We start from the raw sequence: 110,281 nt of genomic DNA on the forward strand, positions 1-110,281 counted from the left end.
GATTCTTCGAGAATGCCGCGGGCGCGATATTTAAATGAGGCCGCCCGGTACTGCATGACTTCTTCCAGCGCCGCAGCATTATCATCCTGATACTCAATGTCTTTTTTCAGATATTTATCTGATGAGGTGGTGAACGCCACCTGACCAATCCGCGACCCGTCCACCCACAGTTCGAAGGGGTTTGCGCCAACTGCCGTCGGCCCCCCCCAGTCGAAGTTGAAGGAGCTCCCGCCAAACACTCCGTTTATGCCACGGCGGGTGTTGTAGCCGCCGATTATGCGCAGCTTTACCCAGTTTGAGTTTCGGGGCTGTAAATCAAGGTATGCCGATCCACCGACCTCGACCAAATCTGAAGTAAACAGAATATTAGAGGCCAGCCGAAAACTGGTGAGCGAGAGAGAAGTGATGTCGGTATTGTCTCCGGATGCCGCTGCACCAATTCCTGCCCGCGCATTCACAGCATTATTACCGCCGGTGCCACCCTGAATCACGGGAACAACGCCATTAATCAAATCGGCTTTGTTGCCCATATCCGTGGTGAGCTTTTTAAAACTGCTCAGCGTGACCAGGGTACCATCCGGAGCCTCAATGGTAATGTTGCCCGTGCCGGTCATGATTTGCTGCCAGCCGTCCATCTGGGACTGATAATACGTGAGCTGGGCACTGAGACGCCGGGCAAAGTCCGGCACGCTGTCAGTGTAAAAAGACAGGATTGCGTAAGCGCTACCCGCTGCAACGGCACCTGCGCTGCTGGTAAGCGTAAGCTTTGTCGCGCTGTCCACACTCAGGATTTCATACATTTTTACGGTACCGGCGGCAGGCACAAGCAGGGCCTGGCCGGGACCAATGCCGGATTTATTATCCGTCCAGTTTGTTCCTGTGCCGGTCACCGTCACCCCGGAAATGGCGACTGTGCCGTTTTTATACCATGCCATATTGACTCCAGAATTAAGAAGAGATCAGAAATAATCGCTGCCCCAGATAACGGGCACCGTCTTGCCTTTGTAAGAGATCTGCTCCTGCTCAGTAAGGATGTTATCCCCCACCTGAAGCAGCAGTGCCCCGGGGCCATACCCGACATGCTGGTTGTTCATCGCCAGGTTAACCTTCCAGATAAAGCTACGGTCGATGGTTTTTGCGCCCATGCTGGCGAGCGGGATCATCGGGGTGTTTGCCGGAGAGGTGAAGTTTGTCCAGTTACCGACGGCGCTGGGGAGTGCCGCCCACTGGCGTATGATCATCGGCACTTCCTGCGAGGTAAAACTTACCCCGCCGTCCGCGCCATAAATCATCAGCCCCCAGTCAGGGATCGTGGGCGTTTTCACATCAAACACGCAGACTTGCAGCGGAACGCTGAAACCTCCGACCGTTCCCCACTGTTTTCCGGCGGGTTTGTAGCCGATGATTTGCCGGGTCGTGCGATCAAAATACAATCCGATCCCGTCATCAGCACAGTTGCAGAACACCATGGCATTTTCCGAGCAGTTCAGCGTCAGCGTGCCGGTGAACGTGACGCTGTACTGCGCCGTCATAAAAAGCCCGGCGGCAGAGTTCACCACGGCAGGGAATGCACCGCCGGAATCAATAAAAAGTCCAAATCCGTCGCTGGTCACTGGCTGCGGATAGATCGCAAACACCCAGAAACCGGTGGGTGTCTCACGGGGCCCCCAGTTCCCGGTACCGAAATCGGGCACTGAGATTGTCACTCTGCGATCGGCCACGGCAATACTGAGGGGCATCACGCTATAACCCAGGTAAATCGGTGACTGAATGATCACAGCGGCAAAGTCTGTCCACACCACGATTTGAACACCTGCCGGAACCTGAGCCGAAAAGTCAAAGGTCGTTGAAGCGCCCGTGGTAAAACTGACCTCACTGCGGGAGATCCTGCGGATAAACTGCAACGGTGACGCATCCGACACATTCAGGGCCTTGCCGGACGGGGTGAAAACCTGAAGACCAAAATCACTCATTTCAGATACCCCAGCTTAATTTTGATGTTTCCGGCACCGTCGTATACCGCGATCAGGTTATTGGTAATCATCAGTCGGCCACTGCCTGCAATCGAGCCGTTAACCTCAAATGAGCCGTCGGCTCCCATCATCGTCCCTGTCTGTCTGGGGACATAATTGGCCGAGTACCAGCTGCCAATTTTCGCCAGCGTAATCGAGGCGTAATCGATCAGGGCCTCGTTCAGGAACACCTGCCCGTTCTTGATCGCCATCGCCAGCTTCATCGTGCCGTTGCCGGGGTTATAGAAGCCCATGGTGTTGGCGCTGACAAGAAAATAGCTCTGTACCGTCCCGCCCTGCCCTTCAACACCCAGTTGCATGCCCGCCACGTAAGCCTGGCCGTCGCTGCTTATTTGCACCTTTGCGCCCCACTGGGCAGAGAGTTTACCGTTAAGGTCAGCATAAGCGCTGGACACCTGCTGCACCGCCGCGAATGCATCCGCGACACCATCGGCATTTTCATCCACCGTGGCCTGAAGCTGCTCAAACTTCTGGGCGTAGGCAGAGTCATTTTTGACGATGAGCGTGTCGATACGCAGTATCTCAGCTGAGACTTTGCCGTCCTGCTTACGCCTGCGCTGAATATCGGCATCATTTGCCAGCGCAGTTTCGATAAGCGCATCGGTACTGACATCAATCTCACGCGCCAGGTTGTCGAACGCCTCCGAACCCCGGATGCGCTCATCAATCTGATCGAGCAGATCGCCGGTATCAGTTGTGCATGTGGCCGCCACTTCAACGAACGCCGACGCGCCGAAAGCGTTAATGGTGCGCACATACCAGTAGTAGGTGTGATCGATTTGCAGTTCGTTGCTTGTCCAGACCGTTCCCATGCCCGCGCGGGTGGCTCCGGCCTCCACAGTGGCGGTACCGGCATTCGCCAGCCGGGTTTCGCCGGACGTCCAGAAATCAAACTGTGTTGAAACGTTTGTGACGACGTCAAGCCTGGGTTTGAGCGTGACGGCAAAGTAACCCTGCTCCACATCCACCGCCGACGGCGGCGGCGGCGCTTCGATGCTGAACTCAAGATAGGCCTCAGGCGACTCCGCGCCCATCCGGTTAACGGCGATAACATGCGCGGTATAGGTGTCTTTCAGAAGCCCCGTCAGACGGGTAAAAGAGCCCGGCACCTGGATCGCCAGCACAGCCTCGCCGTTCCTGCGGATGATCACCTTGTTGTAAACGTACTGTCCCACGTTCTGCCAGGACAGCACGCCCTGCACAACCTGCCCGATTTCTTCCACCGTGTATTTCAGGTTCTGCGGCTGTGCCACGCCGCCCGGTGAAAGCTGGGTAAAAGGCGGTCGCGTGATGGGTTTGCCAATCGCGCCGCCCCACACACCCGCCGTTTCCTGCTTCAGCGTGATCTGCACGCCGTTCTGAATGCCGAACTTCCAGTCCGTGACGCGCATTTCAACATTGACGATACCCAGCGTCGGAAAATTCACCTTCACGTACATGCCGGGCCGGTAACGGTAGCCGCTGAGATTAAGTGTTACGTTCAGCGTGCGGGAAATGCGGGTGCGCTTGAGTTTAATGTCGGCCAGGCGCTGGCCCTGGTATTCACTGGTCACAAAACGCAGCTTCAGGTCCTGGGTGATTTCAACGCCGTCCTCTGCAACCCACTCGGCTACAGACACCGCGGGGAAATCGACTTCGGAATCGTTCTGCTGCGGATCGATAAAGGTACCTTTGATGGTATTGACGCGCTCTGACTGCGATACCTCAGGCATAATTTCGATATCGCCGGCAAGCTGGCTTTCAGTGATCACTTCGGTAGCCGGGCCGTAATAGGCCCCGGCCAGCATGCCGTGTTTTCCCCCCACATAGGTTGGCTCACCGGCGCAGGCAGCCAGCATCGCATCGAGAATACTGGCCTTGTTCTCAGAGAGATCAAATTCACCATTGATGGTGTAACGCCGCTCCATGGTACCGTCACCGCGTGCCACCATCTCGTCTGAAATGTTGGCCGCTTCCTGAAACTGATCCCAGTTAATTTCGCTGTCGGGTACCTTCAGGTAACTGCGGTAATAATCCAGAATGCACAGCGCGGCGTTGTTGCTGTAAAGGGTCTGCCCGGTGCGCGGGTCATATACCTTCCGCCCGTACTTTTCCACACGCACATTCGGGATACCTGCCGGGAATTTCGCCGCGTCAAATTTCAGGCTCAGGCGAAGCCAGGTGATCCCGCGCCCAGTCATGTCCGGCTTCCACGACGCACAGTTCGCCAGCATATACGGATCAGGCGTCTGGCGATCGGTGTGCACTTCCCAGGTGGCACTGGTACCAAAAGTGCCGATCTCGTCATCACCCAGCAGAATTTTCCCGGTGCTGCTCAGCGGATGCCCGGCCAGCGTGATCGCCAGATGCAGCATTTCGCCATCGGTCTGGGTGCCCGCCTGTTCTTCGGCAAAAAACAGCGTTCCGGCGGAAAGCGTGCGGCCATACACAACCGTCTTCGGACCGGCGGCCGCGCGCAGCACCTGCTTGCGCTCCGCATTATCGCGGTAGGCATCCAGCGACGGCTTTTTTGTCAGCGCCATGGTCGCCACCTGCGCAGCGATTGTGATCGCCATCGCGATGGCATAAGCCTCGTTTGCTGCCGCGATGCCCGCCGCAACAGAAGCAATAACAGGAATGGCAGCAGGCATCAGCGAACCCTCCAGACACTGAGCGGCGTCACCCGTAAACTCACCAGCCCTGATTCACCAGGCACCCACACCGCGCCGCCATAAATGACCCCGGCACAGCGGGAACCGGTATTTTCCACCACCGCGATATCACCGCGCTGTGCCAGCTTCACCGGCACCTCATCGAGATAGCGGGCCAGCACTTTTTCAAGCGTACCTCCCGCGCGAAGAATGGCCTTTTTCGCGCCCGTCTCGTTTTCATAGGTCCCGCGCCAGTCAGCGGCAAAGTCCTCGCCACACATGGCCTGCGCACAGTCCGCAGCAAACAGGCAGCAGTCGTGTTCGCCCCATAAAAAAGGCCGCTCTTCAGCGGCCCTTATCACTGTGATTAATCTGTTATGCCAGTCGGGGTGTTTCATGCATCCTCACGAATAGGTAAAGCCCGGCGCGTCTTTTTTGCTGCCCCAGTAAATGGGCCGCTCAGCCATCTGCGCCACATAGCGGAAAATACGGTCGCCGGGTTGCGCGGCCTGATGCGACTCATCGGTAAAACGATCGGGAAACGGCCGCTGCCAGTCTTCAAAAATATTGCTGACGGTATATTGCAGGGCATTCGTGTCCCCCGCCGTTGCGCCGGTCGAGGATACTTTGCCTTTAAAAATCAGATCGGCCACCCGCGCCACGCCCGCCTCGTCGAGTGCCACCAGATACAGTTCAGCCGGGCGGCCCACGCAACGCTCGTTCAGCGTTTTCGCAAACAGGGACATATCGAGGCCTGACAGCGTCAGCTTCAGCTGGGTCGGGCTGGTTGTTCCGGTTTCCTGCATGTCATCAACCGCGCCCAGGGTGCCGACGCCATAATACACGTAGCCGCCCAGCACCAGCGTCCCGGTGCCGGAATGCACGTAGACGGTCCCGGATTCAAACTGGACCTGCGCGGCGATCACGGCTGTCACCCTGTCGCGGGACAGGTAATCGACCATCTGATCGGAAAAAGGGGTGTACAGCATCAGAACGCTTCCTCAAATTCCAGGGTGTAACTGGTGAAAACACCGGGAACACGGTTACCGGTGCCCTGCTGGTTATCTTTCAGTTTAAAGATGCCGTAGGGAGCCAGTACCTCGATCCGTGCATTAGCCGCAGGAGAACTGCGCAGCATCGGTGCGATCGGGATGACTGCGGTACCACCCGCGGCGCTGGTTACGTCTGCCGTGACCATCTTCAGCTCATCGTTAACCGTGATGTAATCCCCGGCGCGCAGCACCACCACACCCGCCGTCCAGCCTTTTGTCATTAGCATCGTCCCGGTCTGATTTGCATCGGATACCAGTGGTGTTCCGGCGGGCTTATGCCCCTCCCGCCCCCAGTCGCGGATCTTCACCCGCCCGTACTCGCCATCGAGGGAGGCGATCAGCGCATCGATGCGCCGGGATTTATCATCTGACAGGTTATTAAACGTCAGGGCGCACACCCATCGGGTACCAGGAAAGCGAACCGTCTGGGAGGCACCATTGAAGGGACTGCGAAAGGTTTTTGCGTTGCTTTCCGGTCGCCACGTCAGCGATGACGGGCAAATGTCTGCGGGCCATTCGAGCACAGCCATAAATGCTCCTGCATAATTTTGCGCGTACAGGCGCTACTGTCTGAATATCAGGATGTTGCTGATTCAAATCCCTGGGTATGTTGAGTATTCAGCCCGTCAGTGGTGGGACGCTGACGCCCATGATAAAGAGGGATGGCTGATTACCTCTGGAAAAGGAACGAAATGACTAAATATAAGTTTGAAGATGTTGATACCAGTAACCCGCCTAATGCTGAAGAACTTGCCTATGCCCTCATGAGTGCATTTGGGGCGCTTTCTTCAACAGTTGTCGGGAACGATGAGGAAAAGCAGGCAGAGCTATTTAGTAAACTTGACCAAGCCCTGGCCTATAACGAAGGTGCAACAAGCTATGTGGAGCTTGCCAGGTTAGCGCAATTTACTAAATTTTCCCTAACCGGACAGCAGTAGTGCCATCAGCTTTTGTAATTTCAATAGCGGCCTGTATCTGGGCCGCTGTAGTATCCCCCTCTCGGATAAATGCCTTATTGATGAATACCCGACCACCCTCGACAGTAAAATCCTCCCCTGCTAATACCTTTACCTTTTTTTCCAGCGCTTCAACTCGTTGCTCTAAAGTCATAACAAACTCCTGCCTTTCGGCTTATCGAAAATAAAGTTTTGTAGAATTAAACGCCCAGCAGTCGACGGCCCTGCCCCCGGCTCTGGAAATCCTGAAGCATGTCCTGACGGGCCTGCTTTCTGCCTTCGGCTGCGCCCTCTCGTGCGGCCTGCTTCATTGCCTGGATTAATGCAGCATCACCATTACCTGACACATGGATCTCCTGGTGAATCGGCGGGAGCGAACCGCCAGCCCGCCCGGAAACAGCATTCAGTGATTCGTTCACCATCCTGACACCGAGTGAGCCATCAGAGGCACGGGTCAGCGGCATGATCGCTTCCGGTCCGGCCTCACCCATGAGTCCAGCCCCTTTTGCAAAAGCAAAAAGTGTTGGGCTGTTGACGATGCCGTTACTGAAACGACTCAGATCGGCTGATTCGTATACACCGCCTTTGGCATTGAGCCTCACACCGGACGCAGCAGAACTGTAAGCGCCCGATGGCGTGGATCCACCTGCGGTGCCAGCGCCGAAGCTGAACATACTCATGAAATCTGTGCCGGACAGCGATTTGATGGAGTTCACCAGCATCGCGTTAAGCAGGATTTTCTGTAACGACTGAAGCACACTCATCGACCAGTCCTCCCAGTCCACTTTGTTACCTGCCAGTGCTTCCGAGAGGTTATCGACAAAACCACCCAGCGTGGACCCGACCAGATTAGACGCCTGGCTGTAATAGTCGGACGCGCTGTCTATCCAGTTCGCCAGACCATTCGTGGCACCATCAAGCCAGTCGCCCTGAAGCGTATCCAGCTTCTGGTAATAATCCTGCTGCATTGCCAGCCGCTGCTGTAACGCATCGTTGAGCGCGGCGGTTTTTCTGTCATAGAGGTCTTTACTTTCAATATCGCCGCTCTGATATTGCCTTTCGAGCTCACGCCGCTGATCGAGGTAATCAGCCTGAATACCGAGCATTTCCCTCATTCGATCCCGCGCTTTATCGCTCAGGCCTGCGCCTGCAATATCCGCATTGAGTGAAGCAGCACTGTTGGCGTTCTCACGCTGGAGGTTAGCGACAAACTCCGCGACTTTGAGGTTATCTTCGTTAGCCTTTTTGGTAGCATTAAGCTGATCAACCTCTGAAGCAAGTTGCTCCAGGCGAGTTTTCTGAGCCTGATTAAGACCCTCAAGCCTTCCATGAAGAATATCGATTTGTAGCTTTTGAAGCTCAGTGACCTCAACTCCTTTTTTGCCAGTGGTATCAATCAACTCTTTCTGGCGAAGGTAGCTTTGCTCTGTGGCCTTGAATGCGTTTTCGAGTTTTTTAGCACCAGCATCAGGGGTGGTTTTGCCGTTTGTTTCATTAGCCCCAAGTGCAAATGATTTGCTATCAGCAACAGTCGCTTTACCAGTTGGCGGAGCAATGACTTTATTATTCTGTTGAATAAGTTTTTCGCGCTGCGCTACTAGGTTTTTGATCTCATCATTTAGGGTTGCAACGCTATCATCACCACCGGTCAACCAAGAAACAAATGATTCACCCTGTGAGTAAATACCTTTCCTGTTAGACAAATTATTTTGGAGGTAGCTTATGCGCTCGTTTATCTGATCAATATTCGACAGGTCAACATTCCCTCCAAGTGCCGCAATACGGTTAGAAGAATAAGCGGCTAACCTTCCTGTCTCGGCAGCAGCTTTCGCCATGAGTCCTGACAGCTCTGCTATTTCACTAACAAGCGACACTAATCCCTGTAATACTTTAGGATCGGTAAAAGTAGATTTAATTTTATCAAGAGAATTACTTAGACCAGAGAGATCAACCTTAGCCAAGCCACTGGCAATTTCTATTTTCAATCCTTTAACTTGCGATTCTATGTCTTGAAAAACCTCATTTACTTTAATCAAGTCATTGATAGATTCAGGTGTGGGAGCTACTCCATAATCTTTAGCTTGCTGAATAAACGCTTTAAGTTTTGCATTATTATTATCAAATAAAGGCAGCAACTTTGACAAGTCATTCCCTAAACTCTCCAGAATAGTTGTCTTTTCAGCATTTGTTCCTATCTTACTTAGGGCTTCACCTATAGCTAAGAGTTGTTCGTCTGGAGCCGATTTTGAAAGCTTGTCCGCTGATAGCCCTAACGCATTAAGCGCGTCTACAGCTTCTCCTGACTTATTAAGAACAGCATCACCAATTTTATCGCCAATGTCCTTGAAGATATCGGCCATGTTATCGCCCGATACTCCAGCTTTTTCGGCTGCAAATTGCCAAGCCAATAACTCTTGTGTTGAAATGCGAAGGGATTTAGCCCAGCGATCAGTTTCAGTAATTTGCTCAGATGTTGATTTTAATAACGCAATACCTGCCGTTCCGACACCAATAGCAGCCGTTGCAGTTGCTGCTCCTAATGTAGCAATGGCAGAGCCCGCAGCCTTAACATCCTGCTCAACCTGTTTTCTCCACTTTGTTGAAGAGCGCTCCGCCTTGTCCATGCCAGCAACAAAACCACCAACCTTTGCTACGAGATCGATCGTCAAAGTTCCAAGTGATTTACCAGCCATGTTTGCTCCATAAAAAAACCCGCCTAAGCGGGTTGTATTTAACTATTTTCTTTAAGTCTTTCTGTTAGTTTACGCCGAAAATCTTTGCGTAAATCTTCTGGTATCGTGCCCTCCATCCTATCTAGCATGGGCCCGTTCATGAGCAGTATTTCATTAACACTGCTTCTTCCATGTTTTTTCAATAGCATTAACGATAATTTATCTATTGAATTTAAATCAAGATATTGGCCGTTCTCCGTTTTATTCAGAACAAATTCCCCAGTCATATTATTGATTGGTGAATAATCTATATCAGGAACAGATTTTCTCTTTCTCAAAGCAGAAATTAAAACACCCGCTATAAATAATACACCGGCTATCACAATTAGGTTTTGCTGTTGCGCCAGTAAGCCAATATTATTTACACGTGTACCATCTCCTACTGGTACACTAACGTCCATAAAGAATAAAGCGTACAGTGCCAATATCACTCCGCTTACTGATAATAGCCATCCAGCGTTTTTCATTTCGTGCCCTCTCAGATACTTTTTTAAAAGGGTAGCAGGATTAGCGGAATGACAAAACCATGATAATGCTAAATCCAAGTCTTCATAGCATCTTCCAGAGAAACAGCGGACTCGCCAATGTGGGGGGCGAAATCACTGATACTGAATGCCGGGCTGTCCGTTCCTTTATTGACGTTAGCCAGCACAGAAGAGATCAGCGCTGCCCCCCACTCGGTGCGCATCATCGGATTCAGGCTGCCGTATCTTTCTCTGTATCTAGCCCAGAGCTGAGACTCTCTGAAGCTGATCGCTTCCCGGGCTTCGGCGATGGTTCTGCCGCCGATGCCGTTGAGGACGAGCTCACACCAGAACTCGTCTTCGGCGCTGAGCTGGTACTCTTTCCCAGATCGTTAACCTCCTGGATAGCCACCAGCAGGGCGATAGTCAGCGCACCATCGAGCGCGCCGCGATCCGGGTCTGCCTCGCCGGTAATATCTGCCGGAGTAAAGACCGGCTTACCTTCTTCATCGCAGATCGAGGCAGCGATGCGCCCGGCCACGCCATCTACCCGTCCGTTTGCCGCCATCACGTCAGTCATTGCGCTGTGATAACCCAGCGGGCGGATATACACCGTTGCGGTGAAATCCTGATCGCCCTGCTTCCAGGTGATTTCTTTCTCAACCGGGCGGCCGGTAAAGGCCCCCGCCTGCTTCAGTGAATCAAGTGTCAGTTTCATTATGCGCTCGCTTTAGGGATCCAGACCGCGCCGCCGGAGCGCTGAATTGAAGCCGACGTGGACACGACCGTGTTTGCCGAGAAATCAAACGGGAAATCGCCCACATAACCTTTGAAAACAAACCAGGTGCGGTCCTCCGGCAGTACCAGCCCGTCTACCGCTCCGCTGGCTCCGTTCGCGGCGGCAGTCGGGGAAGACTCACCGTCAGACCAGCCAATAGCGAAAGTCACATCCTGATCTGCTTCATCGTCCGACAGGGACAGATTATGCAGCATGATATGGCTGGCATTTTTCGGATCGGCGTTAAGGGTAAGTGAAGCCTGTCCGGGCGTGCGCAGGCCGCGCTTATAAGTGCGATCGTTTCTTTCAGAAAGACAGGTATCTTCAATCTGATCGGCAGGGTTGCTGCCCGGCGAAAAAGCGGTGATGCATTCAATTTCGCTTACCGCCCCTTTCACGAGCACGAAAAGTTGTGTGCCTTGCGTTAATACAGACATGCTGATCTCCGGGTATAAAAAAACCGGCTCATGGCCGGTATTGAGGGGTTAGCGTTTCACTATCCAGTCAACGTCGAATGAATAGCGATAGCGTTTTGTTTCGGGGTCCTGCTCCTGCCCGCCCCAGCGCGTGATGTGCGCGTGCGGCTCTATGGCATCGCGCAATGCTGCGGCGACGGCGATCACCTCATCCACCGTGTCGGCATACGCATCGACCTGCAATGTGAATGAGTCCACATCGGGCCGCTGCGTCAGGTAATTTTCTGGTGCCCCGGTTACGTTCTGCCAGACTGCATAGGGGTAAACGACCACAGTGTCCTGCATGCCGAACGGATACAGGCGAAGCATGCTGCCGCCCAGCAGCGCCTGGACCGCAGGACTGGCAGCGCAGACCGGGAATATCGGCGCGATCATGGTGGCACTCCCTTTTTACGGGCGCGTTTAATAGCGCGATCGAGGCCTTTTTCGTACTCATCCGCGAAGGTGTTGACAACCTCGTTGATGCTGGTTTCAGCCGCCGGCCGCATAAAAGGCTGTGCCCGCATTTTCTCGGTACCGAACTCAATCAGACGCCAGTGCGGAGTCGGGGCGTTTTCACTCAGATCCGGGTGATTTTTCAGTACAGCGCCATGCTGCACGCCGATCCGAAAGCCGAGATTACCGGTACGCCTGAACAGGCGGCCATTCCAGCGCTGCGTCACGTTTGCGGCAATGCTGCGGCCGGTCCCGGGATCGTCGAGGCGGCTGGCGTTCTCTTTCGCTTTTTCGACAATCACATTACCGGCGCGCCGCAGCGCTGCCCGTCCGCCACGGCGACGGAGATCGTCACTGACTGCATCGAGTTTCCCCAGCAGGGACTCAAGGCCCGTAATGCTGAAATCAACGCCATCAGCCATCGTTTACCCCCCGCGAACACGGCAGCGTCAGATATTCCCGGCCGCTTTTGTCATCCTCAAGCACGCCGTGAATGTTGTAGATGCGGCCACGGTGAACGATGCGGTGTTTATCCGTGACGTCATCACGCCAGCGAATGGTGATGCGTGTTGTCACCTCACTCTGCCCGGCCTGCGCTGCGACAAAATCACGCGCGGATAAATCAACGACACTCGCCCACAACTCCTTCACATCGGCCCAGCCACTGGTGACAGCGCCCGTCACAGGGCTTTGTGTTTCCACTGGCTTCTGAAGCATGATGCGTCTGTTAAGTTTTCCGGCCTGCATGCTTACCCCCTGGGTTTACCACTGAGGTAGGTGTGCACCGGGGAATCGATGGTGGTCGTTTCAATCTCTTCCACCATTGACTGGTAAATCACCGCCACCAGTGCCTCGTTTGACTCCGCCAGCCGGGTCATCGCGGCGGTCTGCGCTGCCATCGCTGCCAGCAGGCCGTTTACCTGTTGCTCGTTCATAGGCAATGTCTCTCCATTTTTTCAGCCACGCACGGCGGCGCTCACACCCGGCGCAGGCCATCAGTGCCACCGCCGGTGGCGTAACAGCAGCGCTTCAACGCCGAGCGGTGTTTCCGCCAGGTTCTGGGCCGCCGCTTCGCGGTTTGCGTACCAGTGACCAATCAGCAAAAGCATTGCCGCCCAGATCCCAGGAGTGAAAAGAACCTCACGAGGAGGTTCTTCTCCTTCCACGGGAGTGGTCAGCGCTTCAACCAGCGAACCGTCGCAAAACTTCTCAACGTAATCGATGGCTGCCGCAGAATAGGCGGCGATCAGCGTGCTGTCGTCGTCACTGTCAACCCTGAGATGATTCCTTATCTGTTCCATCTGCGCGGCGCTTAGCTCCACTTTTACCTCCGGTTTTGGCTTTAGGTGGCGGCTCAGTATCGGTGGCTTTTACCGGTTCGGCGTCAACCTCTTCAGCAAGCAGCAGTTTTACCAGCGCTTCGCCGATCTCTTTTTTCACGATGCGGGTTTCACCCTGGGAAACCGTACCGAGGTGATAATGCGAGAACATACGGAGAGCTTTAATTTTCATAACGTTTACGCGGCCATTGCTGACCGCGCCCTTCTGTTATTCACCGGAACCGACGGCAATATCACCGGTAACGATGGCGGCAGGACGATAGTGCGCCAGCGCCAGACGCTCTTCGCACAGGATGGTCAGCATGTTTTTCACGAAGTTATCGCGATCCTGGTTGCTGATTTCGATGGTGGCATCCATGCGGTCCCAGACCTGAGAGGCCAGGCCAAAAGCACCCACGGTGAATTTACCTGCGGCCTGCGCCGTGGTGGACACTACCGGCAGCCCCCAGAGCAGTTTCGAGGCAAACGCCTGCGGGCCGCCGAGGATGTAGTTGCCGTTCGCATCCTTCAGCAGCGCAATGCGGTGCCAGTCTGCCGGGTTGAGGACAATGCCATCCGCTTCGAACTCGCTGAGCGACACCTGATAAATAGCGTGTGCCAGCACGTCAGCGCCCGTGTCACCGGAGGCATTCAGTTCCGTTTCGTAGTCGTTGGCGACCACGTTAAGGCCCTGAAGGTTGTCACCGGAGCCGTCCCCGTTCAGCATCTGGTTCTCTTCCACCAGCGCCAGGCCATACATCATGCGGGCATTGATGTAAGACTCCAGTGCCGGAGCGTCGTCCATAATCTGACGGGATGCCTGGATCCAGTGGGCGATGGTCTTCACGTTCGCCGTTTCTTTGGTGAAGGTGATGTTACTTTCCGGCTTGAGGTTGCCCTCCGCCACTGGTGCAGCAGCGTTGGTAAACACGTTCTCACGGACATACTCCAGCGCGTTACTGGTAATACGCCCCTGGGCCAGCAGATCACGCACGGTCAGGCGGCGAAGACCCGGCATAAGGATCCCCGGCTGCTGCTGCGGCAGAACCAGCGCACCGGCGGAGTTAGCACCGGAACCGATCGCCTTATCAAAGCTGGTCACTTTCGCTTTGGTACGCGAGCCGTCCCAGCCTTTCATCAGGTCTTCGGACACGCGCTGTGCAAAAGACTTTTTCGCCGTCTGATCGGGCGAGTTACCCGCCAGTTTCTGTTCGAGATCGAACAGGCGTGTGCCGGTGGCTTTCAGTTCTTCCTGCGCTTTGGTCAGATCAACCTGAAGTTGCTGATTGACCTTACCGTTTTCGTTAATGGATTTGCGCTGCTCTTCGATGAGGTCCTTCACTTCTTTCTGTGAATTCTCAATCGCTTTTTCGAGGGTGGCTAATTCAGACATGTGGTGCTCCGTTATGCGTTCCGCAGATTAGCGGCAAATGAGGTTATGCGCTGTGCAAGCGCGTCAATGTCGCCGCTACCGGACTCGCTCCGGCCTGCGGACTTAACACTGGCGAGAAACGCCTGTGCTTCTGCACGCGACAGCCCTGCTGACTCCCTCAGGAAGGCTTCCGCGTCACGAATGGTTTTGATTGTGCCGATGCTTTTCATGGCGGAGACGCCCGCCAGCTCGTTGGCGGGGAACGTGCAGACGCTGATCTCCCGCAGGTAAGAGATGTTTTTAAAAATCAGGCCCGTGGTACCGACGCTGTAATCATCTTTCGATACAGAGAAACCGACCGACATACCTTCAACCGTGCCGTGCTGCATGGCGGCTTTCAGATCGGATGAAACACTTAGCCCTGGCGTGAGCTGACCTTTCACATACAGGCCTTTCTCATCCTCCTGGAGTGTTTCCCATTTGCCGACCGGGATCTCGAAGGTGCGGTGGTTAAAGAACATCGCGACCTTGCGGCTCTGCGTGGCAAGCGTGTTCCTGAATGCACCCGGTAAAATGATGTCGCCATCAGAGTCTGTGTTGTTAAACACGGAGGCGTAGCCTTCAAAAATGCCCTGGCTGCCATCGCCTGCGAATTTGATCTCTGCCTGGTTAAAGGACAGGGTTTTCTGGATTTCCGGCATTGAAGCCCCCATAAAAATTAAGCCCCTTCAGTGAGGGGCTTAGTGTTGGTTCCGAGATCGGTAATCGGGATGTTCTGCGACTGGCGTGTTGCCACATCGCCACCGGGCAGGGGCGGCAGGTTGTCGAGCCGTCGCACTTCATTAACAGTACGGATCCCGGTGTTAACCATGATCTGCATAAACGATGCCCGGCTCGTGGAATCGCCGCGCAACAGCCCATCGAGATTATGTTCAGCGTGAATACTGCCCTGCTCTGATTCTTTAACCAGCCAGCGTTCAATGCTGTATTCCCACCGGTCAAGGTAAGGTTTGAGGGTGTACTGGAGGAAGCCGAGGTTTTGCTGCTCGATGCCAGTACCCCAGGATGTCGTTTTATCCACATCACCGACAAGGTGCGGCGGCACGCCGTAGAAACGGGCAAGCTCAGCAACCTGAAATTTACGCGCAGCCAGAATCTCGGAATCCTGAGGTGAAACGCCGATTGACTGCGTCGTAAAGCCACTCTCCAGGATCCACAGGCGCTTTTTAACCGGGCCGCCAGCAATCTCTTTGAAGTTTTCTTCCAGCTGGCCGCGCTGCTCTTTGGTCAGCACCTTGCCGTCAGTCATCAGGATCTGCGGAGACTTCGCACCGTTCGCGAAGAACTCGCGCTGGTTGTCCTCCATGGCGATAGCTACCCCAGCAGACTTCGCACTGAACGCCAGCGGTGAGAGGCCGGTCAGTCCGTTGAAGCCAAAACCCTTGAGATGGAAGATTTCTTTCTGCGTAAAGTCGGCGTATTCCGTATCACGACGGTAGCGGTAGATAACGGCCTTACCGTTCTCACTGAGCCTCACCTCCATATTGGCGCTCATCAGCGGAACCATGCTGATAACGTCGCCGACGCTGTTTCGCTCCACGTGTGCGTAGGCATTGCCGTAAGCGCAAAGCTGCATGGTCATGGCCTCGCGGAACTCCAGTGCGGTCATGAAATTGTTAGGCCGGAATCGCAGCAACTTTGCGAGAGGATGCGTGCCCGGCGCTTTGCTGCGCTTATCATCTTTGGTCTCGTAGACATCAAGGGGTAACGATGCAGTGACGGTGGAGATCAGACGGATACAGGCCCACACCGTGCTGATTTGCATGTTGCGCTCATCAGTAACGACGGATTCACCGACAACGCCGTGCGCAGAGGTGCCTGCCATCTGAGAGCCTTTATCTGGCGTGACCAGCCGGCCACCGGTCAGAATGGAGGCCATGCGCGCCCAGAATGGCGATCGCGTTCGCAGGTCAATGCTGTAATCGGTATCTGCCATTTTTACACGCTCAAAAAGTTGTAAATAAAATCGTTAACGTCGCCCTGATCTTCAACCTCGTCGCTGGTCTGCGCGCCGATGGACATTGCCAGTGCGACCATGCCATCGATACGCCCGCTCGATTTGCCCTTCACAAACTTGCGGTTTCCTGCGGGGTCGGTGATGACCGTGGCATTCTTGGCGCACATTTCGAGGATGGGATGGTTGCCGTGCTTCAGCTGCGCGCCGAGCAGCTTTGCTTCAAGCTCACGCAGCGCAGGTGACATGGACACAAACCCCTGGCCGAACTCCACAAACCGCTCAAGCTCGGCTTCAGTAAAACCGGCATCAATCAGGTGCGGACGAAGAAAGCGCATGTTGTAACGGTCAAACGCCAGCGCCCTGACATTGCAGATGTCAAAAACGTGACGCAGCTCGCGGGCGATGAAGGCGTATTCAATGGCCTTGCCTGGCGTCGTGTTAAGAAATCCCTGCTTCGCCCAGATGTCATAGGGCACGCGATCGTTACGCGCTTTATCTGCCAGCCCCTCTTCGGGCAGCCAGAACTTGCAGTGCACATCACCCTGCATGGTATTGAGCACCAGCGCGGTCAGGTCCGACACGCTGGAAAGGTCGAGACCACCCCAGACGGTTTTACCGGTTAAATCGTCCGGTTCCTCCTTGTTCATATGCCATACGGTCTGGCTGACAAAGGGGCTTTTCGCCTCCACCCTCCGGTTGAGGACAAGGTTTTCAAACTCAGCCTGCCGGGAAGGAAGGCGTTTAGCGCTGGCGGCCATATCCAGCACTTCTTTCTGGTTCATGAAAACATCAAAGGCCGGATTCGCGGCTCTGATAGCCTCCACGGAAAACGGGTCGATATCTTCCGGCGCGGTCTGGAGCCTGACCACTGTGCGCGGGTCAGCGCCGGTCAGCCCGTCATCAATCAGCAGGCTGAGCAGGTCGCTGGCGTCGGGTGCCTGGGTGCTGATGATCACGGAAATCGGGTTATCCTGTGCAGCGGTCGCCGTTTCGAGCGCTTCATAAAGCGGATCGCGCGGCCCGCGCACCTGCCCTAACTCATCGTGCGCCACAAAACGCGGCGAGAAACCGTAAGCTGTTGTGGCCTCGGCGCTCAGCGCGCGGTAATACGAACCCAGCTCAGGGCAGTGGATCTCTTTGGCCGAATCCTTGATCGCGACGTACTGCATCAGTCCCGGGTTCATCCGGCACATTTTTGACGCGAGATTAAAGAGGATTGCAGCCTGATCGCGTGAGCGCGCGGCAGAGTAAAGCTGGGAGTTCGGTGCCGCTTCCGGCCCGACCAGGTAAAGCAGCATCAGCATGGCGGTTTCCACCGTCTTGGCGTTCTTGCGCCCCCTGCTGATGATCGCGCGGCGGGTGCCGTGCACGTTATCAAAAATCGCCCTGAAGTCATCCTTCATGAAGTCGGCCATTTTCAGCCGCTGCCCGACAAATTTGCCTTCAGGGATCAGGATGTTCTGTTCACACCACCGGATATTTCTCTCAGCCCGTGTGAGGGTCTTCTTAGCCATCGGCACCAGCCTTAATCAATTTCCCAGGGCTTCTTCTCTCGCGGCAGATTGTTATGCGCCCGCCCCACGGTTTTGGGATCGGAAGTTGCCTGGCGCGTGATCCGCAGACGGGTTGCCAGTGAAGATGCGGAACGGACTTCCCGCTCCCGCATGGTCAGCAGCCGGTCGTACCGCTTCAGGCCATCCTCGCGGGACAGCCATTCCAGCTCGAACGCTTCAAGCTGCGTGGTAATGAGCCGGGCCTGCACGACGTGGCGGCAGTACATCTCCATCATGTCGCGGTGTGTTTCGGTGAACGAGCTGGCCGGGTTGTCATTAACCAGACGGATCCAGACAGTGATCTCCGGATCGCTCAGGTGCAGCGACGGCTGTAATCTGCTTTCAGCCAGTGCCGGCAGCGAGACGGCAGACGTCGCAGCCAGAGACTTTCTGCCTCGCTGTGCCATCACTTTTTCCTTTTTTTCTGGACGTTTTTAAAAAAAAGACTGAGGGCGCGGTCTTTAAGATTTTGCCGTCAGAGTTTTACCCCTCCCCCCACCCTTCCAGGCTGACAAGTGAGAACTGCTCTCACTTCTCGATGATGCGCAGGTTTTGCTGGTCAGGACTGGCTGGCACCAGTCGCTCTCCGATGCTGAGAGGGACAGTAAGAGTGATCACTGGTAGCGTCTCACCCAGTTCATGGTGAAGGCTGACCGCTGTGACTGAGCTGTAGCTGACGCCATCGATGCTCAGTTCAACCAGCTTGCCTTCACGGTATTCAATCTTGAGATCCTGCATTGCATGCTCCTTTTACCAGATAACCCGGCCTTCACTGTCGAACTCTGTCACCGTTCCGCCCTTCTCCATGCGCTGCTTCACTGAGTCGTGACAGCGTTTGCAAAGTGACTGAAGGTTTTCCGGGTCGTGAAAGAGTGTTTCATCACCCTTATGCGGTGTGACGTGGTCAACGATGGAGGCTGACACCACCTGATTACGCTTGAGATGAAACTCGCACAGTGGCTGCTTCTGAAGCTGATGATAGCGCAGGCGGTACCAGCACTTGGTGTTGTAGAGGTTATGCCAGGGTGAACTGGAAGCCATATTCACTCCAATAAAAAAGCCACCAGCGGATGTTGGTGGCTTTATGTAATTATTCGGTTTTGAAAGAACTAATCTTAATTGTACTGACTTAAACTTTTATTTTGATTCAAATACGAATCTGGTTGCGGTTAGTTTATTAAGGGATTGTAGTAAGGGCGACTTGCTCCCCTCGCCATTAATATACTTTTCGAAATCATCCTCAATAATCAACCAAACTCTAGCCATATCGGTTCCATCAAACAGGTGCTCAGTTGCTAACCATGCTGAAATACAGTTTTCAAATGCAGCTAGTAGATCATCAAACCGCTGGACGTTTTGCTCTCCTGACTCAATCTGCTGGGTTATGAAGTCCACATCTTTGAATAGCCATTTTGCTATGATCTGCTCACGCTCTACTTCTAATTCAACAGGATCGAGGCTGGAGGGCATAGAGAGTAAAGCTGATTTAAAGTGCTTAAGAGAAGCTCTGAAATCTAACTTAACTTTTGTTTTTTCTTGTTCTCTCCATGTTGAAAGCGCCCGACAAGCGAAAAAAAGAGTGAAAATCGTTGCCCCTGCACTTACCCAAGCTGCAATCATGGCCCAGAAAGCCCACTCAGCAGATTCGCGAGTTGCTGTGAGTGTTTCGTAAGAAATATATTCAGGATTCATGCTCACCTCACTATGTTTGAGGTGATTGTATATAAAAGTATTATCTCAGGCACTCAGTGAATACCTGCTGTAATGCCTTAGCAGTCGTCATCACTTCGGCCAGTAGATAAAGAACATAAAGCCGATGAATGCGAACAGCAGCCCAGCAGCTCCCGCAATAGCGATAAGAGACCAAACAAGAATGGTCCCGATTGTAGCAATCATCTAATGATCATTAGAGTTGAAGGACCAGCTTCGCGACGCTTAATAGCGTGGCTAACCGCGTTGTGCGCCATACCGGGGGCCATTCTTCTACTGGCTTAAGCTCACTAGTGCTTTTGAGGATGTCCATCATATCCATCTGCTCAATCTCAACGAGCCGGTTTAGGACGTATGTCCCATTTATGCCTACCAGATCATTGCGATAAGATTTCAGTTCAGCAATTCTGTACTGGATGTCAAGTTTTAAGAGGTTTTCTGACGCGGTACGGTTAGCTGTCTTTTTGCTTTACCCCGCCCGAATAGCCGCTAGCGTGGCGTTTAAATCGATGAGGTACTCGCGACAGAACATTTCTTGTTTGTCGGTGAGTGCCATATTTAATACTCATAAGGTAACGATATGTCAGAAAAATTTAAGTCTGGAGAGAAGGTTGTACTTAAATCAGGCGGACCTGTTATGACCGTGCACGCTTTTGTGACTAACGAAGCCCCTATTGGGTTTAAGAATAGTTATCGGTGCCAGTGGTTTGCTGGTAAAAAGCTTGAGAGTGGTCTTTTTGCGGAAGAGTCTTTGGAGATTTACACCCCAAAGTCTTAAACCCAAACTCAGCTAAGTTGTCTGTTGAAGATGTTTCAATATGGATGTTGAATAACCTAAAAAAAGATAGCTGCCTTTATCAGCAAGATGTTGTCGATTACCTCGTTAGGGAAGATAACGAGCATCACCTAAAAGAAAATGCTGATGGAAACCAAGCCCTATCTACGAAGCTCATAAACAAGTTTAGAGTCGATAGTGGGCCAAGCGTCGTTTGGGTTAAGCCTGACAAGTATTGGCGTTATCGCGTCCCTGAAGATGAAGTAGGTCGAGAGGCTCGCGGTTGATATATAGGGCGATCAATCGCCCTTTACTTCATCACTACTTGTCGCAGGAGTAAACTCCACGCGCTTCACATCGGCAGGAGCAAAGTACAGCCACTGACCAGTCTCGGTCGCCAGCGGCACAAAGCCGTTAACCAACTCAGGCTGGCTACGAGTCATCTTGCCTCTGAAGGTTTCGCCGGTTTGAGTGGTTAGTGTGATTTGGTAAGTGTCGGACATTAAGAACCTCTTTATCCGCATGTCATTGATAAAATAATAAACCCTCACTAAAGGGTGGTCTGATGTCCAGCGAAATTTAATACGCTGGCTGTATAATTAGAGACCACTATAGAAGCAGGAATTCGCCTGCCTCGTTTCTATAGGAGGTAACATGTTTACAGAATTATATTTTTCTTTTGCAATTGCCATCGCACCATCAATTAACCAGATCGTTTCAACTGTTTGTCTGGCAATCACGCTGGCGCTTTTACAGCACTACGGCATTATCAAGCGCCCCGGTTGAGAAGCTTTGTAATGGCAATAAAAAACCGCCCGTAGGCGGTTATTCTGTTAACGGTAGTGCTTCAATCGAAGATAAATTTTACAGAATGCATTTCTGCTAATTTCTCCAAAATTTTCAACTTAGTAGCCTTACCTTCAAGGAATTCTAAATAACTTTCCGATAATTCATTCCACAACTTTGTTAGATTTGTATTTTTTAGCTGTCCTTCACACATAACCCACGCTGAAAGTGCTTCATGCCAGCATTTTTTGAGTTCAATCATGGCAACTATCGCATCTTCATCACCATCGAAACGGAAGGCTTTTTGCGTGAGTGCGATATTTACTCTCTGTGCGGTTAATGAATTCCACGTGTCAGGCATCATATGAACGGCGTAATCCAAAGCAAGTAAAGACCTCTTGAGTTCACTTCTAATCTTAGTCTTTTCTTGTTGTTTCCACGTATTGAGAGCTGCCCCTGCAACGATGAGTGTCATAACTGATCCGAAAGCGGCTACACCGGTAGCTATTGCCCCCCACATGACCCAGTATGCAGAGTCTCGTGTGGCGAGCAATGTCTCGAATGATATTAGATCAGTATCCATTTTACCCCCTTTGTTTTGGGAGTGACTTTACATGAGTCCAAGCGCTGGGTCACTATAGCCATTATCAAGCCCACCCTGAGATGAGCTTTGGAATGGAAAGCCGTTGTGAAAGTAGCTCTCTTGGCGACGAGCTCAATTATGAGCCGGTCACCCGGCCTTCGCTTCCATCAGTGTGACCATGTCAGGATCCATCTGGCTGACGATCCGCTCACGAGCGCAGTTGAGCAGTTTCTTGCGGCCGCCTACACCCCATTTATTCATTGCCCGGGCACAGGCGCTGACCTCTTTGGTCTCATTGGCGATCAGCAGGTCAAGCCGATTGAGGCGAGACATATTGGTGATGCCGCTGAGTACCGCTTCCCGGAAGGTGTTGTATACCCGGATTTCAAATTTCGGACTCAGCCAGGCCGCATATCTAATCGCGAGCAACTCCAGCCCCCAAACGCCTGATTCCGTACCACCCTTAACCACCCGGGTCGAAGCTATTTTTGTAGCTTCGGTCAATTCATCGGCAAAGCGTCTTATCTGTGCGCTTTTTATGAAGTTACTTGGGCGCTGTGATTCGGTGGCCTCTCCATTGGAGACTGCTGCTGCATGCAGGTCGTTGAGATTATATCGCCCTTCGTCATCGACTCGAACAGATACGCCGTTCACTGCAACTGTTGGGTATGTCATAGCGTTTGCCTCGCTTGTGAAATGAACCTTTGCCGAAATGAAACGCCAGCCCACCGAAGGCTCGCCAGCACTAAACTGACGTCTCCAAAGGCTCATTTCACAGGTTAGGGTTCGGTGTGTTTGTGGTCATGCTCTACCGATTCGGTCGGCAGTTCTTCGTGCGGGTTGTCACCACAAAATAAAAAAGCCCCGCAGATGCGAGGCCTGATTAAATCATTTAAATTCATATAGATATACTCATGCAATGAATAGCTATAGGTTGAAATAAATAGCTATAAATAGGCATGAACAACGAAAATATTTTTCACTTTTGCTTATCTTAGGCACTGCATGTTGATGTACTCCTGAAGTGCTCTCAGGGCTGACTGGTCTTGCTTGATTGCGGATCGGATACCGAGAACGTTTCGTCCAGCAACGTCAGAGAGTTCGACGGTGGCATCATGGCCCACGCCGGAGGTGCTGGCGGCTTCGGTTGAGCCTGGCACTGGACATCGGCCTTTGACGAGCACCCGACCACCATTATCAAGCTTGCGCTGCAGAGCATCATTTTCAGCTTTTGCATCGGATAATTCCTTCGTATATTTGGCATCCAGCGCAGCGACATCACGCTGGCGCGTCTGCATGTCGTTGATAGTGTCGTTCGCAAGATTGAGGTTGTGCTCTGCGGTATCGGCGCGATGCTGTTCATCAGCAGCTTTCCCGTGGTACCAGAATGCCATTGCGCCTAGGGCGGCCATCACGACCAGCAGCAGAACCGGCTTCCAGTCAAATTTCATTCTTACTCTCCGCCAGGCACAAACTGCGCTCCATTTCGCGCCGGTTCTGAAGGCCCTTCCACTTCATCCCGCCAGCGTAAACCCAGCGGCGCATTTCTTCGCATGCTCCGTCGTGATCGCCTTTGTTCAGCTTGCGCAGCAGCGTGGATTTAGAGAACGCATCAGAGCCGACATTAAACACGAAGCTGTAGAGCGCGGCGCGCTGGTATTCGTTCAGCGGGACTTTGACCAGGCTATCAACCGTGCGCTTGGCTGGCTGGAGGTCTTTCCAAAGCAACTGATCGCACTCGCGATCGGTATAGGTCTTACCTTTCACGATATCGCGGCCTGTATGACCATCGCAGACTGTCCACACTCCGGCCACGTCTTTGTAGGCTTCGTACTTTCGCCCCTCGACGCCATCCTGACCGCCGAGAAACAGGGAGGCGATCAGCATTGCACCACCACCAGCGGCGGCAATGAGTTTTTTACGAAGGCTTATGGTCATCGGCATATCATTCATCTCCCACTTTTACCGCCGGGCCGTATTTCTCCAGCGCCTTTACCTGCGCGTTGGCGACCTTGCGTTTGAAGTACCAGTTAATGAGCCCGGTAATAATGATGCCCGCGATACCAGCCAGCACGCCGACGGCACTCCACTCATCGGGACTTAGTTTTGTCAGAACACCGTTCAGGATTGTGCCGCCGGAAGTGCCGAGCGCGACACCGGTTACGAGTTTGCTCATATGGGACATATCTCTCACCTCCGATTAGTCGGGGTGCTGTGTGTTGTGAGCCTGAGGAATAACAAAATAAAAAAGCCGCCATTAAATAGCGGCTTTGCTCCTGACAGGACGGGCTTTACTGGCGGGTAAAGGTAAGATTCTCAAACGAGAATAATTGCTGCCCGCCAGCCTTAGTCGTATACGAACGGCTGCCGCTCAGCGTGATTTGCGATGGGGTGTCACCAGATGTACCTACCCAGTAATCACGCAGAACATAGGTATAGCCCTGCTGGTCATTACGATAGGAACACGCGATACCGTAGTTGATGGTGGCCCGTTCAGCGGTATACAGCCAGGACCCGGTGAATGCACTCTCCGGGTAGGTAAATGCTCCCAGCGGGGTTTCAGTGGCAGTAAAGGTTCCGGTAAAGGTACCTTCCTGGAAGTTTACAGAAGTGATGACTAGGGTGTGCTTGCCATCTTCACTTACAAAGGTTCCAGCTTCTAACATATTAAGCTCCTGATTAAGGCAATAATGCGCCCTCATATCCGAGGGCAATAAAAAAGGCCGCCATTTGGCGACCCCGTTGAACTAATGGCGGTTAAAAAAAAGACCTGCTTGGATAAACAGGTCTCAAATCAGGTAGAGTGTTTCTGGTGCCGGGTGCCTCCCGGTGAGACGCTGGCTGGCTTCAGCGCCCCGCATGCATATATAACCAACGTCAGTAGCCAGTATTGCCCCTCCGCACAGGGGGATTCACCATGCCATTATTGGAATATGGACTGTCAAAGAATGCACTTTGAGCATAGCCCTGCCAGTCCGGTATGCAATACCACTTAAAAGCGACTTTTCAGATCTGGGAAGGCCATCAAAAAAAGCGTCATTTTGTTGCCTTAAGCAATGGTTGCTCCGGTTCCCCGGTTCGTAGTGTAGGCTGACTGATGCGCTAATGGGATGCCACCACAAACTCAGTGATGTCTATTACTTCCTTTCCCTCACTACGTCGCCGTGGGAACCCGACCGGATTAACGCCGTCGTCACGATGCATGAACTCAATCAGGCATCAATGGGTAGTCTTGCTGCTTTACTACTTCATAGTTGCGCACCTAAAAAGAAAAACCCCGCCGAGGCGAGGTTTAAAGTAGTAAGCGTTGTGTCTAAGTGACCACTCTTATCACGTTACATCACTTTTTACGGACCGCACTAATGAAATATTTTGAAATGACGCGTATTTTATATTGATAAGGGCTCCAAATTCTTCAGGCATACAGGAAAAGAAACTTACTCATGCAAGAACAATCAAGAACCACCTTGAAAGACATCACAAAACGTATAGGTTGGACAAAGGTAAAAAAATTGTTGGGCAGTGAGTTGGGTGTCACTGCCATCGGGCTTAACCCATTCATTGAAAGACTAACTGAGCTAAGTGAGCATGACGAAAGCAGGGACATTGGAGGGATGATTAATGCCGTATGGCATAATTTAATGCTTAGTGGCACTAGACTCGTCAAGTTATACAAATTAGAAGAACAATCATTACTTCAGATTCAGTCATCTTTAGCAACGCAAGTGCAGGACCAGAGCATTTTTTTTCATACCTATCCTTTGCCGTTATCAAAAGAGCAATTGCTTTCGGCCGATACTGACCTTCACTATGCTGAAACTGTTTCATCAATTGTAAACGAACGTCAAATCGAAACGACTATCGTAACAGCTAAAGCATATTACACTGAAGTTATTGAACTTGATTCCGCTCATCTTAGCGATGCGGGACTTGAGCTGAGAGCGAATGGCGGTGAAATAAAGTGCAAAACTCGTGAAGTAACTCAGTGTTTTAATACGATTATGGTTATGCCTTCACAGGGAGTGCTAGCTTTAACTATAGACCTATCCGTATTACCACGCGCTGAATCAGAGCGCCAGCAATTCATTGTTGAACAATTTGTAAGATCTGTTACTGGGGTCAACCTTCCTGTCCCCTTAGATCTTTTTTCATTGGTTCAGGAAATGTATGAGCAGTTGGATGGTCGGGTGTCTCAGGTAGCATTCCTTACGTCTGACGGGAATGTCAGCGCCCTGAAGCTTAAACCTGGTCAAAACTGCTTAAGGAATGATAGCTACCATCATGGTGGAGAAACAGCAAGCCCCATTCTAACCAAATATAAGCTCGGCAAAATTTGGGATTTAGCCAACACCCCGTCAAACCCGCTGTCTGTAGAATTAATCTTGCCCGGAAAAAGGGCTATGATTGATAAACCTAACAGTCATCTTTATGATGCTATCGTTGATAGGTGTACTACGATTGAGCAGCTTTCTTTTGTTATCGATAAGATGCTCTTTTCACTAGAAAAAATTCGAGAAAGAAGAGCTGCTAACCAAGCGCATGAGTAGAAAATCATATGCTAACTAAACACGACATATACTCCAAAATTGAACAAGACCTTTCAGGTCCTGTTGTGGAGTTATGTCGTGAAGTAGTCGATTTTTTGACCAGCGAAAATGCAAGGCCGCTGAAACACATCACTTATGTCACTCTGGTAAATGGTGCTAAGCACTCATTCGCTGACTACGATGAAAAAATACTTCTGGTCAAGGTTACTGATTATCTTTCAAGTAACCGTCTGCATTTGCTAAATATGCACTTTCAATTCATCGAGTCTGATGATAGCGAGCCCGTGCCTATTGATGACGATGAGCTATCTCATGCTCTTCACACTGGGGAGTTCTATCACCCTGAAAGTGGCGAATTAGTAGAGAATTACGATCATTTTCTTTTCCCATACTTTACTCCTTCTGAACAATTGGAGCAAATTCATGGATGATTCGTCGTTTTCTCTGGCTGACTTGCAAGTCTTAAGTAAATATGACCCTGATCTTAAAGGGCTCCTCAAAAGAAAATTTGCTGCTAATAACGAACAATTCGTTGAACAGCTTTATATTGATATTGACGATGCGATTCATTTGCTCGAAACACAAAAACATATGTACCAACAGGGTCATTGGGGAGAAGACGAACTAACAGGAGTCATAACTGCTTTTTTGAAGGGCAGAAATTATGATGCTGAGCATGACACCCAACATGGGGGTCACATTGATCTTCTAGTCAAACATCAGCTTGGCAGATTCGAATGGATAGGTGAAGCTAAGCTTTGGGACGGACCCGCATACATTTACGGTGGATGGACGCAATTGAATGAGCGGTACGGCACAGGCACATATAGAGATAATTTTGGTGGTATTATCATTTACGTAAAGCAAAAAAAATCTCAAGAGAAATTTTCTGCCTGGCAATCACATTTACTTGAGCAAGTAAATGATGCAGTAATTACACCTGACAATCAAAATCCTTTAAGATTTTCAAGTACAACAAACCACCCTGCATCAAACCAGCCATATTTCGTTAGGCATATGGCTGTATCTTTATTTCACTTTACCGGAAACGCAGACTAGCTATCCATATCGAGCGTTATTTCCAGCATGGCTAAACAACCGTCGATAAATCCTTCCGCCATTTGAATCTCTATGCGTATCAGTTTCTCATCCTTTTTCCTAACTCGTGCAATAGCACGTTTTGATATGCCATACAGGTAATGTGCAACCAGTAAAGAATGCTCATTTGGCTTCCTCTTTTTAAGATGTCCAAGGCAGCTTTCAATAATTAGCGCATCATCGTCAGTGCAGGCTTGTCGCGATTTTTTTGTTTGAGGTAAAAGCCCTTTGAACCCGGCGGCAATGGGTGAGTAATCCACACCTGAGTGATCCGCTGCCGCCCAACCACCCCACAGCTCAAGAACTCGTTGAATATCACGCATCAATTCTCTCCACTAAATTATGCAAGTACGCCGATCGCCAGCGCGCGGTCTAATGTCTTCAGCAGCAGCTCTGGCTGCGTGCCATATTTTTTCTCAAACGCCTTCATGTCAGCGTGCAACTCGTCGTGATGCGCTCTGCACAGCGGTATCACAAACAGGTCATGCGCTTTGGTACCCGTTCCGCCCTGGCCGTACCCGATCAGATGGTGTGGGTCGTCCGCAGGATTGGCGCAACACGCGCACGTCTGCTGTTTCACCCAGCGGGTGTACTTCTCGTTCTCCCAGCGCTTACGCTTCGGGCGCAGCATGAAGGACTCCGGCGACTCCGGGTCGATGCGCAGCGCCAGAACCTGCTTTGCTTTTTCCTCCATAATGCTGGAAGCCGACCGCGTGGGTACCAGCTCGCTTTCGCGATAGACGCTTTTTATCTTTTCCACTGGCAGGCGCAGCACGCTATGCGCGACATCTTCCGGGATCACGTCAATCAGGTCATTACGCGCCAGCCACCAGCACAGTTCGGGAAGCGTCAGCTGGTGCGTGCTGTCAAAGCCCAGCGCCATACGGACAAACTCGATGATCCACTCAGTGACATTTGCCCGCGCCATTCCCGCCAGGCGCTCGGTATATTGTTCGCGCAGCTGGTTGTCGCAGTGCCAGCAGACGCGGATCACACCGGGCTCGTGGTAAAGCGCGGTAGTGTTTTCATCGTGCCAGGTACCGACCGAATACTGGCAGCCGGTACCGCGCATTAACCAGTTCTCAAGCGAAGACAGGCCACCGGCACGGGCAATCACCCTCTTGTTTTCGAAAACCGGGACCAACCGGGGATCTTCCGCCAGCGGCTGGGTAGCGGGCGGGATTTCACCCGTCGGAAGTGCGGCAAGGCGCGGCGGCTCGTTCTCAAGTAACATGCGCCCGCAGCTGAAGTGCGCCAGCAGATCCGGGCCGGGCCTGAACATGACCACGCCAAGTTCCCTGACAACTACAGGGGTAAGTAGCGCTCTCATGCCGCATTCCCTTTCGCCAGATGCTCCGCCCACAGGCCGCCAATCCACTTAACGCCTTTCGCCGTGAAGCGCGACTGACTGAATGCATGGTTGGAGGTCGCTGATGTGCCGGTCTTTACTTCAAAACGTCCAAGGGCAATATGCCGGTGGCGCGGCGTCAGCGATCCGCCCAGGCGGTACATGATGTCGTTGTCGATCAGGAACAGACGGAACTCAGGCTCTTTGGCTTGGAGCAGTTTTGCCACCTGCCGGAACGACATCGAGCCGCTTGCGGTACAGTAGCGATCAACAAACTCAACTTTTGGCGCGGCGGCGGCCAGTTCCGCCGTCAGTTTCTGTTTATCCTCCGCCAGATCAGCGGCAAGACGAAGCGCCTCCGGCAGCGACTGCGGCACGGCCAGTTGTTGCCCCTGCTCCAGCGCCTGCCAGCGGTCCACCAGCCGGGCGGTAAATTCGGGGCAGAGCTGCGCAACGATGATGTAGCTGTCGCGCTTGCTCACCTCGTAATAACTGTACGTCTGGCCGTTCTGAGGATGGGTGTACTGCAATGCGGCATACCCCCCGATCACCCCGCCACTCATCAGTCGTTCAATCGTGACGCACACATTACTGTGTCGTGAATCCACCAGATCGGCAATTTCACGGCTGGACATCGTCAGCGCACCGGTTACTTTCGTTAACTGTTGCATGCTCTTCTCCACTTATCTGGCGACTGCACTCGCCATGGCTTCAAATTTTCTGATCGTTATTTCTGCCCTTCCACCTGGGGTGATCGGCCCCCATTCAACCTGCATCCGTTTCACCTGGCTGTCGTCTTCCCACACCCCGGCGTGCGTCAGCGAGTCAAAGAGCGCTTTGATGTAGTTGTCGAGGTCACGGCGGCGGGCATCCGGCGGGAACAGGATAATTTCCACGGCTGCCGGGGCACTGCTGGGCTTCGGCAGACAGCGCAACTGCTCAATGATCGCCGCGCACGCGTCGCTCTGGTATGTGCGACCCTTAGCGCTGATGAGATGGCGACCGGCCAGCGGCCCCCGGTTGGGGGCGCGCCAGTAGGTATTGACGGTGGGCGGGAACGGCATTACCAGTTTCATAGCGTCACCTTGCGGGAGTCGAGAAAGTCAATTGCGCGGGCTCTGGCGTGATCCTCACCGTTCACCAGCGCGCGCAGTAATGAAATCGCTTCATCCTCTGCTGTCGGCGTAGTGATCGTGATACCGCGGCTTACGCCTGGCGCGAGGGTGATCATTCCCTTGCGCTGAAGCGCCCGCAGCATGTCAGTGGCCGCGTTCGGCGAACTGGCCCCCATCAGAACGGCAACTTCTTTTTGTGATGGCGGGTAGCCGCGTGTTTTCTGGAAATCCACCAGCAGATCGAACACTTCGCGCTGGCGAACTGTTAAATTCTTCACGCTGCATCCTCCTGTGATGAGGCTTTGCTCATGTAATCCTTCAGGGTGGCGCGAATGCTTCGAATGTTGCCGCGCGCGGTGGGTTCCATGCTTTGAATGACACTCAGGAATACCGGGATCGCCATGGCATACTCGTTCATCGCCTCCATGCCAGCAGTATTCAGGCGTTCCTGCATATGGTACCTGGCAGGATCAGTCGCCTCGAACTCCTTATCCAGCCATTCGCTTACCGCCATGTGCAGTTCTTTCTCCATTATCAGAACTTCAGCCACAGCAATATCGCCAGCGCTTACCGTCACAACCGTCGGAGCTGATACATTGTCCGAAGCCCAGACATGGGCAAACTTCGATTCTTTGAAGGTGTATTCCACCTTGTCGCCGAACGCAGCGCGAACACAGGCCCATGCCCTGATCCCGCTCTGCGAAAGAATATGTTCCTGTAGCAGCGGCAAATCATCTTCACAGTTGCTTCCCGGTTCCGGCAGCGGTACTTCTCTGGCCTGTTGCTGCTCAACTGCACTTCCAACAGCCTCATCAGCGGCATCAGGAATAACTTCCGGAATATTTTGTTGCGGCATCTGGGGTAACAGGCGCAGCGCTTCACGACGGATCTGCGCGATAAAAGCATTACCACGCGCCTCCAGATCGGCGCGGTTGATATAGCTCATCGCCGGGCCGCGCCATGTTTTATCGAACACAGCCACTGCACCCGCAAAGAACGCGCCGGTCGGCACCTGTTTTTCATCTTTTGGAATAAACCAGGAGGGCAGATCAAAACCAAGGCGACCACGGATAAACGAGATGTGATCCGCATCTTCCGGCCACCACACTTCGCTGGTGGCAGCCTTAATCAGAAACACGTAACGACCGCCCTTATCACGCATGGCGCTGGCGTGCTGCATGATGTAACGCATACCAGTGATGTATTCGCCGTCGTGCTGTGATGCGCGGCTGTATGGAGGGTTGCCGAACGCCGCGCCGTTAAGTCCGGCCAGCTTCAGGGACCAGTCCTGCGTAAGCGCATTGACTTCAGCTGTGTAATACGCTTCGCATTTGCTGTTCTCGCCATCGCTAAACAGATCCAGAACGAGCGGGCCGAACATCGCATTAATGCCCCAAAAAATGTTTTCCGGCGTGCGCCACTGATCACCCACTTCTTTAAGCTCGTGGGCCGGGCGGCTGCGCAGTTCTGCCAGTGCCAGGCAATATTGGTTTTGCATTATTTGTTCCCCACATAGTGACCGGCAATCTGTCCGCTATCCGGCATACCCCGTGTCATTCCCGATAAACAGCGTGACCAGCGTTTACGGTACCGCTCGCGGTCTGCATTTACGCTCGCTGTGTCATATGCCTGGAGCCAGACTGTTGCAGCCCGACGCCACTGGCCCTTTTTCTCCAGCTCAACGGCGCGCTTTTCGAGTGCTGCCAGCACGCTGTTACTGCTCACATCCTGCTGATCGGCAAGATAGCGGAAACCGTCAGCGCTCCCGATCCGCTGAATTTTCCCGGCCTGCCACAGGTTATCGACTGCGCCGAATACGGTGCTTTTGTTGATGCCGGGCAGTGCCGCAGCGACCTCTGAGGGCAGCACGCCAGGGTTATTGGTAATGTACTCCAGTACCTGTGAAATGTTGTTCATCCCCGGAACCCCTCTGGAATCTGGCTGTAATCAACATCGCTGTAGCTGGCGCGCGCCACCGCACAGGTCACCCACCTCCCGTTTTCCCGTACCGGACGCCCGGCGATATCCCACTTCGTCGCCGACTGGAGGTACGCAGGGAACTTTGACGGCTGGAACAGGGTTGACGGGCGGAGGTACTCGGCCATCTTCAGGTCTTCCGCCCACTTCGCCGTGCTGTAGTCCACGACCAGTATCAGCTCTTCACGGGTAAAGCCCTCACCCAGTCGGGCGCGGATATTCTCCATGGAGGATTTGCAGACCTGGTACCGTGAGCTGGTTTTCTGGTTCAGGTGGGTTAAAACCTGTTTAGCCTGATCAGTGATTAAAACTTCACGGTCGGGTTGCCCCGCAACCGGACAAAGGGGTTTTGATTTTACTTGTGGATCTGTAGTTGAATTTACTGACGGATCCCCGCCAGATTCTGACGGGTCAAAACCGCCGCCGGTGCTGTTTTCTGATGCCTCAGATTTTGAGGGGTCAGATTTTGATGCGTCAGATTTTGACGGGTCAGAATCTGACAGGTGAGAGAATGCCACAGCCTGAAGTTTTGCCACATTAAGCTGATAAACGTTCGACGCGTTGCGGTTACCCTGACGGCGCTGCTTACGCGCGAGCCAGCCGCCCTTTTCAAGCTGGGCCAGCGCTGTACGCACGGTGCTTTCGCCCGCGCCAATCTGCCGCGCAATGGTACCGATAGACGGCCAGCTGATGCCTTCGTCATTGCTGAAGTCGGCCAGGCGAGCCATGATCGCCACGCTTGAGAGCTTCATGCCAGATGCGGCGCAGGCGTCCCAGACGTAGCCGGTTAATTTAGTGCTCATGGTCGTCCTTTAACTCTGTAAACTTGCGCTGGAACTGATCGAGTGGGCTGAAGCATTCGCCGAACTCATACCCTTTACGCAGATAGATAACGCGGCGGGTTTCAGGCTCCCAGCGGATAACCTGCACCCGGATGCCGTGGTGGTCTTTGAACCAGCGGTTAAGTTCGCGCATAAGGCTTTTGCCCTCCGGTAGTAGACACCCACGACGCCAGCCGCGCGGCTGTGGTTACACGGCACCCAGCGGTTTGATACTCTGCGTTCATACCGAAACAGCGGTAAGCCCGGCACCGGGATCATCCGCAGTTGCGGTAAGCGGTTATTTACCGTTAAACTGTTCATGCGTTAGTTTCTCCACTGTTACGACACGCCACGACGCCCGGAGCTGCACACTCGCGGGCGTTACTCTTTTCTGGCGCACAAAAAACGCGATAAAGCAGCGTTAAATGCTCCTGCCACTTAGCCATCACCTGATAGCTGTTCTCCTCGATTTGAGCCCGTTCTGCCTGGTCAATAACACCGTCGGCTGTAGCCTGCCGGACGAAGCGCGAGTGCTCGCTGATCCATTCAAAGGTTTCCATCAGGCGCTGATTGATGTCGGCGTTATCCACGTCTTCGATATCCACCAGCGGAACGTTAACGCTGTTAGACTGGCGCGACACCGCGTCGGCAATATGCTTTGTGCCGCTGGCTTGCTGGAGAACCATTGCCCATCCCATCGGGAAAATCTGATCGCCCCCAGTGCGCAGGCGGTTAAATAGCGCGTCTTCAGTAACGCCCAGCCATTCAGCTGCCTCGGTGTAGCCACCCGGCAAACTGGAAATAGTCTTTTTGATAGCTGCCACCAGCCACGCGGGCTGCTTTTCTACCTGCCAGTGTTTATGGTCCACGGTTAACCTCTTGTTTCTGTGGTTACGTTCAAGCTGCCGTTTCGTTAGGCTTTGCGTAGAGAGAGGGATCAACCTTCAATGCGCTTTTCGTGATGGTCTGAATTTCAAATGCCCTGCCTTTGGGAATAACACTTCCCCATCCGGAAACTGATGCGTGTGATATACCAAGCACCTTGGCTAAATTACTCACGCCGCCAAAGTAGGAAAGCACTTCATCTTTGTTCATTTGACTGCCTCATGTAGTTAATAGGAACACTGCGATAGTAGGATATCTTACATGTGGAGGTCAAGGACTCCTACCTCAATAAATGGTAGGATTGCCTACATGAATATGAATGATCGCATCCGCGCACGGCGCAAAGAGCTGAAGCTCACACAGGCCGTATTAGGGAAGCTCGTTGGTGTAAACCGTGTAACTGTCACGGGGTGGGAATCTGGTGATTATGCTCCTGGAGGTTCGAATCTTCAGGCGCTTTCTGCTGCCTTAAAATGCAACCCTCAGTGGCTGATTGATGGCACTGGTGATCCTGACAGCGATATCCCGACCATGCGCCCTACTGATAAGTTTGGCGTTAAGCAAATACCTGTACTGTCATGGGTTCAGGCCGGGGAATGGACCGAGTCTGGAGCGCCTTTAACTCGGGATGACGTCAAAGAGTGGATTTACACCACAGCGAGCCTATCTGATGAGGGCTTTGCTCTCCGGGTTCGCGGCGACTCAATGACAAATCCTAATGGAGCGCCCAGCATACCTGAAGGCTCACTGGTTATTGTTGACCCTGATTATGGCGGACCCTATGAAGTCAATGGGCGCATCGTTGTAGCTCAAATCGATGGTTCAACAGAAGCCACTTTGAAAAAATTCGTTATTGATGGGCCTGTTAGATATCTTGTCCCACTTAACCCTCACTATAGGGTGCTAGAAGTTAACGGTAACTGCCGCCTTGTTGGGGTTGTTAAGCAAGTAGTTACAGACCTCTGATCCCGCCCTCCACATAATTGAAGCCGCGACATGCGGCTTTTTTTACACCCTGCATGTAAGTTTTCCTACTTTTGATATTGACAGTTAAAGGTAAGTTATCCTACATTAATCCTACCAACAGCGAACAGGCAGGACGCCCACGAAGTAGCCGCCGGTGGCGTATGAATGACCGGATGATTCGCAGGCAATAAAAAGCGCCCTACAGGACGCTTTGCTCTTTAAAAATCTGGATGTCCCTAACAGGAATAAACCATGTCTATCGGTTTGTAACCAGACCTGTTCATTGAGTAAAGGGAGCTACAGCAATGGCATCGCGATTGAAAATACCATTTCTCAGTATGGGAGTTATAAGAAGCTTCACCTGTTGGTTGCAATATAGATATTTGACGTTTGGAAAAACATTGTGGGCAAAGATGCACTTCAACTTCTGTCTCTCCCACGATTTCCTTTTTTGTATACACAAACGAACCAAAATCAAGTTGGTTAAGAACATAACCTTCAGTCTGGGCTTTAAAGTCTTCAAACTCTGCAATTTTTGCTTTGAGAAGCATTACCTCTTCGTCGCGCGAACGAACAGCATCGCCAAGAGTAAAGCAGTCGGACTGAAGGGTGATTAATTTGCTTTGAAGTTCAAAGGTTGCTGCTTTTATCTCTGCATCAGTCTTTGCAGAGCTAATTACTTTCACAAGCCCAGCGGTTTCTTTAAGTGCGGCCATTGCCGCTGATAATTCAGCGATCACTTTGAATACTCTTTTTGTTGTTGGGGAAATCCAGATTAACCGAATCCTTGTTGTTGGGGAATAGCAGGGTCCACCGAGCCTGAAGTGGTGAAAAGACAGGCCCACAACTGAATAAAGCAAGCTGTGTAGTTTTTGGCGGCGTCGGAACTGAACCCGTGAGGACGCCGCACTTTTTTACGCAACACACAAGAGCATCACCGGGTGACGGGCTCATAACCCAATCCATCCGGGCGGTATCCCCCAGCCGCAGGTGCTCTTCTGTGTTGTGTGGAGAAACTAACCAGGCGGTTGCAGCCGCCCGCTTCATTAAGTGCCCTGCCCGGGTACTTATTAAAGCGAAGCCATTTTTTATTATCGCCATCTGGCGAGGGATTCGTGCAACCAAAATTCATGCGCGGTGCAGCGCGTAATAACGGAGAACTATCAACCATGAGTTTTATTCAGACAGCATCCGGTCAGCATTTCGATTACCTCAACGCCTCCACTGAGGACGTGGTGATCGAAGATATCGCAACCGCCCTTTCCAATCAGTGCCGCTTTGCCGGTCACCTGCCGGAGTTCTACAGCGTGGCGCAGCACTCTGTTCTGTGCAGCCAGATTGTTCCGGCGGAGTTCGCCTTTGAAGCACTGATGCATGACGCCGCAGAAGCGTATTGCCTGGACATTCCCGCGCCGCTGAAAGCGCTGCTGCCGGATTATCGCCGCATCGAAACACAGGTCGATGACCTGATCCGCTGTAAGTTCGGCCTGCCACTTCACCAGTCTCCCGCCGTGAAATATGCCGATCTGGTCATGTTGGCAACCGAGCGTCGTGATCTGGAAATCGATGACGGCACACGCTGGCCGATTCTCGAAGGCATACCGGCATCCGATCTCATCCAGATCATTCCACTCCGCCCCGGCCAGGCCTACGGCCTGTTTATGAAACGCTTCAACGAACTGCTGGAGATACGCCAATGAAAGAGCAACTGGCTAACATGACCATCATTGAGTTGGTCAGAACGGCACACAGCTATGCCGCCAGCATTCAAACGATTGAAACCTACTCAGCGATCGTCACTGAATTGGGCTCTCGTCTTGAAGCGCTTAACCTTGCGCACATCGCAGCAATGAACAATCTGCGCAGCGTCGCCATGCTCTCCGCAGCACCTGTAAACCCGGAGCTTACAACTCATCTGGTGGGTGAAGTGGTGGCCTGGCACCACCCAAACCACGAACGGAACGTCGATTTCCGCTGGCTGGACTTTAATGTTGAGCCGGGAACAAAACTGTATGCGATAAAGCAAGAGCGCAACTGATGTCCACCACCAGCAGTATTGATTAACGCCCGGGTGCAGCCGGGCTAAGTGGAGAGTGACCTATGAGCGTGCATAACCAACGTTTTCTAACTCCGGATGATCTGTATCAGCTGACCGGATATCGCCGCCCCTCCTTGCAGTGTAAAGCACTTAAAGATAGCGGCGTGTTCTTCGTTCCTCGGAAAGACGGAAGGCCTGGCACAACCTGGGCGCATGTCGATAATCCACTTGGAATGAAGCCAGTATTGGCAAATCCAGAGGAAGAAGAGCCAAACTTTAAGGATATGTAATGTCCAGAGCACGCAAGAACCCAGAGGATAATTGGATGCCGCCCCGCGTTCGTCGGGGCAAATCAGCGTATGAGTTTCGCGCGATAGATGGGCGAACTATACGTTTGTGCAACGCAGATCTGAGTAAGGCTCAGGTTTGGGCAGCATATGAGCAGTTCATTAACGACAGTAAGGCTACCAATACTTTCAACGCGCTTTGCCAGGAGTTTATCAACTCCGGCGACTTTCACGAACTGGCCACTGAAACGCGTAAGGACTATCTCAAATACTCAGTAAAAATTACTGCTGTCTTCGGAAAAATGAAGCCTGAGAGCATCAAGCCTGAACATGTCAGAAAATACATGGATAAGCGGGGGGTAAAAAGCAGAGTCCAGGCTAACCGGGAAAAGGCTTTTATGTCGCGAGTGTTTAGATGGGCTTACGAACGGGGCAAGGTGAAAATGAACCCATGCCAGGGTGTGAAGCAGTTTAAAGAGAAAGCGAGAACACGCTATATAACTGACTATGAATACGCATCGTTATATGAAGTTTCCCCGGACGTGGTCAAAGTGGGTATGGAGCTGGCTTATCTTTGCTGCGCCAGGCAGGGTGATATTCTCGAACTGAAGAAAAGCCAACTCACCGAGCAAGGTATTCTTATTCAGCAAAGCAAAACGGCTGTCACTCAGATTAAAGCATGGACAGACCGTCTTCGTGCCGCTGTTGAGATGGCAAATAAAATGCCGGTTAACGACGGGATGGTCAGCATCTATCTAATCCATCAGAAATCTGGTGCGCGATATACCCGCGATGCTTTTAATGCGCAGTGGATGAAAGCAAAAAAAACAGCGGCCGAAAAATATCCAGACCTTGATTTTCAGTTTACCTTTCACGATCTGAAAGCGAAGGGGATATCCGATCTGGAAGGCTCGCTAACTGATAAGCAGGCCATTTCTGGACACAAAAACGTGTCGCAGACTGCAAAATATGATCGAAAAATTGTTGTTGTGCCGGTCGTTGGGGGGCAGTAATGCCCCTCTTTTTCAGGGCATGAATGGCGAAAGCCAATGGCGAAACAATGGCGAAACCTGAATTTCAGGCATAAAAAAACCACCCGAAGGTGGCTTACACGACACTGCTTATCATTGATTTTATTCGAAGTTTCCCATGGTACCCGGAGCGGGACTTGAACCCGCACAGCCTTACAGCCGAGGGATTTTAAATCCCTTGTGTCTACCGATTTCACCATCCGGGCTCGGGAAGAAATTGGAGGCGCGTTCCGGAGTCGAACCGGACTAGACGGATTTGCAATCCGCTACATAACCGCTTTGCTAACGCGCCAAAATCTTCAGGTCTTGCGACCAGCACCTGCATTTGCCTGTGCTTAAATTTGGAGCGGGAAACGAGACTCGAACTCGCGACCCCGACCTTGGCAAGGTCGTGCTCTACCAACTGAGCTATTCCCGCATTATCGTGTGATTGAGCTAATCACTTGATTTTATTATCTTCTGGCAAGTCATGCCGCCGTCTGATGCGATGCATTCTACTTACCTGACGCACTGAGTCAACGATATTTTTTAAAACACTGGATCGTTTGCTGAAAATTAAGCCGAAACGATCAGGGTTCAAGCAAATCGCCGCGTGCAGCGTTCAAATATTGCAGCATTGACCAGAGCGTCAGGGCTGCCGCCACAAATAACAGCGCGGTTCCGGCATATTCCACCATCTGATTTGGACGCCACAGCAAACCGATTAACGCGACCATTTGCGCTGTGGTTTTGACTTTGCCAATCCAGGAGACCGCCACGCGGCTGCGCTTGCCCATTTCCGCCATCCACTCGCGCAGAGCGGAAATGATGATTTCGCGGGCGATCATTGTCGCTGCCGGCAGCGTTACCCACCAGGTGTGATAATGCTCGACAACCAGCACCATCGCGATCGCCACCAGCACTTTGTCCGCTACCGGATCCAGGAAAGCGCCAAAACGTGTGCTTTGGTTCCAGCGACGCGCCAGAAAGCCGTCAAACCAGTCGGTGATCGCCGCTACACAGAATATCAAAGCACATGCGAAAGGAGCCCAGACGAACGGCAGATAGAACGCCAGTACGAAAAAGGGGATCAGGATGACACGAAAGAGTGTAAGCAATGTCGGGATATTAAATCGCATAGTGACGGGTAACTGTCTGTTGTCAGTGAAAATTAGCCCTATGTTGCTACATAGCCCTTAATGTTTCAACGAGTAGAAGATTTTTTCTGCAAGCCCCTGAGAAATACCCGGTACTTTTGCGATTTCTTCAACGCTGGCATTGAGCAAACCCTGCAATCCGCCCATATATTTCAACAACATCTGTCGACGCTTCGGTCCCACGCCTTCGATGGTTTCCAGGGTGCTGGTATTTTTCACCTTAGCGCGTTTTTTCCGGTGCCCGCTAATGGCGTGATCGTGCGACTCATCGCGGATGTGCTGGATGACATGCAGCGCCGGAGAATCAGGCGGTAAATTAAAGCCCTCACCCTCCGGTTCAAAAAACAGCGTTTCCAGCCCGGCTTTACGATCCGTACCTTTTGCCACACCGAGTAACAGCGGGTGGTGCTTATCCCACGGCACATCGAGTTCAGCAAACACCGCTTTCGCCTGACCTAACTGCCCTTTCCCGCCGTCAATCAGCACCACATCCGGGACTTTGCTCTCTTCGATGGCTTTACCATAACGACGACGCAGCACCTGGTTCATGGCGGCGTAATCATCGCCGGGGGTGATGCCGGTAATATTGTAGCGACGATACTCCGCGCGCAGCGGGCCGTTTGCATCAAAGACCACACAGGACGCCACGGTTTGCTCGCCCATGGTATGGCTGATGTCAAAACACTCCATCCGTTTGACTTCCGGGAGTTTTAACAGCGTTGCGAGAGCAACCATACGCTGGCTCACCGTTGACTGCTGTGACAGCTTGCTGCTGAGCGCAGTCGCCGCATTGGTTCGTGCAAGTTTCAGGTAACGCGCCCGGTCGCCGCGCGGTTTGGTTTCCACATTTACACGACGCCCTGCCAGTTCAGAAAGCGAATCTGCCAGCAGTGTTTTATCGGCAAGCGTAAAGTCCAGCAGGATCTCAGAAGGCAATGTGCGCATCTGGCTGCCCTGGAGATAGAACTGGCCGACGAAGGTTTCGACCACCTCACCGAGCTCGGTGCCACCCGGCACTTTCGGGAAATAGCTACGGCTACCCAGCACTTTACCCTGACGGATAAACAGCACATGCACGCAGGCCATACCGGAGTCAAAGGAGACGCCAATAACATCGAGATCATCGCCGTTATTCGATACGAACTGCTTCTCGGTCACGCGCCGGACAGCCTGAATTTGATCGCGGATACGCCCCGCTTCTTCAAACGCCAGCGACTGGCTGGCCTTTTCCATACGCGCAATTAACTGCGTCAGTACCTGATCGTCTTTACCCGCCAGGAACAACCTGACGTAGTCTACCTGTTGCGCATACTCTTCTTCACTGACCAGCCCCGCCACGCACGGTCCCAGACAGCGGCCAATTTGATATTGCAGGCACGGACGGGAACGGTTGCGATAGACGCTGTTTTCACACTGGCGGATCGGGAATATTTTTTGCAGCAGCGCCAGCGTTTCGCGCACCGCATACCCGTTCGGGAAGGGTCCAAAATATTCGCCTTTGGCGTGTTTCGCGCCGCGATGGATCGCCAGCCGGGGATGCGTGTCACCACTCAGGAAGATAAAAGGATAGGATTTATCATCGCGCAGCAGCACGTTATAACGGGGCTGGTACAGCTTGATATAGTTGTGCTCAAGCAACAGCGCTTCAGTTTCGGTATGGGTTACCGTCACGTCAATTTGCTGAATTTGTGCCACCAGCGCTTCGGTTTTCCGCGAGCCAACGTTGCTGCGGAAATAGCTTGAAAGACGTTTTTTGAGATCTTTGGCTTTGCCAACATAAATGACGGTACCACCGGCATCATACATACGATAAACGCCGGGTTTACTGGTAACCGTGCTCAGAAACGCTTTTGAATCGAAGACTTCACTCACTGACTTGATAACGACTCCGCATTACACAGACCATGACGAATAGCCAGGTGAGTCAGTTCCACATCGCCATTAATGTTCAGTTTACTGAACATACGGTAGCGATAACTGTTCACCGTTTTCGGGCTGAGGTTCAGTTGCTCTGAAATCTCATTCACCTTCTGGCCTTTAGTAATCATCAGCATAATCTGCAATTCGCGTTCAGACAAACTGGCAAAGGGAGAGGCGGTTTTATCCGGTTCGATCTGGCTTAACGCCATTTGCTGGGCAATATCAGAGGCAATGTAGCGCTGACCGGCATAAACGGAGCGAATGGCGTTAATCATTTCTTTCGGTGCGGCCCCTTTACTCAGGTAGCCTGACGCGCCAGCCTGCATCACTTTAGCGGGAAGCGGATTTTCGGTGTGCACCGTAAGCATAATGATTTTGGTATCAGCCGTGGATCGCGCGATTTTACGCGTGGCTTCAAGCCCGCCAATGCCGGGCATATTCATGTCCATTAACACGACATCGGCGGAATTCGCACGACACCATTTCACGGCATCTTCGCCGCAGCAAACTTCGCCGGCAACTTTAATACCTTTAGTATCTTCCAGAATGCGTCGTATCCCTGCGCGCACCAGTTCGTGGTCATCAACAAGAAGGACGTTGATCAAAGGACATCTCCAGAAATAGGGATAACGCTACTGCCAGTTAATTCGGCTTATATTACCGTTTTTTATCGCAAATTTAAAAGGCAAAAATGCGACGAGAACGATTTCCTTCTCGTTTCTGGAAATTAAGCTGTACAAAATGTGGAAAGTGAGTGGAGGAAAAGGAATGTTAAAGATTCATTTTATTTACCCATTTTCAGAAACTTAGCGGCTTTTTTAATCGCTGCCCTATTCTTTATCGCATTTTTATTTTTGTAACAATAATTAACTTTCGCGATACCTAATTTAAACAACTAAGTATGACAAGAAATTAATTATTTATTTAACACCGGTTTAATTTTGTTACGCCATACATTTTGACCAAAAAACAACCACTGCTATTTTCCATCGGGCTTGTGGTATACTCCGCGCCTTTCACAAATCCTTGCGCCTGGGCGCTGTTTTAGATCGAGGAAAATAAATGAGTACACCTGATTTTTCCACTGCGGAGAATAACCAAGAACTGGCCCAGGAAGTCTCCTGCCTGAAAGCAATGGTCACGTTGATGTTGCAGGCTATGGGCCAGGCTGACGCAGGCCGGGTGATCCTGAAGATGGAAAGACAAATCGCCCAGATGGAAGATGAAGCGCAGGCGAACGTGTTTTCCGGCACGGTTAAGCAGATTAAACAGGCTTACCGCCAGTAATGCGTCACCGGCTGGCAGTATCCCTGTCAGCTGGTTTCTTTTCCGCCCTGCCCCTCAGATAAAGCCCGTCGCTGCCGCATAACAGGCAATCTGCGTTTTATTCGGCGCATTAAATTTCTTCTGCATATTCTTCTGATGGAAATTCACCGTATTCTCCGAAATAGACAAGATAATAGCGATTTCAGCCGAGGTCTTGCCTTCCGCCGTCCACTTCAGGATCTCATGCTCACGTTTACTGAATTTCATTTCAGGCGCGGTGACGGAATTATCCTCAAGTTTTGATAACGTCAGTAAACTCATTTGCACCAGAAATTGCAGGCGAACTTCAATTTCTTCATCAGACAGCGTCTTACTGCCCAGCGTGGTTCTGGACACGGACAAAAAGCCGAGCGCCCGGTTAGGCAGCATCATGCACTGGGTGAATCCTTTACGCAGACCGTGATCGCGGGCGGCGTCCCATAACACCTGAGCCTCATGAAAAAGCCGGTCGCTCCAGGGCAAATGCCCCTGGATAAAGTTCTCCGCTTTTAGCACCGGATCGATTGAGAAATAATTCTCCGACTCATAGTGCAAGCGCCAGGCTTGCGGATAACTGGTTTGCAGTGACAGCTTCGGCCGCGTAAAAGGCACCGGGTGCCGTACACACAGTGAGTAGTAGTCAAAATCCAGTTGCTGCGTTTGTTGCTGAAGCGTTTTATATACTTCTTCAGCGGCGACCATCCCTTCGAAACGATGCAACAGCTCCCGTCGCCAGGTAAAAAAATCTATTTCCCGCATACGAACCTGTAAAACCCCTGCTAATTATCATCATTATTATCAATACATAAACCTAACACATAAATCTTATTTATATGTATAAAATATCGGCCATCCGGGAATAAACCTGAAGTTAAATGCCGACTTACAACATTAACCCGACAGAAACGGCGGAAATAAAAAAACCGCTTCAGCACGAAAAGAAATATAAAAGATCGAAATCGTCTATCAGCACAGGATACGCCCGGCACGCACCGCGCCACCGGGCATCCCTTCTTTTACTGCATAAGGAATTTTTCGAGGAACTGGCGGGTACGCGGTTGCTGTGGATTTGCGAACAGCTCTTTAGCCGGGCCCTGCTCCACGATGCGCCCCTGATCCATAAAGATAGCGCGGTCCGCGACATCGCGGGCGAAGCTCATCTCATGGGTCACGATCACCAGGGTGCGTTTCTCCTGCGCCAGTTGGCGGATGGTGCTCAGCACCTCGCCCACCAGCTCAGGATCGAGCGCCGAGGTCGGTTCATCGAATAAAATCACATCCGGGCGCATCGCCAGGGCGCGGGCGATCGCCACACGCTGCTGTTGCCCGCCGGACAACCGCTTCGGGTAGCTGGTTTCTTTCCCGCTCAGCCCGACTTTCGCCAGCAGTTCACGCGCCCGTTCAGTCGCTTCCGCTTTGCCTTCGCCTTTCACAATCACCGGGCCTTCAATAATATTTTCCAGCACGGTGCGGTGCGGGAAGAGATTAAAGCTCTGGAAAACAAAGCCGACGTGCTGGCGTAACTGGCGGATCAGCGATTTTTGCTGGCTGAGCGAGCGCGCCGTATCGATGGTAATCGTCCCCACGCGAATGCTGCCGCTCTCCGGCTGCTCAAGCAGATTGATGCTGCGCAGCAGAGTTGTTTTGCCGGAACCACTGGGGCCGATGATCGCCACCACCTCCCCTTCTTTCACGTCGAGGTTAATGCCGTGCAGCACCGTCTGGCCGTGGAATTTTTTCACCAGGTCTTTGACTTCAATCGCACTCATTTTGGATCACGCTCCTGGCGGTTAAGCTGATTTTCAAAATAGTTTTGCAGCGCGGAGAGCACCGTCGCCATCACCCAGTAAATCAGCGAGGCGGCCAGATACATGGTGAACACTTCCAGCGTGCGGGAGGTGATCAACTGCGCCTGACGGAACAGTTCCGGCACCTGAATGGTGGCGGCCAGCGACGTATCTTTCACCAGGCTGATAAAACTGTTGGAGAGCGGCGGTAACGCCACCCGTGCGGCCTGCGGCAGAATGGCGCGACGCAGCGTCTGCCACGGTGTCATGCCGATACTCGCTGCCGCTTCCCACTGGCCTTTGTCAATCGACGAAATGGCCGCTCGCAGGGTTTCAGAGGTATAAGCCGCCGTATTCAGCGACAGGCCAATCATCGCCGCCGGGATCGGGTCCAGCTCAATGCCAAACTGCGGCAGGCCGTAATAAATCATAAAAAGCTGGGCGATAAGCGGCGTACCGCGAAAAACTGAAATATAAAAACGCGCCAGCCAGCGCACCGGCAGCAGCGCCGACATGCGCATCAGCGCCAGCACAAACCCCAGCAGCAGGCCAAAAAACATGCCGCCGATACTGAGCTGTAACGTAAAGACCGCGCCCCGCAACAGAAAAGGAGCCGAATCAATCACCAGTTGGATACTTTCTTGCATTATGGTTGTTCTACCTGGTTTCAGACGTGTGGATGATAGGCAAAGAGCGCAGGCGCGCCCCCGGTGTGCACAAAGAGGATCGGGCCGTGATCCTTAAAGCGGTTCTGGCTGATGCCGTCGATTAATCCCGCCATCGCTTTACCGGTATAAACCGGGTCGAGCAAAATGCCTTCAAGACGCGCCAGCAGTTTAACCGCCTCGGTGCCTTCTGCATTCGGCGTCCCGTAAGACGGTGCAAAATAGTCATCCCAGAGCAGAATATCGGCGCTGGTCTGCACCTCCAGTTTTTGCGCCACATCCTGTTGCAGCGTGACAACTTTCGGCTTTTGATCGGCCACGCTGCGCGAGACGGTCACGCCGATGAGTTCAACATCCGGCATCAGTTGCTCCAGTCCGACCGCCAGTCCGGCGTGCGTGCCTGCGCTACCGGAAGCGACCACTACCGAGGAGAGGCTCACCGCGCCTTCGCACTGCTGGGCGATTTCCAGCGCGCTCTCCACATAGCCGAGCGCCCCCAGTGCATTCGAACCACCCACCGGGATCACATACGGGCGAAAACCTTGCGCTTCGATGCGCGTGGCCAGTTCATCAAGCTGACGGACGGGATCGGTCAGCGCATCGCACATTTCAATCTGCGCGTTAAAGAGATCGAGCAGCAGGCGGTTGCCATTAGAAAGATAGTTTTCAGCGGTGGTGCCGATCGGGTTTTCCAGCAGCGCCACGCAGTTCAGCCCCAGTTTTGCCGCTACCGCTGCCGTCTGGCGCACATGGTTAGACTGGATGGCCCCGGCGGTCACTAACGTATCCGCGCCTTCGCGCAGCGCATCGGCAGCCAGAAATTCCAGTTTTCGCAGTTTATTACCGCCCATAGCGATGGGGGTCACATCATCGCGTTTGATAAAGATTTCCCGGCCAAGGTAGTCGGAAAAACGTGGTAAGTATTCCAGCGGCGTCGGTGCGCCGATAAATTCAAGGCGGGGAAAACGGGTTAGATTATGCAGGGACATAAAATCTCCGGTGCTGTGTCGCGAGTGATTCACTGATTATGCACGGTACGGCGAAATAAATAAAAAAGGCGCTCTTATCAGCGCCTTTTTCCTTCACTTTCGGTGATTATTTCGTCACGTCAGCGCCAAACCATTTCTCAGACAGCGCCTTCAGGCTGCCATCTTTTTGCATCTGTGCAATGGCGTCATCGACCGCTTTCAGCAGATCTTCGTTGCCTTTACGCACCGCTACACCGGCTTCCTGGCGAGAGAACGCATCGCCCGCAACGGCCAGCGTATCATTGGTTTTCTTCACCAGATCCAGCGCGGCCAGTCGGTCAACCAGAATGGCGTCGATACGGCCTACACGCAGATCCTGGTATTTGGTCGGATCGTCATCATAGGTACGGATGTCCACGCCCTGCACGTTCTGGCGCAGCCACTCTTCATAGTTGGTGCCCAGACCGACGCCGACTTTTTTGCCTTTCAAATCACCTGCGGATTTGATCCCGGCTTCATTACCTTTTTTCACCAGCGCCTGAATACCGGACACGGTATACGGGGTGGAGAAATCATATTTTTTCTTACGCTCGTCGGAAATGGTGACCTGGTTAATCACCACGTCAATGCGTTTTGAATCTAAAGACGCCAGCATCCCGTCCCACTTGGTCGGTTTCAGCGACGCTTCAACGCCCATGTGTTTAGCCAGTTGCTGTGCAAATTCCACTTCAAAGCCGGTCAGTTTGCCGTCATCGCCCTGGAAGCTGAACGGCGGATAGGTGCCTTCCAGCCCGACCAGCAGCGTGCCGCGCTCTTTCACTTTACCGAGTAAATTTTCTGCCGCGAAGGTTTGCGCGCTAAGACCTGCAACCAGCGCGACAGCCATCACGCCCATTAATGCCTGACGACCCAACTTTACAAGTTTCATAGTCACCCCGAATAATAAAATTTTCACCGTAGTGTAGGGTGAATGGCCTGAAGGTCAAACACCGCAACGCTACATGTTATTCATTTTTAATATATATCAGAAGTTGCTTCGCAGGCGATTTTCTGCGGAGAGATAAAATGTGACTGGGACTTGAAATGCGCGTATTTGCGCAGTGCAATCCGGTAGTTGTTGGTGCTGGTCGCGGGCAGCCAGGGTTCCAGCACTTCATCAAGGAAGCCGTCTTCCAGCTGGTCGTGCGTAACATGGTTAGCGCTGAGGTGATTACCAAGACGACGCAGGCGCACCACGTATTCACGCACCGTGCCATGGCTCATCTCAGTTTGCTCAAAGAGATATTGTTTAAAACCGATAATATCGAAGAAATCGCTCTGCTCTTTGCAGTGCAGATCCCCGCAGAAACGGCATAAAGCGACCCACTCCTGTTGCTCCTGTTGCCAGGCGGCTTCATCAAGCAAGGTATCGAGGCGAGAGATCGCGATCTTATTCACGATCTCACCGCGACGTACCAGCGTAATGCGATCAAGCAATTTGTGGCAATGCGCGCAATGCGTCTGGCTGTGTTTAAAATCTTTCAGGTAGCGGCTTAGTGGCCGTCTTTTAGCTTGCTGCACCGTCATGATAACTCCTGGTTGTCAATACGTTGTGCGGCACTCTTCGGGCGATAACATGATCAGCCTATAACTTACCCAGTTTGGTGCGTAAGCGTTTAATCGCCTGGCTATGGAGCTGACTGACCCGCGACTCCCCTACTTCCAGTACCGCGCCAATCTCTTTGAGATTGAGCTCTTCCTGGTAGTAGAGCGTCAGAACCAGTTGCTCACGTTCTGGTAAGGCTTCAATCGCCTCCATCACGCGATGGCGCAAATTGCTTTCCAGCAACTGGTGTAACGGGTTTTCCTGCTGGTGATCGTCGGTGACCAGTTCGATGCTATCGCCATGCTCTTCCCGCCACTCATCGTAAGAAAAGAGCTGGCTGTTATTGGTATCGAGCAACATCTGACGATAATCTTCGACAGGAATATTGAGTCGTTGCGCGACTTCGGTTTCCGTCGCATTACGCCCTAATTCCTGTTCCAGCTGTCCCATCGCCTGCGCGACTTCGCGTGCGTTACGCCGGACGCTGCGCGGCACCCAATCACGGCTGCGCAATTCATCCAGCATCGCCCCACGAATACGCTGCACTGCGTAAGTGGTAAATGCCGTTCCTTGCAGAGCGTCGTATCGGTCCACTGCATTCAATAACCCGATACCGCCCGCCTGTAGCAGGTCGTCCAGTTCGACACTCGCGGGCAGGCGTACCTGCAAGCGCAATGCTTCATGACGCACTAGCGGTACATAACGCTGCCATAGCGAGTGTTTATCCATTACACCTTCAGCGGTATACATTGAATTCACGATAAACAGCCCTGCGTTAATGAGTTATCGGCATGATTATCCAATTCTGGAGGGATTTTAATTGGATGAATAGTGGGTGAAATAGGGGGTTATTTGCATTGATGGACAGAACAGAGAAGCGTATTTGTAACAATATGGGAAGAACTATAAGCGAATCAATAAGTCAGCAACATTTACCTCACAAAATGATGCGCTCAGGGCGTTAAGTTTTTTCTCATGGCAACGAGATTTTCCGTTGCCATGATTCGCGTCACTGACTAGCGTTTGGGAATAAAGTAATAAACCGTCTCAAGTACGCCTTCGGTATAGTGGCGCATATAAAGCGAGTAATCTTCACGCATTGAAAAAACCAGCTCAGGTATTTTCCAGTAATCATCCACCCGGTGATAAGCACAAATGGCAAGCGTCGGATGATGTGTTGAAATGGTATTGCGCGCCCCTTCCAGTGCTGCACCTTCATGGCCTTCCACATCCATTTTGATAAAGGTTACCGGCTCGCTGATTAATGAATCAATGGTATCCACATTGATGACAATATCACCATTTTCATCAAGATGTGACCAACTTCCTGACGAGGTAAAGGTGAGGGTTTCTTTTTTATCTGATGCACCATACGGATGAAAATGGATATCCCGTACTGCGTTTAATTTTTCAGTAATGGCCGCCATTTGTTTAGGCTCAGGCTCAAACAGATGAACGCTACGGTAATCGGGGCAACGACGGATAAATTCCCGTGCCGTTTCGCCATCAAAACTGCCAACATCAACAAATACCGCTTTCCCCGGCGCTAAATCAACAAACGGCTCAAAATAACTTTCTTGAGGGCGGAAGGAAAAATATTCCATCACACGTAAATCTTCTTCCAGGCGAAACTGCACAAGGCGGGAGAACGTTTCACGCGATGGCTCATCCGCCAGCAGGTTCAGAATGCGATCATATTTATCTTTATTGCACTCGTAATCTTTTTTAAAGGCTGAAGACGGAACAAATGCGCAATCTTTAAGCGGATAGTGAACATGATTTTTAAAGGTAAAATAGTCGATAAAACGTTTACCGCTTTTTTCCAGCAGACGATTTACGCTGACCGGACGACCATCAACAATTGACGACACCACAATAGCATTGTCCGGCACATCGGCCATTCTCACGACCGGAATTCCGGCAAAAGAAGATGCCGGGGTAAAATCATCAATCACACCATCGGGCGTGATATGTTCCACGATGCTGGCAGCATAAGGCGTTGTGCCGAAAATATAACGCGGAGCATCGCCGCGCATAAACACATCGCAGAGCTGTTGCATGGACTCGCTGCAGGTAGTCATCATAAAAACCTCAATACAATCATTTGATATAAAAATCGACCGCGTCAACATCCAGCACCAGAACATCATCCCGTTGTGCTACATCCAGTCGCTCCGGAAAATAGTTATCAATAAAAATCGCCGGGCCGGTGATATACGATGATTTTTTTTCATTCTCTTGCAGATGAATAATCTCATCGAACAGTAATGGCGAAATAGCCGCCTGATTTAATGTGTCAGCCGGCAGGCTTTCATGCCGGGTAATTAAATGGAGCGTTTTTCCGCTGGCACGGCTTTGATATAAAAAAGCGACCGCTACAGGATTAGGCTGTCCGTTAATTATCAGCGTATCGTCGAGATCGATATAAACACGCTGATAATTCAACGGGGTAAACGCCCGCGTTTTGATAGAACGTTCGATATACGCCACATGCGGCGTCACCAGCGGCGACACATCGCGGCCCATATAATCATGCAACGCCATCAGCGGTAAATTTACCCCCAGCGCCCGCGCTGCGATCATGGTTCCGGCGACGCGGCAGGATATTTCCAGCAGTTTCCAGCGCTGATTATGATCCTGTTTCAACTGGAAAAACCACGGGCCACGCAGCGTCAGCCGGGCGTTGATCTCCGCTGCTATAGTCATGATCTCGTCATCTGCAACAACGGGTTGCGAGCGCATGGCGATTCCCGCCCGGATCCGCTCCCGCGTACGCGGACCGGCCCAGACCAGCTTCCCGTCGCGGTTCGTGAAACAGTCCACCGTCAGCTCTTTGCCCGGCAAATATTCAACCACCACCGGCATGTCCATCGTCGCACGGGCCTCTGCAAGCTCGCGGGCATCGTGCGCCAGCGTCACCCCATTACCGCCCTGCCCGCAATCCGGTTTAACAATGACCGGCCAGCATTCAGGCTGTGCGCCTTGGGCAACAACGGCGGGAACCCACGGCGCACCGGCAAACAGGCCATAAGTCAGGCTCTTGCGGCGGGCAATCTGCGTGGTATGCGGATCGCCATTCACCAGATAACAGCCCGCCAGATCGGTCATACCCGCCAGTTTTTCGCAGACGGTGTCATGCGTGGCAAAAATAACGTCAATCTGCTGAGTAATAAGCAAATCGCGGAAATAAGCGTCGAAATCAGGTGCATGGATAAATGGCACGTCACCAATATAATCAGCAAAGTGAAACCGGCCATGATCGTCACAACTCGACGCGCCAATAAGCCGGTTAACATGCAGGGAATAACGCAGCGACTGAGCAATTTCACCCGCATTTTCAGAACCACAGGGAAAAACCAGTACGTTTAATTTTTTCATTAATTTTCATCCCTTCTGCTGTTAGCCATGACCACGGCCCGAACAATATCACTGACCCTGTTCATATCGTCTTCGCTGTAGCGCTGATCGCAGGGAAGCGGGATCATGTGATGGATAAAACCGATCTCTGCGCTGCCCGGTGCAACGCGGGGTAACGCATCCTGCCAGTAGGTCGCGACAAAAACGCCCTGCTCAATTAATGGCGCATGTAAATTTTGCGCCGGGAAATAGAACGGATAACAGAATGGCCCGCTCACGCTGTGCGGCGGAAAACAAAAGGCATTCAGATCGCCGAGTCGCTGATGCAGCAAGTGGTAATTGCGCTCGCGAATACGCTTAACCGACGCGTAATCCACCGAAAGCAGAATTCTTTCCGTTAATGCCGACATGCGACTGGCGCTAATTTCCTCAAGGGAAGACTCCGCCTGCGAAAATGCGGCATAGCCGCTACGGGTATCAAATTCATGCTGGAGCAGCAGATGTGCCGAACGGTGCAGCGTCTCGCGATCCTGTGCATCCGGTTGCGGCATTGCAACGGCCGTTTCCAGTAATCCGCCATCCGCCACGCCAAAAAACTTGCGCGGGGAATAGATCGTCGCCAGCACGGGCAAGGGGCGGGCAAAAAAAGCCTGCGAGTGATCGAAAATAATTCTGTCAGCGGGCAGCGTCGCCATTAATTTTTCTTTTACGTCCGCGCCCTGGCCTAAATAATCGACATATAACAGGTAGTCATCTGCCGCAAGCCGTGACGGTAATTGCGGATAATAGCGCTCATCAATCGTATACCAGGCAATGGATATGCCGGCGGACTGCACAGCATCAACGACGCTCTGGCAGATCAACTGCGGCATCCATAATCGTTGCGGACGGACGGTCGTTAACAGGTGAAATAAGGCGCTGCGTGCTGAACGGTATTGTTTTGCCTGCGGATACCAGGCTTTTCCCGGTGGAGGTAATTCTAAAGGAAAATAACCGCCGTAGGTTCTGGAGTCAGTCATCGCGTCAGTCTGCGTAGTGATACTGTTGCATGGCCTCAACGATCGTCGCGGGCGTGCAATGCATCAACACATCAATAATCGAAAGATAAGGCACAAATTCATGCTCCCCTTGCGGATAAACATAATTTTGCGCGGCCAGAAAACGCAGCGAAATACCCTGTGCGGCGAAAGCATCCACGTTATAAAGATGGCGGCCACCGGTGCTGTTCACGTAGGTGGTGGCATTCAGCGCCTTGCACATCCCGATGACTTTATTCTCAGCATTTTCAGCGCGATCGTAATGAAGCTCGCTGGCGCGGATAATTTTCCGTTGCACCCCGGTGTACGCCAGAATACGTTCAATAGCCATGTGACAGCAGGCGGTAATATCGCGCGTGTCCTGCCGTAATACCGATTCAATCAGCGGCATGACCTCCTGAAAATATGGCGCTTTACGGTAGTTCTGCGCGAGCGTTTTCAGAAGTTTATCGGCCTTGTCGAAAGAGAGTTCACCGATACGTTTAAACGAAGAGGCTCCCGGCACAGGCAGCGTAAATCGCAGCGCCTCACCCGACGAAAGAATGCTGTTACGGTTGATATACCCCTGCTTAATAAAGCAGGCGTCGTCATACAGTACAAAAATGTCTGACTGATAAATAAGCTGAAAATAGCCAATCCACGGAAAAAGATACGGCTGCATGATTGATACATTCATCGTCTTTTCCCGCGTACTTTAAACAGCCTCATCAAGGTTTTGCCCGGCACCCGCGAGCGTTGCGGATTTAATAATATCGGCAATTTTTACCTGCACCTCACGCTCAAGATCCGGGTAAATAGGCAGACAAAGGATCTCGTTCGCCACGGTATTCGCGACAGGAAGCAGCGCCTGCGTTGCACTACTTAATCCGCGGTACATCGGGAAGCTGCTGATTAACGGGTAGAAATAACGCCGCGTCATAATGTTATTTTGTTTAAGCAGCGCATAAAGCTCATCGCGGCTTAACGGATAATCTGCGGTAATTCTTATCGGATAATAGGCGTGGTTCCAGTGCGTTTCCTCAGCAACCGAAATCAGATTCACGCCAGGAATATCAGCCAACAGCTCTGAATAATGTTCGCCAAGCTGCGCGCGTTGTTCCAGCGCACGATCGATATGTTGCAGTTGCAGCAGACCAAATGCCGCCTGGACTTCGTTCATTTTTCCGTTGATACCCGCCGCCACGACGGTGGTTTCATCGGCAAATCCGAAGTTCTTTAAATAGTCGATGCGTTTTTTCATTTTCGCATCGCGGCAGATAATCGCCCCGCCCTCAATGGTGTTAAACACCTTGGTGGCGTGGAAGCTCAAAATCGACAGATCGCCGTGCTCAAGAATGGTTTGCCCGTTTTGCTTCACGCCAAACGCATGCGCCGCGTCATAAATCACTTTAAGCCCGTAGATGTCAGCGATTTCCTGAATGCGATTCACATTGCACGGCACGCCGTAACAGTGAACGGGTAAAATTGCGGTGGTTTCCGGGGTGATGGCCTGCTCGATCTTTTCCGGATCGAGATTGCAGGTAACCGGATCGATATCGACAAATACTGGGGTCAGTCCGTTCCACAGCAGAGTGTGCGACGTCGCCACGAAAGAGTACGGCGTGGTAATCACCTCGCCTGTCACACGCAGCGCCTGAAGCGCGGTCAGTAGTGCGAGCGTACCGTTAGAGAATAAGCACAGGTGTTCAACCCCGAGATAGTCCGCTAAGGCCTGCTCTAACTGCTGATGGAAAGGGCCCGCATTGGTTAAATGCTTATTTTGCCAAATCTGCTCCAGATAAGGGATAAACTCTTCCAACGGTGGAAGCAGCGGGCTTGTCACATAAACAGCCTTTTCCATACTCACTCCTCTGAGGCACGCTCTGCGATAGGTTTGTGACTATCATAGGGCGTGCCCGCAGCATCAATTCAAGAAATAACCCATGATTTAGGTGCCTTTTACCCGCCCAGCGTTTGTTTCACGCTAAAGCTGGTCACCTCATCACCCCGGCAGTAACGTGCCCACGCTTCACGCAGTGCCACTTCAAAGTAGTGAGCAGGACTGACATCCGGCTGAGCGTACGCCAGAGCACGATCGCGCAGTGACAGTCGCGTGTTGTTTAAGCCGTCAATATCTGCGGCGATCTCAACGGCGCGGGCCACATACGCCTCTTCGGATGTCACCACATATTCATCCAGACCAAACTGACGCATCCCCGCCGCGCCCTGGCGCATAATTGGCGTTTGCCCGGCGTAAGTCAGCGTCGGCACGCCCATCATGGTGGCGTAGTTCGCCGTGGTTCCCCCCGGATACGGGAAGGTATCCAGCAGCAGATCCACTTCACCGTGCATCTGCAAATATTCGGTCAGCGTGGTGCGTTTACGCATGATCAGACGTGAAGCATCAATACCCCGTTCGGCGAAGCGGGCAATAAAGCGCTGGCTCATCTCATCGTCAGCCATGCTGCCGATCAGCATTCGCGCGTTTTCACAGCGTTTAAGCACCTCAGCCCAGACGTCCAGCACCGCGTCGTTAATTTTTCCGGTACGGTTGAAGCTACCGAAGGTGAAATACCCGTTGCTGAGCGCAGGCGCTGGCACGACGTCCGGCGCATCGCCAAACAGCGTGAACTGATTATTGAACGGCAGGTAGATCAGCGCCTCGCTAAACTGGCTTTCCAGCTCGCCCGGCCGGGCCAGCGAGTCGGCAATCATGTAGTAATCCATCTCGTCGAGACCGGTCGTACCAAGGTAGCCAATGGTCGAGATCGACACTGGTGCAGGCTTAAGACTAAACGCCAGCAGGCGGTTGTAGTCCGTATGCCCGGAGAGATCGATAACGATATCAATCTGATCCTGATGAATACGTTTTGCCAGTTCCAGCGGGCTCATATGCTGTGCTTCACACCAGCCTGCCGCTTTATCGCGTAGCGCCTCGCTAACATGATCGTAACGGTTTGAGGTCTGGTAGGCGTACAGCGAAAATTGCTCAGGATTAAGCGCATCCCAGACGGGACGAATAAAGTTTGTCACCGGATGCAGACCCAGATCGCCGGAAACAAAGCCCACGCGCAGCGGCCGGTGTGGATCTTTCTCGTTAGCGAGCGGCAGCACCGTGCCCTGCTGTTTAGCCCAGCGCGTCGCCGTGCGACCGAAACGCTGATGTTCAGCAAAGAGATATTCCGGGCTAATCGTCGTTGAATGCAGAAGACCAAATAAATAGTTAGTGACGTACACCATCTCATTCGGCGCACTTTCACAGGTTTTACGCAGCCAGACGATCGCCTCTTCCCAGCGCGACTGCGCGCCGAGGATCGCACCCAGATAGGCCAGCGAAACGGTGTGCGCCGGATTCAGCGCCAGCGCTTTACGCGCGCATTTTTCAGCCACGTCAAACTGATTGCCCTCTTTGGTCAGCGCGCAGAGCAGCGACCAGAGTTTGGCACTGGAGGCATTAAAGCGCAGGCAGTAACGGGTGATTTTTTCCGCCATCCAGTAGTGCTGCATACGCCAGAGCTGCGTGGCGTAGTCGTAATAGAATCCCCATTGCGTGGATTCAATCGATATCGCTTTGGTGATGGACGCCAGCGCGTCGCTGTAGCGATCCTGACGGGCGAACACCTGCGCCTGCCGATGCCAGACGTGCGGGTTGCCTGGCAGGGACTGGATCAGACTGGTGGCGAGTTCAGCGGCACCAACGTTGTCACCCTGGTTAAGAAGCTGATTAAGCTTTTTCTCCGTTTTATCGTCCACGTCATCAAACTGGCTGTTACCGGCGTGTTTTTTCCGCGCACGGGCGTCAGTTTTAATGGTCTGCGTTACGCGGAAGGCATCTTCCATCCCGTAATGGGTAAACATCATCAGGCTGTTGATCGACAGCACGCTGGTATTGGACGGTTGCAGGCCGATGACCTGCTGCAGATACTTCTGCCAGGCGCGTGAAGAACCGGTCAGCACGCCTTTATCGCGCAACATTTTCAGCATACCGAACGTCGCGGGCTCCGGCGTTAACGCACCCCGCGCCAGAAAATCCTGCTGCTCTGCGGTGAGTTCAATCGCCTGATGCCAGAAGTTAAAGCTCACAGTGACCGGTTGCTGCGGATCGCTAAGTGCAGCCAGTCCCGGCAGCACTTTCAGCGCATTATTACTGCTCTGGCTGTACGGGCATGGGCCATAGCTAAAGAACAGGGATTTCGATCCCTGCATGAACAGCGACCACAGCACGCCGGCGACCTGGTCGGCGTGCTTGTCGTTTTTCTCTTCCGGCAAGGCGGTGTGCAACACAATCTGCGAAAACGACAGGCTCATCGGCCAGACTTCGCCGAGGGCATCGAGCACGCGCAAGGTTAACGCGTGATCGGTGGTCATCAGCGAACCGGTGGCCGTGATCAGCGCGTTTTGCGGTTTGTTGTCTTTGAATAAACGCTGGAAACTACCGGCCCAGTTCAGCTCTTTGATCTGCTTTTTGTTCGGCAGCGGCAGCACGCAATCCCGGTGCTGCTCGCCCACCAGCAAACTAAAGCGCTGCTGGCGGTTGATCGCCACATCAAGATACTGCTGGCTCACCACTTTACTGGCCTGCGGGCTGATGGTGCGATGAAGTTGTTCCACGGTAGAGCCGTGGTGCGCGGGGATCTCGGTTAACGGTTCCGCATCACCCAGATAGACCAGCCCGTTGCGCTCGACCATCTGGTTAAAGTCCACCAGATAGGCGGCTTCATTGAGGCCGGAAAGGTATTTCAGCGACAGTTCGGTGTCGGTGAGGGTATCAATTTCTGCCAGCAACGGCAGAAGCCCTGCACGCAGCGGGTTGTCGTCACTCATCCCCAGCGACAGCCAGGTGGCGGCGGCGCGGGCGCTGTTGACCTTCTCTTCTTCGGTGGTGGCAAGGCTGCTGTGCAGGAGCATCGCATCACGAAGCGTTTCTTCACTGCGCGCGCCCGGATAGCAGGGCCACGTGAGGGCAATCAGTCCGTTCGGACTTAAATGCTGTTTGCACCACGCCAGTACCGCTTCACGCGTGGCGCTGTCGAGGAGAGTAAACATCCCCTGCAAAATGATGTAGTCCTGCTCGCCCGGCGACACGCCGAGCAACTCGTCAAGTTGCAGGCAGTAAAGCTGGAGGTTAGTCAGTCCGCTGCGGGCAATCAGTTCCTGCCCCTGAGCGATGGATTCTGCCTCAATGTCGATGCCAATGACCGAGGAATTGGGCCAGGCAGCACAGAATGGCAGCAAATTTGCGCCCGTATCACATCCCAGCGTCAACACCCTGGCCGTCTCCAGAACCGGCGTGTCCATACCATACATTTTTGCTACCGCGCGTAAATATTGCGCAGATGCACGGCCATTAAGCGGCAGCGCCAGTGCCTGGGCAGCGGCTTGCTGGACGGCGGCGGGTTCAGTTACGTCAGTTGTCGTCACGGAAAGGTCCTGTTTTCATGAAAGAGGTAAATCAGCATTACGATATCAAGGTGCACGCGCAGCAATGGTGGAATAACCATGCGCCAAAGGCCTTAATTCCCGGCATTCCCCCCCTCACCCTGGCCCTCTCCCTCAGGGAGAGGGGACGAAAACCCCCTCACCCTGGCCCTCTCCCCCAGGGTGAGGGGACGAAAACCCCCTCACCCTAACCCTCTCCCCAGGGAGAGGGGACGAACCCCCCCCCTCTCCCATGGGGAGAGGGCCGGGGTGAGGGGAAATGGTTTCCCCATACTTCAGATAAAAAAAAACCAACCCCGAAGGGTTGGTTTTGCGAAACATCTAACCGGGAAATTAACGCAGCAGAGACAGAACGTTCTGCGTAACCTGGTTAGCCTGTGCCAGAACAGAAGTACCAGCCTGCTGCAGGATCTGCGCGCGGGACATGTTGGACACTTCGGTCGCGTAGTCAGCATCTTCGATACGGCTACGAGCAGAGGACAGGTTGTTTACGGTGTTGCCCAGGTTGGTGATGGTAGAATCGAAACGGTTCTGTACAGCACCCAGGTCTGAACGCAGGTTGTCAACTTTAGCCAGCGCTTCATCGATAGCGCTCAGCGGGTCAACAACTTGCTCTTCACCTACAGTCACTTTACCAGCAGTAGTAGACGCAGCATCCAGGTCAGCAGTTGCTTTGAAGTAAGTTTCTTTACCTTCAGCATTAGTGTTCTTGATGAAGTACTCAGTGGTAGCCTTGCCATCTTTGTCTTTCGCTTCACGGGAGTACAGTTCGTTAGTACCCGCCATGGTCACGCCAGACATGTTCACGGAGATAGCTGGTTTAGCCGGAGTAGTAGAACCCGGGATAGTCAGCACGTCGCCAGAAGAAACAGCGGTGAAGCCAGTCGCAGTAGAGGCAGTAGTAGAGTTACCTACAGTTACAACGCCAGAGTTCAGATCAACGTTAGCAGTGAAGTTGGTAGTACCGTCACTCACAACGAAGGAACCGTTGGAGTTGTTAGCATAAACGGTGTAAGCCGGTTCTGGCGCGGTGTTATCCAGTTTAGCACCGGTAACATCAGCCATATCAACCAGCGTCGCAGCAGTGCCGGTACCGTTAACAAAGCTTGCCTGGCTCGCTGCTTCAGCAGTAGTAGAAGCGGCAACAGAAGAGCTGTAGGAAACTTTGTTGGTGTCTGCGTCGTAAGTGGCTGCGTAGTATGCACCGCCAGATTTTACGGCCAGAGAACCGTTGTCCATTACTTTCAGTTCTGGAGTAGAACCGCTTGCAGCAGAGAAGGTGATCTCTTTAACAACAGCCGCGTTAGTAACAGCAGGTACCGCTGCTTTGATGGTGCCATCAACTTTGGTCAGGTCTTTGGAGTTAACCTGGTTGGTCAGATCCAGTTTGTCCAGGCCCAGAGTCTTGGAGGTGATTTCTTTCAGGTCGATGTCGATGGTTTCGCCATCGTTCGCGCCAACCTGGATTTTCAGAGTCTGGTCAGAAGCCAGTACTTTCACGCCGTTGAACTGAGTCTGACCAGATACGCGGTCAATCTCGCCCAGACGCTGGGTGATTTCAGCCTGGATGGATTTCAGGTCGGAATCAGAGTTAGTACCGTTAGTTGCCTGTACAGACAGTTCACGAACACGCTGCAGGTTGTTGTTGATCTCAGACAGAGAACCTTCAGTGGTCTGCGCGATGGAGATACCGTCGTTCGCGTTACGAGAAGCCTGAGTCAGACCTTTGATGTTTGCGGTGAAGCGGTTAGCGATCGCTTGACCCGCGGCGTCATCTTTGGCGCTGTTAATGCGCAGGCCAGAAGACAAACGCTCAATAGCGGAGCCCAAAGAGGACTGGGATTTGTTCAGATTGTTTTGGGTCAACAGCGACAGGCTGTTTGTGTTGATGACTTGTGCCATAATCTTTTCCTTAACAAGTTACGTCTTGAAGTTATTGGGCCGTTGCCCACGGTTTCTCACCGTAACCAGGGTATCGGCACCTCAAAAACGAACTTTAGAAAATTTTCATTTTTTTCCTGCTATTTTTTTAAGCGCAGAAAAGCCGCTCCATTCCTTCATTATTCTCCGCATTATATTTACGCAAATATTATTAAACTCTGCCGCAAGATTGCCGATACCGTGCTTAACCACTGTTTGCAATATTAAGGGAACTCGCATGGCTTCATTTACATCCTTGGGTGTCGGTTCGAACCTGCCGTTGAGTACGTTGCTGACGAATCTGGAGACAGCAGAAAAATCGCGTTTAACGCCTATTACGAAGCAACAGAGCAGCTTCTCAGCAAAACTGACGGCGTTCGGCACGCTTAAAAGCTCGCTGGAAAAATTCCAGACGGCCAATACGACGCTAAACGATGCCGCGCTTTTTAAAAGCACAGTGGCGACCAGCTCAAGCACAGATTTGTCCGTCACCACAGCGGCGGGTGCAGCACCAGGTATTTATAAAGTTAACGTGACCCAACTGGCTCAGGCGCAGTCTCTGCGCACGACCGCGACGGTGGCGAACACCAGCGATGCACAGGGCGACACCAGTGCAGAAAGCCGTACGCTGATCATTAAGCAGGACGGTAAAGAAAAACCGCTTGAGATTAAGCTGACTAAAGATCAGACCTCTCTCGCCAGCATGCGTGATGCCATTAACAATGCCAACGGCGGTGTGTCAGCCAGTATTGTTAAAGTGAAAGATGACGATTACCAGCTGGTACTGACGTCAACCGAAACCGGCCTCACCAATAAAATGAGTGTTTCCGTGACCGGGGATCAAAAGCTGAATGAATTGCTCAGCTTTAACAACCCGGATGTTATCGGTAGCGGCATGTCGCAGATCGTGGAAGCGAAAGATGCGGAGCTCACGGTTAACGGCATCAATATTACCCGTAGCAACAACACCGTGACCGATGCGCCAGAAGGCCTGACGCTGAATCTGAACAAAGTGGCCAATGACATTACCGTCACCGTCACACAAAGCGATGATAAAGCCAAAGCCGCCGTTAAATCCTGGGTGGATGCGTATAACTCGCTGGTTGATACCATCGGTACGCTGACCAAGTACACCTCGGTGGACGCCGGGACGGATGCGCAGGACAACAGTAATGGTGCCCTGCTCGGCGACGGCTCTGTGCGTACTATTCAGACCGGGATCCGCGCGCAGTTTTCTGCCAGCGCCAATGAAGGTAGCTACCAGACGCTGTCGCAAATGGGCATCACCCAGGATCCGGCCAGCGGCAAGCTGAAGATCGACAACGATAAACTCAGTGCCTCGCTGAAAACCAACTCGCTTGACGTACAGGCGCTGCTGGTTGGCGACGGTAAAACCACCGGCATGACCAGCAAGATCGGCAAGCTGGTTGACGGTTATCTGGCCGATGACGGCGTGATTGACAGTGCGCAGGACAGTATTAACACCACGCTGAAAAAACTGACGAAGCAGTATCTGTCCGTCAGTTCCAGCATCGACGACACGATTGCGCGCTATAAAACGCAGTTCACTCAATTAGACACCTTGATGAGCAAACTGAATAACACAAGTACTTATTTGAATCAGCAGTTCTCATCAAAAAGCTCTTCATAAACGAGGTTGATATGTATACGGCGGGTACCAAAGCATACGCGCAAATCGGTGTAGAAAGCGCCGTAATGAGCGCCAGTCCGCACCAGCTCATCGTCATGCTTTTCGACGGTGCGCATAGCGCGCTTGTGCGTGCGCGTTTATTTTTGCAGTCCGGGGAAATGGTGGCGAAAGGCGAAGCGTTGAGCAAAGCCATCAATATCATTGATAACGGTCTTAAGGCCGGGCTGGATCATGAAAAAGGCGGCGAGATCGCCACTAACCTGTCATCACTGTATGACTACATGATCCGCCGCCTGTTGCAGGCGAATCTGCACAATGACGGCCAGGCAATTGAAGAGGTCGAAGGGTTGCTGGCCAATATTGCCGATGCCTGGAAGCAAATTTCCCCTCAGCAAGCGGTCCAGGAGTCTATTTGATGTCCCTTCATGTGGAGTTAGTCAGCCGTTGGCAGCGTGTTGCGCTGCTTAGCCAGTCGCTGCTGGAACTTGCTCAGCGTGGCGAATGGGATCTTCTGCTTGAACAGGAAGTTACCTATCTGCAAACTATTGAGGCGGTTATGAAAACTCAAACTCCACAGGGATTGCAGCAAAGCGTTCAGGATTTGGTAGCGGGCTATTTAAAACAGACGCTGGATAACGAGGTGCTTTTAAAGCAACTTCTGCAACAGCGTCTGAATGAATTAAGCGGGCTTATCAGCCAGTCCACCCGTCAGCAAAGCCTGAACAGCACCTACGGGCGTCTGTCCGGCATGCTCCTGGTACCGGAACCCGGTACGCCCGCGCGATAAACTGCCGGTGCGTTATACTCCAGAAGTCATATAAATGACTTCTGGAGCATGGAAGATGAAAAATCCCACCTTATTGCAATGCTTTCACTGGTATTACCCTGATGGCGGCAAACTCTGGCCGGAGCTGGCGGAGCGCGCATCGGGCTTCAATGATCTGGGTATTAACATGGTCTGGCTGCCGCCCGCCTACAAAGGCGCGGATGGCCCCCATTCACCAGGCTATGACTCCTACGACCTGTTCGACCTGGGTGAATTCGATCAAAAAGGCAGCGTTGCCACCAAATATGGCGACAAAGCCCAGTTACTGACCGCAATCAACGCACTGCAGGAAAATAAGATCGCCGTTCTGCTCGATGTCGTGGTCAATCACAAAATGGGCGCTGACGAGAAAGAAACCGTTCTGGTAAATCGCGTCAACAGTGACGATCGCACGCAAATCGATGAAGAGGTCATTGAGTGCGAAGCCTGGACCCGCTACACCTTCCCTGTCCGTAACGGGCAATATTCACAGTTCATCTGGGATTACAAATGCTTCAGCGGCGTCGATCATATCGATAATCCGTCGGAAGATGGCGTCTTCAAAATCGTTAACGACTATACCGGCGAAGGCTGGAACGATCAGGTAGATAACGAAATGGGTAATTTCGATTACCTGATGGGATCGAATATCGACTTTCGTAATCGCGCGGTGACCGAGGAGATCAAATACTGGGCCAGATGGGTAATGGATCAAACCCACTGCCAGGGATTCCGCCTCGATGCGGTGAAACACATTCCGGCCTGGTTCTATAAAGAGTGGATCGAGCATGTGCAGGAGGTGGCGGACACCCCGCTATTTATCGTGGCGGAATACTGGGCCAACGACGTGGGAAAACTGCAGAACTATATCAATCAGGTGGAAGGCAAAACCATGCTGTTTGATGCCCCGCTGCACATGAAATTTCACGAAGCCTCGCTCCAGGGGCGCGACTATGATATGAGCCAGATCTTTACCGACACGCTGGTGGAAGCCGATCCGTTTCACGCGGTGACGCTGGTTGCCAACCACGATACCCAGCCGCTGCAATCGCTGGAAGCGCCGGTAGAAGCCTGGTTTAAACCGCTGGCTTACGCGCTGATCCTGCTACGGGAAAACGGCGTGCCCTGCGTCTTCTACCCGGATCTCTACGGCGCAAGCTATGACGATACCGGCGGCGACGGCGAGACCTACCACGTTGATATGCCGGTGATCCACCAGCTCGATCAGTTGATCCTCGCCCGCCAGCGCTTTGCCCACGGCATTCAGACCCTGTGGTTTGATCACCCCAACTGCATCGCGTTCAGCCGCAGCGGCACCGAAGAGGATCCGGGCTGCGTGGTGGTGCTCTCGAACGGGGATGACGGTGAAAAAACGCTGACGCTTGGGGAAAATTATGCCAACAAAAACTGGCGTGATTTCCTCGGCAACCGGGAAGAGACGGTCACCACCGACGAGAACGGCGCAGGGGTATTTACCTGTAACGGCGGCAGCGTGAGCGTGTGGATATTAGAAGAGGCGTAAAGATAACGCTGAGTGGCGCGTGCTCACTCAGCGTATTTTTCAGGGCAGCATGGAGGGCAGCGGTTTTTTCGTAAGCGCATCGGCGCATTCGGCGGTAGGACGATCCACACGCTTTAAGGTCATCCCGGCGTACTCAAGCTCATTGCCTTCACGCTCAATCCCGTAGATATCCAGCTCTCGCGTGACGTTATCCAGCGAATCTCCACGCAGCATTAATTTGCCCGGCACGGCGATCACCCGCTGCCACTGACGGCAATCCAGCGTATCCCCTTCGGCGGTGACAATCAGACTGGCAATCGCTTCCGGGCTGACCAGTTTGCTCTGCGGCCCCGCCGACTGCCAGTACCCCACCAGCCCCGCCGGTGCCGGGTGTTTCACCACATCCTGATAGTTTTCAACTTGCGCACAACCTGCAAGGAGCAGCAAAGCGCCAGATATTGCGACTTTTTTCATCATTTATTCGGCTCTAAGTGAAAAAAAAGAGTGTGGCATTAAAGCGTTGCCCCTGCCAGCGTTTCACCCTCCGGCCTTAAAATTGATCTCTGCCAGCAAATGAACGTTTTGTGCTATGCAAACCGCGCCGCGCGTGTACTATCGCGGTTCATTTTCACTGATAGATCCTTCTGAGTTCAGAGGCTAACAATATGTCATGGCAACACTTCAAGCAGACCTGGTTAATTAAATTCTGGGCACCTGCCCCTGCCGTCATCGCGGCGGGCATCCTCTCCACCTACTATTTTGGCATCACTGGCACTTTCTGGGCGGTAACCGGCGAATTCACCCGCTGGGGCGGTCAGTTGCTGCAACTGTTTGGCGTCCCTGCCCAGGAGTGGGGGTACTACAAACTGATCCACCTCGACGGCACGCCGTTAACCCGTATCGACGGCATGATGATCATCGGCATGTTCGGCGGCTGTCTGGCGGCGGCGCTGTGGGCGAATAACGTGAAGCTGCGGATACCCCGTAGCCGGATCCGCATCGCACAGGCGATTATCGGCGGGATCATCGCCGGATTTGGCGCACGCCTGGCGATGGGCTGCAACCTGGCGGCTTTTTTTACCGGTATTCCACAGTTCTCCCTGCACGCCTGGTTTTTTGCGCTGGCAACCGCTGTCGGCACCTGGTTTGGTGCGCGGGTAACGCTACTGCCGCTGTTTCGCATTCCGGTGAAAATGCAAAAAGTCTCCAGCGCCTCGCCGCTGACCCAGGACCCACACCAGGCGCGTCGCCGTTTCCGCCTGGGAATGCTGGTGTTCATCGGAATGCTGGGCTGGGCCCTACTGACCGCAATGGACAAGCCAAAGCTGGGCCTCGCAATGCTGTTTGGCGTCGGGTTTGGTTTACTGATTGAACGCGCGCAGATCTGCTTTACCTCGGCTTTCCGCGATATGTGGATCACCGGCCGCACCCATCTGGCGAAAGCCATTCTTTTAGGGATGGCAGCCAGCGCCATCGGGATTTTCAGCTACGTGCAGCTTGGCGTTGAAGCCAAAATCATGTGGGCAGGCCCGAATGCCGTGATCGGCGGGCTGCTGTTTGGTTTCGGTATTGTGCTGGCGGGCGGCTGTGAAACCGGCTGGATGTACCGCGCGGTGGAAGGCCAGGTGCACTACTGGTGGGTAGGACTTGGCAACGTTATCGGCTCTACCCTGCTGGCGTACTGGTGGGACGATCTCGCGCCCGCGCTGGCAACGCAGTGGGACAAAGTAAATCTGCTAAACACCTTCGGTCCACTGGGTGGCTTGCTGGTGACCTATGCCCTGCTGCTCGTGGCTTTCCTGCTGATGGTGGCCTGGGAAAAACATTTCTTTAAACGCGCGGCGCAGGTCGCTATTAAGGAGCCAGCATGAAAGAGATCGTGCCTGATTACCGCCTCGACATGGTCGGCGAACCCTGCCCCTACCCGGCCGTCGCCACGCTCGAAGCGATGCCGCAACTTAACAAAGGCGAGATCCTGGAAGTGGTCAGCGACTGCCCGCAGTCGATCAACAACATTCCGCTGGATGCGCAAAATCATGGCTACACCGTGCTGGCTATTCAGCAGGACGGGCCAACGATTCGCTATTTGATTCAGAAGTAAAGAAATGAGGTCACTCTGACGCTGCGTCAGAGTGAGGGGGCACACGGCGAAGGTGAAACTTTCCGGTAGTGCCCCAACCTGCTACACCTGCATCGACATCACGTCCTGGTAGGCGGCGACCAGTTTGTTACGTACCTGGATGCCCATTTGCAGTGACACCGAGGATTTTTGCAGATCGGTCATCACGTCATTTAAGCCCACGCCCGGTTCGCCCAGGGTGAATTTTTCGGCCTGAACGCGCGCGGCGTTTTGCGTGTCACTGATGCGATCCAGCGCCGCGTGAAGCTGCCCGGCAAAGCTCACCGAAGGCTGACTCTCCACGCTCTGATTCTTTGCAATCCCCGCCGTAGCCTGAAGCTGGCTGAGGACCCCTTCAATACCTTGTACCGACATGATTTTTTCCTGGATGATTTGATACCGGGTAAGCCTAACAGCTTGTCAATAAGATAAAGGCGGTAATTAGCGATAAAAAACCAGGTTATTTGACGCATAGAAAATCCGGAATCATCAAATAATGGCAGGGCCATCAACATGGAACTTTTGTCGTGTTTGCCGACCCCGGGAGTCTGTTTTGTTTCACTACACGTATAACGCCGTCCACCCAGAGTTAAGAGGTGCGCAATGAGTGCGACTGCCACGACTGCATCACAAAATAAATCTCTCGAGTGGATGAACCGCCTGCGTGCGAACCCCAAAATCCCTTTAATGGTGGCGGGCGCTGCGGCGGTTGCCATCATTGTTGCTATGGTGCTGTGGGCAAAACAGCCCGACTATCGCACGCTCTACAGCAACGTCTCCGATCAGGATGGGGGCGCTATCGTCGCTCAACTGACGCAGATGAACATCCCCTATCGCTTCTCCGAAACCGGCGGTGCGATTGAAGTCCCGGCCGATAAAGTTCATGAACTGCGTCTGCGCCTCGCCCAGCAGGGTCTGCCAAAAGGCGGCGCGGTGGGCTTTGAGCTTTTGGATCAGGAAAAATTCGGCATCAGCCAGTTCAGCGAGCAGGTTAACTACCAGCGCGCGCTGGAAGGCGAACTGGCCCGTACTATCGAAACCCTCGGCCCGGTGAAAAACGCCCGTGTCCACCTGGCGATGCCTAAGCCGTCGCTGTTCGTGCGCGAACAAAAATCCCCGTCTGCTTCCGTGACCGTGAACCTGGAACCGGGCCGCGCAATGGATGAAGGCCAGATTAGCGCCGTGGTGCACCTGGTTTCCAGCGCCGTTGCCGGTCTGCCGCCGGGTAACGTCACCGTGGTTGACCAGAGCGGTCGCCTGCTCACCCAGTCCAACACCAGCGGTCGCGATCTGAACGACGCGCAGTTGAAATATGCTGGCGACGTTGAAGGCCGCGTACAGCGCCGCATCGAAGCGATTCTTTCGCCGATCGTCGGCAACGGTAACGTACACGCGCAGGTCACCGCGCAGATCGATTTCGCTAATAAAGAACAAACCGAAGAAAACTACCGTCCGAACGGCGATGCGTCGCAGGCGGTTTTACGTTCGCGTCAGTTAAATGAAAGCGAGCAGAGCAACGGAGCCGCCGGTGGCGTGCCGGGCGCACTCTCTAATCAGCCTGCGCCTTCGAATACCGCACCGATTTCGACGCCTCCGGCGAACAACCCGCAGAATGCTAACGGGCAGAATGCGCAAAACGGTCAGCAAAATCAGAACGCACAGCAGACCACAACGGCGGCGGCGAGCGGCCCGCGCAATACCACGCGCAACGAAACGACTAACTATGAAGTCGATCGCACCATTCGCCACACCAAAATGAACGTCGGCGATGTGCAGCGTCTCTCCGTGGCCGTGGTGGTCAACTACCGCCAGCTCGCTGACGGCAAACCGCTGCCGCTGACTGCCGAGCAGTTAAAACAGATTGAAGATTTAACCCGTGAAGCGATGGGCTACTCCGAACAGCGCGGCGACACCTTAAACGTGGTCAACTCGCAGTTCAACGCCACCGACGATGGCGAGCCGGAAATCCCGCTGTGGAAACAGCCATGGGTGATTGAGCAGATGATCGCCGCCGGACGCTGGTTGCTGGTGCTGATCGTGGCCTTCATCTTGTGGCGTAAAGCGATACGTCCGCACCTGGTGCGCCGTACTGAGCTGCTCAAAGCGCAGGAAGAAGCCCGCGTCGCCAGCCAAACGCAGCAGGAAGTGGAAGAGTCGGTGGAAGTGCGTCTCTCCAAAGATGAACAGATCCAGCAGCGTCGCGCTAATCAGCGGATGGGTGTCGAAGTCCTCAGTCAGCGCATTCGCGAAATGTCAGATAACGATCCGCGCGTCGTGGCGCTGGTCATTCGCCAGTGGATGAGTAACGAAGAACATGAGTAACCTTACCGGAACCGAGAAAAGCGTCATCCTGTTGATGACGATTGGCGAAGACCGCGCTGCCGAAGTGTTTAAGCACCTTTCCCAGCGGGAGGTGCAACACCTGAGTACCGCCATGGCGAGCGTGCGGCAGATTTCCAATAAACAGTTAACTGATGTATTGCAGGAATTTGAGACGGAAGCGGAACAGTTCGCGGCGCTGAACATCAACGCCAACGACTACCTGCGTTCGGTGCTGGTGAAAGCGCTGGGCGAAGAGCGTGCCGCCAGCCTGCTGGAAGACATTCTCGAAACCCGCGATACCACCAGCGGCATCGAAACGCTCAACTTTATGGAGCCGCAGACCGCCGCCGACCTTATCCGCGACGAGCACCCGCAGATCATCGCGACCATTCTGGTGCACCTCAAGCGCGGTCAGGCTGCCGACATTCTGGCGCTGTTCGACGAGCGTTTGCGTCACGACGTGATGCTGCGTATTGCCACCTTCGGCGGCGTACAGCCGGCGGCGCTGGCGGAGCTGACCGAAGTGCTCAACAGCCTGCTGGATGGCCAGAACCTCAAGCGCAGCAAAATGGGCGGCGTGAGAACGGCGGCAGAAATTATCAACCTGATGAAAACGCAGCAGGAAGAAGCGGTTATTACCGCGGTGCGCGAATTCGACGGCGAACTGGCGCAGAAAATCATCGACGAAATGTTCCTGTTCGAAAACCTGGCGGAAGTGGACGATCGCAGTATCCAGCGCCTGTTGCAGGAAGTGGATTCCGAGTCCCTGCTGGTTGCACTGAAAGGGGCCGAAGCGCCGCTGCGCGAGAAGTTCCTGCGCAACATGTCGCAGCGTGCGGCCGATATCCTGCGCGACGACCTCGCCAACCGTGGCCCGGTCCGTCTGTCTCAGGTGGAAAACGAACAGAAAGCCATTCTGCTTGTGGTGCGTCGTCTTGCGGAAACCGGCGAGATGGTAATTGGCAGCGGCGAGGATACCTATGTCTAACGAACTGCCATGGAAAATCTGGAAGCCGGAAGATCTGGCGATGCCGATGTCCGAGTTTGTGCCCGCCGATCTTCACGATCAGAACGGCGATGACGCGCCGGTGGTCGATGAGATCTCCGAGGAACAAAAGCGCCAGCAACAACTGGCGCAGATCCAGATGCAGGCCCATGAGCAGGGATACAACGCAGGCCTGATTGAAGGCCGCAAAATCGGCCAGGAAAAAGGGCTGAAAGAAGGTTTAGCCCAGGGGCTGGAACAAGGTCTGGCCCAGGCGCAACAGCAACAGGCTCCGCTGCATGACCGTATGCAGCAACTGGTCAGCGAATTCCAGCACACGCTGGACGCGCTCGACAGCGTGATCGCCTCGCGCCTGATGCAGATGGCGCTGGAAGCCGCCCGTCAGGTGATTGGCCAGGCGGCCTGTATTGATAACACGGCGCTGATTAAACAGATCCAGCAGCTTTTACAGCAGGAGCCGTTGTTCAGCGGTAAGCCGCAGTTGCGCGTTCACCCGGACGATTTGCAACGCGTGGAAGAGATGCTGGGCGCGACGCTGAGTCTGCACGGCTGGCGTCTGCGCGGCGATCCGACGCTGCACCCCGGCGGCTGCAAAGTCTCCGCCGATGAAGGCGATCTTGACGCAAGCGTTGCCACGCGCTGGCAGGAACTGTGCCGCCTGGCGGCACCGGGAGTCGTCTGATGACCGCACGCCTCACACGCTGGCTTAACACGCTGGATAATTTCGAAGCCAAAATGACGCAGCTTCCCGCCGTGCGCCGCTACGGGCGTTTGACTCGTGCGACCGGGCTGGTGCTGGAAGCGACCGGGCTGCAACTGCCGCTCGGCGCGACCTGCGTGATTGAGCGTCAGGATGGCAACGAAACCCGCGAAGTCGAAAGCGAAGTGGTCGGCTTTAACGGACAGCGGCTGTTTTTGATGCCGCTGGAAGAAGTGGAAGGGATTTTGCCCGGCGCACGCGTGTACGCGCGTAACGCCAGCGGCGATGGCCTGCACAGCGGTAAGCAACTGCCGCTCGGCCCGGCGCTGCTCGGTCGTGTGCTGGACGGCAGCGGCAAACCGCTGGACGGCCTGCCTGCGCCGGATACCACCGAAACCGGTGCGCTGATCACTCAGCCTTTTAACCCGCTGCAACGTACCCCGATTGAACACGTGCTGGATACCGGCGTGCGTCCGATCAACGCCCTGCTCACCGTCGGGCGCGGGCAGCGTATGGGCCTGTTCGCCGGCTCCGGCGTCGGTAAATCGGTATTGCTGGGCATGATGGCCCGCTACACCCAGGCCGATGTGATTGTGGTCGGGCTTATCGGTGAGCGTGGCCGCGAAGTTAAAGATTTTATTGAGAACATCTTAGGCGCGGAAGGCCGTGCGCGCTCGGTGGTGATTGCCGCGCCTGCGGACGTCTCTCCCCTGCTGCGTATGCAGGGTGCCGCTTACGCCACGCGCATTGCGGAAGACTTCCGCGATCGCGGTCAGCACGTTTTGCTGATCATGGACTCCCTGACACGTTACGCCATGGCCCAGCGTGAAATCGCGCTGGCCATCGGTGAACCGCCTGCCACCAAAGGCTATCCGCCTTCGGTCTTCGCCAAACTTCCGGCGCTGGTGGAACGTGCGGGCAACGGCATTCACGGCGGCGGTTCGGTGACGGCGTTCTACACCGTTCTGACCGAAGGGGATGACCAGCAGGACCCTATTGCCGACTCGGCGCGCGCCATCCTTGATGGTCACATTGTGCTTTCACGCCGTCTGGCGGAAGCGGGTCATTACCCGGCGATTGACATTGAAGCGTCCATCAGCCGTGCCATGACCGCGCTGATAAGCGAAAACCACTATGCCAAAGTACGAAATTTCAAACAGTTGCTGTCGAGCTTCCAGCGCAACCGCGATCTGGTGAGCGTAGGTGCGTATGCACGAGGCAGCGACCCGATGCTGGATAAAGCCATCGCATTGTGGCCGCAACTCGAAGCCTATCTGCAGCAGGGCATTTTCGAACGTGCCGGGTGGGAAGAGTCGATTCAGGCACTGGATATGATCTTCCCGAACGTGTAACGAGAAAGGGGCGAGATGATGGCACAGAACAGTGCGTTAGCGACGCTAAAAGATTTGGCAGAGAAAGAAGTAGACAGCGCGGCGATAGCCCTGGGCGAGATGCGCCGGGGATGCCAGCAGGCCGAAGAGCAGCTCAAAATGCTGATGGATTATCAGAATGAGTATCGCAATAACCTGAATCTCGATATGACCCAGGGGATCGGCAGTCAGCGCTGGCAGAACTATCAGCAATTTATTACGACGCTTGAAAAAGCCATCGAACAGCACCGCCAGCAGCTTATGCAGTGGACCAATAAAGTTGAGATGGCACTGAAAAGCTGGCGGGAAAAGAAACAACGTTTGCAGGCCTGGCAAACCTTACAGGACCGGCAATCCGCCGCCACGCTGCTTGCGGAAAACCGTCTTGAACAGAAAAAAATGGATGAATTTGCTCAGCGCGCTTCAATGAGGAAAACCGAATGATCTCTTTACCAAAACTGATAACGACAGATGCAGAGGCCCCCGCTTCCGGCCTGATGGCAGGTAAAGCGGACACCAGCGCGCAGGATTTTCTGTCGCTGCTTTCCGGCGCGATGGCAGGCACCACGGCTCAGGGTGAAGGCGATACGCTGACCCTGGCCGATTTGCAGGCGGCGGGTGGAAAGTTAACCAAAGGGTTGCTCGCCAAAGACGCTGATGTGGCGCAACCGCGCAGCGTTGCCGCCCAGCTTGCCGATATTCTTGGTCGTCAAAGCGCTAAAGCCGATCTGAAAACCGATGCCCAGGCCGAAGAGACCGCTCAGGATCAGGCGCTCAACCCGCTGCTCACCACCGGGCTGAAAAATGACACACTGGCGATACTCAGCAAAGCGGCGAAAGCCGATGATGACGAGTCAACCACGCTTAATGAAGAAGAATTAGCCGGGCTGAATGCGTTGATGGCCATGTTGCCGCATCAGCAAAACGCCATCGTTGCGCCGACCACCAGCACCGCTTTGACGGCCAGCGCGACGCAGGGGATTAACCTGACGCCGACGGTCAAAGGCGCGGATGCCGCGTTAACCTCCTCCGATGTGAAAGGGGATAAAGGCCAGAGCGCCACCGCCGCTAAAGGTGAGCAGACCGCCCTGAACAGCCAGTTGCAGAGTGCTGACAACGGGCAACAGACTGCGGTGCAGCCCTCTGCCAGCGCAGTGAAAGCCGATGAACACGCGGCGATTCAGGCAATTAATACCACCGTCAGCGCCGCGCCTGCGGTGAGCACGGCCGCCCCCGCGCAGGCCAGCGCTCCCGTTGCCGCACCGGTGATCAGCGCCCCGCTGGGTAGCCACGAGTGGCAGCAGACCATCAGCCAGAACATCACTATGTTTACCCGTCAGGGCAAGCAAAGCGCTGAACTGCGTCTGCATCCGGAAGATCTGGGCCAGGTGCAAATCAGTCTTAAGATTGATGATAACCAGGCGCAGTTGCAGATGGTTTCTCCGCACAGCCATGTTCGCGCTGCACTTGAAGCTGCCCTGCCGGTTCTGCGTACCAACCTCGCGGAAAGCGGGATTGAACTGAGCCAGAGCAGCATCAGCAGCGAAAGTTTCGCCGGTCAGCAACAGTCCTCATCCCAGCAGCAGCAGGCTTCCCGCAGCGGTGGACGTGAGATTTTTGGTGCCGATGATGACGAATCCATCGCGGTACCCGCCAGCCTGCAATCGGCTTCCCGCGGTAATAACGCCGTGGATATCTTTGCCTGATAGCCTCATCGACGTGCAGGCAACGTGAAGGATGACGGGGATAAACGGAAAAGGTAGCGTGATTATCCCCGTCTATTCCGCCCTTTGACGGACGCAGGACACGGGATAATCATTGCATCAGCAGTACCGAAACAGGAAGCTTGTAACAGATGACTGACTCCGCCATTCCCAAAAAAAGTAAGCGTGCAATCTGGATCCCGCTGTTGGTGTTGATCACCCTTGCAGCCTGCGCGACCGCTGGCTACAGCTACTGGCGTATGCAGCAGCATCCGGCAGATGCCAGCGCCAAAGAAGAGGCTCCACCGCCGCCTGCACCGGTTTTCTTTGCGCTTGATACGTTTACCGTAAATCTGGGCGATGCCGATCGTGTGCTGTATGTGGGCATTACGCTGCGCCTGAAAGATGATGCCACCCGCGCGCGTCTGAGTGAATATTTGCCGGAAGTGCGCAGTCGTTTACTGCTGCTTCTCTCGCGCCAGGATGCCACTCAACTGGCAACCGACGATGGTAAACAGAAGTTAGTTGCCTCGATTAAAGAGACGCTTTCTCCGCCGTTAGTCGCCGGGCAACCGAAGCAGGAAGTGACTGACGTTCTTTATACAGCTTTCATTCTGCGGTAAAGACATGGGCGACAGTATTCTTTCTCAGGCCGAAATCGATGCGCTGCTTAATGGCGACAGCGACAGTAGCGACGCTCCGAAACCCGGTGAGGGTTTCGAGAGTGAAATTCGCCCCTATGATCCCAATACGCAGCGCCGCGTGGTGCGCGAACGCCTGCAGGCGCTGGAGATCATCAACGAGCGTTTTGCGCGTCAGTTCCGTATGGGGTTGTTTAACCTGTTACGTCGCAGCCCGGATATTACCGTTGGCGCGATCCGTATTCAGCCCTATCACGAGTTTGCGCGTAACCTGCCGGTACCGACAAACCTGAACCTGATCCACTTAAAACCGCTGCGCGGCACCGGGCTGTTTGTGTTTTCACCGAGCCTTGTGTTTATCGCCGTGGACAACCTGTTCGGTGGCGATGGCCGCTTCCCGACGAAAGTGGAAGGCCGTGAGTTTACGCACACTGAGCAGCGGGTCATCAACCGCATGCTGAAGCTGGCCCTTGAAGGCTACAGCGATGCGTGGAAAGCGATTCACCCGCTGGATGTGGAATATGTGCGTTCGGAGATGCAGGTGAAGTTCACCAACATCACCACGTCGCCGAACGATATCGTCGTCAATACCCCTTTCCATGTGGAAATCGGTAACCTGACCGGCGAATTTAATATCTGTCTGCCCTTCAGCATGATTGAGCCGCTGCGTGAAACGCTGGTCAATCCGCCGCTGGAGAACTCCCGCCATGAAGATCAGAACTGGCGCGATAATCTGGTGCGTCAGGTGCAACATTCTGAGCTGGAGCTGATTGCCAATTTTGGTGACGTCCCCCTGCGCCTGTCGCAGATACTCAAACTTCAACCCGGCGATGTGCTGCCGATCGAGAAACCCGATCGCATTATCGCCCATGTGGACGGGGTGCCTGTGCTCACCAGCCAGTACGGTACGGTTAACGGCCAGTATGCCCTGCGTGTAGAGCACTTGATCAACCCGATTTTGAATTCGCTGAACGAGGAACAGCCCAAATGAGTGATATGAACAATCCGTCCGATGAGAACAGCAGTGTGGACGATCTCTGGGCTGACGCGTTAAATGAACAGAAAACCACGACCACGAGCAAAAGCGCCGCCGACGCGGTGTTCCAGCAACTGGGCGGCGGCGATGTCAGCGGCACGTTGCAGGATATCGATCTGATTATGGATATCCCGGTCAAACTGACCGTGGAACTGGGTCGTACCCGCATGACCATTAAAGAGTTGCTGCGTCTGACGCAGGGTTCGGTGGTGGCGCTGGACGGTCTGGCCGGTGAGCCGCTGGATATTCTGATCAACGGCTATCTGATTGCCCAGGGTGAAGTTGTGGTCGTCGCCGATAAATACGGCGTGCGCATTACCGATATCATCACCCCGTCTGAGCGCATGCGCCGTCTGAGCCGCTAAGTATGAAAACCCAGGCCACTGTTGCCCAGCCTTCTGCCGTTCACGGCTCGCCACTGCTACAGGTTAGCGGCGCGCTGTTTGGCATCATCGCGATGATCCTGGCGGTGGCGTGGCTGGCAAAACGTTTTGGTTTTGGTGGCCGTGTCGCCAGTGCCAAAGGCCTGAAAATCAGCGCCAGCACCACGGTTGGCCCGCGCGAGCGCGTGATCGTGGTGGACGTTGACGACGCCCGGCTGGTGCTCGGCGTCACTGCTTCACAAATTAATCTGCTGCATACCCTTCCGCCTGCGCCCGCAGTGCCAGAAGAGGCGAAAGCCAACACCCCGGATTTCCAGTCCGTGTTAAAGAATTTGCTCAAGCGTTCCGGGAGATCCTGATGCGCCGTTTGTTACTCCTTGCGCTGTCAGGCTTAATGCTGGTCGCGCCGTCTGCCTTTGCTCAGCTTCCGGGTTTGATTAGCCAGCCGATGGCGGGTGGTGGTCAGAGCTGGTCGTTGCCGGTGCAAACGCTGGTCTTTATCACCTCGCTGACCTTCCTGCCGGCCATCCTGCTGATGATGACCAGCTTTACGCGCATCATCATTGTCTTTGGCCTGCTGCGAAATGCGCTGGGTACGCCGTCTGCGCCGCCGAACCAGGTGCTGCTCGGACTGGCGCTGTTTTTGACCTTTTTTATTATGTCGCCGGTTATCGATAAGATTTATACCGAGGCCTACCAGCCGTTTTCCGAGAGCAAAATTTCCGTAGACGTGGCGCTGGAGAAAGGCGCACAGCCGTTAAAAGAATTTATGATGCGCCAGACCCGCGAAGCCGATCTAGCCCTGTTCGCCCGTCTTGCCAATACGCCGCCGCTGGCGGGGCCGGAAGCGGTGCCGATGCGCATTCTGCTGCCTGCTTACGTGACCAGCGAACTGAAGACCGCGTTTCAGATTGGTTTCACCATTTTTATTCCGTTCCTGATTATCGACCTGGTGATCGCCAGCGTGCTGATGGCGCTGGGGATGATGATGGTACCGCCAGCCACTATCGCGTTACCGTTTAAACTGATGCTTTTTGTTCTGGTCGATGGCTGGCAATTGCTGGTCGGCTCACTGGCGCAGAGCTTTTATAGCTAGGGGGCACGCCAATGACACCTGAATCGGTCATGATGATGGGCACGGAGGCGATGAAAGTCGCCCTCGCCCTTGCCGCACCGCTGCTGCTGGTGGCGCTGGTTACCGGTCTTATCATCAGTATTTTGCAGGCGGCAACGCAGATTAACGAAATGACGTTGTCGTTCATTCCGAAAATCATCTCTGTGTTTGTCGCTATCGTTGTTGCCGGGCCGTGGATGCTTAATCTGCTGCTCGACTACATGCGCACGCTGTTCAGCAACATTCCTTACATCATCGGATAACGCCCGTCATGCTGCATGTCACCAGCGACCAATGGCTACAATGGCTCGGCATGTATTTCTGGCCGCTGCTGCGCGTGCTGGCGTTGATTTCCACCGCCCCTATCTTAAGTGAACGCACCGTTCCAAAACGGGTGAAGATCGGCCTTGGGGTGGTGATCACTTTTATTATTGCCCCTAACCTGCCCGCCAATGACGTGACGGTGTTTTCGATGGATGCGCTGTGGCTGGCGCTGCAACAGATCCTGATCGGCGTGGCACTGGGCTTTACCATGCAGTTTGCATTTGCCGCCATTCGTACCGCCGGGGAACTGATCGGCCTGCAAATGGGGCTGTCGTTTGCCACCTTTTTCGATCCCTCAAGCAACCTGAATATGCCAGTGCTGGCACGCTTTATGGATTTGCTGGCGCTGCTGCTGTTCTTGTCTTTTAATGGCCATCTGTGGCTGATTTCCATGCTGGTGGACACCTTTCACACCCTGCCGATTGGCGGTGAGCCGGTGAACAGCAATGCGTTTCTGGCGCTGGCACGCGCGGGCGGGCTGATCTTCCTGAATGGCCTGATGCTGGCGCTGCCGGTGATCACCATGCTGCTGACGCTGAACCTGTCGCTGGGGCTGCTTAACCGTATGGCTCCGCAGTTATCCGTTTTTTCCATTGGTTTCCCGGTTACCCTGACCGTCGGCATTTTGTTAATGGTGACCCTGATGCCATTGATTGCCCCCTTCTGCGAACATTTATTCAGCGAGATTTTCAACCTGCTCGCCGATATTCTCAGTGAACTTCCCGGTAAATAATAACCCGTATTTTAGTAACGTCTTTCTGAGGTTATTCCTAAAATAAAATTGTTGCTGCATCCACCAGGATATATCTGGCGTGGCTTAATTGTTTTTAGCCCTTTCACAGATTTGATTGTTCACTTTACTTTGAGAAGATTCCTGGCAAATTATACGTAACTTTACGGGATAGTGTGTTCGCCTGAAGTCATTCCTGCTCAAAGGTTTTTAGATTATTTTCATTCGTTTGGCTGATCTTGAAACTTTCAGCAGGTGGTGAATTATCGTTACGCATTGAGTGAGGGTATGCCATGTCAACGATTATTATGGATTTATGCAGCTATACCCGGTTAGGGCTAACCGGATATCTGGCAAGTCGGGGAGTAAAAAAACGAGAAATCAACAACGTAGAAACCGTATGTGAATTGAGTACAGCGTGCGCTGCTTTCAGGCCAGCGGTGGTGTTTATTAATGAGGACTGCTTTATCCATGACCCGGAGTTGAGTCTGCAAATTAAGCAAATCATTAATCAGCATCCTAAGACGCTGTTTATCGTGTTTATGGCAATTGCCAATATCCATTTTGATGAATATCTGTTAGTGCGAAAAAACTTATTAATTAGTTCAAAATCGATTAAACCTGAATCCCTGGATGACATTTTAGGAGATTGCTTAACCAAAGAAAAAACCGGGAATGGTTCTTTTAATCTCCCTACACTTTCTTTAAGCCGCACTGAATCCAGCATGCTGAAAATGTGGATGTCCGGGCAGGGAACGATTCAGATATCCGATCAAATGAATATTAAAGCGAAAACGGTATCATCACATAAGGGTAATATTAAAAGGAAAATAAAAACGCATAATAAACAGGTTATCTATCACGTTGTACGTCTGACCGATAATGTGACCAGTGGGATCTTCGTTAATATGCGCTAATTACCCTTTTGCCGGGAGGGTAAGCAGGCCTCTCTCCCGACAACAGGGTAAATTTTATTCCTGCAATTCAACAAAAATACCGTCCGGGTGGTCCTTCTCATTAAAGAACCAGATCCCAAGCGGGTAGTCCTCAAGCGACACCAGATACATGGTGCCCTCACTAAATTCTTCGATTGCCAGTACCACGCCCGGACGACGTACACCACCGTCCGTTTTGACCGTCACCCGATCGTTTACCTTCATTTTCAACCTCCTGAACTCATTTTTGCCAGTGTAGATCAAATCTGCGGATCTGGCAGCGTTACCGAACCCGATTGCTGCTTTTCTCTACCGTCTATACTTACACCCACGGTGTGTGAAAAAGGTGACGGCCATGAAACGCGACCACGACAATAACGGGCAATTTGCGAGTGAAGGTGAAGTGAATGTTGATGCTTTGCTGGCGGCAATTAATGAAATTAGCGAAAGCGAAATTCACCGTGTGGAGAGTGATGACGGGCAGCGCGTCAGCGTGGATGGCCGCGATTATCATACGTGGCGCGAGCTGGCTGAAGCCTTTGAACTGGACGTTCGCGATTTCAGTTTTACCGAAGCGAATCGCTAGATGAAAAAAACCCGGTCTGGGGAGACCGGGTCAAAACTTGCGTTTGCAAGAAGCACTTGAAAATTCGTTACACCAGGAAATCTGATGTGGGAGTGACTCTATCTGCAAAATATTTGCAAGACAAGGATATATTGCTTATGTGAATTATTACTTACCTTAGAATTTTCATGAGTGATGGTCGCCAATGCAGGCTGGCTGCTGGTCGGCCAATATTATGCGGTGAAAAGCGGTGATTCACCGGTCTTCTAATTGAGAATAATCTTACCCATGCCGTTATGTTAATTGCTTCCAGGGAGATGATTTATGCCAGGTATTGACGATGCGTTGCTGATTTTTACTGACCTCGATGGCACCTTACTCGACAGCCATACTTATGAATGGCAACCTGCCGCCGAATGGCTTGAGCGCCTCCAACAGAAGCAGATCCCGGTCATTCTGTGCAGCAGTAAAACCGCCGCTGAAATGCTCGCCCTTCAAAAAACACTGGGGTTGCAAGGGCTGCCGCTGATTGCGGAAAACGGCGCGGTGATCCAGCTGGATGAGCACTGGCAGGATCATGAGAATTATCCCCGCCTGATTAACGGCGCGTCCCATGATGAGATTGTGACGGTGCTGACGCAGCTACGTGAAAAAAGCGGCGATAAATTCACCCTGTTCAGCGAACTGGATGAGCGCGCTCTTTCGGAAGTCACTGGCCTCACCCCGGCGCAGGCTAACCTCGCCCATCTGCATGAGGCTTCGGAAACGTTGATCTGGCGCGACAGCGATGAACGTATGGCGGCGTTTGAGAAGACGCTTGCCGGACTGGGCTTACGCTTTGTGCAGGGCGCGCGATACTGGCACGTGCTGGATGAACGGGGCGGCAAGGATCAGGCTGTCAACTGGCTGACCCGCCAGTATCGCCAGCAGGAAGGTAAAACCTTTACCACCGTGGGGCTGGGCGACGGACCAAACGATGCGCCGCTGCTGGATAACGTCGATTTTGCGGTGGTGGTGAAAGGGCTTAACCGGGATGGCGTGACGCTGCGCCGGGATGAACCCGAGCGCGTCTACCGGACGGAACTGAAAGGCCCGGCGGGCTGGCGCGAAGGGCTGGATCATTTGCTTGGCGAGGGTTCCTCGTCGTCAACGGACCAGACCTGATTCCGCCCTGCCCGTTTAGCCAGATAAAGCCGCCGGTCGGCAATGGATTGCAGCGCGTCAAAGCTGTAATCCGTCTCCTCCGGCGCGCTGCTGACGCCCAAAGAGGCGCTGATGCGGATGGTCTGGCTGTGATTCACCAGAATTTCTTTCCCGGCGATGCGCATACGAATGCCTTGCGCCACTTCCACTGCTTCCGCCAGCGTTTTGCCGGGGAGCAGCACACAAAACTCTTCGCCCCCTACCCGGCCCGCCACATCATCTTCCCCTAAAGAGCGCGCGATCAGCCGGGCGGCCTGGGTCAGTACTAAATCCCCCGCCTGATGTCCGTAGCGATCGTTAACGCGCTTGAAATGGTCGAGGTCAATCTGGATCACCGACAGGGGCAACTGTTGCTGCGAGCAGAGATCGCACAGCCGCTTCGCCTTTTCAAAGAGCGCGCCGCGATTGTTAAGCCGGGTCAGGGCATCATGCCAGGCCTGCCATTGCAGTGAATGCTGAAGCTGATACATGTTGCTCACCATCCGCCGGATCACGAACCAGGAGATAAGCAGCATGGAGGTAAACAGCAACCATAACAGCCCAAAGACAATGCTGATGGTGCCAAAATCGTCCTGCAAGCCTTCGCGCAGGGTATGGATGCGCAGCAATGCGCCGTCGTAATGCTTCAGGTTCATCCAGCTTATTAATCGGGTGCCGATGCGCAGACTGCCTTCGGTATTTTTTGCCATCGCCTGCGTCAGGCGCTCGCGTTCGCTGTCGTCAAAGGTGCTGACCGGCACCTTATCCCACGTTGAGGAAATCAGCAGAGTAAACTGGTCGTCATAAAGCTGATAGTTTCCGGTGTCTTCTTCTTTTAGCGCCTCTTCCAGTTGCTGCCTGATGGAATCACGCGTGAATTCCACGGCGAGGACGCCATGCCAGTAATGCGCATAATCCATCGGCAGGCTGGCAATCACCGTGCCGCTGTTTTTATCTGCCGCATTCAGCGGCGCGCTGTACCAGCGTATACCGCGGGCCTGGTTCTCCCGCTGTGACTGACCGATAAACCAGGGCGCGTTGATCAGCGCACTATATTGCCTGGCGATACCGGGCACGCTGATGAACCTGCCGCTTGTGAGGTAAAAACCCGCGCGGGAAGCGTACCAGGTTTGCGCCGGGGCAAGCGGAAAGCCCGCCGACAGGCGCATCACGTAGCCCAGTTCCAGCGCGGCAGTCATTTCATTTTGCAGGCCGGGGACGTCGCGGTTTAAGAGTGGATTTTGCGCAATCGCCTCATCAGACACACCACGCAGCGCCAGGGTGCGGCGCTTCTCAACGTTGATTTGCCACTGGGGAGAGCGACGAACGCGGTCAAATTCATTTTGCACATTCACCAGCAGATCGGAGGAAAGCGGCGTGTGCATCGCCGCCTGCATACCGTTGCGGTAAAACAGCAGCAGGTTAACGCCGGTTTGCATTTGTTTGTCCACGGCAACAGCCGCCTTTTCCAGCACACTGCGGTGGCTGGCGACATAAGCGTCCTGCAATACCACCACTTCACGCCAGGTCAGCAGCGTGGAGCTTATCAGCACGATTAAAAAGCAGAGATTGACCACCCGGCCAGGGACAACGTGTTTACGCCATAACATTTTCCAGCGGGTGCGGGCGTTCAAGGGAGAGGACAGCACAAAAACTCCATAAATGATGGGCAGTCAGATCCTGCCTGTACAATCCAGAACGCGCCATAACGGTGGCTTACGTGTTTGCCAACAAAAACGCCCGGCGAGGCCGGGCGTTTCGGATTTACGCCTGTTCGCGAACCTGCTGTACGTTGCCGGGGACCAGCTCTTCTTCGTGAAAAGCCTCCCGTTTAACGCCATAGCCGTCATACCACCGGCACTCCACCATACCGCTGGCAAAGCCGGTGACGATCATTTCAGGGCCACCATTTTTTAGCGTAACTTCATCACTGACAACATAGACCATTGACCGCCTCCAGTATCAGGGTGAAACGATTTCACCTTAGACGAAATTTGGCTATTTTGCGTACTGGTACGCAGAAATTTAATGGGTGGCACCCCGTAAGCGCGTCACGCCTTTGACCAGCATGACGACGATAAACCCAATGATAAAACCCAACACCAGGTTAGCCAACATCGGCAGCAGCGCCTGGATAAACCCGCCGTGTTCAGCGGCATAATGTTCAATGGTGTGATGCAGCGGGCCAATTCCGTGGATCACAATGCCGCCGCCGACCAGGAACATCGCCAGCGTGCCGATGACCGAGAGGGATTTCATCAGCCACGGGGCAACAATTAACAGCCCTTTACCACAGGTTTTCGCAAGCTGACCGGGGCGCTCCGCCAGCCAGTAGCCGACATCATCAAGTTTCACGATGACGCCCACCAGACCGTACACGCCAATCGTGACTAACAGCGCGATCCCCGACAGCACCAGCACCTGGTTTAACAACGGCGCGTCGGCCACGATGCCCAGGGTGATCGCCACAATTTCGGCGGAGAGAATAAAGTCGGTACGTACTGCGCCTTTGATTTTATCGCGCTCAAACTGCTTGGGGTCCTGATTTGCCAGCGCATCAAGACGCTGCTGGCGGGCTTCCGGGCTTTCTTTATGTTTACGGGCATGCAGGCTGTGCAGCACTTTCTCCACGCCTTCAAAGCATAAAAACGCACCGCCAACCATTAACAGCGGCGTAATCGCCCAGGGAATGAAGGCGCTGATCAACAGCGCCAGCGGGACCAGGATGACTTTGTTAAGCAGCGAGCCTTTCGCCACGCCCCAGACGACCGGCAATTCCCGGTTAGCGCGAACCCCCGAAACCTGCTGAGCGTTGAGTGAGAGATCGTCCCCTAACACCCCGGCTGTTTTCTTTGCTGCCAGCTTGCCCATCACCGAGATGTCATCAAGTAACGTAGCAATATCATCAAGTAACGTTAATAAACTACTTCCTGCCAAAATACACATCCTTAGTTTTTACTGAAATTTCACAAAGTATGGTGCATAAACGGGCGTCCTGGAATGCCCGCATCAAAGTCAACAAATAATTAACATTCACGCAGTAACTAAATCCCTCGCCTGGGAGATAGTTTTGACGTTTACTGTATGCGTCCTTTTAATTTCGCTGTGAGGGAGTATGCGTTTCAGGCAATTTTTACCGCTTATTGGTGCACTGTTTACACTTTATATTATTTGGGGTTCCACTTATTTTGTTATCCGCCTCGGCGTCGAAAGCTGGCCGCCGCTAATGATGGCGGGCGTGCGCTTTCTTACGGCAGGCGTGCTGCTGCTGGCGTTTCTGTTTGCCACTGGTCACCGGCTGCCACCGCTGCGTCCCCTGCTTAACGCCGCCCTGATTGGCATTTTGCTGCTGGCGGTGGGGAATGGCATGGTCACCCTGGCCGAGCATCAGAATGTGCCGTCGGGCATCGCCGCCGTGGTGGTCGCCACCGTCCCCCTGTTTACCCTGTGCTTTAGTCGCTTGTTCGGGATTGCCACGCGCAAAATCGAATGGCTCGGGATCGCCATTGGCCTGTGCGGGATTGTGCTGCTTAACAGCGGCGGGAATCTGAGCGGTAACCCATGGGGCGCGATCATGATCCTCATTGGCTCGCTGAGCTGGGCGTTCGGCTCGGTGTACGGTTCCCGTATCGAACTGCCGACCGGTATGATGGCGGGCGCAATCGAGATGGTCACCGCCGGCATCGTTCTGCTGCTGGCCTCCCTGCTGACGGGCGAGAGGCTGACATCGCTGCCGACGCTTCAGGGCTTTTTATCCGTCGGGTATCTGATTGTGTTCGGATCTATTATCGCCATCAATGCGTATATGTTCCTGATCCGCAATACCTCTCCGGCCATCGCCACCAGCTATGCCTATGTGAATCCGGTGGTCGCGGTGCTGTTAGGGACCGGTTTTGCCGGTGAGATCCTCTCCCCTGTCGAATGGGTCGCGCTGGGCATTATCATTTTTGCCGTCGTGCTGGTGACGCTGGGGAAATACTGGTTTCCGGCCCGCCCGATAGTCACTCCCTGCGAAAATAAAAAGTAGCGTCAGTCCAGAGTCTGAATCCCCTGAGTGTCGATCTGCGCGGTGCTTCCGTCGCCGCAGATCCACTCTTCTAACCGCTCTGTCAGCTTTTCATCGTTTAACTTTTGCCGCCCGCGCAAGGCGCATTCCCATACCACCAGCACCCGCCAGCCCTGTTCGTGAAGTTGCGCCATATCCCGCTTATCGCGCTGCACATTTTTACCAATCTTTTCAAGCCAGAAGTCCGTGCGGGTGGCCGGGACTTTGAATAAATAGCAGTGATGCTGATGCCAGAAGCAGCCGTGCGTGAAGATGACACACTGGTAATCGGGGATCACGAAGTCAGGACGGCCGGGGAGCGTGGCGTCCTGCACATGAAAGGGCAGCCCGAGCGCCGTCAGCAACGCCGACAGCCGCTTTTCAATCGCCGTATTGCGTGTACCGATGGCGCGCATATTTTTACTGCGCGTGGCTTTATCGTGAACGTCGGCCATTCGATTTGCCTCCCGAATTATTCCTCTTTTACGCCAAAACGCTGCAACACGGCAGCATCCGTGGCGTAAAAATCACCGTTCAGTTCTGCACTCAGTTTTGCCATGAACTGTACTAAAAACCGGGCGTTATGCGCTGCCAGCGCGCGGCCTTTTTCTGTTTGCATGGTCGCAGGCAGCGCCAGCAGTTTGGTCTGGAAATGATCCAGCGCATAACGTTTATCGTCCAGTGCGCGCCTTTCGGCGAAGGGATCATCAGGCTCAAAGAGCGCGCCGCCAAGCGAACCAGTCACAGCAAAAACGCGCGCAAGGCCAATAGCACCCAGCGCTTCCAGCCGGTCAGCATCCTGCACGATTTTTGCTTCAATGCTGCGTGGCGTAATGGCGGCGCTAAAACTGTGCGCTTCAATGGCATGGGCGACAGGCGCGTGAAGCTCTGCGGGGAAATCGGCAAACTCGTCAGTCAAAATGGAGAGCGTTTGCCGGGCGGCCATTTGTGATGCCTGCGCCCGCTGCGGGTGATTTTTGGCAAGGCTGACCAGATCGTGAAAATAGCAGGCCGTCAGAATCACTAAACCGCTGGCGTTTTCACCCTCCATCAGCGTTTGCGCCGTGGCCCATACACGCCGGAAATGCGCGACATCATGCGCGGCGTCGGCCTGGGTATAGTGCTGCTGCATCCACATATCAAAGCGTTGTTGCCAGTGAGAAAGATCCATCTTTTACCTTCATCAATGTGAAACGTTAACCTTAGCAATATTTCACCCGTTAAGCCTGCCTCTTCTCGCACAACCACGCGAAAGAATATTTAACCGCTCATACGTTCCAGGGAAATAAAACATTCACGTTATTAACGCTTTTGATGCCATTTTTTATTTAATGCTTTCACGCAGATTTTTAGAGGTGAGACGGTTCATTGCAGCAAGGCAAATAAACGAACCAACATTTAAATAACAAAAAAAGTGATTTTATCGCTTATTTAATTACATTATTCCTCATAAATTATTGATGGGAAAAATAGTTCAAGACATTGATATTCATACAAAAAATACCAAGCCACCCAGAAACATTCAGCAATAAATAATATAATTCACTTACATATTTCATTTAAAAAAAAGTGAACTTAGTAGAATAGTATCGGACCTGCAATAAAACTTGATGTTTTATATTCATGCAATTTATGATTAAGGGAATTATATAATGAAAAGAAAAGTACTGGCGATTCTTGTGCCTGCTTTATTAATGGCTGGCGCGGCAAATGCGGCTGAGATTTATAACAAAGACGGTAATAAACTCGATTTATTCGGCAAAGTTGACGCACGCCACACCTTCTCCGATAACCCGGGCGATGATGGCGATGAAACCATCGTTGAACTGGGCTTTAAAGGCGAAACCCAGATCAACAACGATCTGACCGGTTTCGGTACTTTCCTCTCCAAAACCAAAGCAAGCGGTACCGAAGATGACGGTAGCGATTACTACGCTAAACTGGCTTTCGCGGGTCTGAAATTCGCAAACTACGGCTCCTTTGACTACGGCCGTAACTACGGCGTGGTTTATGACGTAGAAGCCTGGACCGATATGCTACCGGTGTTCGGTGGCGATTCTTACACCTGGACCGATAACTTCATGGTTGGCCGTGCAAGCGGCGTTGCCACCTACCGTAACACCGATTTCTTTGGAGCGGTTGATGGCCTGAACTTCGCCGTACAGTACCAGGGCAACAACGAAGGCTCTAACGCTAACGAAGATCAGGAAGGCACCAAGAACGGTCATAACGACGTTCGCTTCCAGAACGGTGACGGTTATGGCCTCTCCACGACTTATGACTTCCAGGGCGATCTCTCCGGCCTGAGCATCGGCGCGGCATATGCGTCTTCCGATCGTACTAACTCACAGGTCGCTGCGGGCGGTATCCATAATCGCTTTAGCAAATCTGCGGGTGGTGAAAGCGCTGATGCATGGACTGTGGGTATGAAGTACGACGCTTACGGCGTCTATCTGGCGATGATGTATGCAGAAACCCACAACATGACCCCGTATGGCGATCAGGGTATTGCTAACCACACCCAGAACTTTGAAGCCGTTGCGCAGTATCAGTTCGACTTCGGCCTGCGTCCGTCTCTGGCATGGGTTTACTCTAAAGGTAACGACCTGGGCGGCAACGTAACGGGTTCCCGTAACAACCGCATTGGCTACACTGACGAAGATCTGGTGAACTACGTTGAAGTGGGCGCGACTTACTACTTCAACAAGAACTTCTCTACCTACGTTGATTACAAAATCAACCTGCTGGATTCTGACGAAGAGTTCTACGACAACAATGGCATCTCTACCGATGACGTGGTTGGTGTTGGTCTGACCTATCAGTTCTGATAAAGCAAAGCGTTCGTTAAAGCCCGCCGCGTGCGGGCTTTTTTATGCCTGCAATTTGGGAATAATGAGAGAGAATGTTTACGCAAGCGGGACTAGTATTCGCAGTGAAGAGTACAGGATTTTCTCAACGGGATATTGGTCACTGAAACGAGACGAGATAAGTGTTTGAATAATGGCGGAGAGAGGGGGATTTGAACCCCCGGTAGAGTTGCCCCTACTCCGGTTTTCGAGACCGGTCTTGATGAGTGCAAAACCAAACACTTAGCAACAAAAGTGAGAAAATTGTACAGTTTTTGTCCCTTATGTTTTCATAAACTTAAACCGCACAAGCTGACCTTTTTCTCACTATATTCGCTCGAAATTTGAGTGGGGAATTGTTGGGAATTACTCCCTATAAATTAGCTTCAGCGCGCTCTGACAATCGGCACTTCTGCGAGCCTTGTCGTATAACGCGGTGAGAGCATTTCCCTTTTCATCTGCCACGACTGCTGCACACCCTGCCCCGCAAAATACAGCGTGCCCTTCCCCTGCTTATTCAGCGTGTCCATTAACGTCATCAGCGCATCACTGCCCGCTCTCGGCGCATGATCGTCGAACAGATTGAGCTGGGCCACGCCCTGGCTGAAGAAGTCCCCCAGCATGATCCCCGCTTTCTGATAGCGGTGACCATCCCGCCATATCGCATCCAGACATCGCGTTGCGGCTGCGATAATGTCGCGGGTGTCCTGCGTCGGCGTGAGCAGTTTAGTGCCAGCCTGGTTGCCGTAATACTGCTCTTTTAATGCAAAGGGCGAGGTCTTCACAAAAACTGAAATGTAACGACAGTACTGATGTTCGCTGCGCAGCTTTTCCGCCGCCCGCGCTGCATAACTGCATATTGCCTGGCGCATTTCGTCGTAATCAGTAATGCGCTCGCCAAATGATCGTGAGCTGACGATTTCCTGCTTTGCCGGTGCGTACTCCTCTAACTCCAGACAGGATTCGCCGCGCAGCTCCCGCACCGTGCGTTCCAGCACCACGTTAAAGTGTTTCCTGATAAAGCGGATATCTGTGTCGGCAAGTTGAAGCGCTTTTGTTATGCCCATGGCTTCCAGCTTCTTCGCGATGCGTCTGCCGACGCCCCACACCTCTTCCACTGGCATCAGCGCCATCAGCCGGCGCTGGCGCTCGACGTTCGACAAATCAACCACGCCCCCGGTCTGTGGATAATCTTTCGCGGCGCGGTTAGCCAGCTTCGCCAGCGTCTTCGTCTGCGCGATACCAACCCCGCACTTCAGTCGTGTATTTCGCCAGACGGTATCTTGGATCTCACGGCCAAAGTCGGCCAGGTCGCGGCAGTTGCGCACGCCAGTCAGGTCACAGAAGCCTTCGTCAATTGAATATATTTCTACGCGAGGACACATCGCCTCCAGTGTCGTCATCACCCGATTGCTCATGTCTCCGTACAGCTCGTAATTACTGGAGAAGATAACCAGTGGCTGCGGGAACGGTGTCTCTCGCAGCTGGAACCAGGGCGCACCCATTTTTATACCGAGCTTTTTGGCTTCGGCGGAGCGCGCTATTACGCAGCCGTCGTTGTTCGACAAAACCACGATAGGCCGCCCGGCCAGATCGGGGCGAAAGGCGGTTTCGCAACTCGCATAAAACGAGTTCATATCAACGAGGGCGAACATTGCGGTGCATCGTGTTGATGACAGAAATGACAACGCCGACGATTTCGAGTCCGTCGGCGTCATAAATTTTGATAGGGGGGTAAGCGGGGTTTTCGGCAAGTAACTGAACCACAGGGTGAGTGACCAGCCTTTTTACAGTGAACTCACCGGCGATGTTAGCGACGACAATATCGCCGTGCTCGGGATGAAGACTGAAATCAACGAGAAGATATGAACCATCAAGGATACCGGCGTTGATCATTGAATCTCCGGCGACGCGGAGCGTGTATGTCGATGAGGGGTGGGGGATGAGATGCGACACAAGGTCGATGCCGCTCTCGATATAGTCAGCGGCAGGACTGGGGAAGCCAGCCGAAACGTGATCCCCGTAAATGGGGATATATACCGGAACGTCCGGAAAAATAAGGCGCTGTAGTTGCATATTATTACCTCCTTTGTAACTAACTGTGTTTATATACAGTAGTTTTATTTGAGGAGGCATTCAAGATCCTGAGGAATAATTCTTTGTAACTTCCTGAAGTTCCTGTATTTGTTTTTGCTGATGCTGGATGGCCTGCGTCAGCTTCATGATGATGGCCATCTGATCGAGGGAATACCCCGCCCCCGGATTGTCAGGATCATAATCGTAATTTTCCAGCCCCTTACCGCGAACCACATCGGGCGACACCTCAACCAGATCCTGAGCAATAAAGCCGTACTGCGTGTCTGATTCTTCGAGAATGCCGCGGGCACGATATTTAAATGAGGCCGCCCGGTACTGCATGACTTCTTCCAGCGCCGCAGCATTATCATCCTGATACTCGATGTCTTTTTTCAGATATTTATCTGATGAGGTGGTGAACGCCACCTGCCCAATCCGCGATCCGTCAACCCACAACTCGAAGGGGTTGGCACCAACTGCCGTCGGACCGCCCCAGTCGAAGTTAAAGCTGCTGCTGCCAAACACCCCGTTTATGCCGCGGCGGGTGTTGTAGCCACCGATGATACGCAGCTTTACCCAGTTGGAATTTCGGGGCTGTAAATCAAGGTATGCCGATCCGCCTACCTCGACCAAATCTGAAGTAAACAGAATATTAGAGGCCAGCCGAAAACTGGTGAGCCAGAGAGAAGTGATGTCGGTATTGTCTCCGGCTGCCGCTGCGCCAATATTTTTTCTCGCATTCAGTGCGTTATTCGCTCCTGTCCCGCCGTCATTGACACTGATGACCCCACCAGCGCCCTTTTGCACCAGCTTCCCCAAAGCCGGGATTTGCATGCTCACGCCATTGATGGTGACGCTGATATTCTGGTTTGCAGCTGTACTGGCGAATGCTTCCCACCCGCTAATATTCTCGTCATATTCGTTAATCAGTTGCGACATAGCCTGAGCCAGACCGTCAACAGACAGCGCATCACTGATGAGGATGCCGTACTTCTGGCCGCTCAGATCCGGGGATGCCGCAGGTGTTACGGCCAGGGAGGTGGCACTGTTGACCGCCGCAATCTGGAACATCTGAACGGGGTTAGAGAGAACAATCAGCGTCTGTCCTGCGCGGACCTGGCTGGCAGCAGCCGTCCAGTTCGTCCCCGTACCGGTGGCTGTGTTGCCGCTGACTGAAAGAGTGCCTGTGTTGTAAATCATATTTTCTCCGGGCATAAAAAACCCGCCGAAGCGGGTTAACAGAATGAGGGGTGGAATTAATACATGGCGTCAATGCAGGGCACCGCAATCGACGTGAGCCGTCTGCCGGTAACCGGGTAATTCGCCGTCCAGCTTGTGCTGACCTTGCCTTTACCACAACGCACAACGTTTCCGCCTCTGACCAGCCCGGCAAACTTAAGCCAGTCCCAGCCGCTCGCTAATGCACTGTCATAGCCGTAACGCCCCAGCATGATCATCGTATTGCCAATATCGGTGCCGTTCCAGCTGGGTACCCATGTCGCGTTCCGGTAGACAAAGGGGCGTTTTGTCGTAGAAAAAACGCATTTACCTGCGGCGTTAATCATATTCAGTCCGCGGCCGGGCACCGGCGCAATCCCACTGGCGAAAATGGCAATTTGCAGGGTTGCAGATGCAGCCACATCGTCGCCGTCACGTTCGGCCAGCACACGAATCGTCGCACCGTCGTAGTCGATCACAACGTTCGGCGCATCCCATTTAGCGAATACAAGATACTGATCGCGGGAAAGTCCGGTAATTTCCGGTGTAGTCCATGCGCCGTTTATCGTCACTGTGCCGCGCCAGACACACTGCCCCACCATGGTGTTATCGGTTATTGCCATAAAATCGGTGCTGTTCTGGATCAGCAGCCCGCGCCCCGACGATGCAGGCAGTATTTGCCAGACTGTCGCCGGAAATGATTTGGCCCTGCCCCAGTTATCTGACCACCAGACATTCTGCGTTACCGTGCTGCCAGAAACGGTGATGCTGTCGAGCACGGCTATTGACGCGATAAGGTTGGTGCCGCGGTTAAGGGAGTAAACACAGCTCTTGGGCATCATGACGATCTGACTGCCGGCAACATAATTTGGTAGCGTGTACTGATTTACGTCCCACGTATCAGGAATGCTCAGGCTGTATGACGGGCACCGCAGCCCGGCGGTGATTTCCATCCGTGGTCCGCCGTCATTCGGGGCAAGTAATAATCCTGATGGCATAATTACCAGTCTCCCAGATGAAGAAAACCACCGTCGTCGAGGTTTACCCTGATGCCGGTACCGTTAATCACGACTTTATTGCTGACGCCATTAAACGAAAAATTGCCGTTTGTCGCGTAAATCGAGCCGCGAACGGTCACATTATTGAACGTTGCATAACCTGACTTGTTGACGTGCCAGCCAACGTTCCCGGTCCCGTCCCAGGTGTTCGACTGGATGTAATCGCCGATCATGGCATTCTGGATCCAGCCATTCCCAATAAATCCCTGACTGATGAATGTCTGCCCATTCTGTATAACAAAGGGCAGCGTCACCGCGCCGCCAGCCTGATTCATTACCGCAAAACGGTCGGCCAGGAAGATCACCTGTGACTGCATGCCCGATGGTGTGTTCTGTACGCCGACGCCCATCCCTGCGGCATACTGCACGCCGTTTGAATCCACACCCACCTTGATGCTGTACATCGCGTTGAGGTTGCCGTTGATGTCGGCCACCGCCTGCGCATTCGTCGTGATTGAAGCTGAATAGCCGTTAACGGTCACAGAAAGCGAGTTGATTTTAGTTGCCGCCGCCTGGGTGAAGTCAGCCATGGTTTCGGCCAGATCGGTAACGTTCGAGATATTACCGCCAGCGGAAGCATCGAGCGTCACCAGCGCCTGTGCAACGGACCGGCTGGCGTCAGCAATAGTGGTATCCACCCGATCGATACTGGCCGAGGTATTCACGTTCTTCGCCGTCTGAGCCCGGCGTGTCGTGACCTGCGCCAGATTCCCCTGAATGATGGCAGTGGCGTTGTTCTTCGTGCCTGCCGTCATCCCCTCGGCAGTTACATTCAGCGTATCGATGCGCTGCGCCAGCGCAGCGTCTGCGGTTGCTACGGTTTTCTCCATGCTGGTAAGCGAGGCACTGAATCCGTCAACGTCGCTACTCAACTCATTGACGTTTTGCTGAACCTGTCCGAGCTGCTGCCCCTGCTCAGTGATCTGCTGCGCCTGCGCGTCCAGTGCGTCGGCGTTTGTCCTGATGTCCTCAGCCATGCCAGCGACTTTCTCACTGGTTTCGACGGCATTCTCGATCATGTCCTTAAAGAGTTCGGTTTCCTTCATTTCTTCGAGGATGGCATTAGTAACATCGGAAACATCAATGCTGGCCTGTCCCCGCACCCAGTCGGTATAACCGGACTCGTTTCCTGTCCGGTCTACCAGTTGCGCGCGGTACCAGAAAACCTGCCCTGCTTTCAGGCCCATCTGCTGATATTTGCGTGCCGGATACGGTATATCTGCCAGCAGCAGCGCATCATTTTCGCTACCGGTGAGGCTATACTGAATTTCAGTTTTCAGCGTATCGTCGGTGTTATCGCAGCTTTGCATCGATCACCTCGGTGAAGCTCTGCAGCGTCATCGTGTCGCCGATCTTCGCACTGTTTGCGTCAGCGGTGAGCTTGCGCAAACGAATTGTCCAGGTGCTGCCAGCCTGAGGTAAGTCGATACGGTGGCTGCGCTCGTAACCTGACGTCGTTTTCCCGGTCACACTGGTATTCAGCACCGTCTGCCATGCGCCGCCGTCCGTCTGGAGATCAATAGCATAGTTGATTGAGTAGCCAACCAAATCGCCGTCGTTTTCCTGCTTATACAGCGAGGGCCACTTCAGGCGCAGGCGAACAGCAGAAAGCTGGGTATTGGTAAATGTCCGGGTCCACGCTGTGGCGCTCGATACTTCGGTAGCACCTTACAAATCTGCTTATCCAGCTCTTCCAGAGCAGCCTGCACATCATAGGTATCCACTGCGATTTTCAAAGTAATCGTCCGTGAATCATTACCGTCACTTTTCTGCGCAACGCCGAAGCGGGTATCGACAAGGTTCTGAATCGCGTAATGCTGCCCTTCTGCCGTCAGGTAAGTGAAATAATCTTCCCCATCAAACGCTGTGGCTGTGTGCTGCGTGTGCGCCAGACCAGCATCTCGCAATTCATTAGCACCGGCTGGCGAGGGAATATCGCCAGACTGCAAAGCACCACGGAAGAACAGCGCATACAACACAGCGAGCGCTTTATCAGACAGTGCCGGGGATTTTATATAACCCATGATGGTTTCCTTTTAGATGTGAGCCTGTCGCACGGGACAGCCGCCCGAGAGAAGCGGATCCCCAGGCTCACGGCTGAAAGACTCTCTTTAGTGCGCGTGCGAGGCGCATAAAAAAAGCCACCAGCGGATGCCAGTGGCTAAGTAGTGAAACACCATCAGACCAAATAATAACTTTATTTTTCTCGAATTATTACGGTGATCAATAAATAGAATATAAAGTAAAACCGTCTCAGTAGGTATTACAAAACACCTGCGTTCCTATTTGATTACAGTAAGTTTGCTTAGGCTGCATTGCTCGCATTGATTGATTAAAATTTTGCAAGTTCTGCTGACGTATTTGTTCATCGTTCATTTTTTTTTGATAATCAGCTGATGCATCTGTCGCATAACCGTCTGTATCAGGGCGCTGGGCAGTTATTTTAATTCCATCGGGGAACCTTGTTGTATCGATATGCTGACTATAGTTTTCAGATGCCCCGCTAGCCCAAACTGCCTGACATGCCTGGGTATACAAATCCCCACTTCCATCAATGACAGTCTTAGGGTAATAGAGATTTAAGGGTGTGTATCCTTGCTGAGTACCATTACAAATGACCATTGCTGATTGAGGTGTGCTGTCGTACTGCACGAGATAGCCAGAAGAAGCGCATCCTGTAATCAACATAATATTAACAGCACAAGTTAATTTAATGAGTCTATGCATGAGATTCTGCCGCAACCTATTCATATTATTGTTAATTGAGGGAGGATTATAACTCAACTTTTTCATTTTTCGTGTATCAATTGACCAAAAAATACAGCAAGAAAAATCATGCTTTGAATGGCAGACCAGCTCTCAGGGATGCCTGTTGTTAAGTCTTATCAGTCGCAACCACTTCTGCCAGTTGAAAAAGAACATAAAGAGGATGAACGCGAACAGCAGCTCAGCAGTTCCCGCAATAATGATTAGAAACCAGACAAGTAGGTCCTGATAGTAGCAATCATCTCATGATCCTTGACGACTAGGGGCCCGCTTCGCGACGCTTCACAGAATGGCTAACCGTTGTGAGGGTGATTTTTGATTCATCCGCCGTAGGGGATAGACATTATCAAGCGTCCCGATTGAGACGCTTTGTAATGGCTATAAAAAATCCCCACATCAGGGGCTTGACTCGGATCGGATTGGTTCGTCTACAGACAATTTTGTGAATGCTTTAACTTTTCTGTTGTTTCATCGCATTTACTCTGAAGAAATTCCAGCTGCTGTGCAGCATCGTTTTTAATCATATCAATAACGATGCAATAACCCTCGACCCATATCTTATTAGCTGTGTTATGTACCAGTCTTTCAAAAATTTGAACCCACTCTGGGTTAGGCACACCCTCAAGTTCGAAATATGTTAATACCCCATTAAACCTACGGCTACGGTATTCATCAACTCCCAGTATTTTCATGCAAGTCATCCCACTGACACTACAGGACGGATATGAATACCACTCAACTAAGAAAAATCCTACAACCATAATTAATAGGTGTTTCATTCAATCTCATAGTACATCGTTTAGATCTGACAAACTTGCATGTAAGGTTAGCCTACCTTTGCGCAGCCAGGGTGTCAGATGTTCTTAAAATGAACTGGAATCAGATAATGGATCATGGAATTTTCATCCAACAAGGCAAGACTGGTATTAAGCAGATCAAAGCATGGAATGACCGGCTGAGGTCTGCCATAGAGATATGTAAGCCGTGGGGAGATGAAGGGCCGGTAATCAGGACGATGTACGGCGAGAGGTATTCGTATAAAGGTTTTAATGAAGCCTGGAGAAAGGCGCGATCTGGCGCAAGTGAAAAACTGGGGCGGGCTCTTGATTGCACCTTCCACGATCTGAAAGCAAAAGGTATTTCGGACTACGAAGGATCCAGCAAAGAGAAGCAGGTTTATAGCGGCCACAAGACCGAGTCACAGGTTTTGGTTTACGACAGAAAGGTGAAAGTGAGTCCGACATTGAACAGAAAAATGTGAGCTTTGAAGCTCGTTTTTTTCTCAGCGGATTTTCTCACATTTTCTCAACGGGATGTTGGTCACTGAAACGAGACGAGATAAGTGTTTGAATAATGGCGGAGAGAGGGGGATTTGAACCCCCGGTAGAGTTGCCCCTACTCCGGTTTTCGAGACCGGTCCGTTCAGCCGCTCCGGCATCTCTCCGTTTTGATGGTTGCCATCATGCCAGGTAATTTGGCATTTTAACAGACCCTGTCCCTGCAATTATGTTCAAGTGACGAGTTTGCGAGCAAAGCGATGATAAAGTGGCCCTGGAAAGCAAGTGAAACCACACGGACGACGATCCTCCCCTGGGAAGACGCGCTAAATATCCCTGTTCTGGCGAGTCTGTCCACGGATGAGCAAAACCGGCTTATTCAGCTTGCCGATCGCTTTTTACAGCAAAAACGTCTGGTGGTGTTACAGGGGCTGGAACTGGATGCGCTGAAAAACTGCCGTATTGCCCTGATCTTTTGTCTACCCGTGCTGGAACTCGGCATTGAATGGCTGGATGGTTTCCACGAAGTGCTGATTTACCCTGCGCCATTCGTGGTCGATGACGAATGGGAAGATGATATTGGCCTGGTGCATAATCAGCGTATGGTGCAGTCTGGTCAAAGCTGGCAGCAGGGGCCGGTGATCCTCAACTGGCTCGACATTCAGGATTCCTTTGACGCCTCAGGCTTTAACCTCATTATTCATGAAGTCGCGCATAAGCTCGATACGCGTAACGGCGATCGCGCCAGCGGCATTCCCCTGATCCCTCTGCGCGAAGTCGCAGGCTGGGAGCACGACCTGCATGCGGCAATGAACAATATTCAGGATGAAATTGATCTGGTAGGCGAAAGTGCAGCCAGCATTGATGCCTATGCCGCAACCGATCCAGCAGAGTGTTTCGCCGTGCTCTCTGAATATTTCTTCAGTGCCCCGGAGCTGTTTGCGCCACGATTCCCTGCCCTCTGGCAACGTTTCTGCCATTTCTATGCGCAGGACCCGCTGGCACGTCTACGTGATAATAGCGCCCCGCTGCGGGACGATATGCCACATGTTCACTGAAAGAGCGATTTGCGGCAAAATTCACCAGTTGAATCAGCCAGTTAATTTTACTGTTGACACAATTATGACGGGCCAGTAGTATGCGCCTCGTTCACACGATTCCTCTGTAGTTCAGTCGGTAGAACGGCGGACTGTTAATCCGTATGTCACTGGTTCGAGTCCAGTCAGAGGAGCCAACTTCTTGTGTCATTCCCCTTTTCCCTTGTTTCCCTGAAAATCGCGTCAAACATCTCCATCTTGCTTTTCGCCTGTAACACCACTCACTTATTACCCATTAGTTTTTCTTTTATCGTTTTCTCGTAACGCCACCCGATAATGCGTTGTCTGACCGCATTTGATATTTATCCTATAAATATATCTAACAAATTAAATTCAATATTTATATTTAATAATATTTTTATAAACAAATAATCCGTAATAATTTCAAAGCCGCCCGTTCCGTCACATATTCGGAATAACAATTTACTTTTAAGCACCGGGAGGCAGGTGTATTATTCAGGTCAGCGATATCAACGATGATAACAGCATGAATAGCGGTGCTTTTCATTACCGAATGACCGGTAATTATAGCCTGCTCGTGTACCTGTCTTAATACATACCTTTTAAATGTCTTATTGAGATATTGGGAATTTGCTTTTTCGCTTATGTAGCATGAATGATTCAACTTCAGTTCGGCGTACAGGGTGTATGCGTTGCTGAAGCATAAAGAAAGGAGTTCGTATGGTTAAGTTTGAAAATAACGATCGTCTCATGCTGGCGCGCCAGTTACCTCTTAAAACTGTGGCGCTGATCCTGGCCGGAGGCCGGGGAACCCGTCTGAAAGACTTAACCACGGTGCGCGCAAAACCTGCCGTGCATTTTGGCGGTAAGTTTCGAATCATTGATTTTGCCTTATCTAACTGCATCAATTCCGGTATTCGCCGCATTGGGGTGGTCACTCAGTATCAGTCGCACTCGCTGGTGCAGCATATCCAGCGCGGCTGGTCATTCTTCAATGAAGAAATGAATGAATTTGTCGATCTGCTCCCGGCGCAGCAGCGGTTACACGGTGAGAACTGGTATCGCGGCACAGCCGATGCGATTACTCAAAACCTCGATATTATTCAACGCTATAAAGCAGACTACGTGCTTATCCTCGCTGGTGACCACATCTATAAACAAGATTATTCGCGCATGCTGATTGATCACGTCGAAAAAGGCGCACGCTGTACTGTCGGCTGCATGCCGGTACCGGTTGAAGAAGCGAGCGCTTTTGGCGTGATGGCGGTGGATGAGAACCACCGTATTATTGATTTCGTTGAAAAACCGACCACTCCTCCCACCCTGCCCGGCGATCCCAGCCGTTCACTCGCCAGCATGGGCATTTATATTTTTGACGCTGATTACCTTTTTGAAATGCTGCAACAAGACGATGAAGATGAACAGTCCAGCCACGATTTTGGCAAGGACATCATCCCTAAAATTACCCAAGCGGGCTGCGCCAGCGCCCATCCTTTCCCTCTCTCCTGTGTGCAATCAGACAGCAACGCGGAACCCTACTGGCGCGATGTCGGGACGCTCGAAGCCTACTGGAAGGCCAATCTGGATCTCGCGTCGGTCACGCCTGAACTGGATATTTATGACAGCAACTGGCCTATCCGCACCTATACCGAATCCCTGCCCCCCGCCAAGTTTGTTCAGGATCGCAGCGGCAGCTATGGCATGACAATGAATTCTCTCGTGTCTGGGGGATGCATCATTTCAGGCTCAATGGTCGTGCATTCCGTGCTGTTCCAGCGCGTCAGAATTAACTCATTCTGTAATATTGATTCCGTCGTTCTGCTCCCGGATGTCAATGTCGGACGCTCCTGTCGCCTGCGTCGCTGCGTAATTGATCGCGGCTGCGTATTACCCGAAGGCATGATTATTGGTGAAAACGCCGAAGAAGATGCGCGTCGTTTTTATCGCTCCAGTGAAGGTATCGTTCTGGTCACCAAAGATATGCTGGCCAGACTGAATAAGTGATTGTGTTACGCGCCGGGTATATTTTATTTATCCGGCGCACAACATATAAAACCAGGGTGGTGAACATGGATTTTAACCAACCGGCAACAGTGCATGTTTATCCTTTAGATTATCAATTCTTTATAAATGGATTTATCCCCGGAAGTATGAAATGAGTCAGTCTTTAAATAAAACCACCGTCAGCGTTGACACCTTAAAAGATTCTATCGCGTATAAACTCATGTTTATGATCGGTAAAGATCCCGCGCTCGCGAATAAACATGAATGGCTTAACGCCACACTCTTTGCCGTGCGCGATCGTCTGGTTGAACGCTGGTTGCGTTCAAGCCGCGCAAAACTCTCTCAGGAGTCACGCCGGGTTTATTATTTGTCGATGGAATTTCTGATTGGACGCACGCTTTCCAATTCTCTGTTATCACTCGGTATTTATGATGAAGTTAAAACCGCGCTTGATGAAATGGGTTTTGACCTTGAGGAGCTGATTGACGAAGAAAACGATCCGGGCCTCGGCAATGGTGGGCTGGGTCGACTGGCGGCCTGTTTCCTCGACTCGCTGGCTACACTGGGACTGCCTGGCCGTGGTTATGGTATTCGCTACGATTATGGGATGTTTAAACAGAACATTGTGGATGGCAGCCAGAAAGAATCTCCCGATTACTGGCTGGAGTACGGCAATCCCTGGGAATTTAAACGTCATAACACCCGTCATACGGTGCGCTTTGGCGGCCGGGTACAGCAGGAAGGTAAAAAAACGCGCTGGGTAGAAACCGAAGAGATCCTCGCCGTCGCCTATGACCAGATCATTCCCGGCTACGACACGGACGGCACGAATACCCTGCGCTTATGGAGTGCCCAGGCCAGCCGTGAAATCAACCTCGGTAAATTTAATCAGGGCGATTATTTCGCAGCAGTAGAAGATAAAAACCACTCTGAGAACGTGTCGCGCGTACTTTACCCGGATGACTCAACCCATTCAGGCCGTGAATTACGTTTGCGTCAGGAATATTTCCTCGTCTCCGCGACTGTGCAGGACATACTCCGCCGCCACTGGCAGGAATATGGCACTTACGCCAACCTTGCCGATAAAATTGCCATTCACCTCAATGATACCCATCCGGTGCTGTCGATCCCGGAACTGATGCGTCTGTTGATTGATGAACACAAATTTAGCTGGATCGACGCGTTTGAAGTGGCCTGCCAGGTCTTCTCTTACACCAACCACACGCTGATGAGCGAAGCGCTGGAAACCTGGCCTGTAGATATGCTCGGCAAAATCCTGCCGCGTCATTTGCAGATTATTTTTGAAATTAACGATCATTTCCTGAAAACGGTGCAGGAACATTTCCCGAATGACGATGCGCTGTTAAGCCGTATCTCAATTATTGATGAGTCGCATGGCCGCAAGGTGCGCATGGCGTGGCTGGCGGTGGTGGTCAGCCACCGGGTCAACGGCGTCTCGGCGCTGCATTCCGGGCTGATGGTCGAGTCCCTGTTTGCGGATTTTGCCAGAATCTTCCCGATGCGCTTTACCAACGTCACTAACGGCGTAACGCCGCGCCGCTGGCTTGCCGTTGCAAACCCGTCGCTGTCAGCCGTTCTCGACAAGCAAATCGGGCATCACTGGCGCACCGACCTGAGCAGGCTGGAAGAGTTTGGTCAGTATGCGGATTACCCGCTCGTTAACAAAGCGGTGCAAAAAGCAAAACTGGCGAATAAAAAACGCCTTGCGGTTTATATCGCCCGCGAACTGAACGTGGTGGTTAACCCGAACGCCCTCTTTGATGTGCAGATTAAACGCATTCATGAGTACAAACGTCAGTTGATGAATGTCCTGCATGTGATTACGCGCTATCACCGCATCAAAGCCGATCCCGATGCGCAATGGGTACCGCGCGTGACAATTTTCGCCGGTAAAGCCGCCTCAGCTTATTACATGGCGAAGCATATTATTCATCTTATCAATGACGTCGCGCAGATCGTTAACAACGACCCGGTTATTGGTGACAAATTGAAAGTGGTCTTTATCCCGAACTATAGCGTCAGTCTCGCGCAGATGATCATCCCGGCGGCTGACCTTTCAGAGCAGATTTCATTGGCTGGAACGGAAGCCTCCGGCACCAGCAATATGAAGTTTGCCCTGAATGGCGCGCTGACGATCGGTACTCTGGACGGGGCGAACGTCGAAATGCGTGAAAACGTCGGTGCAGAGAACTTCTTTATCTTTGGTAATACGGCTGAAGAGGTCGATGCGCTGCGGCGCAAAGGCTATAACCCACATGACTATTATGAGCAGGACGATGAACTGCGGCAGGCGTTAACCGCCATCGCTACCGGCGAATTCAGCCCGGCCGATCCACATCGCTACCGCGATCTGGTGGATTCACTGACCCATTTTGGCGACCACTATCAGGTGCTGGCTGACTACCGCAGCTATATTGAATGCCATGAAGAGGTGGATAAGCTCTACAGCCGCCCTGAGGAATGGACGGTAAAAACCATGCGCAATATCGCCGGAATGGGGTATTTCTCCTCAGACCGGACGATTAAAGAATATGCGGAAAAAATCTGGTACATCAAACCCGTGAAGCTGTAAAACAGGTGACCTTCAGACCCGGCGAATCGCCGGGTTTTTAAATTTGATAATCCAGCACCGTTTCATCCGGCTCCATCACCTGCCGTTTGATGTCCTCAACCGACAGCCCCGCGTTGCATAGCTCAATAAAGCGCCAGACATAATTGCGCTGCAACTGACCGCGCTTAAGCCCCAGCCAGACCGTACTGGCATCAAACAGATGATGCGTATCAAGCCGGATCAGCTTGCCTTCTTCCTGCTCTCCGCCCGATTGTTCAGCCACCAGCCCTACCCCCAAACCCAGCTCGACGTAGGTTTTAATCACATCAGAGTCCTGCGCACTCAATACCACATCAGGGATTAACCCTTTGCGGCTAAAGGCTTCATCAATGCGTGAACGCCCGGTGATCCCCTGCCGGTAGGTGATGAGCGGCCAGCGACTAATCTCCTCCAGGGTCAGCGGAGAAATGTCAGCCAGCGGGTGATCCTGCGGGATCAACACATTATGGTGCCAGCGAAACCACGGGAATGCCGCGAGTGTAGGATCGTTACTGAGTCGCTCGCTGGCGATACCGATATCGGCCCCGCCGTTATGCAGCAGAGATTCAATTTCCTGCGGCGTCCCCTGAATCAGCTCAAGGCGCACTTCCGGGAACAGCGTACGAAAAGATTTAATGACCGGCGGCAGACTGTAGCGCGCCTGAGTGTGGGTGGTGGCGATGGTCAACACACCGGAGGTGTCGTTAGTAAAAAGATCGGCTAAACGGCGGACATTGCTTGCCTCATTCAAAATACGTTCTGCAATGATCAGCAACGCTTTGCCAGGCTCCGTCATTCCCAACAGCCGTTTACCACGACGGATGAAAATCTCGATACCCAGTTCTTCTTCCAGTTCACGAATATGACGGCTTACGCCCGACTGCGACGTGTAAAGCATATTGGCAACTTCGGTCAAATTGTAATCCCGACGCGCCGCTTCCCGGATTATTTTTAATTGCTGGAAATTCACCCTCGCCTCCAGGCCATCAGACATAACGCTATTGTTAGAGTCTGAGGCCCGGCAGAACAAATAATAAAAACCAGCAACTTATTACTAAATGGAATATTACTTAGCTGACGAGCAGTAATTCACGATTTTCCAGCGACGGACGGCTGACCAGCGACAGCAGGATTTCTTTCACCGCCTGGGCCTGCGGCGTTAACGGGCTTCGCGCCGACACATTCAGCGCCAGTGGCAGATTCATTGATGGAGCCGTAATGCGCGCCATCCAGCCATTCGCCGCCTCAGACAGAGAACGGGCAGCCGATTCAGGTAACACCGTGCCGCCCATGCCGCTGGCGATCGCCGCCGTCAACGTGCCGATGGATTCGATTTCACCGATGATTTTAGCCGTCAGACGACGCAGGGAAAACGCTTCGTCCACCCGCAGGCGTACGGCGCTGTAATCACGCGGCAGGAACAGATTCATTTCAGCCACGGCAGCTAAATCGACGCTTTGCCCCGGACAGTCGCGGGTGCCCACCAGGTAAAGATCTTCTTTCAACAGCGGCTGGCTGGTGATGCCTGTCCCCGGCGTGCGCTCATACAGCACCGCCATATCAAGCTGGCCGTTTAACAGTTTATCGTTAAGCACCGCGCCGCTGTTCTCGTGCAGATAGACCGTCACATCGGGAAGTTCGTTACGCACGGCCTGTAAGAGAGGCATGGTGATGGACGATGCCGCCGTTCCCGGCGCAAGGCCGATGGAGACCTGCCCGCGCAATGTCTGGCCGACATTATGGACCGCCAGTTGCGCCTGCTCACACTGGCGCAAAATGGTGCGCGCATGGGCATAAAGGATTTTACCCGCTTCAGTTGGCGTGACGCCGCGTTTGGTACGAATCAATAATTGCTGATCAAGCTCACCTTCGAGCGTGGCGACCTGCTGACTCAGGGCGGGCTGCGCGATATGCAGCACTTCAGCGGCCTGCGTCAGGCTACCGATATCGACGATTTTTACGAAGTATTTCAGGCGTCTAAAGTTCATTTTGCCTCCTGTACGGAACAACAGTGCCAACACCGGCAGTATCTTGTCGGAGGAGTTGCAAGATGCTTGCCAGTTTTCGCAATGCCGCACAAAGGCGAGCTAACAAGCTGGATAATAAGAGATTCTAATCACAACGCGCCGGGTCATCACTGAAACAGCGGTTTGAAAGATGTCCATGAGGAGGCATTCACGCACTGTACTGGTGCACGGATACTCTTTTTGCTGCGCAAATCAGCGAATTGCCGAATTTGTCGGCAAACGAACGTAATGAGGCGATCCACCCTTTGACAAGCCCACGGCACGCCGTTAATATGCGCCCCGTTCACACGATTCCTCTGTAGTTCAGTCGGTAGAACGGCGGACTGTTAATCCGTATGTCACTGGTTCGAGTCCAGTCAGAGGAGCCAAATTTAAAAACCCGCTTAAGGCAACTTAAGCGGGTTTTTGCTATCTGCGTTAAACATCAGGAAATAAGATAAGTATCCCGTAAATGTCTTCTATGGCTTTCGCCACCTGACCAGCGGACAAAAAAGACTAATCAGACATCATCAGGTTTTATAACCACCCCATACAAGCACAGCTCAGGCGGCTCCGCCGGCGTAATCACCCCGATTCTGATTGGCAAAGAACCCTCTTGTTGGCATTGTTTCTTTATAAGCAGCCAGTTCTCAGTTTCAGAGTCCATATGCGTAATCAGGGAGTCAAATGCTCCATCAGCAATTTCTACTTTTAGCGGTTTCTCTTTTTCACTGTCACCTGAGTTATATTCAGCCGTCTTCGAAATATCACCTTCCAGCCCTGCCAGGCTATTCTTTAATTCTTCAAAGCTACTTTCAGCCGCTTGTGGAGTGTCAAAGAACAAACCACTAATGAAGATCGCTTCCATCACTTCGCTGAAAGAAAAAGAGGTATCCCCATAAACTAAACGACTGTGATCGGTACTCTTCACCCCAGTGACACTTTCTCTTAGCACGTCATCCTTCTGTACGGTCATCAGCGTTTGCTTGTTGTAGAGGATCACTGGCAGGTTTTTAATTTCGTGGATATTTCCGCTAAGGCTCCAGCGCTCTTTATCGCCTTTAATAAAACCTGAAGCGTCACAACTACTTTCTATATCAAACTGGTCAGTGGGGATCCGTTCACGATTGAGCCAGTCTGTAAAATCCTCACCGTCGTCCTTGTCTTCGTATTGATAGGCGCGATAGACAGCGCTTCGGCGATCGATGCCAATCCACTCAAGATCCCATGTTGAGGATTTGGATGGTTTTTTTACTTCGTCAATATAGGCTGCGACATCCCGATCCAGATAAGCGGTTAGTAATTCCTTCCAGGGCTCAATGGCAAAAAAGATATTCGCAAGCGTAGTTCCTTCTTCAATTATCACGGTATGACGAAAGAATCTGAGGAGAAAAAAGGGGTCGGTAGCTGAAATGGTTTTCTGGATTGATAGCAACGGAAGTGCTGTTGTTTCTTCGTAATCAGAGCGAAAGCGCAGTATTGAATCTGAACAGAAAATTAATTGACCTTCCATCATTTATCGGGCTCCTGATGTTATGTAGCAATCCCTGGCTAATCTGAGTCACAACTTATTTGCGCTTTATCTGGTTTAAAGGCAAAAAAGATGGCGTACAGACCATAATACTCGACTTACATGCAGAAAGGAAAATCCAGTAAAATACGTGGTCATTCTGGTGGTGTTGACAACTCAATGTTTAGATTTAGCTTATCAATCAGCCAGTTAATGGCTAAGGCGATCCCAGTCAGAGGAGTCAAATTTAAGGAAAGCAGAAGTTCACTGACGTCTACTTTCTACGTTTTTATTAACTGATTACTTTCTTCTTCAGGCCACACTCGATCTCTAAAACTGCTCGAATTCCACTATTTCACTGGTTAAGCTGTCCATCGGGAAAAGCGAAAATGCTTGGCTACTTTGAAATTGCCATGCGGATTAAGCAATACATTGCTGCGCTCCTGCGTCCTAATCTTGCATAAGATATGGGAAGGCACAGTCCAGAAGCCAGAGATCGAACACCCCCTTGTACTGGAGCTTGAAGAGATCCGCTACTGCTTGAACGTATTGATGCCTACATAGTCCGCAGAATGATTACATTGCCACTAAAACTCACTCTGCAGATCTTCATTCGTTTCAGTAAACTTCGTTTTGCTCGTAGGTCAGAAATCCACTTCAAAAGATGCGATGGTCAGGCCGTTTAAGTTTATTCAGAAAAGATTCACTAATTCAAGACACGAGGAAGTGTCTTGATGATATCCTTACAGAGTGGTAAATCATTACATAATTTCTTATGGAGGGAGCTATGAGTATTAGTGTTTTTTTAAGTCATAATCATAATGACAAACCATTTATCAGGAAATTAGCACGAGACCTTGAAAATCATGGTGTTCGTTACTGGCTTGACGAAGCAGAAATGAAAATTGGCGACTCCCTGATTCAAAAAATTAGGGAAGGAATTGATAGTGTTGATTACTTTGCCGTAATACTTTCCCCTGACTCAATTAACGCACCTTGGGTGGTTAATGAACTAGATGTAGCAATGAATCATCAAATAAGTGGTAAAAAAATAAAAGTATTGCCTATTATACTGAAAGAATGTGATCCTCCGGGATTTCTCACTGGGAAACTGTATGCCGATTTTAAAAAAGAAGACCATTATATTGAATCATTTAAACGGTTAGTTGAAAGCATAGGGGTGGTTTTTAATAAAAATGTCATGCGCGATGAAAAAACATTTGATAATCTTGGTACTGCTTTAGACAAAGCATCCCATGCAAATATCCCTGTGATGTGTAAACCATTTCATAGACCTTTTCAATACATGGGAATGCAAGTTTCACAGGCAGAAAAAATATTTGAGTGTAAAGGCAATGAAGTTGGAAGCATTATTGTTGAAGACGATGATTGTCGAATGTATCTAGAAGCAGAAGGTAATTTTATTAGCTATATAGAAGTTGATTTCAAAAAAACTGTTCCACATTATAAAAATAAAGAATTCGATTCGGAAATTTTCCTTGGAGCCTTGAGCATAGGCTTATCAGAGCTAGAACTCGCTCGCAAGAAAACATATAATCATACATATTATGATCACCGACGCAAATTAAAAATAAATGTAATTTGTCTATACGACGAAGCCCCAATAACTGTATCCTTTAGTTCTAAACACTACGGTATGTAATATTTTATATTCAGGCATTCAAATATGTAATTGAATGCCATGATATTTATTCAGAAACATTAGAATTTTTATGATTTATGCACTGTAGATTAAATATTGTATACAATGCTTTGGTATAACACATCATTATGGCTTTTCTTGTTTGTCAGATATGGCATGCGTCAATCAGAGGAGCCAAATTTAAGAAGCCCGCTCAGAGAAACCTGAGCGGGCTTTTTGTTTTCAGCCAGTACCAGAAAATGTGGATGTAACAACATCCGCGTTATATCGTGTCAGGCGTTACTCATTGCCCCACTGGTTCAGGAACATGGCGATTTCGTCGATACGTTTTTCGTCGATTCCAGCTTCTTTAGCCATCTCGCTCTGCGCACTTTCGCTGATTTCTTCGTTGTTCATTAAGCGGGTGATCAACAACTGGAAATAACGCGCCACGGGTTCACGTTCTGCTTCGCTCAACGCTTCGGCGGACTCCGTCGAATACTCGTCAGCGATGTCATAATATTTGATTGGCACTTCATTGTTCATAACTCATCTCCGGATTGACGCCTGGGTTAATGGCGGGTGTTTCGGCTCAGACTTTGAGCATTTTCACCGTGGCATCCACGTCGATCTCATCTTCCGAGAAGATTAACGTCGTGCCCTGGAAGGTCGTGATCGCCAGTTTTTTCAGCGTGCGCATTTCACCCTCTTTCGCGGCAGTTTTCGGCCTGATATTGCCCATCAGGAGATTCACTGAAAGCACCGCGTTTTCTTTATCAATGCCGGTATCGACAGGCACTTCTTCGCTGTAAACCAGGTAAGATTTGATCGCCGTGAGTTTGAGACGCTCGCCCGCGATATAGATATATTTGCTGTCCGGGATGACTTTCACCGCATAGGCTGACAGGCCCTTGTTATTGGTGGTGGGCTCAAACGTCACCGCCGCATCTTTCTTAATCAGGTCTGGGTTGGCGACCTTAATCACATGAAAATAACGGTTGTCGCCGTTTTCATCTTTGATAAATCCAAAACCTTTATCTTTAAACCACGTTGTGATCGTTCCGTTCATCGCCATTACCGCCTGATTAATCGTTTATCTACTCAATTTTTGCAGCGCGCAGTGTAAAGCACAATGCCTGCGCCGACTACGTCTTTACTTTAAGTCTGGATGATAAATTTCAGGTCAGCGAGCGGCAACCGTCTGCGATTCGCCAGGCTGCACAGAATTCGTTATCATCCGCTCCTCTTCTTCATTCGGGCAGCCTGATGTCTACGATTATCGATACCTTTATTGCCCCGCCGTGCCACGACAGAATCGAAACTCTTTATCAGGACGACCATCTGGTCCTAATTAATAAACCCGCCGGGTTGCTGAGCCTCTCCGGGAAAAATCCGCAGAATCTGGATTCCGTACACCACCGGCTGGTGCAGATATTCCCCGGTTGTACGCTTGTACACCGACTGGACTTTGGCACCTCCGGGCTGATGGTGGTTGCCCGCAATAAGGCGATCAACGCCGCGCTGTGCCAGCAGTTCAGCCAGCGCACGGTGACCAAAGTTTACAGCGCCCTGCTTTGCGGGCATTTGAGTGAGGATGAGGGAGTAATAGAGGCGGCGATTGCCAGAGATCCGGCGCTGTTCCCGCTGATGTCGATTTGCGACCTCCACGGCAAGCCCGCCCGTTCCCGCTATCGCGTGGTAAAACGTTTTTATGATGAGCGGGAAGACGGGACGTTACTGCCGCTGACGCGGGTAGAGCTCACCCCGGAAACCGGGCGTACTCATCAACTGCGCATTCATTGCCAGCACCTGGGTCACCCTATTCTGGGCTGCGATCTCTATGGCGGTCTCTCGTGGCCTGGCACCGAACGGACGCCACGCCTGATGCTGCATGCCAGCGAGCTGAATTTCATTCATCCTGTCAGCCAGGAAGCGATGACAGCACGCAGTGACAGTCCGTTTTGAAATACAGTGAATCCGGCACCTGCTTTTACAGATGCCGGAGTAAAGAGACAACGGCGGTTATGCGTCGCGCCAGCCCATCGCCGGAGCAACATGTTTCAGAATGGATTCGATGACATGGGCGTTGTACTCCACACCCAACTGATTCGGTACGGTCAGCAATAACGTATCCGCTTCCGCGATCGCTTCATCCTTTTTAAGCTGCTCGATCAGTTTGTCCGGTTCTGCCGCATAACTGCGCCCGAAAATCGCGCGGGTTTTCTCATCGAGGAAGCCGACTTTATCGTCGTCGTCACGGCCTGAGCCGAAATACATCCGATCGCGTTCATTAATCAGCGCAAAAATGCTGCGGCTGACCGAGACGCGCGGTGTCCGGGTATGTCCGGCCTCTGCCCAGGCCTCGCGATAGGCGCGGATCTGTTTGGCCTGCTGGATGTGGAACGCTTCGCCGGTTTCATCGTCTTTCAGCGTGGAGCTTTGCAGATTCATGCCCAGCTTCGCGGCCCATACCGCCGTCGCGTTAGAACCTGCGCCCCACCAGATACGCTCGCGCAGCCCTTCCGAATAGGGCTCAGGGCGCAACAGCCCCGGCGGGTTCGGGAACATGGGCTGTGGATTGGGCTTCGCAAAACCTTCTCCACGTAGCGCGTCCAGCAGCACTTCGGTGTGGCGGCGCGCCATGTCGGACTCATTTTCGCCTTCAGACGGGGCGTAACCGAAATAACGCCAGCCATCAATGACCTGTTCCGGGGAACCACGGCTGATGCCAAGCTGTAAGCGCCCGCCAGAGATTAAATCTGCCGCCCCGGCATCTTCGACCATATACAGCGGGTTTTCATAGCGCATGTCGATAACACCCGTACCGATTTCAATACGCTGGGTTTTCGCGCCAATGGCCGCCAGCAGGGGGAACGGCGAGCTGAGCTGACGGGCAAAGTGGTGCACCCTGAAATAAGCGCCGTCCGCGCCCAGTTCTTCGGCGGCAACGGCCAGGTCGATGGATTGTAGCAGCGCGTCAGCGGCTGAGCGGGTACCGGACTGCGATGAAGGCGTCCAGTGACCAAATGACAAAAATCCAATCTTTTTCATGACGTGTTTATCCTGGTTTCAGGGGAATGATGAGCAGGCAGGCGAATATTCTTGATAGTCTCGTTCAGGCCCGGCCCGGATAATGTCTACTTTACGCATTACCCGCCGGGAATAAATATCCTTTGCTTAACATACAGCATCAAATTAATTGAAGGAGTGCCTGAGTCCGGCAAGCCTGCTTTTCAGTATTATCCGCGCACTTTTGTTTCACAATCCTGTGACATACTATCGACAGGCCAACACCGGTGAACAAGGAGATAATGATGAACAATAAGGGTGCAAGTCTCACCCCGGAGCAGGCGCTGGATAAGCTTGAGGCGCTGTATGAGCAATCTGTCACGGCCCTGCGCGAGGCAATCGGCCAGTATATTGACCAGGGTACGCTTCCCGACACGCTAACCCGCGCACAAGGTCAGTTTGTCTATCCCGAACTCTCCGTAAGCTGGGACGGCAGCGCAAAGAATCCGCAGAAAACCCGTGCTTACGCGCGTTTCACCCATCCCGGCTGCTACACCACCACCATCACTCGCCCCACCCTCTTTCGCCCCTATTTGCTTGAACAGCTCACCATGCTGTTTCAGGATTACGGCGCGCACATCGAAGTGGGACCGTCACAGCATGAGATCCCCTATCCTTATGTGATTGACGGCTCGGCTCTGACGCTGGATCGCTCGATGAGCGCCGGGTTAACGCGCTATTTCCCGACCACCGAACTGGCGCAGATTGGTGATGAAACGGCAGATGGTCTGTTCCATCCGACGGAGTTCTATCCGCTGTCACATTTTGACGCCCGTCGCGTCGATTTCTCGCTGGCCCGCCTGCGCCACTACACGGGCACTCCGGTTGAACACTTCCAGCCTTTCGTCCTGTTCACTAACTACACCCGCTATGTGGATGAGTTTGTGCGCTGGGGATGCAGCCAGATCCTCGATCCCGACAGCCCTTACGTGGCGCTCTCCTGTGCGGGCGGGATTTGGATCACCGCTGAAACGCAGGCCCCGGAAGAAGCCATTTCCGATCTCGCCTGGAAAAAACACCAGATGCCCGCCTGGCATCTCATTACCGCCGACGGCCAGGGGATCACCCTGGTTAACATTGGCGTTGGCCCGTCGAACGCGAAAACGATTTGCGATCACCTGGCGGTGCTGCGCCCGGACGTCTGGCTGATGATTGGTCACTGCGGCGGTCTGCGTGAAAGTCAGTCGATTGGCGATTACGTGCTGGCTCACGCCTATCTGCGCGACGATCACGTGCTGGATGCGGTGCTGCCGCCGGATATTCCTATCCCCAGCATCGCCGAGGTGCAGCGCGCGCTTTACGATGCCACCAAGCAGGTGAGCGAAATGCCGGGCGAGGCGGTGAAACAGCGGCTGCGTACCGGTACCGTCGTCACGACCGACGATCGTAACTGGGAGCTGCGCTACTCGGCTTCTGCCCTGCGGTTTAACCTGAGCCGTGCGGTGGCCATTGATATGGAAAGCGCCACGATCGCCGCCCAGGGATATCGCTTCCGCGTCCCTTACGGCACGTTGCTGTGCGTGTCTGACAAGCCGTTACACGGTGAGATTAAACTGCCGGGCCAGGCGAACCGTTTTTACGAGGGGGCGATATCGGAGCATTTGCAGATCGGCATTCGCGCCATCGATCTGCTGCGCGCCGAAGGGGAGAAACTGCATTCGCGCAAACTGCGTACCTTTAACGAGCCGCCGTTCCGTTAACGGCGAATAACCTGAAATGGCTGGCAACGGCCATTTTTTCGGGTTAGCGCAGATAGCAAAAACCCGCTTAAGTTGCCTTAAGCGGGTTTTTAAATTTGGCTCCTCTGACTGGACTCGAACCAGTGACATACGGATTAACAGTCCGCCGTTCTACCGACTGAACTACAGAGGAATCGTGTGAACGGGGCGAATATTAGCGATGCACCGTGCCCTTGTCAAAGCCTGTTTTTAAAAAAGTTGTTGATTGCCCATTTATTCTTCACTCTGAACAAAAAGAGCGCATCCCGTTACGCGTCAGGCGATTTCACCTGTTTTATGCGCGGGTATTTCTGCAACCAGCGGCCACTGATCATCCGCCAGTAGAAAAACGCCCCGCGCACGGCCCAGTCAAGGAACATCCCCATCCAGACCCCTACCACGCCCATA

At 52.6% G+C, this 110,281-nt stretch carries 125 protein-coding genes, 7 tRNA genes and 4 pseudogenes (1 of these 136 cut by a window edge); 46 read left to right on the forward strand and 90 right to left on the reverse strand.

Features of this window, described 5'->3' with window-relative positions; translation table 11 throughout:
* The 6 genes and pseudogenes from BM373_RS04620 to BM373_RS04645 all read right to left on the reverse strand — a co-directional run.
* A pseudogene (locus tag BM373_RS04620) lies at positions 1–935 on the reverse strand (hypothetical protein); the annotation flags it as partial.
* 24 nt (positions 936–959) lie between these two features.
* Positions 960–1,973 (reverse strand): DUF6453 family protein, encoded by a 1,014-nt coding sequence (locus tag BM373_RS04625; RefSeq protein ID WP_090460012.1) that lies wholly within the window; start codon positions 1,971–1,973, stop codon positions 960–962.
* Positions 1,970–4,663, reverse strand: coding sequence for a phage tail tip fiber protein (locus BM373_RS04630; protein WP_090460014.1), 2,694 nt, complete (start codon positions 4,661–4,663; stop codon positions 1,970–1,972). Before BM373_RS04630 ends, BM373_RS04625 begins: the two co-directional genes overlap by 4 nt.
* Positions 4,663–5,061 carry a DUF6950 family protein gene (locus BM373_RS04635; RefSeq protein ID WP_090460016.1) on the reverse strand — a complete coding sequence of 133 codons (399 nt, stop codon included), beginning with the start codon at positions 5,059–5,061 and terminating at the stop codon, positions 4,663–4,665. Before BM373_RS04635 ends, BM373_RS04630 begins: the two co-directional genes overlap by 1 nt.
* A gap of 6 nt (positions 5,062–5,067) precedes the next feature.
* A complete protein-coding gene (locus BM373_RS04640) occupies positions 5,068–5,652 on the reverse strand; it encodes a hypothetical protein (protein ID WP_090460018.1) in 585 nt (194 codons plus the stop codon).
* Positions 5,652–6,245, reverse strand: coding sequence for a hypothetical protein (locus BM373_RS04645; protein WP_090460021.1), 594 nt, complete (start codon positions 6,243–6,245; stop codon positions 5,652–5,654). The genes BM373_RS04640 and BM373_RS04645 overlap by 1 nt, the downstream gene beginning before the upstream one ends.
* Positions 6,246–6,407: 162 nt before the next feature.
* Here BM373_RS04645 and BM373_RS04650 point away from each other — a divergent pair, with 162 nt between their 5' ends.
* On the forward strand, positions 6,408–6,653 hold the full coding sequence (locus BM373_RS04650) for a hypothetical protein (protein WP_090461060.1): 246 nt from the start codon (positions 6,408–6,410) through the stop codon (positions 6,651–6,653).
* Here BM373_RS04650 and BM373_RS04655 read toward each other — a convergent pair.
* From BM373_RS04655 to BM373_RS04750, 20 genes and pseudogenes are all read right to left on the reverse strand, one after another.
* Complete coding sequence (locus BM373_RS04655; protein ID WP_090460023.1) at positions 6,625–6,825, reverse strand: phage tail tip fiber protein; 201 nt, start codon at positions 6,823–6,825, stop codon at positions 6,625–6,627. The two genes, BM373_RS04650 and BM373_RS04655, sit on opposite strands and share 29 nt — an antisense overlap.
* Before the next feature lie 46 nt (positions 6,826–6,871).
* A complete protein-coding gene (locus BM373_RS04660) occupies positions 6,872–9,364 on the reverse strand; it encodes a phage tail tape measure protein (RefSeq protein WP_090460025.1) in 2,493 nt (830 codons plus the stop codon).
* A gap of 38 nt (positions 9,365–9,402) precedes the next feature.
* Complete coding sequence (locus BM373_RS04665; RefSeq protein WP_090460027.1) at positions 9,403–9,870, reverse strand: hypothetical protein; 468 nt, start codon at positions 9,868–9,870, stop codon at positions 9,403–9,405.
* Between the two features lie 229 nt (positions 9,871–10,099).
* Positions 10,100–10,585, reverse strand: a complete 486-nt coding sequence (locus BM373_RS04670; RefSeq protein WP_090460029.1) for a phage tail assembly chaperone family protein, TAC — start codon at positions 10,583–10,585, stop codon at positions 10,100–10,102.
* Positions 10,585–11,082: a phage tail tube protein gene (locus BM373_RS04675; RefSeq protein WP_090460031.1), complete on the reverse strand. Its 498-nt coding sequence runs from the start codon at positions 11,080–11,082 to the stop codon at positions 10,585–10,587. Before BM373_RS04675 ends, BM373_RS04670 begins: the two co-directional genes overlap by 1 nt.
* Positions 11,083–11,130: 48 nt before the next feature.
* Positions 11,131–11,496, reverse strand: coding sequence for a DUF3168 domain-containing protein (locus tag BM373_RS04680; RefSeq protein ID WP_090460033.1), 366 nt, complete (start codon positions 11,494–11,496; stop codon positions 11,131–11,133).
* On the reverse strand, positions 11,493–11,978 hold the full coding sequence (locus BM373_RS04685) for an HK97-gp10 family putative phage morphogenesis protein (protein ID WP_090460035.1): 486 nt from the start codon (positions 11,976–11,978) through the stop codon (positions 11,493–11,495). Before BM373_RS04685 ends, BM373_RS04680 begins: the two co-directional genes overlap by 4 nt.
* Positions 11,971–12,303 carry a phage head closure protein gene (locus BM373_RS04690; RefSeq protein ID WP_090460037.1) on the reverse strand — a complete coding sequence of 111 codons (333 nt, stop codon included), beginning with the start codon at positions 12,301–12,303 and terminating at the stop codon, positions 11,971–11,973. The genes BM373_RS04685 and BM373_RS04690 overlap by 8 nt, the downstream gene beginning before the upstream one ends.
* Positions 12,304–12,305: 2 nt before the next feature.
* Positions 12,306–12,491 (reverse strand): hypothetical protein, encoded by a 186-nt coding sequence (locus BM373_RS04695; protein WP_090460039.1) that lies wholly within the window; start codon positions 12,489–12,491, stop codon positions 12,306–12,308.
* 60 nt (positions 12,492–12,551) lie between these two features.
* On the reverse strand, positions 12,552–12,878 hold the full coding sequence (locus BM373_RS04700) for a head-tail connector protein (protein WP_218159464.1): 327 nt from the start codon (positions 12,876–12,878) through the stop codon (positions 12,552–12,554).
* On the reverse strand, positions 12,826–13,068 hold the full coding sequence (locus tag BM373_RS04705) for a hypothetical protein (protein ID WP_090460043.1): 243 nt from the start codon (positions 13,066–13,068) through the stop codon (positions 12,826–12,828). The genes BM373_RS04700 and BM373_RS04705 overlap by 53 nt, the downstream gene beginning before the upstream one ends.
* 36 nt (positions 13,069–13,104) lie before the next feature.
* Entirely contained in the window at positions 13,105–14,268 is a 1,164-nt protein-coding gene (locus tag BM373_RS04710) for a phage major capsid protein (protein WP_090460044.1), read from the reverse strand.
* 11 nt (positions 14,269–14,279) lie between these two features.
* Positions 14,280–14,948 (reverse strand): HK97 family phage prohead protease, encoded by a 669-nt coding sequence (locus tag BM373_RS04715; RefSeq protein WP_177220132.1) that lies wholly within the window; start codon positions 14,946–14,948, stop codon positions 14,280–14,282.
* Positions 14,949–14,965: 17 nt separating this feature from the next.
* On the reverse strand, positions 14,966–16,243 hold the full coding sequence (locus BM373_RS04720; protein ID WP_090460048.1) for a phage portal protein: 1,278 nt from the start codon (positions 16,241–16,243) through the stop codon (positions 14,966–14,968).
* 2 nt (positions 16,244–16,245) lie between these two features.
* Positions 16,246–17,778, reverse strand: a complete 1,533-nt coding sequence (locus BM373_RS04725) for a terminase large subunit (RefSeq protein WP_090460049.1) — start codon at positions 17,776–17,778, stop codon at positions 16,246–16,248.
* Positions 17,779–17,789: 11 nt separating this feature from the next.
* Complete coding sequence (locus tag BM373_RS04730; RefSeq protein ID WP_090460051.1) at positions 17,790–18,224, reverse strand: hypothetical protein; 435 nt, start codon at positions 18,222–18,224, stop codon at positions 17,790–17,792.
* Positions 18,225–18,345: 121 nt separating this feature from the next.
* On the reverse strand, positions 18,346–18,555 hold the full coding sequence (locus BM373_RS04735; RefSeq protein WP_090460053.1) for a serine acetyltransferase: 210 nt from the start codon (positions 18,553–18,555) through the stop codon (positions 18,346–18,348).
* A gap of 12 nt (positions 18,556–18,567) precedes the next feature.
* Positions 18,568–18,858 carry an HNH endonuclease gene (locus BM373_RS04740; protein WP_090460055.1) on the reverse strand — a complete coding sequence of 97 codons (291 nt, stop codon included), beginning with the start codon at positions 18,856–18,858 and terminating at the stop codon, positions 18,568–18,570.
* 96 nt (positions 18,859–18,954) lie between these two features.
* Entirely contained in the window at positions 18,955–19,509 is a 555-nt protein-coding gene (locus BM373_RS21790) for a hypothetical protein (RefSeq protein WP_090460057.1), read from the reverse strand.
* Positions 19,510–19,771: 262 nt separating this feature from the next.
* Positions 19,772–20,083: pseudogene (locus BM373_RS04750) on the reverse strand (terminase small subunit); the annotation flags it as partial.
* Positions 20,084–20,107: 24 nt separating this feature from the next.
* Here BM373_RS04750 and BM373_RS04755 point away from each other — a divergent pair.
* Together BM373_RS04755 and BM373_RS21795 are read left to right on the forward strand one after the other, a co-directional pair.
* Positions 20,108–20,305 (forward strand): YodC family protein, encoded by a 198-nt coding sequence (locus tag BM373_RS04755; protein ID WP_090460058.1) that lies wholly within the window; start codon positions 20,108–20,110, stop codon positions 20,303–20,305.
* A gap of 17 nt (positions 20,306–20,322) precedes the next feature.
* The gene (locus BM373_RS21795) at positions 20,323–20,589 is read left to right on the forward strand and encodes a DUF6953 family protein (RefSeq protein WP_371261089.1); all 267 of its coding nucleotides are present in this window, start codon (positions 20,323–20,325) and stop codon (positions 20,587–20,589) included.
* 12 nt (positions 20,590–20,601) lie between these two features.
* Here the strand turns inward: BM373_RS21795 and BM373_RS04765 are convergent, their stop codons facing one another.
* Complete coding sequence (locus BM373_RS04765) at positions 20,602–20,805, reverse strand: hypothetical protein (RefSeq protein ID WP_090460064.1); 204 nt, start codon at positions 20,803–20,805, stop codon at positions 20,602–20,604.
* Between the two features lie 151 nt (positions 20,806–20,956).
* Here BM373_RS04765 and BM373_RS21800 point away from each other — a divergent pair, with 151 nt between their 5' ends.
* Positions 20,957–21,088 carry a hypothetical protein gene (locus BM373_RS21800; protein WP_256214565.1) on the forward strand — a complete coding sequence of 44 codons (132 nt, stop codon included), beginning with the start codon at positions 20,957–20,959 and terminating at the stop codon, positions 21,086–21,088.
* 61 nt (positions 21,089–21,149) lie between these two features.
* Here BM373_RS21800 and BM373_RS04770 read toward each other — a convergent pair whose 3' ends face one another.
* From BM373_RS04770 to BM373_RS04795, 6 genes are all read right to left on the reverse strand, one after another.
* Positions 21,150–21,671 carry a hypothetical protein gene (locus tag BM373_RS04770; protein WP_090460066.1) on the reverse strand — a complete coding sequence of 174 codons (522 nt, stop codon included), beginning with the start codon at positions 21,669–21,671 and terminating at the stop codon, positions 21,150–21,152.
* Between the two features lie 147 nt (positions 21,672–21,818).
* The gene (locus tag BM373_RS04775; protein WP_090460068.1) at positions 21,819–22,346 is read right to left on the reverse strand and encodes a KilA-N domain-containing protein; all 528 of its coding nucleotides are present in this window, start codon (positions 22,344–22,346) and stop codon (positions 21,819–21,821) included.
* Between the two features lie 314 nt (positions 22,347–22,660).
* Entirely contained in the window at positions 22,661–23,122 is a 462-nt protein-coding gene (locus BM373_RS21925; RefSeq protein ID WP_090460070.1) for a lysis protein, read from the reverse strand.
* A complete protein-coding gene (locus BM373_RS04785; RefSeq protein WP_177220119.1) occupies positions 23,112–23,609 on the reverse strand; it encodes a lysozyme in 498 nt (165 codons plus the stop codon). Before BM373_RS04785 ends, BM373_RS21925 begins: the two co-directional genes overlap by 11 nt.
* A 7-nt stretch (positions 23,610–23,616) precedes the next feature.
* On the reverse strand, positions 23,617–23,847 hold the full coding sequence (locus BM373_RS04790) for a class II holin family protein (RefSeq protein ID WP_256214566.1): 231 nt from the start codon (positions 23,845–23,847) through the stop codon (positions 23,617–23,619).
* Positions 23,848–23,962: 115 nt separating this feature from the next.
* On the reverse strand, positions 23,963–24,337 hold the full coding sequence (locus BM373_RS04795) for a hypothetical protein (protein ID WP_090460074.1): 375 nt from the start codon (positions 24,335–24,337) through the stop codon (positions 23,963–23,965).
* 777 nt (positions 24,338–25,114) lie between these two features.
* On the opposite strand from BM373_RS04795, the gene BM373_RS04800 reads away from it, so the two are divergent.
* Genes BM373_RS04800 through BM373_RS04810 form a run of 3 tightly spaced genes read left to right on the forward strand, consistent with a single transcriptional unit; the run spans position 25,115 to position 27,277 of the window.
* Positions 25,115–26,218, forward strand: a complete 1,104-nt coding sequence (locus tag BM373_RS04800; RefSeq protein ID WP_090460076.1) for a hypothetical protein — start codon at positions 25,115–25,117, stop codon at positions 26,216–26,218.
* A gap of 8 nt (positions 26,219–26,226) precedes the next feature.
* Positions 26,227–26,649: a hypothetical protein gene (locus tag BM373_RS04805; protein ID WP_090460078.1), complete on the forward strand. Its 423-nt coding sequence runs from the start codon at positions 26,227–26,229 to the stop codon at positions 26,647–26,649.
* Positions 26,642–27,277: a hypothetical protein gene (locus BM373_RS04810; protein WP_090460080.1), complete on the forward strand. Its 636-nt coding sequence runs from the start codon at positions 26,642–26,644 to the stop codon at positions 27,275–27,277. The genes BM373_RS04805 and BM373_RS04810 overlap by 8 nt, the downstream gene beginning before the upstream one ends.
* On the opposite strand, the gene BM373_RS04815 is transcribed toward BM373_RS04810, so the two are convergent.
* From BM373_RS04815 to BM373_RS04865, 11 genes are all read right to left on the reverse strand, one after another.
* Positions 27,274–27,642 (reverse strand): antiterminator Q family protein, encoded by a 369-nt coding sequence (locus BM373_RS04815; protein ID WP_090460082.1) that lies wholly within the window; start codon positions 27,640–27,642, stop codon positions 27,274–27,276. The genes BM373_RS04810 and BM373_RS04815 overlap by 4 nt on opposite strands.
* Before the next feature lie 14 nt (positions 27,643–27,656).
* Entirely contained in the window at positions 27,657–28,646 is a 990-nt protein-coding gene (locus tag BM373_RS04820) for a DUF968 domain-containing protein (RefSeq protein ID WP_090460084.1), read from the reverse strand.
* Positions 28,643–29,335, reverse strand: a complete 693-nt coding sequence (locus BM373_RS04825) for a phage antirepressor KilAC domain-containing protein (RefSeq protein ID WP_256214567.1) — start codon at positions 29,333–29,335, stop codon at positions 28,643–28,645. The genes BM373_RS04820 and BM373_RS04825 overlap by 4 nt, the downstream gene beginning before the upstream one ends.
* 12 nt (positions 29,336–29,347) lie before the next feature.
* Complete coding sequence (locus BM373_RS04830) at positions 29,348–29,740, reverse strand: RusA family crossover junction endodeoxyribonuclease (protein ID WP_090460085.1); 393 nt, start codon at positions 29,738–29,740, stop codon at positions 29,348–29,350.
* On the reverse strand, positions 29,737–30,057 hold the full coding sequence (locus BM373_RS04835; protein WP_090460087.1) for a LexA family protein: 321 nt from the start codon (positions 30,055–30,057) through the stop codon (positions 29,737–29,739). Before BM373_RS04835 ends, BM373_RS04830 begins: the two co-directional genes overlap by 4 nt.
* Positions 30,054–31,277 (reverse strand): phage N-6-adenine-methyltransferase, encoded by a 1,224-nt coding sequence (locus BM373_RS04840; protein ID WP_090460089.1) that lies wholly within the window; start codon positions 31,275–31,277, stop codon positions 30,054–30,056. Before BM373_RS04840 ends, BM373_RS04835 begins: the two co-directional genes overlap by 4 nt.
* On the reverse strand, positions 31,277–31,696 hold the full coding sequence (locus BM373_RS04845) for a PerC family transcriptional regulator (protein WP_090460091.1): 420 nt from the start codon (positions 31,694–31,696) through the stop codon (positions 31,277–31,279). Before BM373_RS04845 ends, BM373_RS04840 begins: the two co-directional genes overlap by 1 nt.
* A complete protein-coding gene (locus BM373_RS04850) occupies positions 31,693–32,559 on the reverse strand; it encodes a conserved phage C-terminal domain-containing protein (RefSeq protein ID WP_090460093.1) in 867 nt (288 codons plus the stop codon). Before BM373_RS04850 ends, BM373_RS04845 begins: the two co-directional genes overlap by 4 nt.
* Positions 32,549–32,731, reverse strand: a complete 183-nt coding sequence (locus tag BM373_RS04855) for a DUF4222 domain-containing protein (protein ID WP_090460094.1) — start codon at positions 32,729–32,731, stop codon at positions 32,549–32,551. The genes BM373_RS04850 and BM373_RS04855 overlap by 11 nt, the downstream gene beginning before the upstream one ends.
* A 163-nt stretch (positions 32,732–32,894) precedes the next feature.
* The gene (locus BM373_RS04860; RefSeq protein ID WP_090460096.1) at positions 32,895–33,446 is read right to left on the reverse strand and encodes a YmfL family putative regulatory protein; all 552 of its coding nucleotides are present in this window, start codon (positions 33,444–33,446) and stop codon (positions 32,895–32,897) included.
* A 28-nt stretch (positions 33,447–33,474) separates the two neighbouring features.
* A complete protein-coding gene (locus tag BM373_RS04865; RefSeq protein WP_090460099.1) occupies positions 33,475–33,672 on the reverse strand; it encodes a Cro/CI family transcriptional regulator in 198 nt (65 codons plus the stop codon).
* Positions 33,673–33,771: 99 nt separating this feature from the next.
* On the opposite strand from BM373_RS04865, the gene BM373_RS04870 reads away from it, so the two are divergent.
* Complete coding sequence (locus BM373_RS04870; protein ID WP_090460101.1) at positions 33,772–34,428, forward strand: LexA family protein; 657 nt, start codon at positions 33,772–33,774, stop codon at positions 34,426–34,428.
* Positions 34,429–34,664: 236 nt separating this feature from the next.
* Here the strand turns inward: BM373_RS04870 and BM373_RS04875 are convergent, their stop codons facing one another.
* Entirely contained in the window at positions 34,665–35,168 is a 504-nt protein-coding gene (locus BM373_RS04875) for a hypothetical protein (protein WP_090461063.1), read from the reverse strand.
* Positions 35,169–35,597: 429 nt separating this feature from the next.
* Here BM373_RS04875 and BM373_RS04880 point away from each other — a divergent pair, with 429 nt between their 5' ends.
* The 4 genes from BM373_RS04880 to BM373_RS04895 all read left to right on the forward strand — a co-directional run bounded on the left by BM373_RS04880 (position 35,598) and on the right by BM373_RS04895 (position 37,766).
* Complete coding sequence (locus BM373_RS04880; protein WP_090460103.1) at positions 35,598–36,128, forward strand: hypothetical protein; 531 nt, start codon at positions 35,598–35,600, stop codon at positions 36,126–36,128.
* Complete coding sequence (locus tag BM373_RS04885; protein WP_090460104.1) at positions 36,125–36,466, forward strand: hypothetical protein; 342 nt, start codon at positions 36,125–36,127, stop codon at positions 36,464–36,466. The genes BM373_RS04880 and BM373_RS04885 overlap by 4 nt, the downstream gene beginning before the upstream one ends.
* 62 nt (positions 36,467–36,528) lie before the next feature.
* The gene (locus BM373_RS04890; RefSeq protein WP_090460106.1) at positions 36,529–36,756 is read left to right on the forward strand and encodes a DUF4224 domain-containing protein; all 228 of its coding nucleotides are present in this window, start codon (positions 36,529–36,531) and stop codon (positions 36,754–36,756) included.
* The gene (locus tag BM373_RS04895; protein WP_090460107.1) at positions 36,756–37,766 is read left to right on the forward strand and encodes a tyrosine-type recombinase/integrase; all 1,011 of its coding nucleotides are present in this window, start codon (positions 36,756–36,758) and stop codon (positions 37,764–37,766) included. Before BM373_RS04890 ends, BM373_RS04895 begins: the two co-directional genes overlap by 1 nt.
* A 137-nt stretch (positions 37,767–37,903) precedes the next feature.
* Here BM373_RS04895 and BM373_RS04900 read toward each other — a convergent pair.
* From BM373_RS04900 to uvrY, 6 genes are all read right to left on the reverse strand, one after another.
* Positions 37,904–37,990, reverse strand: a tRNA-Leu gene (locus BM373_RS04900).
* A gap of 12 nt (positions 37,991–38,002) precedes the next feature.
* Positions 38,003–38,076, reverse strand: a tRNA-Cys gene (locus BM373_RS04905).
* Between the two features lie 50 nt (positions 38,077–38,126).
* Positions 38,127–38,202 (reverse strand) — tRNA-Gly (locus tag BM373_RS04910).
* Positions 38,203–38,353: 151 nt separating this feature from the next.
* Positions 38,354–38,902 carry a CDP-diacylglycerol--glycerol-3-phosphate 3-phosphatidyltransferase gene (gene pgsA, locus BM373_RS04915; RefSeq protein WP_090460110.1) on the reverse strand — a complete coding sequence of 183 codons (549 nt, stop codon included), beginning with the start codon at positions 38,900–38,902 and terminating at the stop codon, positions 38,354–38,356.
* Between the two features lie 57 nt (positions 38,903–38,959).
* Positions 38,960–40,792 carry an excinuclease ABC subunit UvrC gene (uvrC, locus tag BM373_RS04920; protein ID WP_090460112.1) on the reverse strand — a complete coding sequence of 611 codons (1,833 nt, stop codon included), beginning with the start codon at positions 40,790–40,792 and terminating at the stop codon, positions 38,960–38,962.
* Positions 40,789–41,445, reverse strand: a complete 657-nt coding sequence (gene uvrY, locus BM373_RS04925) for a UvrY/SirA/GacA family response regulator transcription factor (protein ID WP_090460114.1) — start codon at positions 41,443–41,445, stop codon at positions 40,789–40,791. Before uvrY ends, uvrC begins: the two co-directional genes overlap by 4 nt.
* Positions 41,446–41,902: 457 nt before the next feature.
* Here uvrY and BM373_RS04930 point away from each other — a divergent pair, with 457 nt between their 5' ends.
* Positions 41,903–42,127, forward strand: coding sequence for a DUF2594 family protein (locus tag BM373_RS04930; protein ID WP_090460115.1), 225 nt, complete (start codon positions 41,903–41,905; stop codon positions 42,125–42,127).
* A gap of 54 nt (positions 42,128–42,181) precedes the next feature.
* Here the strand turns inward: BM373_RS04930 and sdiA are convergent, their stop codons facing one another.
* From sdiA to BM373_RS05000, 14 genes are all read right to left on the reverse strand, one after another.
* Positions 42,182–42,904, reverse strand: coding sequence for a quorum-sensing transcriptional regulator SdiA (sdiA, locus tag BM373_RS04935; RefSeq protein WP_090460117.1), 723 nt, complete (start codon positions 42,902–42,904; stop codon positions 42,182–42,184).
* 257 nt (positions 42,905–43,161) lie between these two features.
* Positions 43,162–43,914 carry an L-cystine ABC transporter ATP-binding protein TcyN gene (tcyN, locus tag BM373_RS04940; protein WP_090460118.1) on the reverse strand — a complete coding sequence of 251 codons (753 nt, stop codon included), beginning with the start codon at positions 43,912–43,914 and terminating at the stop codon, positions 43,162–43,164.
* Entirely contained in the window at positions 43,911–44,579 is a 669-nt protein-coding gene (gene tcyL / locus BM373_RS04945) for a cystine ABC transporter permease (RefSeq protein ID WP_090460120.1), read from the reverse strand. Before tcyL ends, tcyN begins: the two co-directional genes overlap by 4 nt.
* Before the next feature lie 20 nt (positions 44,580–44,599).
* A complete protein-coding gene (dcyD, locus tag BM373_RS04950) occupies positions 44,600–45,586 on the reverse strand; it encodes a D-cysteine desulfhydrase (protein ID WP_090460122.1) in 987 nt (328 codons plus the stop codon).
* A 106-nt stretch (positions 45,587–45,692) separates the two neighbouring features.
* A complete protein-coding gene (tcyJ, locus tag BM373_RS04955; RefSeq protein ID WP_090460123.1) occupies positions 45,693–46,493 on the reverse strand; it encodes a cystine ABC transporter substrate-binding protein in 801 nt (266 codons plus the stop codon).
* A gap of 86 nt (positions 46,494–46,579) precedes the next feature.
* Positions 46,580–47,131 carry a flagella biosynthesis regulatory protein FliZ gene (gene fliZ, locus BM373_RS04960; RefSeq protein WP_090460125.1) on the reverse strand — a complete coding sequence of 184 codons (552 nt, stop codon included), beginning with the start codon at positions 47,129–47,131 and terminating at the stop codon, positions 46,580–46,582.
* A 58-nt stretch (positions 47,132–47,189) separates the two neighbouring features.
* Positions 47,190–47,909: an RNA polymerase sigma factor FliA gene (gene fliA / locus BM373_RS04965; protein WP_090460126.1), complete on the reverse strand. Its 720-nt coding sequence runs from the start codon at positions 47,907–47,909 to the stop codon at positions 47,190–47,192.
* Between the two features lie 257 nt (positions 47,910–48,166).
* Positions 48,167–49,210: an FkbM family methyltransferase gene (locus tag BM373_RS04970; protein WP_177220120.1), complete on the reverse strand. Its 1,044-nt coding sequence runs from the start codon at positions 49,208–49,210 to the stop codon at positions 48,167–48,169.
* Between the two features lie 40 nt (positions 49,211–49,250).
* Positions 49,251–50,528 (reverse strand): ATP-grasp domain-containing protein, encoded by a 1,278-nt coding sequence (locus BM373_RS04975; protein ID WP_090460129.1) that lies wholly within the window; start codon positions 50,526–50,528, stop codon positions 49,251–49,253.
* Positions 50,528–51,526, reverse strand: coding sequence for an aspartate aminotransferase family protein (locus BM373_RS04980; protein ID WP_143102623.1), 999 nt, complete (start codon positions 51,524–51,526; stop codon positions 50,528–50,530). Before BM373_RS04980 ends, BM373_RS04975 begins: the two co-directional genes overlap by 1 nt.
* Positions 51,527–51,530: 4 nt before the next feature.
* Positions 51,531–52,220, reverse strand: a complete 690-nt coding sequence (locus BM373_RS04985) for a WbqC family protein (protein ID WP_090460134.1) — start codon at positions 52,218–52,220, stop codon at positions 51,531–51,533.
* 18 nt (positions 52,221–52,238) lie between these two features.
* Entirely contained in the window at positions 52,239–53,384 is a 1,146-nt protein-coding gene (locus tag BM373_RS04990) for a DegT/DnrJ/EryC1/StrS family aminotransferase (protein WP_090460135.1), read from the reverse strand.
* A gap of 98 nt (positions 53,385–53,482) precedes the next feature.
* A complete protein-coding gene (locus BM373_RS04995) occupies positions 53,483–56,944 on the reverse strand; it encodes a bifunctional class I SAM-dependent methyltransferase/glycosyltransferase (protein ID WP_090460136.1) in 3,462 nt (1,153 codons plus the stop codon).
* Between the two features lie 351 nt (positions 56,945–57,295).
* Entirely contained in the window at positions 57,296–58,864 is a 1,569-nt protein-coding gene (locus tag BM373_RS05000) for a flagellin N-terminal helical domain-containing protein (RefSeq protein ID WP_090460137.1), read from the reverse strand.
* 256 nt (positions 58,865–59,120) lie between these two features.
* On the opposite strand from BM373_RS05000, the gene fliD reads away from it, so the two are divergent.
* Genes fliD through amyA form a run of 4 tightly spaced genes read left to right on the forward strand, consistent with a single transcriptional unit; the run spans position 59,121 to position 62,860 of the window.
* On the forward strand, positions 59,121–60,533 hold the full coding sequence (gene fliD / locus BM373_RS05005) for a flagellar filament capping protein FliD (protein WP_090460139.1): 1,413 nt from the start codon (positions 59,121–59,123) through the stop codon (positions 60,531–60,533).
* An 11-nt stretch (positions 60,534–60,544) separates the two neighbouring features.
* On the forward strand, positions 60,545–60,949 hold the full coding sequence (gene fliS, locus BM373_RS05010) for a flagellar export chaperone FliS (RefSeq protein ID WP_090460141.1): 405 nt from the start codon (positions 60,545–60,547) through the stop codon (positions 60,947–60,949).
* Positions 60,949–61,320: a flagella biosynthesis regulatory protein FliT gene (gene fliT / locus BM373_RS05015; protein WP_090460143.1), complete on the forward strand. Its 372-nt coding sequence runs from the start codon at positions 60,949–60,951 to the stop codon at positions 61,318–61,320. The genes fliS and fliT overlap by 1 nt, the downstream gene beginning before the upstream one ends.
* A 55-nt stretch (positions 61,321–61,375) precedes the next feature.
* Positions 61,376–62,860 carry an alpha-amylase gene (gene amyA, locus BM373_RS05020; RefSeq protein WP_090460145.1) on the forward strand — a complete coding sequence of 495 codons (1,485 nt, stop codon included), beginning with the start codon at positions 61,376–61,378 and terminating at the stop codon, positions 62,858–62,860.
* A 39-nt stretch (positions 62,861–62,899) separates the two neighbouring features.
* Here the strand turns inward: amyA and yedD are convergent, their stop codons facing one another.
* Positions 62,900–63,313, reverse strand: coding sequence for a lipoprotein YedD (gene yedD, locus BM373_RS05025; RefSeq protein ID WP_090460146.1), 414 nt, complete (start codon positions 63,311–63,313; stop codon positions 62,900–62,902).
* Positions 63,314–63,504: 191 nt separating this feature from the next.
* Here yedD and yedE point away from each other — a divergent pair, with 191 nt between their 5' ends.
* Both yedE and yedF read left to right on the forward strand, forming a co-directional pair.
* Positions 63,505–64,710: a selenium metabolism membrane protein YedE/FdhT gene (gene yedE, locus BM373_RS05030; RefSeq protein ID WP_090460148.1), complete on the forward strand. Its 1,206-nt coding sequence runs from the start codon at positions 63,505–63,507 to the stop codon at positions 64,708–64,710.
* Positions 64,707–64,940: a sulfurtransferase-like selenium metabolism protein YedF gene (gene yedF / locus BM373_RS05035; RefSeq protein WP_090460150.1), complete on the forward strand. Its 234-nt coding sequence runs from the start codon at positions 64,707–64,709 to the stop codon at positions 64,938–64,940. Before yedE ends, yedF begins: the two co-directional genes overlap by 4 nt.
* 81 nt (positions 64,941–65,021) lie before the next feature.
* Here the strand turns inward: yedF and fliE are convergent, their stop codons facing one another.
* On the reverse strand, positions 65,022–65,333 hold the full coding sequence (fliE, locus tag BM373_RS05040) for a flagellar hook-basal body complex protein FliE (protein ID WP_090460151.1): 312 nt from the start codon (positions 65,331–65,333) through the stop codon (positions 65,022–65,024).
* A 228-nt stretch (positions 65,334–65,561) separates the two neighbouring features.
* Here fliE and fliF point away from each other — a divergent pair, with 228 nt between their 5' ends.
* From fliF to rcsA, 14 genes are all read left to right on the forward strand, one after another.
* A complete protein-coding gene (gene fliF / locus BM373_RS05045) occupies positions 65,562–67,280 on the forward strand; it encodes a flagellar basal-body MS-ring/collar protein FliF (protein WP_090460153.1) in 1,719 nt (572 codons plus the stop codon).
* Positions 67,273–68,268 carry a flagellar motor switch protein FliG gene (gene fliG / locus BM373_RS05050; RefSeq protein WP_090460155.1) on the forward strand — a complete coding sequence of 332 codons (996 nt, stop codon included), beginning with the start codon at positions 67,273–67,275 and terminating at the stop codon, positions 68,266–68,268. The genes fliF and fliG overlap by 8 nt, the downstream gene beginning before the upstream one ends.
* Positions 68,261–68,968: a flagellar assembly protein FliH gene (gene fliH, locus BM373_RS05055; protein ID WP_090460157.1), complete on the forward strand. Its 708-nt coding sequence runs from the start codon at positions 68,261–68,263 to the stop codon at positions 68,966–68,968. The genes fliG and fliH overlap by 8 nt, the downstream gene beginning before the upstream one ends.
* Positions 68,968–70,338 (forward strand): flagellar protein export ATPase FliI, encoded by a 1,371-nt coding sequence (gene fliI / locus BM373_RS05060; protein ID WP_090460159.1) that lies wholly within the window; start codon positions 68,968–68,970, stop codon positions 70,336–70,338. The genes fliH and fliI overlap by 1 nt, the downstream gene beginning before the upstream one ends.
* 18 nt (positions 70,339–70,356) lie before the next feature.
* The gene (fliJ, locus tag BM373_RS05065) at positions 70,357–70,800 is read left to right on the forward strand and encodes a flagellar export protein FliJ (RefSeq protein WP_090461064.1); all 444 of its coding nucleotides are present in this window, start codon (positions 70,357–70,359) and stop codon (positions 70,798–70,800) included.
* On the forward strand, positions 70,797–72,062 hold the full coding sequence (gene fliK, locus BM373_RS05070) for a flagellar hook length control protein FliK (RefSeq protein WP_090460161.1): 1,266 nt from the start codon (positions 70,797–70,799) through the stop codon (positions 72,060–72,062). The genes fliJ and fliK overlap by 4 nt, the downstream gene beginning before the upstream one ends.
* Positions 72,063–72,211: 149 nt before the next feature.
* Positions 72,212–72,682 (forward strand): flagellar basal body-associated protein FliL, encoded by a 471-nt coding sequence (gene fliL / locus BM373_RS05075; RefSeq protein WP_090460163.1) that lies wholly within the window; start codon positions 72,212–72,214, stop codon positions 72,680–72,682.
* 4 nt (positions 72,683–72,686) lie between these two features.
* Positions 72,687–73,691: a flagellar motor switch protein FliM gene (gene fliM, locus BM373_RS05080; protein WP_090460165.1), complete on the forward strand. Its 1,005-nt coding sequence runs from the start codon at positions 72,687–72,689 to the stop codon at positions 73,689–73,691.
* A complete protein-coding gene (fliN, locus tag BM373_RS05085; protein ID WP_090460167.1) occupies positions 73,688–74,101 on the forward strand; it encodes a flagellar motor switch protein FliN in 414 nt (137 codons plus the stop codon). The genes fliM and fliN overlap by 4 nt, the downstream gene beginning before the upstream one ends.
* Before the next feature lie 2 nt (positions 74,102–74,103).
* Positions 74,104–74,478, forward strand: coding sequence for a flagellar biosynthetic protein FliO (gene fliO, locus BM373_RS05090; RefSeq protein WP_090460169.1), 375 nt, complete (start codon positions 74,104–74,106; stop codon positions 74,476–74,478).
* Positions 74,478–75,215: a flagellar type III secretion system pore protein FliP gene (gene fliP, locus BM373_RS05095; RefSeq protein WP_090460170.1), complete on the forward strand. Its 738-nt coding sequence runs from the start codon at positions 74,478–74,480 to the stop codon at positions 75,213–75,215. The genes fliO and fliP overlap by 1 nt, the downstream gene beginning before the upstream one ends.
* Positions 75,216–75,226: 11 nt before the next feature.
* The gene (gene fliQ / locus BM373_RS05100) at positions 75,227–75,496 is read left to right on the forward strand and encodes a flagellar biosynthesis protein FliQ (RefSeq protein WP_090460172.1); all 270 of its coding nucleotides are present in this window, start codon (positions 75,227–75,229) and stop codon (positions 75,494–75,496) included.
* Between the two features lie 8 nt (positions 75,497–75,504).
* The gene (fliR, locus tag BM373_RS05105; RefSeq protein ID WP_090460174.1) at positions 75,505–76,290 is read left to right on the forward strand and encodes a flagellar biosynthetic protein FliR; all 786 of its coding nucleotides are present in this window, start codon (positions 75,505–75,507) and stop codon (positions 76,288–76,290) included.
* A 290-nt stretch (positions 76,291–76,580) separates the two neighbouring features.
* Entirely contained in the window at positions 76,581–77,204 is a 624-nt protein-coding gene (gene rcsA / locus BM373_RS05110) for a transcriptional regulator RcsA (protein ID WP_090460176.1), read from the forward strand.
* Between the two features lie 54 nt (positions 77,205–77,258).
* Here the strand turns inward: rcsA and dsrB are convergent, their stop codons facing one another.
* Positions 77,259–77,447: a protein DsrB gene (gene dsrB / locus BM373_RS05115; protein ID WP_177220121.1), complete on the reverse strand. Its 189-nt coding sequence runs from the start codon at positions 77,445–77,447 to the stop codon at positions 77,259–77,261.
* A 130-nt stretch (positions 77,448–77,577) separates the two neighbouring features.
* Between dsrB and yodD the strand changes: the two genes are divergently transcribed.
* Both yodD and BM373_RS05125 read left to right on the forward strand, forming a co-directional pair.
* Positions 77,578–77,808 carry a YodD family peroxide/acid resistance protein gene (gene yodD, locus BM373_RS05120; protein ID WP_090460180.1) on the forward strand — a complete coding sequence of 77 codons (231 nt, stop codon included), beginning with the start codon at positions 77,578–77,580 and terminating at the stop codon, positions 77,806–77,808.
* A 303-nt stretch (positions 77,809–78,111) separates the two neighbouring features.
* Positions 78,112–78,951, forward strand: coding sequence for a mannosyl-3-phosphoglycerate phosphatase-related protein (locus tag BM373_RS05125; RefSeq protein WP_090460182.1), 840 nt, complete (start codon positions 78,112–78,114; stop codon positions 78,949–78,951).
* Here the strand turns inward: BM373_RS05125 and dgcQ are convergent.
* From dgcQ to BM373_RS05140, 3 genes are all read right to left on the reverse strand, one after another.
* On the reverse strand, positions 78,906–80,618 hold the full coding sequence (gene dgcQ, locus BM373_RS05130) for a cellulose biosynthesis regulator diguanylate cyclase DgcQ (protein ID WP_256214572.1): 1,713 nt from the start codon (positions 80,616–80,618) through the stop codon (positions 78,906–78,908). The genes BM373_RS05125 and dgcQ overlap by 46 nt on opposite strands.
* A 115-nt stretch (positions 80,619–80,733) precedes the next feature.
* The gene (locus tag BM373_RS05135) at positions 80,734–80,916 is read right to left on the reverse strand and encodes a YodC family protein (protein WP_090460184.1); all 183 of its coding nucleotides are present in this window, start codon (positions 80,914–80,916) and stop codon (positions 80,734–80,736) included.
* A gap of 78 nt (positions 80,917–80,994) precedes the next feature.
* Complete coding sequence (locus BM373_RS05140; protein WP_371261090.1) at positions 80,995–81,915, reverse strand: DUF808 family protein; 921 nt, start codon at positions 81,913–81,915, stop codon at positions 80,995–80,997.
* A 169-nt stretch (positions 81,916–82,084) separates the two neighbouring features.
* Between BM373_RS05140 and yedA the strand changes: the two genes are divergently transcribed.
* Complete coding sequence (gene yedA / locus BM373_RS05145; RefSeq protein WP_090460188.1) at positions 82,085–82,996, forward strand: drug/metabolite exporter YedA; 912 nt, start codon at positions 82,085–82,087, stop codon at positions 82,994–82,996.
* A 2-nt stretch (positions 82,997–82,998) separates the two neighbouring features.
* Here the strand turns inward: yedA and BM373_RS05150 are convergent, their stop codons facing one another.
* Positions 82,999–83,469 (reverse strand): very short patch repair endonuclease, encoded by a 471-nt coding sequence (locus BM373_RS05150; RefSeq protein WP_090460190.1) that lies wholly within the window; start codon positions 83,467–83,469, stop codon positions 82,999–83,001.
* Positions 83,470–83,486: 17 nt separating this feature from the next.
* On the reverse strand, positions 83,487–84,185 hold the full coding sequence (locus tag BM373_RS05155; RefSeq protein ID WP_090460191.1) for a phosphohydrolase: 699 nt from the start codon (positions 84,183–84,185) through the stop codon (positions 83,487–83,489).
* Between the two features lie 481 nt (positions 84,186–84,666).
* On the opposite strand from BM373_RS05155, the gene ompC reads away from it, so the two are divergent.
* The gene (gene ompC, locus BM373_RS05160) at positions 84,667–85,842 is read left to right on the forward strand and encodes a porin OmpC (protein ID WP_090460193.1); all 1,176 of its coding nucleotides are present in this window, start codon (positions 84,667–84,669) and stop codon (positions 85,840–85,842) included.
* A 404-nt stretch (positions 85,843–86,246) separates the two neighbouring features.
* Here the strand turns inward: ompC and BM373_RS05165 are convergent, their stop codons facing one another.
* The 8 genes and pseudogenes from BM373_RS05165 to BM373_RS05195 form a co-directional block, all read right to left on the reverse strand.
* Positions 86,247–87,515 (reverse strand): Y-family DNA polymerase, encoded by a 1,269-nt coding sequence (locus BM373_RS05165; protein WP_090460195.1) that lies wholly within the window; start codon positions 87,513–87,515, stop codon positions 86,247–86,249.
* Entirely contained in the window at positions 87,499–87,936 is a 438-nt protein-coding gene (locus BM373_RS05170) for a LexA family protein (protein ID WP_090461066.1), read from the reverse strand. The genes BM373_RS05165 and BM373_RS05170 overlap by 17 nt, the downstream gene beginning before the upstream one ends.
* A gap of 60 nt (positions 87,937–87,996) precedes the next feature.
* Entirely contained in the window at positions 87,997–89,136 is a 1,140-nt protein-coding gene (locus BM373_RS05175) for a tail fiber domain-containing protein (protein WP_090460197.1), read from the reverse strand.
* 56 nt (positions 89,137–89,192) lie between these two features.
* Positions 89,193–90,152: a DUF6453 family protein gene (locus BM373_RS05180; RefSeq protein WP_090460199.1), complete on the reverse strand. Its 960-nt coding sequence runs from the start codon at positions 90,150–90,152 to the stop codon at positions 89,193–89,195.
* 2 nt (positions 90,153–90,154) lie between these two features.
* Positions 90,155–91,874, reverse strand: a pseudogene (locus BM373_RS05185) (DUF1983 domain-containing protein); the annotation flags it as partial.
* Positions 91,799–92,236 (reverse strand): hypothetical protein, encoded by a 438-nt coding sequence (locus BM373_RS05190; RefSeq protein ID WP_090460201.1) that lies wholly within the window; start codon positions 92,234–92,236, stop codon positions 91,799–91,801. The pseudogene BM373_RS05185 and the gene BM373_RS05190, both read right to left, overlap by 76 nt.
* A 229-nt stretch (positions 92,237–92,465) precedes the next feature.
* Positions 92,466–92,939 (reverse strand): hypothetical protein, encoded by a 474-nt coding sequence (locus tag BM373_RS21385; protein WP_143102625.1) that lies wholly within the window; start codon positions 92,937–92,939, stop codon positions 92,466–92,468.
* A 467-nt stretch (positions 92,940–93,406) separates the two neighbouring features.
* Positions 93,407–93,670, reverse strand: coding sequence for a hypothetical protein (locus BM373_RS05195; protein WP_090460203.1), 264 nt, complete (start codon positions 93,668–93,670; stop codon positions 93,407–93,409).
* Between the two features lie 128 nt (positions 93,671–93,798).
* Between BM373_RS05195 and BM373_RS05200 the strand changes: the two are divergent.
* Positions 93,799–94,239: pseudogene (locus BM373_RS05200) on the forward strand (tyrosine-type recombinase/integrase); the annotation flags it as partial.
* 93 nt (positions 94,240–94,332) lie between these two features.
* Here BM373_RS05200 and BM373_RS05205 read toward each other — a convergent pair.
* Positions 94,333–94,422: transfer RNA gene (locus BM373_RS05205), tRNA-Ser, on the reverse strand.
* Positions 94,423–94,515: 93 nt separating this feature from the next.
* Between BM373_RS05205 and mtfA the strand changes: the two genes are divergently transcribed.
* The 4 genes from mtfA (at position 94,516) to glgP (ending at position 99,910) form a co-directional block, all read left to right on the forward strand.
* Positions 94,516–95,313, forward strand: a complete 798-nt coding sequence (gene mtfA / locus BM373_RS05210) for a DgsA anti-repressor MtfA (protein ID WP_090460207.1) — start codon at positions 94,516–94,518, stop codon at positions 95,311–95,313.
* Positions 95,314–95,413: 100 nt separating this feature from the next.
* Positions 95,414–95,489, forward strand: a tRNA-Asn gene (locus BM373_RS05215).
* Between the two features lie 544 nt (positions 95,490–96,033).
* Positions 96,034–97,317: a glucose-1-phosphate adenylyltransferase gene (glgC, locus tag BM373_RS05220; protein WP_090460209.1), complete on the forward strand. Its 1,284-nt coding sequence runs from the start codon at positions 96,034–96,036 to the stop codon at positions 97,315–97,317.
* Positions 97,318–97,468: 151 nt separating this feature from the next.
* Positions 97,469–99,910 (forward strand): glycogen phosphorylase, encoded by a 2,442-nt coding sequence (gene glgP / locus BM373_RS05225; protein ID WP_090460211.1) that lies wholly within the window; start codon positions 97,469–97,471, stop codon positions 99,908–99,910.
* 37 nt (positions 99,911–99,947) lie between these two features.
* On the opposite strand, the gene cbl is transcribed toward glgP, so the two are convergent.
* The gene (gene cbl, locus BM373_RS05230) at positions 99,948–100,898 is read right to left on the reverse strand and encodes an HTH-type transcriptional regulator Cbl (RefSeq protein ID WP_090460212.1); all 951 of its coding nucleotides are present in this window, start codon (positions 100,896–100,898) and stop codon (positions 99,948–99,950) included.
* 100 nt (positions 100,899–100,998) lie between these two features.
* Positions 100,999–101,916, reverse strand: coding sequence for a nitrogen assimilation transcriptional regulator NAC (gene nac, locus BM373_RS05235; protein WP_090460214.1), 918 nt, complete (start codon positions 101,914–101,916; stop codon positions 100,999–101,001).
* A 331-nt stretch (positions 101,917–102,247) separates the two neighbouring features.
* Here nac and BM373_RS05240 point away from each other — a divergent pair.
* Positions 102,248–102,323: transfer RNA gene (locus BM373_RS05240), tRNA-Asn, on the forward strand.
* A 131-nt stretch (positions 102,324–102,454) separates the two neighbouring features.
* Here BM373_RS05240 and BM373_RS05245 read toward each other — a convergent pair.
* Positions 102,455–103,447 carry a hypothetical protein gene (locus BM373_RS05245; RefSeq protein WP_090461067.1) on the reverse strand — a complete coding sequence of 331 codons (993 nt, stop codon included), beginning with the start codon at positions 103,445–103,447 and terminating at the stop codon, positions 102,455–102,457.
* Between the two features lie 784 nt (positions 103,448–104,231).
* Between BM373_RS05245 and BM373_RS05255 the strand changes: the two genes are divergently transcribed.
* Positions 104,232–105,107, forward strand: coding sequence for a toll/interleukin-1 receptor domain-containing protein (locus BM373_RS05255; protein WP_090460216.1), 876 nt, complete (start codon positions 104,232–104,234; stop codon positions 105,105–105,107).
* Between the two features lie 279 nt (positions 105,108–105,386).
* On the opposite strand, the gene BM373_RS05260 is transcribed toward BM373_RS05255, so the two are convergent.
* Positions 105,387–105,632, reverse strand: a complete 246-nt coding sequence (locus BM373_RS05260) for a DUF2543 family protein (RefSeq protein ID WP_090460217.1) — start codon at positions 105,630–105,632, stop codon at positions 105,387–105,389.
* A gap of 46 nt (positions 105,633–105,678) precedes the next feature.
* The gene (locus BM373_RS05265) at positions 105,679–106,161 is read right to left on the reverse strand and encodes a cold-shock protein (protein ID WP_090460219.1); all 483 of its coding nucleotides are present in this window, start codon (positions 106,159–106,161) and stop codon (positions 105,679–105,681) included.
* Between the two features lie 191 nt (positions 106,162–106,352).
* Between BM373_RS05265 and BM373_RS05270 the strand changes: the two genes are divergently transcribed.
* Positions 106,353–107,051, forward strand: a complete 699-nt coding sequence (locus BM373_RS05270; protein WP_090460222.1) for an RluA family pseudouridine synthase — start codon at positions 106,353–106,355, stop codon at positions 107,049–107,051.
* A 57-nt stretch (positions 107,052–107,108) separates the two neighbouring features.
* On the opposite strand, the gene BM373_RS05275 is transcribed toward BM373_RS05270, so the two are convergent.
* A complete protein-coding gene (locus BM373_RS05275; protein WP_090460224.1) occupies positions 107,109–108,137 on the reverse strand; it encodes an LLM class flavin-dependent oxidoreductase in 1,029 nt (342 codons plus the stop codon).
* A gap of 263 nt (positions 108,138–108,400) precedes the next feature.
* On the opposite strand from BM373_RS05275, the gene BM373_RS05280 reads away from it, so the two are divergent.
* Positions 108,401–109,855, forward strand: coding sequence for an AMP nucleosidase (locus BM373_RS05280; RefSeq protein WP_090460226.1), 1,455 nt, complete (start codon positions 108,401–108,403; stop codon positions 109,853–109,855).
* Between the two features lie 96 nt (positions 109,856–109,951).
* Here BM373_RS05280 and BM373_RS05285 read toward each other — a convergent pair.
* Both BM373_RS05285 and BM373_RS05290 read right to left on the reverse strand, forming a co-directional pair.
* Positions 109,952–110,027: transfer RNA gene (locus BM373_RS05285), tRNA-Asn, on the reverse strand.
* Positions 110,028–110,142: 115 nt separating this feature from the next.
* Positions 110,143–110,281, reverse strand: the end of a protein-coding gene (locus BM373_RS05290; RefSeq protein WP_090460229.1) for an EmmdR/YeeO family multidrug/toxin efflux MATE transporter. Its footprint extends 1,304 nt past the window's final position; the window shows 139 of its 1,443 coding nt (coding positions 1,305–1,443); its start codon lies off the right edge, out of view — the gene reads right to left on this strand; its stop codon occupies positions 110,143–110,145.

The sequence above is a fragment of the Enterobacter sp. kpr-6 genome, from assembly GCF_900116015.1.
In the GTDB taxonomy this organism is placed as follows: domain Bacteria; phylum Pseudomonadota; class Gammaproteobacteria; order Enterobacterales; family Enterobacteriaceae; genus Enterobacter_D.

What these genes read in the sequence shown, in the direction of transcription:
- BM373_RS04840 (WP_090460089.1), bottom strand. Translation starts at nt 31,277, where the DNA reads ATGCAAAACCAATATTGCCTGGCACTGGCAGAACTGCGCAGCCGCCCG.
- BM373_RS04975 (WP_090460129.1), bottom strand. Translation starts at nt 50,528, where the DNA reads ATGAAAAAATTAAACGTACTGGTTTTTCCCTGTGGTTCTGAAAATGCG.
- BM373_RS05150 (WP_090460190.1), bottom strand. Translation starts at nt 83,469, where the DNA reads ATGGCCGACGTTCACGATAAAGCCACGCGCAGTAAAAATATGCGCGCC.
- BM373_RS04725 (WP_090460049.1), bottom strand. Translation starts at nt 17,778, where the DNA reads ATGGCTAAGAAGACCCTCACACGGGCTGAGAGAAATATCCGGTGGTGT.
- tcyJ (WP_090460123.1), bottom strand. Translation starts at nt 46,493, where the DNA reads ATGAAACTTGTAAAGTTGGGTCGTCAGGCATTAATGGGCGTGATGGCT.
- tcyN (WP_090460118.1), bottom strand. Translation starts at nt 43,914, where the DNA reads ATGAGTGCGATTGAAGTCAAAGACCTGGTGAAAAAATTCCACGGCCAG.
- BM373_RS05190 (WP_090460201.1), bottom strand. Translation starts at nt 92,236, where the DNA reads ATGGGTTATATAAAATCCCCGGCACTGTCTGATAAAGCGCTCGCTGTG.
- BM373_RS05245 (WP_090461067.1), bottom strand. Translation starts at nt 103,447, where the DNA reads ATGGAAGGTCAATTAATTTTCTGTTCAGATTCAATACTGCGCTTTCGC.
- BM373_RS05265 (WP_090460219.1), bottom strand. Translation starts at nt 106,161, where the DNA reads ATGGCGATGAACGGAACGATCACAACGTGGTTTAAAGATAAAGGTTTT.
- fliM (WP_090460165.1), top strand. Translation starts at nt 72,687, where the DNA reads ATGGGCGACAGTATTCTTTCTCAGGCCGAAATCGATGCGCTGCTTAAT.
- yedE (WP_090460148.1), top strand. Translation starts at nt 63,505, where the DNA reads ATGTCATGGCAACACTTCAAGCAGACCTGGTTAATTAAATTCTGGGCA.
- BM373_RS05155 (WP_090460191.1), bottom strand. Translation starts at nt 84,185, where the DNA reads ATGGATCTTTCTCACTGGCAACAACGCTTTGATATGTGGATGCAGCAG.
- BM373_RS04865 (WP_090460099.1), bottom strand. Translation starts at nt 33,672, where the DNA reads ATGAACAAAGATGAAGTGCTTTCCTACTTTGGCGGCGTGAGTAATTTA.
- BM373_RS04785 (WP_177220119.1), bottom strand. Translation starts at nt 23,609, where the DNA reads ATGACCATAAGCCTTCGTAAAAAACTCATTGCCGCCGCTGGTGGTGGT.
- BM373_RS04695 (WP_090460039.1), bottom strand. Translation starts at nt 12,491, where the DNA reads ATGAACGAGCAACAGGTAAACGGCCTGCTGGCAGCGATGGCAGCGCAG.
- BM373_RS05165 (WP_090460195.1), bottom strand. Translation starts at nt 87,515, where the DNA reads ATGTTCGCCCTCGTTGATATGAACTCGTTTTATGCGAGTTGCGAAACC.
- fliG (WP_090460155.1), top strand. Translation starts at nt 67,273, where the DNA reads ATGAGTAACCTTACCGGAACCGAGAAAAGCGTCATCCTGTTGATGACG.
- BM373_RS05255 (WP_090460216.1), top strand. Translation starts at nt 104,232, where the DNA reads ATGAGTATTAGTGTTTTTTTAAGTCATAATCATAATGACAAACCATTT.
- fliJ (WP_090461064.1), top strand. Translation starts at nt 70,357, where the DNA reads ATGGCACAGAACAGTGCGTTAGCGACGCTAAAAGATTTGGCAGAGAAA.
- BM373_RS05280 (WP_090460226.1), top strand. Translation starts at nt 108,401, where the DNA reads ATGAACAATAAGGGTGCAAGTCTCACCCCGGAGCAGGCGCTGGATAAG.
- BM373_RS04825 (WP_256214567.1), bottom strand. Translation starts at nt 29,335, where the DNA reads ATGCAACAGTTAACGAAAGTAACCGGTGCGCTGACGATGTCCAGCCGT.
- fliS (WP_090460141.1), top strand. Translation starts at nt 60,545, where the DNA reads ATGTATACGGCGGGTACCAAAGCATACGCGCAAATCGGTGTAGAAAGC.
- BM373_RS05135 (WP_090460184.1), bottom strand. Translation starts at nt 80,916, where the DNA reads ATGGTCTATGTTGTCAGTGATGAAGTTACGCTAAAAAATGGTGGCCCT.
- BM373_RS04800 (WP_090460076.1), top strand. Translation starts at nt 25,115, where the DNA reads ATGCAAGAACAATCAAGAACCACCTTGAAAGACATCACAAAACGTATA.
- BM373_RS04735 (WP_090460053.1), bottom strand. Translation starts at nt 18,555, where the DNA reads ATGCAGGATCTCAAGATTGAATACCGTGAAGGCAAGCTGGTTGAACTG.
- BM373_RS04660 (WP_090460025.1), bottom strand. Translation starts at nt 9,364, where the DNA reads ATGGCTGGTAAATCACTTGGAACTTTGACGATCGATCTCGTAGCAAAG.
- fliN (WP_090460167.1), top strand. Translation starts at nt 73,688, where the DNA reads ATGAGTGATATGAACAATCCGTCCGATGAGAACAGCAGTGTGGACGAT.
- BM373_RS04880 (WP_090460103.1), top strand. Translation starts at nt 35,598, where the DNA reads ATGAGTTTTATTCAGACAGCATCCGGTCAGCATTTCGATTACCTCAAC.
- BM373_RS05195 (WP_090460203.1), bottom strand. Translation starts at nt 93,670, where the DNA reads ATGAAAATACTGGGAGTTGATGAATACCGTAGCCGTAGGTTTAATGGG.
- BM373_RS04705 (WP_090460043.1), bottom strand. Translation starts at nt 13,068, where the DNA reads ATGAAAATTAAAGCTCTCCGTATGTTCTCGCATTATCACCTCGGTACG.
- BM373_RS05175 (WP_090460197.1), bottom strand. Translation starts at nt 89,136, where the DNA reads ATGATTTACAACACAGGCACTCTTTCAGTCAGCGGCAACACAGCCACC.
- BM373_RS04625 (WP_090460012.1), bottom strand. Translation starts at nt 1,973, where the DNA reads ATGAGTGATTTTGGTCTTCAGGTTTTCACCCCGTCCGGCAAGGCCCTG.
- BM373_RS05275 (WP_090460224.1), bottom strand. Translation starts at nt 108,137, where the DNA reads ATGAAAAAGATTGGATTTTTGTCATTTGGTCACTGGACGCCTTCATCG.
- BM373_RS05260 (WP_090460217.1), bottom strand. Translation starts at nt 105,632, where the DNA reads ATGAACAATGAAGTGCCAATCAAATATTATGACATCGCTGACGAGTAT.
- BM373_RS04805 (WP_090460078.1), top strand. Translation starts at nt 26,227, where the DNA reads ATGCTAACTAAACACGACATATACTCCAAAATTGAACAAGACCTTTCA.
- BM373_RS04645 (WP_090460021.1), bottom strand. Translation starts at nt 6,245, where the DNA reads ATGGCTGTGCTCGAATGGCCCGCAGACATTTGCCCGTCATCGCTGACG.
- BM373_RS04715 (WP_177220132.1), bottom strand. Translation starts at nt 14,948, where the DNA reads ATGCCGGAAATCCAGAAAACCCTGTCCTTTAACCAGGCAGAGATCAAA.
- BM373_RS04895 (WP_090460107.1), top strand. Translation starts at nt 36,756, where the DNA reads ATGTCCAGAGCACGCAAGAACCCAGAGGATAATTGGATGCCGCCCCGC.
- yodD (WP_090460180.1), top strand. Translation starts at nt 77,578, where the DNA reads ATGAAACGCGACCACGACAATAACGGGCAATTTGCGAGTGAAGGTGAA.
- yedA (WP_090460188.1), top strand. Translation starts at nt 82,085, where the DNA reads ATGCGTTTCAGGCAATTTTTACCGCTTATTGGTGCACTGTTTACACTT.
- fliZ (WP_090460125.1), bottom strand. Translation starts at nt 47,131, where the DNA reads ATGACGGTGCAGCAAGCTAAAAGACGGCCACTAAGCCGCTACCTGAAA.
- BM373_RS04630 (WP_090460014.1), bottom strand. Translation starts at nt 4,663, where the DNA reads ATGCCTGCTGCCATTCCTGTTATTGCTTCTGTTGCGGCGGGCATCGCG.
- mtfA (WP_090460207.1), top strand. Translation starts at nt 94,516, where the DNA reads ATGATAAAGTGGCCCTGGAAAGCAAGTGAAACCACACGGACGACGATC.
- BM373_RS04755 (WP_090460058.1), top strand. Translation starts at nt 20,108, where the DNA reads ATGTCAGAAAAATTTAAGTCTGGAGAGAAGGTTGTACTTAAATCAGGC.
- BM373_RS04770 (WP_090460066.1), bottom strand. Translation starts at nt 21,671, where the DNA reads ATGGATACTGATCTAATATCATTCGAGACATTGCTCGCCACACGAGAC.
- yedF (WP_090460150.1), top strand. Translation starts at nt 64,707, where the DNA reads ATGAAAGAGATCGTGCCTGATTACCGCCTCGACATGGTCGGCGAACCC.
- yedD (WP_090460146.1), bottom strand. Translation starts at nt 63,313, where the DNA reads ATGAAAAAAGTCGCAATATCTGGCGCTTTGCTGCTCCTTGCAGGTTGT.
- BM373_RS05270 (WP_090460222.1), top strand. Translation starts at nt 106,353, where the DNA reads ATGTCTACGATTATCGATACCTTTATTGCCCCGCCGTGCCACGACAGA.
- BM373_RS21800 (WP_256214565.1), top strand. Translation starts at nt 20,957, where the DNA reads ATGTTTACAGAATTATATTTTTCTTTTGCAATTGCCATCGCACCATCA.
- BM373_RS04970 (WP_177220120.1), bottom strand. Translation starts at nt 49,210, where the DNA reads ATGCAACAGCTCTGCGATGTGTTTATGCGCGGCGATGCTCCGCGTTAT.
- BM373_RS04845 (WP_090460091.1), bottom strand. Translation starts at nt 31,696, where the DNA reads ATGAACAACATTTCACAGGTACTGGAGTACATTACCAATAACCCTGGC.
- fliD (WP_090460139.1), top strand. Translation starts at nt 59,121, where the DNA reads ATGGCTTCATTTACATCCTTGGGTGTCGGTTCGAACCTGCCGTTGAGT.
- BM373_RS04765 (WP_090460064.1), bottom strand. Translation starts at nt 20,805, where the DNA reads ATGTCCGACACTTACCAAATCACACTAACCACTCAAACCGGCGAAACC.
- BM373_RS05140 (WP_371261090.1), bottom strand. Translation starts at nt 81,915, where the DNA reads ATGTGTATTTTGGCAGGAAGTAGTTTATTAACGTTACTTGATGATATT.
- dsrB (WP_177220121.1), bottom strand. Translation starts at nt 77,447, where the DNA reads ATGAAGGTAAACGATCGGGTGACGGTCAAAACGGACGGTGGTGTACGT.
- tcyL (WP_090460120.1), bottom strand. Translation starts at nt 44,579, where the DNA reads ATGCAAGAAAGTATCCAACTGGTGATTGATTCGGCTCCTTTTCTGTTG.
- fliK (WP_090460161.1), top strand. Translation starts at nt 70,797, where the DNA reads ATGATCTCTTTACCAAAACTGATAACGACAGATGCAGAGGCCCCCGCT.
- BM373_RS04820 (WP_090460084.1), bottom strand. Translation starts at nt 28,646, where the DNA reads ATGAGAGCGCTACTTACCCCTGTAGTTGTCAGGGAACTTGGCGTGGTC.
- BM373_RS04855 (WP_090460094.1), bottom strand. Translation starts at nt 32,731, where the DNA reads ATGCGCGAACTTAACCGCTGGTTCAAAGACCACCACGGCATCCGGGTG.
- BM373_RS04730 (WP_090460051.1), bottom strand. Translation starts at nt 18,224, where the DNA reads ATGGCACAGCGAGGCAGAAAGTCTCTGGCTGCGACGTCTGCCGTCTCG.
- BM373_RS04870 (WP_090460101.1), top strand. Translation starts at nt 33,772, where the DNA reads ATGAATATGAATGATCGCATCCGCGCACGGCGCAAAGAGCTGAAGCTC.
- BM373_RS04930 (WP_090460115.1), top strand. Translation starts at nt 41,903, where the DNA reads ATGAGTACACCTGATTTTTCCACTGCGGAGAATAACCAAGAACTGGCC.
- BM373_RS04670 (WP_090460029.1), bottom strand. Translation starts at nt 10,585, where the DNA reads ATGAAACTGACACTTGATTCACTGAAGCAGGCGGGGGCCTTTACCGGC.
- BM373_RS04690 (WP_090460037.1), bottom strand. Translation starts at nt 12,303, where the DNA reads ATGCAGGCCGGAAAACTTAACAGACGCATCATGCTTCAGAAGCCAGTG.
- fliH (WP_090460157.1), top strand. Translation starts at nt 68,261, where the DNA reads ATGTCTAACGAACTGCCATGGAAAATCTGGAAGCCGGAAGATCTGGCG.
- BM373_RS04790 (WP_256214566.1), bottom strand. Translation starts at nt 23,847, where the DNA reads ATGAGCAAACTCGTAACCGGTGTCGCGCTCGGCACTTCCGGCGGCACA.
- fliL (WP_090460163.1), top strand. Translation starts at nt 72,212, where the DNA reads ATGACTGACTCCGCCATTCCCAAAAAAAGTAAGCGTGCAATCTGGATC.
- BM373_RS04720 (WP_090460048.1), bottom strand. Translation starts at nt 16,243, where the DNA reads ATGGCAGATACCGATTACAGCATTGACCTGCGAACGCGATCGCCATTC.
- BM373_RS04685 (WP_090460035.1), bottom strand. Translation starts at nt 11,978, where the DNA reads ATGGCTGATGGCGTTGATTTCAGCATTACGGGCCTTGAGTCCCTGCTG.
- BM373_RS04640 (WP_090460018.1), bottom strand. Translation starts at nt 5,652, where the DNA reads ATGCTGTACACCCCTTTTTCCGATCAGATGGTCGATTACCTGTCCCGC.
- amyA (WP_090460145.1), top strand. Translation starts at nt 61,376, where the DNA reads ATGAAAAATCCCACCTTATTGCAATGCTTTCACTGGTATTACCCTGAT.
- BM373_RS04890 (WP_090460106.1), top strand. Translation starts at nt 36,529, where the DNA reads ATGAGCGTGCATAACCAACGTTTTCTAACTCCGGATGATCTGTATCAG.
- BM373_RS04990 (WP_090460135.1), bottom strand. Translation starts at nt 53,384, where the DNA reads ATGGAAAAGGCTGTTTATGTGACAAGCCCGCTGCTTCCACCGTTGGAA.
- BM373_RS04710 (WP_090460044.1), bottom strand. Translation starts at nt 14,268, where the DNA reads ATGTCTGAATTAGCCACCCTCGAAAAAGCGATTGAGAATTCACAGAAA.
- BM373_RS04650 (WP_090461060.1), top strand. Translation starts at nt 6,408, where the DNA reads ATGACTAAATATAAGTTTGAAGATGTTGATACCAGTAACCCGCCTAAT.
- BM373_RS04665 (WP_090460027.1), bottom strand. Translation starts at nt 9,870, where the DNA reads ATGAAAAACGCTGGATGGCTATTATCAGTAAGCGGAGTGATATTGGCA.
- fliO (WP_090460169.1), top strand. Translation starts at nt 74,104, where the DNA reads ATGAAAACCCAGGCCACTGTTGCCCAGCCTTCTGCCGTTCACGGCTCG.
- fliQ (WP_090460172.1), top strand. Translation starts at nt 75,227, where the DNA reads ATGACACCTGAATCGGTCATGATGATGGGCACGGAGGCGATGAAAGTC.
- fliI (WP_090460159.1), top strand. Translation starts at nt 68,968, where the DNA reads ATGACCGCACGCCTCACACGCTGGCTTAACACGCTGGATAATTTCGAA.
- fliR (WP_090460174.1), top strand. Translation starts at nt 75,505, where the DNA reads ATGCTGCATGTCACCAGCGACCAATGGCTACAATGGCTCGGCATGTAT.
- fliF (WP_090460153.1), top strand. Translation starts at nt 65,562, where the DNA reads ATGAGTGCGACTGCCACGACTGCATCACAAAATAAATCTCTCGAGTGG.
- BM373_RS04775 (WP_090460068.1), bottom strand. Translation starts at nt 22,346, where the DNA reads ATGACATACCCAACAGTTGCAGTGAACGGCGTATCTGTTCGAGTCGAT.
- BM373_RS21925 (WP_090460070.1), bottom strand. Translation starts at nt 23,122, where the DNA reads ATGAAATTTGACTGGAAGCCGGTTCTGCTGCTGGTCGTGATGGCCGCC.
- rcsA (WP_090460176.1), top strand. Translation starts at nt 76,581, where the DNA reads ATGTCAACGATTATTATGGATTTATGCAGCTATACCCGGTTAGGGCTA.
- BM373_RS21385 (WP_143102625.1), bottom strand. Translation starts at nt 92,939, where the DNA reads ATGCATAGACTCATTAAATTAACTTGTGCTGTTAATATTATGTTGATT.
- dcyD (WP_090460122.1), bottom strand. Translation starts at nt 45,586, where the DNA reads ATGTCCCTGCATAATCTAACCCGTTTTCCCCGCCTTGAATTTATCGGC.
- BM373_RS04985 (WP_090460134.1), bottom strand. Translation starts at nt 52,220, where the DNA reads ATGAATGTATCAATCATGCAGCCGTATCTTTTTCCGTGGATTGGCTAT.
- BM373_RS04830 (WP_090460085.1), bottom strand. Translation starts at nt 29,740, where the DNA reads ATGAAACTGGTAATGCCGTTCCCGCCCACCGTCAATACCTACTGGCGC.
- BM373_RS05125 (WP_090460182.1), top strand. Translation starts at nt 78,112, where the DNA reads ATGCCAGGTATTGACGATGCGTTGCTGATTTTTACTGACCTCGATGGC.
- glgC (WP_090460209.1), top strand. Translation starts at nt 96,034, where the DNA reads ATGGTTAAGTTTGAAAATAACGATCGTCTCATGCTGGCGCGCCAGTTA.
- nac (WP_090460214.1), bottom strand. Translation starts at nt 101,916, where the DNA reads ATGAACTTTAGACGCCTGAAATACTTCGTAAAAATCGTCGATATCGGT.
- BM373_RS04740 (WP_090460055.1), bottom strand. Translation starts at nt 18,858, where the DNA reads ATGGCTTCCAGTTCACCCTGGCATAACCTCTACAACACCAAGTGCTGG.
- ompC (WP_090460193.1), top strand. Translation starts at nt 84,667, where the DNA reads ATGAAAAGAAAAGTACTGGCGATTCTTGTGCCTGCTTTATTAATGGCT.
- BM373_RS04850 (WP_090460093.1), bottom strand. Translation starts at nt 32,559, where the DNA reads ATGAGCACTAAATTAACCGGCTACGTCTGGGACGCCTGCGCCGCATCT.
- BM373_RS04655 (WP_090460023.1), bottom strand. Translation starts at nt 6,825, where the DNA reads ATGACTTTAGAGCAACGAGTTGAAGCGCTGGAAAAAAAGGTAAAGGTA.
- BM373_RS04680 (WP_090460033.1), bottom strand. Translation starts at nt 11,496, where the DNA reads ATGATCGCGCCGATATTCCCGGTCTGCGCTGCCAGTCCTGCGGTCCAG.
- BM373_RS05170 (WP_090461066.1), bottom strand. Translation starts at nt 87,936, where the DNA reads ATGCAACTACAGCGCCTTATTTTTCCGGACGTTCCGGTATATATCCCC.
- fliE (WP_090460151.1), bottom strand. Translation starts at nt 65,333, where the DNA reads ATGTCGGTACAAGGTATTGAAGGGGTCCTCAGCCAGCTTCAGGCTACG.
- fliP (WP_090460170.1), top strand. Translation starts at nt 74,478, where the DNA reads ATGCGCCGTTTGTTACTCCTTGCGCTGTCAGGCTTAATGCTGGTCGCG.
- BM373_RS04675 (WP_090460031.1), bottom strand. Translation starts at nt 11,082, where the DNA reads ATGTCTGTATTAACGCAAGGCACACAACTTTTCGTGCTCGTGAAAGGG.
- BM373_RS05000 (WP_090460137.1), bottom strand. Translation starts at nt 58,864, where the DNA reads ATGGCACAAGTCATCAACACAAACAGCCTGTCGCTGTTGACCCAAAAC.
- glgP (WP_090460211.1), top strand. Translation starts at nt 97,469, where the DNA reads ATGAGTCAGTCTTTAAATAAAACCACCGTCAGCGTTGACACCTTAAAA.
- BM373_RS04980 (WP_143102623.1), bottom strand. Translation starts at nt 51,526, where the DNA reads ATGACTGACTCCAGAACCTACGGCGGTTATTTTCCTTTAGAATTACCT.
- sdiA (WP_090460117.1), bottom strand. Translation starts at nt 42,904, where the DNA reads ATGCGGGAAATAGATTTTTTTACCTGGCGACGGGAGCTGTTGCATCGT.
- BM373_RS04635 (WP_090460016.1), bottom strand. Translation starts at nt 5,061, where the DNA reads ATGAAACACCCCGACTGGCATAACAGATTAATCACAGTGATAAGGGCC.
- BM373_RS21790 (WP_090460057.1), bottom strand. Translation starts at nt 19,509, where the DNA reads ATGAATCCTGAATATATTTCTTACGAAACACTCACAGCAACTCGCGAA.
- BM373_RS05180 (WP_090460199.1), bottom strand. Translation starts at nt 90,152, where the DNA reads ATGCCATCAGGATTATTACTTGCCCCGAATGACGGCGGACCACGGATG.
- pgsA (WP_090460110.1), bottom strand. Translation starts at nt 38,902, where the DNA reads ATGCGATTTAATATCCCGACATTGCTTACACTCTTTCGTGTCATCCTG.
- BM373_RS04810 (WP_090460080.1), top strand. Translation starts at nt 26,642, where the DNA reads ATGGATGATTCGTCGTTTTCTCTGGCTGACTTGCAAGTCTTAAGTAAA.
- BM373_RS04795 (WP_090460074.1), bottom strand. Translation starts at nt 24,337, where the DNA reads ATGTTAGAAGCTGGAACCTTTGTAAGTGAAGATGGCAAGCACACCCTA.
- fliT (WP_090460143.1), top strand. Translation starts at nt 60,949, where the DNA reads ATGTCCCTTCATGTGGAGTTAGTCAGCCGTTGGCAGCGTGTTGCGCTG.
- BM373_RS04885 (WP_090460104.1), top strand. Translation starts at nt 36,125, where the DNA reads ATGAAAGAGCAACTGGCTAACATGACCATCATTGAGTTGGTCAGAACG.